Raw genomic sequence first — 115,343 nt, 5'->3', positions numbered from 1 at the left:
TATTAAAGATAATTAAATCACTTTTAGGAATACTTTAAAATACTTAGAAATAATTAGAATATACAGTTAATTGTATATATATTTGTATATACAATTTCCGATATGATCAATCCTAAACTACATTTACAGGCACCAAAAGAAGCTATGGACGGGGACATCAAAGGCGACTTTCCGATACTCCTATTATTTAGTGTTAATTCAAAACGTATCCAGTATTACACGGGAATTAGCATGCCGGTTCAGTATCATGTAAATTTTGGTATCACTGATTTAAGCAGAAGAAAAAAAGGCCTGAAATATCCATGGAATAATAAATGGCAACAAGCACCAGCGGCCAAAACTAAACTAGATGCATTAATCAGACACGCCTATTCTATCGAAACTGATTTTATAAATTCTGGCGTAGATCAAAGCGTTGATCTGTATCGTGCAGAACTTGACAAAAGATTTAAGGGGCGAGGCGCTAACGTTATTAAAAAACAATCAATTGGTGATAGGATATCAGAGTACCTTCAATATGTGCAGGATAATTTAACGCATAACTCATTTAGAAATAATCAAACCAATCTCAACCACCTTCGGGATTTTATGGGTGATAGATTGAATACTACTGATCTAAATTTAATTGATGAAGATTTCATATCTGAATATTCAAAACACTTAAGGGATGGTAGGTTAAACAACACGGTGGTTAAAGCTCTTCAAATATTGGGTAGGTTCATGAATTACTGCCGCGATCGAAAATACATTAGTGAAGCTCCAAGAGTGAAAACAGGTAGACCAAATGATATTACAGTTATCCATTTAACTTATGATGAAGTTATAAAGATCGCTTACACCCCTATGCCTAGCCTGGCACTTGAACGAGTTAGAGATTTTTTCTTGTTGGGCTGTAATACCGGAATGAGATACGGTGACCTTGCAGCATTAAAAAAAGACAATTGCCACGAAAAACAAATTGAATTTTTCAACCAGAAAAACGGAGAAACACAGACTATTAAAGTTCCATATACTGACATGTCGAAACTCATACTGAGCAAATACAAAAACGATGGTAGCATTTATGCTATACCATCAATCAGCAACCAGAAAACAAATGATGCATTAAAAGAAGTTGCAGAAATTGCTGGAATAGATTCTAAAATTGAAATAGCACATAAATTAGGGAATGGCAAGATAGTAAAGGAAACAGTAACCAAGAACAAGCTTATTAGCTGCCATACCAGCCGCAAAAGCTACATTACCATTGCCATGACTTTAGGAATGAAAGAGAGCACCATAAAATCAATTACTGGTCACGAAAAAGGATCAAAGGCATTCCATAAATATTATGATGTTACCGATACAACTAAAGATGAAGAAATGAAAAAATTTAACCGTTAAGATGATGGATAACAAAGGCGACTTAAATGATTGGAATTATATAATTCCAGATGCTCAACGAAGATTGTATTTTGATAAGTGGTTTGATAGAATCAAAAAAGTAGAACATAAAATTTTTTATGCTAAGAAGATAATTGATGAAATAAATTCCACCAACTACAAATTAGGTGATGGCAATGCAGAATTTGACACTTTCATAGAATGGGGAACTAAAATATCAGAAATCGATCTACCAGACCATATAATTTTACACGAAATTTTAAATGAGATAGATGTTAATATGCTCGAATTAAAGACAAAGCGAGAAAAAGATCTATATCTCACTAGACTTACTTCTTGGCTGTCAAGTTTCGCAAATGATTTCTTAAAGTACGCTAACACTCACCCTCATTACGTCCCTAGAAAAGAAGATCTATTATTTGATGAGAAATCAAAGGAATATACATGGGTGGAAATTCAAAAAGAAATTCCTGTAAAACCTTGGAGGCAACTACTACATGATCGCTCCAATAGAAGTATTGATAATCCTGCACTCACCACATTTTATATCCATTTATTGGTTGAGGTTGAAACGTTAAATAAAATAGTCGACTATGCCAAAGGTTTGATTAGCCCTACCGAAGAGGTTGTATTTGATCATGACATCACGGCAAATACTCATAAATTAATTTTATTACACAAATTGGGTTTATTTAAAGTCTTATATGATAATCACAGAGGTGAATTGGGTAATATTAGATTTGCAAAATTACTTGGCACCTTACTAGGTGTTGATCCTGATCCAAAAAAGCAAGAAGGCTTCAGAAAAAGCGTTGATGATTATACGACTGAAACATTCCTTAAAAAAAATGCACCTAAAACAGTCGAAAGACCAGCAGCAATCAAAAAAGTAAATGCATACCTCGCTGAACTTGGCTTATTAAATCTAATTGATAGCGAAATAAACTAAATTTAAGCATACTTAATTCATTTGGAGTTACCCCTGTTTTACCCCGAAACAGGGGTTTTGTTTTTTTGTACTGTTGATAATAACCAACGGTATTATGAGAGAAACAATATCAAAATCGAGGTACGTTTATGGATTGGCTGGATTGGCCGAATTAATCGGATGCTCTAAACCAACAGCATTAAAAATAAAGGACAGCGGAAAAATACCGTTTGCTAAGGTCGGGAAAAAATTCATTTTCGATGAAGAGAAAGTCATGGCGGCCATTTCAAATAATGGAGGTCATAATGCTTAATCATCCTTACTCGGAGCTCTTCGATCAGTTCCAAAAGCTAAACCAAAAACTTGAAAAGATAGAGATACTACTTGAAGGTAAGTCTGAACCTAAACCAGAGATCAATGAAACTCTATACACAGTTAAAACCTTAGCTGAGCGGTGGCAGTGTAATCCCCAGACTATTCTGAAAAAGAAACTAAAGGGCGAATTGCCGTTTATACAACATGGCAGAAAAATTCTGTTCTCAAAGGCAGCTATAGATGAGCTGACCACTGTATCATTATCTAAAAAAGGGAGATAATTGATGGCCAATATCACTGAACAAGACTTTACTGATCTACTTCAATTAGGTTTAAAGCCTATTCCTTTAAAGTGGGATATTGCCTCAAAAACGGTTAAAAGCCATTGCATAGCACACAGCGAAATAACGGCTGATAATTACAATATTGATAATTTTAAGACGAAAGTCAAATCTTTACAGGGAGTAAATGGCATTGGTATTAAATTGTTTTCGCCTTTTGGGTGCGTTGATTTTGACCTTAAAAATACTGAGGACAAAGAAGTTTTTACAAAGTGGTTAAAGGCTGTCACGTCTTTAGATGACGAGATTTTAAGTAAGATTTGTATTGAAACCACTAGGAACGCTGGTTTTCATGTTTATATAAAATATCAAGGTCTTAAAAATAAAGTGTCGTTAGCAAGGGAAAAGAACGGCGATGAAGTTATTGCCATTTATACCGGCGGCACATTATCATATTGCGATCCTACACCGGGTTATGAGATGTATCATAATGAATGGCAGGACCTGCAAGAGCTTACAGATGATCAATTTGATGTCTTAGTATCAACAGCAGTATCTTTTGATAAATACGAAAGTAAAAACGGAGGGGCATCAAAAACAATACTTAGTGCCTATCCAAAAGATTATGAAAGCACCTGCATTCAATTTGATGAAGGAATTACAGAGGAAGCATTTGAACTTATTTTAAATGATATGGGTTTGTTTTTCAATCCAGAATATAAAAACAGTCCAAAGGATCCTTGGTTTAAAGCCTACCTCAGAAAGGGCTCAAAGGCAAAGATGTCGGCAAAAGTATACTTTAAAAGCAAAAAGGTATTAATCTTCTCAGGTTCTATACAAGGATACCCGCATTGGGCGGACAGAGTGGATGCAGATGATCATTCTTGGGTGCTGACACCATCAAAGCTTATTTATTATAAGAACGATAAAGACTGGGCGTCTACGATTGAAGAAATAAAAATGATCGGTGATAGTATAGGGATTGAAATAGTAGATCCCCCTGAAATTATACTGCATCCGCGGCCAATTAACGACACTGATAGATTAAAGGTGCCAATGGATATATTTTCTCATGAGTTTCAAAGCATTGCACAGGTTACGCCATTTCCAAATGAAATGCTGGCTGGCGCCTACCTAAGTGCTTTATCCGTTCTAATTGGAAATAGCGCTGTTTTCATTGCAAGCGATGGCTTCTTTGTAAAACCAATAATATTTATGGCCGTGGTAGCTTCACCTGGTTCATTCAAAAGTCCAGCAGCAAAGGTGTCACTTTCTCATTTATCGGAGATTGACCATGAGTACATGAATGAGTATTTATCAAAAAACAAAGAATACAAGATTGAGCTCGCTGAGTACAAAAATCAGAAAAAAGGCGAAGGAATTAAAGAGCCTGAAAAACCTGAATTGAAGCAGATCCAAATAAAAGATGCAACTATTGAAATGACAATAAAAATCCTTTCAACAAATACCCACGGGTGCATTAATAATTCAGATGAACTTTCTGGTTTTCTAAAAAGAATGAACCGATATGGCGATAATGATGAGGCGCAAAAATGGCTTGAGCTTTACGATGGAAACCCATTAACGCTGCAGCGCATTGGAAGAGAACTTGATTATGTGGCTGATCCTTTCTGCTCAATTTTCGGAACTATACAACCTGGTGTGCTTGCTGCTTTATCTGCAAAAGACAATGCTCATAATGGTTTCTTTCATAGGTTCCTTTTTGTATATCCTGAACCAGAGAAAAAACTAAGTTTTAATAGCTTTACTATCCCGCAAACCATAAAAGACAATTTTAAGTCTCTAATGCAAAACGTCTATAAAAAAGATGGTGACAAGTCATATTATAGATTTTCCGAAGACGCCCTTGTGGTTTATCAAAAATGGTTCGATGAAAAAAACGTGAAATATAATGCAGCCGAATCTGATGACATTAAAGGGATCATATCAAAGTATCAAACTTACTGCTTAAAGTTTGCGCTCATTTTAGAGATTGAACATAATCCCTTACGGGACAAAAAGATCATCTCATTAACAAGTATGGAAAACGCAATCAGACTTACTGAGTATTTCTTTGCGAACATCCATAAGGCTATGAAGATACTGTCACCTAACTCTCCTTTGGATAGATTAAACGATACTCAAATGAAGCTTTACAAATCGTTACCAGTTTCATTCTCGAATGCTACTGCAACCGAAATAGCTAAGAAATTAAACATTAAAGAAGCTACGTGCCGTGTGTATTTAGTAAGGTGGTGCAAGGATGAGCCAATATTGACATCAAAAGGTGATCAGAGAAATAAAACTTACTCAAAGATATATGAGTAACGAATTACACTATTACAGAAGTATTACAAGGTTGTGTAATACCAAAAACAAGCTTACAAATAGATATGGTTTGGTTTTTACTGCAGGTATTACAGTATTACAGGTGAAATGCAAGTGACTGAATTTAACAGTGCAGAATTACACAAAACAGTAGATAATAAATTTTAGTAACTGATTAAATAAAAGAATGATAACTGATAAAAACTTAAAAAAAGCAGGAAAATACTGTAATACTGTAATAGTGGATTTAAAGAATTGAAAAACAGGCAGTTAAAGCATTACAGGCTGTAATACTGAATGATATGCCGCTGTAATACTGTAATACTGGGATTATCATTAAATAAATGAAAGAATATTGAAAAGATACTTTTTTCGCCCCGTGACTTTTTCGGGTTGAAAAAAGAGAAAACGAGAAAAACGGCAAAAAATTGATGCTGTATTAATGATGTGAGTACATTATTTAATCACAATCAGTTGATAATAAGTATTTTAACTAATATAAATAATATTTTATATACACTTTTATATACAATGGAGCAAGAAAACAACGAAAAGCAGCCAGGTAAAAAGCTTTTTAAGAAAGGGCAAGTCGCCAACCCTTACGGACGGCCAGTAGGTGCACCCAATAAGATCACAACCCAAATGAGGGAAACTATGCATGAGATCTTTATGAACAATAAGGATAAGATACAAGAAAAGCTTGATCAGTTGGATGATCCTAAGGACTGGTTAAATTTTGTTGCTAAACTATTTCCCTACTTCATGCCATCATTGACGGCTACCAAAGGCGAGATAACAGTTAAGCATACTGGTGCAGAGCATTTGAACTCAGAGGAACTATATCAAAAGGTTTTAACGCTAAAACTTAATTCAATTAAACAATCAAATCCAGAAGAATATGACGACACCAATAACTAAAGAGGCGATATTAAAGGAGTTTACTTTGAGAAGCGCAAGAGAGGATCTTACAGCATTTACTACGGTTACAATGCCGTCCTTCGATCCTACTCCATTTCATTTAAACTTCTTTAAAGTATTAGATGATTTTGCACATGGAAGGATTAAAAAATTAATGATTTTTGCACCACCACAACACGGAAAATCAGAGGGCAGTACAAGAAGATTACCAGCTTATTTACTTGGTTTAAACCCAAATCTAAAAGTAGCTATCGTTTCACATACTGCTTCACTAGCAAGTAAGTTTAACAAGGAGATCCAAAGAATTATGGATGAGCCTGATTACCGTGAAATATTTCCCGATACAGTACTTCCATCTGGTAATGATAGCTATGCACGTAATAACACCGAGCTTGAGGTTGTTGGCAAAAAGGGAGGTATTAGATCAGTAGGCGTTGAAGGTGGTTTGACTGGTGAAACGGTTGATATCCTGATAATGGATGATTTGTACAAAGATGCAATGGATGCCTGGTCTCCTATCGTTCGTGGTAACGTTGAAAATTGGTATTCAACAGTTGCCGAAACAAGGCTCCACAATAACAGCCAGCAATTAATAGTATTTACCAGATGGCACCATGAGGACCTTGCAGGCAAGTTGCTTGCCGAACCTGATAATGATTGGACGGTGGTTAAATATCCAGCTATCAAAGAAGGTGAACCGGATGATAATGACCCAAGAGAAGATGGCGAAGCACTCTATCCACAACGCCACGATATAAAGCGTTTAACAGACCTTAGAAATAGAGATGCATTTGTATTTGAATGCATGTACCAACAGAACCCTCAACCAAAGGAAGGGCTACTATACCAACCATTCAAGACTTATACTGATTTACCAACATACGGCAGGCGTAAATCCTATGTTGATACTGCAGATTTAGGTAAGGATTATTTATGCTCAATCTCATATCTCGAAAATAAAGACGGCATGTATATTCTTGACATCATATACACTCAAGCTAAAATGGAAGTTACAGAGCTACTGGTTGCCAAGCAGCTTTGGGATCATCAAGTTGAACATAGCTTTATTGAAAGCAATAATGGGGGGCGTGGTTTTGCTAGACAGGTAGAAGCTAAAACAAAGGATCTGGGCAATTTTAGAACTAGCATCGAATGGTTTAGCCAGAACCTAAATAAACTTGCCAGGATCAATACAAATGCTACTGCAGTTAATAACCTTATACACATGCCCGAGGGTTGGCAGATGCGTTGGGCTACCTTCTATAATCACGTTACAAATTACTCATCGATAGGTCGTAACGCTCATGATGATGCGCCCGATACCTTAACTGGAATGGTTGAGAAATACGGAGCAGGCAAAAAATCGCTTGGGATATGGGCTTTATCACACTAATTAAAATTCAAACTATTTAACATAACAACATGCAAAATTCAAAACAACACACCTTCAAATTCGCACATCTTGAAAAGTTGAGCAGCGAGGAGTTAACAGTTCAGATCCTTCTACTAAGTCTTGAGGAAAAGATTGAGATGAGAGATGAGATCCTCAACCATTGTGAACATACCGAAAATAATCTTAGCATCGTTGAGGTGCTTAACCATTTTATTAACGAAGACTTAACTAACTAACTAATTATGGATGCAGTCATGAATAATACATTAGCCCGATTTGAGGACTTCCCTATCAAGTCTGAGAAAGAGATTTATCTAAATGAAATAAAGCTGGTAAGTAATAACCGCTTTATGGATGAGGAAGAGAAGAAAGCAAAGATCAGAGAGTTGAAACAAATTATTGAAAATTTAAAATAATATTATGAACAACAAATTAATGCAGCTTGCAACAGAAAGGCTTAAGAAAGTCAACTATCAGGAATACCAGAATTGCGTTGATCTTACTAAGGGGAGGCTCCATGACATCAACCTTATTCCATTAATCTTTCAGGAAGTTATTAGAACCTACCCTGCTAATCCAGAAAACACTCCTTTTATTTTGGGAGTTATATATTATTTATACGCACCTTACAAACTGCACTTTACCGATTTAAGATTGCAGAACGGAATGAGGCAGATAATTATAAGCTTAATGAACTGGAATGATGCACCAACTGTTAATTATTATGCTGATAGGCTTGTAGCCTATTATAAAAACCCTCGCTTTGCTGCCAGGGTGCATGCAATTAGTGATGAGATATATGAGGCATTGAAGGAGTTTGATAGTTAGATGGTTATTTACTATCTAACTATACCATTTGCCTATAGTAGTTAAATTGTTAAATAATGTAAAATAATTGATTTAATATTTGCATTAATCAAACTTCTATCTATATTCGTTGTTAATAAGGCAATCGCGAAGAGAGGATATGTATTTGGTAATGCATATTTTTTTTATATATTAGAAGTATACTAAAAAATATCCCTACTTTTGCAGGCTTTTTGAAAACCTAAAATAATTAAGATGATCACTGAAACAAACAAAACGATCCAGCAATATGCTGTTGAATTTGAGGAAGATTATCAAAAGATAATGGGTCACAACAATAATTTGAAGCTCTCTCAAACTATGGGTAATATTAATTCATTCGAGATTTATACTGTTTACACTGATAACACTCCTGTTATAGCTTCCAATTCATCAGTAATTGTAAAACTATAACATCATATCATGCCAAATTGGAGTGAAGTAGTACTCGAAATTCAAGCTATTGAGCAGGCACAGATGGGTGTAAATCCATTTGATGTCGTTCGTAAAAAATACTTGTCTAAAATTCATCAAATAACAGGACGTAATGTTATAGCATATTATTCAGGTTGGTTGCAAAAACCAAATTTCGCTAATACACAAGTTAACGACAAGGATAAGTCTGGATTCATGCTGGCAATCAATAAGCTTGATAAGTCTAAAGGTCTTGATCTATTATTGCATACCCCAGGAGGAGATGTTGCCGCAACCGAAAGTCTAGTAGATTATCTTTATTCGATGTTTGATAAAGATATCCGGGTAATAGTACCTCAAATTTCAATGTCTGCAGGCACAATGATCGCTTTGTCATCTAAAGAGATTATAATGGGTAAACACTCCAATCTTGGACCTATCGATCCGCAAATGAATGGACTTGCATGTCAAGCTATTTTAAGCGAGTTTCAATATGCAATAGAAGACATAGCTAAAAATCCAAGCTCTGCTATATTGTGGCAAACTATAATTAGCAAATACCATCCTACCTTTTTAGGTGCATGCAAACAGGCTATAGAATGGTCTGATAGGATGGTGTCTGCTTGGCTTAATTACAATATGTGCGAAGGGGAGCCTGAAAAGGTTAAGACAATACTTAAGGCATTCTCAAATCATACCGAGCAAAAATCACACTCTAGGCATATCCCAAAAAAGGAGTGCATTGAATTGGGTCTTAAAATTATAGATTTAGAAACTGATCAAGAACTTCAAGATGCTGTCTTAACCACTCATCATATGTTTTTCCATACATTTAATAACACTACTGCTATAAAAATTATAGAAAATCATTTAGGAGTTGCGTATTTCGAAAATCATGCAGCGATCACTCCACAAAAAAACTAACAACCACCTACAATACCCACTAAAATAAATCCTCTGGATCTATTGTCTGCATTATCAATCTCCACTATTTGGTATATGCAGCATCAATAAATAAACAACAGCCAAGTATCTACCATGATGACTAATAGATGCTGGAATGCTTTGGCCTGTTCTTTTATCTAAAATATAAGGTATACCCTCGATGTCCTTTTTCAATTTAAATGAGCTTTTTTTGGAATTGAATTTCTTCACGTAATCTAATGTATAATCTAATAAGTAGGTGGTTATATTATTGAAATATTCTGGATCTGCACATGCAATTGAATGAACATAATCACCTGTTAATTCACTTTTTATATACAATACTTTGTCTAAATAAGTCACAGTTGCGTTATTCCCATTTTTTTTGCATAAAAATAGTTTTGGATTGAAAGGTATGTTTCGATTTGTCCTACTGATTGCTTTATAAGCAGCTTCTTTCATGCTCCACATTTGCCAAACGGTAGTATTTGGATCTTGTGATCTGAAAATCTGTTTATGTTCGTCGAAAGTAAATATTTTTTGAAGAAATCCTTTTCTTTGCCAGTTGCTGGTATTAGCTAAATCAACAATATCGTTGCCAATCATTACATTTCTTTTTCTTCTATCAATCCACCTAATCTATTTACAAAATCTGAAGCCATCAAATCTGCGGTTACCCATTGTATCGAAAGGTCATCATTTATTACGGGTTCAATTTCTCCAAGCAGATTAGCCCCCTGGTAAATCTTGAACGATCCATTTTCCTGTGGATGTACCGTATAAAGAACCTGCAATAATTCAATTTCAAATGGTTCCATTTTTTAATAAATTTCCTATATCTGCTAACATTTTATCACTTATCATTCTACCGCCAACCTGGATGCAATGATTGTTAAGTAGTTTGACTTGGGCGATTAATGTAGATTCATGATAAAGTAAGTAGACAGCATCACTTTTTGTTTCAATCAAATCGTATTTAATTTCTTCCTTAAATAATTTGCAATGGTATTTAATTTCCTTCATCTTTATTTAAAGGTAAAAATTAATTATTACTTGATGTGTCGGATTTTCGGACACATCAAATATTCACATCAATTCTCTCTCTATAATATCCCCTAATATTTCAACATCCTCATAGGTAAATTGGTCAATCTTATTCGCGAATAACATCCATACCCCATTCCTTTTAAATATTTGGCCGCAAAAGTATTTGTCAATATAAATGTGACAGCCACCGCTCCCACCAGTAGATCCAAACATATTTAAAAGCCTCACTTGTTTGTCAACATTACCAAAGCAAGCGGTAAAATTGAAGTCTTTCATAGCTTACACCCTTACTACAGTTTATGAGCAAGGGTGTAAAATTGCTAATAATATTAGCGAAATGTAAAGTGATTTTTCAACAGGAGTACGAAAATTTTATTTGTTTACACCTGAATAGGGTATGCATTATATCAATTGAGAGCTTTTAAAACTATTTTCTGGTATTTACCATACACTATGCCATACACTTCTTAAGCTACTCAGTCATTAGTTTTGAAACAGTATTTACAACACGCTTTATTGAGAATGGTTTTTCAATATATCCATCACAAACCTTTGATGACTTATCTTTCATTGTGCGTTCGTCAAACATTGCAGATATCAGTATAATTTTGATATCCCTGTATTTTGGATCTGCCTTTAATTCTCTTGCAACATCTGAACCGTCAACATCATAAATCCTAACATCAAGGAGTAGAAGATCAGGCTTATAATCGTCTAGCTGATTTTTAATGTTTCTGGCACTACATAAAGTCATTACATCGTAACCCTCATCTACCAATATTAAACTAAGCAATTCTGCTATCTCTACAGCATCATCCACCACAAGAATTTTTTTCATTAATCGAAATTATAAAAAAATTTATTCAAGGAATGTCTTATCTATCAATGAAATAAGAATTTTACAATTCCAAATTTTAGCAATACTAGTCACCATCTAAAAGCGACCATTCAAATAATAATCCTACACTTATTAAGTCTTGCGAGTAAATCCGTTTGCTTCGCTACCCCTTGCCATTGACCTAATTTTGATAATATCAATAGGAACAATAAAAACAATAAAAAATGCCATTTAAAAAAGGAAATTCTGGCAACCCAGATGGAAGGCCAAAAGGCAGGGTTAAAACATCAATCAAAAAAAGGATTGAAAAGCTGCTTGAGAAAAATCTGCCAACAATTGAGGCAGAAATGGAAAATGCATCACCAGAAGAGCGAAGATGTTTTTTTATTGATTTAACAAGAGTATTAACCCCACAACAAAAACATTTAATGTAATGAGTAAAGAAACATTTAAACGCTTTTTAATCCATCAAGATGATGAACTACTGGTGCAAATTATTAGTGACCTTAAACACTATAGCCCAAAGCTAAACCAATTGAAGGCAGCTTATGAGGGATTGGAATTTGAGGATAAAGAATTTGATTTTAAAGCCTTCGAGCAAATCCGGAACGAGGGAGTTAAACAGGTGGTTGATCTATATCTCAAAAATTTGAATGAGGGGCTTGAAAGTACTGGTGTTAAAAATCAGAAGCTAAGGGAGTTTGTTTTGTCTGGATCTGAGGTTCCTATTGGAAATATTCAACGTGCATATAATGAATTAAAATATTTTTATGTTCCCGAGCCTCCTGTACCGTACGGCAAAAATCCTAGAATGACAAAATTGTCATTAGAGCATATCGATTTCATAGACGGAGCCTTTAAAGTTGGCAAAGATGCTCAAGAGAATATCCTCGAAGCTTATTGCCGCATTTATATAGAAGACCAAGAGCAGGAGCAGATTTACAACAACCTACTTTCATTGAAGGAAAGTTTAACGCAGTGGGACCAATGGGTTACAAAATTAGGTTTGACACGCTCATTTTATGGTGGTAATTATACTGATCAATTAGAGCACTTCTTTTCGTTCAATAGGGATACCAGAGAGATTAGTATTGTGCCATCAAGTATAAGATGGGGTCAGCAATATGATAAGGCGGCAAAAGCGAGACAAAAGGCTGAGCAAGAACGTCAAGAGAGAAATAGTCAAGCATACCAAAACAGCTTAAAAAAAGGAGGATTTTAAAAATGGGATATTCAACAGAACAACGAGAAAAAAACCAGGCGTTGATTAATGATCAAATGGCTAATTGCAGTAATGAAGATCGTGGAGATGTATCTAGGCAATGCAACATGGCTTGGGCTAATGAAGAAGATACAAAAGCATTGATAGCAGCCAAAAAGCAAGAAATTTCACTTAGGGCAAGTGATGAGGAAATGGATGAGATTTTTAAAAACTTAGGTATTTAATGATGACCGGAGCAAGGCAAATCAGTTTGAACGACCCCAGCGTTCCTAAATACATTAGGAAAATGTCTAAGCTGGTGACTAAGCTTTGGAGCGAGGGCAACATCGTTAAGCTCAGAGAGATCAGGGATAGCAAATGCAATCTAAAGCTTAGGATCTATCATCATTCACAAGGTACCGATAGTTACTATTGTGATTTAAGCTCTAAATATTTGACTTGGGCAGAGGTTGATGATCTGGCTGCCAAAAGCCTTGCTAATGGCGAAAAGTCAATGACAATCGTAATACCTTATAAAGCTGGCATATTCTTTACCAGAGGGGTTAAAAAGCAAATGCAACTTAATTAAATCAAAATATTGCACACGTATTAGGGGTATAAAAATAGGCTATTTTAATAACAAAAACATGTTTTACAGCAATTTACATACAATATAACACGCAAAAATTATAAAATGGAAGAGCAAACCACAGTCAGAGAAAAACCTCAATGGATAATGCCATTGAGTAGACCATATATTATTAAATCAGGATTATTTGGTAAGCATAAGGAAGAAATAAAAGAATTTGTATTTAATCCCACTGTTATTGGTGTACAGTATAAATATGCTCAGTTGGCCTTAACGCTAAATAATGAGCTGATTGGATTAAGCGACCAGGAAGCGGCTTTGAAAGTTATTAAAGAGAATAATGAAAAGGTTATTATGATGGTGGCTTTAACTATTCACAATTGCAAATCCGATGTACCAAAAAGCCTTTTGAAGTATTTAGAAACAATTGATCAAATTGAATTACTTCAAGCCCTGCATTATTCGATGGCAGCCCTTTGCTTAGATTACTTTACTCAATCAATCATCCTGTTAAGGGGTACGGCAAGGATTTTAAGCCCTGCAAATATTGATGAAGAAATTCCAAAAAGCCATGTCTAATTTCACACCAGATTTTAGTATTAACGACCTATTTAATCACATTGATGATGGTTTGCAATCTATTATTGATGAAGCGGCTGAGCAACTATTTAATGCAGGTAAAAAGGTTGTTGATATGGCCAGAGCAAGAACAAGGGCAGACAATGGCTTTGGGAATATCACTTGGGAGCTTAGAAATTCGATCGGCTGCCTTTTGGTTAACAATAACCAAATCTTAGATGAACACATTTATTTTCCACCATTAGCACAAGGCATTGAAGGCACTAAAATCGGTATTAGCTATGCAAGAGAGATAGCGCTCTTAGTTTCAGATGGCTCACCAGTTTTAATCTTTGTGGCTGGTATGGATTACGCTGCATTTGTAGAATCAACCGAAAGGGATGTAATAAGTATGTCGAGCTTAAGCTTTGGCAAAATATTCAAACAATTAATAAATCAAATTTAAATATCATGGCAAAAGGCTTAAGAGTGGCAGGTGGTACCGAATTGAATTACACTTTCAATATGAGTATAGCTGAGGCAATGAAAAAAGCGGAGCAGATGAAAAAGGTGTTTCGTGAAATGAATGATGCTGCATCTAAAGGTGTAAATTCTGGACCGTCAACAACATCAACAAGCAACTTCACTAAGGCTCAACTCGCTTTACAGGACACTTTAAGAAAGGCAAGGCTTGAGCTCACAGCTTTAAAACTTGAAGAGCAAAGGCTTGCAAATCAACAGGCTGCAAGTGGCGCAGCAACAGCCGAACTAACACGTAAGATTACTGAAAACAGATTAGCTCAACAGGAGTTAACTAAAGCGGCAAGGGCAGCAAGAGAGGCAAACCGTGCAACCGCCGGATCTTATAAAGAAGCTCAGGACAGATTGGCGGCTTTAGGCAAAGAGATTAAAAACACTACAGGCGGTTTTAATTCCCAAAGCCCGGCACTAAAAGCTAAAATTCGTGAGTACAATGAATTAAACGAAAAGCTTAAAAAGTTTGATGCCTCGATGGGCAACCATCAAAGAAAAGTAGGTTCTTATCAACAGGCCATCAATGGTGCGGCTGGAAGTTTAGCGGCTTGGGCTACTGGCTTTTTATCTATTGGAACGATTTTAGGCAAAACGTTTGAGCAGTCGCTTAAATCGGATGCTATCAGAACATCATTAGAATTTACCTTTGGCAGTGTTGACCTTGCAGATGCAAAGCTTGAGCAACTGGCAGCAACAGCCGATAGATTAGGAGTTAACTATAATGCTTTAACCACATCTTATAAATCATTTACTGGAGCCGTTATTGCCTCAAATTTCAACTTCGAGGAAGGCGAAAGGATATTCAATGCCGTTACTGGTGCGGCTTCAAGATTGAAGTTATCAAGTGAGGATACTGAGGGTGCTTTGAGAGCTTTGCAGCAAATGATATCAAAGGGCAATGTACAGGCAGAGGAATTGCGTGGACAATTAGGTGAGCGTATTCCCGGTGCGTTTTCAATTGCATCAAGAGCAATGGGTGTAACTGAAAGTCAGCTAAATAAAATGCTTCAAAGAGGTGAGGTTTTAGCGGCTGATCTTTTGCCGAAACTTGCAACCGAACTGGAAAAAACATTTAACACAAACTCTACTGATCAAGTTGATGGTTTATCTGCAGCTTGGCAAAGATTGACAAACGTATTTTCTACTACAGTCGGAGAATCCACAAATATAAATAGATTTTTTACTGCCATTGTTGATGGAGTTGGAAGAGCAACAAAGTCAATTGTTGGTATGGTAAATTCAAGCAGTTGGACGGAGTTCGTTACAAGGCTATTAACCAATGACGATGGCAAAACCGCCGATATCGTAAGAGGCATTAATCTAAGTGGTGATCGAGGTGAAAAAACAGTAACTAAAGCTTTAAATCTTGAAGTAGACAAGGCAGATGCAAAAACCATATTAACAACCTATGAAGAGGTTAAAATTGCCTACAACAATGCTAAAAAAGCTTTAGATGGTTATAAAGCCTCAGTTGCTAAAGGTACATTACAAGATGGCGGCAAAAGAAGCGTTAAAAGCTTAAGTGATACGGTTGATTTATTGAATAGTCAAATGACCAGGTTAAAAAGGTTTATTCCTGATAGCCCAACAATTACCCCCGGTAAAACTGCCAAACAATTATCTGAGGAAAAGGCAGAAGCCAAAAAAGCCGAAACCGAATATAAAAGAATAATTAAGTCAAGAAATGATCTTCAAAAGGACATTGATGATCTTGTTAAAAAATCAGCTAATAAGCAGTTAAGCGAGAACGAACAGGAAAAACAAAGCGTTACCGATAAATATGAGGCTTTGAGAGAAAAGGCAAAGGAATACTACAAGACCATTGAAGGCTACAAGAATAAAAAAGGCTTAGGGCTTAACATCTCGAAACTTAATGATGCCGAAAGCAATGATCTTGCCCTTGTCAATGATAAGCAGGCAGCCGAAGCACTTGAAAAGAGTTTAAGCATTCAGAAAAAATACTTTGAGGAATACGAGGAGTTTAAAGACAAGTTTGGCAAGCAAAAAGCAGATGAGCGATTTGCCAGCAACATCAATACTGAGAGAACGTACTTAGAAACCCTAAAAGAACTTGAGGACAAATTATTGAATGGTGACAGCAAAGCTAAAGGTGGTGCAGATAGCGAGAAGAATGCAGCCCAATTAAAAACAATTCAGGATGCCATCAAGGTTGAGATAGAAGAAGAGCAAAAGAAGAATGATGATTTATTGCTTGAGTTCCAAACCTATGCAGATAAAAGGCAGGCAATCCAAGAAAAGTATTTAGCTATTGCTGAGGGATTAAGAAAAGAAAGCAGGGATTTAGAGGCGCAAAATGCTATTTCAACAGGTGAAGAGGAAGTAAACGCACTGGATAAAACCCAGATCGAAAAGATGGCATCTTATCAAAAGTTGTTTGAATTTTTGGGTAAGCGTACAAAGCAACAAACTTTAGAAGCTGCCAAAGAATACCAAATTGAACTTAATAACTTTAAAGGATCTGCAATTGAAAAAGCTAAAGCTCAGAAAAACCTTGATGAATTTATTGCAAAGTTAAATAATGATGGTGGGAAGGGTTTAAATGATATTGTAAATGATTTACAACAGATATCTTCTGAGTTTGCTGCTATTAATGGTAATATAGGAAACATTGCTAATGTTTTGATTAATGCTGCAAAATCTTATATCGAGGTTAAAAAAGGTATAAAAGACATTCAGGATCCTGAGAAAAGCACAACTGATAAAATAGGCGCTGGTATTGGTATTGTTGGAGCTGCCATAAGTGTTGCTAATTCTGTTTTTGGTTACTTCAAAGGATTGAAGGCCGCTAAGGAAGCAGCAAAAAAAGCAATGGCAGACTATCAGTCTGAGGCAATAAAAGGTGAACAAGAATACCAGTCACTTCTTAGAAAGCGTGAACTTGACGAGGTTAAAAGGGGTAAAAACAGTTACAAATCAATTGTTGATCAATTGGAACTCCTTAAAAAGCAATCACCAGCAATTGAGGCTGCTTATGATAAGATATTTGCATCATTACAAGGTGGTTCATTTGTTGATGGCGTAGGCTATAAACATGGCACATGGTTACGTAAGGCTAAGACTTGGGATATTATGGCTAGCCTAAATGGTAGCGATTACGCAAGGCTTGAGCAACTTTATATCCAAGGTAAATTAAAAGATGCAGCCAAAGCAGATTTTGAGGCATTAAAAGCATTAAGGGAAGAACTTGGAAGCGCTGGCGTATCGGTTGCAGAGCTTCAATCACAATTAAATGAACTGTTAACCGGAACAAGTGCCGGAGGGCTTGCGGATAGTCTGGCAGAACTCTTTGAAAATGGAAAGTTTGCAGCTGCAGATTTTGGCAAATCATTCGAGGATATAATGAATAAGGCTATCACCAACAGCTTTAAACTTAAAGTGCTGCAAGATGGAATGCAACCATTCTTTGACGAGTTCTCATCATTATTTACCAACGGAACGCCAACGGATGCGGAGATTGATGCATTAAGGGCAAAGTATATTGATCTTGCTGGTGCATTCGGTCAACAGTTTAAGGACTTGGAAAAGATCACAGGTCAAAACCTTTCAGGGACTGGATCAGCTAAAAATGGCAGCTCATTAGTTGGAGGCTTTAGTTCTGCATCTCAGGAAAGTATCAATGTTTTAGCTGGAAGTACGGCAGCGGTAAAGCTACAATTAGTTACCGTCAATAGTTCGATAGTTAATTTAGCAGGCGGCAAGAGTATTGGTGATCTTTACTTAATGGCTAAAGACAGTTTTAATACACAGCTACAGATTGAGCAGAACACCAGAAGAGGAGCTATTGCAGGCGAAACGGCATTAACAAAGCTTGATGTAATTGCTAAGAATACATCTAAAGCCGGAGGGTATAATGCGCAACTAAGTGGATCCGGATTAACTCCTTAATACTCGCATCAAGTGTACAGATAAACCCATTTAATTTATATTGAGTGGGTTTATTGTTTTATTACATACATTATGGCATACGTTAGTAATTCCTATCCAACAAGCGATCAACTTCCCGTTTCGATTCTTCGAACTGTCGTTCCATTTCTTCGGTTGCTGCAATACGATCTGTTGATTCAATTATTTTTGTAAGATCTTTATCAAACTGAAAGTTGTAATCACTTAAGACCATTGCTCCAAACGCATTTTTTCCTCTAAATTGGTGATTCATTCTCCATCCAATAAAAACAGGTTTAAAATTTTTCTCATTAATATCTTCTTGCGCATTGAATTTATCCTCCTTTTCGTATGCGCTGTTGAGATCATCAGTAACTACAGTATCAATATCTAAATCCATCGTCCTTCGTTCATAGGTACTAAAAGATGAATCTAGTTTGCTAAATTCAACAGGCTCATAGCTTTTAAAGTCATTCATGTTTTTTGAGAGATGATCTTGAATAAGCTTCTTAGCTTTCTTTTCTGGAGAAGAGCAGCTTATAATTAGAAAGGATAAACCAGCAATTGTTAAAATTGATTTTTTCATTATTGATTATTGAAGTCTTAAATATATTAATAAAGGTATGCCTAAAAAAGGTTTCTTTCTTACGGTTTACCGTATTTTTTAAGCTAAGTACTTGTATTATAATAACTATAAGCTACTAGATAGAAAAAAATGCAAATAATTATTGCATTTCTAATTATTTATTCATAACTCTGTAGTGCAGAATAACTAATCAACTGAATTTTTCATTTAAATCAGAGAACCAAAATCAAGACATTTATTTTTTAATAATATTTCCAGGTGAGCGGATTAGACCCGTATCTATAATTTCTCTGAAAAGAGTTGATTGTTGTTCTGCAGCACCTGGAATACTTTTGACCAAATGTTATGCAGAACAACAATGTAAAAAACCAGAACCAACAGCTCCCGATTAAGGTTGCAGCTGTTAAATTCCCATTCAATCCAGAAGCTAAATCGGCTTTATCCAAAGAACGTATCAATGAGATAAACCACATGTGTTTAAGGGCAGAAATAAATGACAAATCTTTTGATGGCATTAAGGTAGATGAAAATACCCTTTTAATTGAAGCGTTTGGACTTCAAGAAGTTTTTGAGCAAATAAGCTATATAGGCTCAAGAACCGATTTCTACTACCATATTGATGAGGCATTTAAGTTATTAATGAAAGAAAGGCCAGATGATAGGGTTAGGGTTTTAGATAACTACCAAAGCTTAACTGCTATGTTTAGGGTAGTCGAAAAGCAACATGAATATATCAATAACAAGCTTCATGAAGTCAATGTGTTAATTAACGATGTTAATAAATTAGATAGCGAAATGATGAAAGGAGGTGCATCATGCTAAGTAAAAAACCACACACACATGACGGCTTTGAGGAACTTATGAAAGAATGGGAAGTTTATTCAAGCAACAACCTACATCTTTTCATTTTACCAAATATACTGAAATCAGATATTGGCGCCGTGCTTGATCACGAGTTGCCAGGCAAGGGTGATATTTGTTTTGCATTGATGGAGATAAACTACGCCATTACACGTATTAACAAAATGGTTGCGTATTTAGAAGTCAAAGAAGTAACCGCGATAAAACGATATAAACATTTATTAAACGACATTAAAGAGTTGCTCGATAAAAATATTTGGGAAGAAGTTTGGGACTCTGTTTATTTTTGGATTGATGAGGAATTGAATGAGTATAAAATTGAAAGAGATTATGCGCAAAGAAAAACCGATTGCTTTGCAGCCCTTATTTCTCTATTGGAAGACTGTTTTAAATTATCCATTGAATTAAACGAAAAAGAAAGGGAGGTATCATCATGTTAAGTAACCCGACATACGTACACGATCCGAAGATTTTTAAAGCTGCAAAACTAGAGTTAAGGAGACAAGAATGGCGACTTAATGCATTAGCACCAATTATTCCGAAGAAGCCAATCCCAACTGCTAAAACTTGCACAAAATGCCTCGAGGAAAAACATCTTTCTGAATTTGAGGCAAACAAAAAAGTAAAATCTGGATTGAAGGCAAAATGTAAATTCTGTTACGATGAATATGAGAAAGCTTATCGAGCAAAGAACCGTGTGGAAATAAACAGAAGATACAAAGCCTGGTGTGTAGCCAATAATAAAAAAACAAATAATATTTAAAACATGGAAGGCGTAACAATAATCGAAACAGCGGTAATTAAAGAGTTGATCAATAAGATTGAAGGACTTGAAACCGCAATTAAGCAGGCTACAAAAGATGCAAAGGTTAAAGATCCAACAATGACTTTAAGAGAGGTTGCAGCGTACCTTAAGAAAAGCTACGGTTGGGTAGTCATCAACAAGCACAACATCGGCTGCTCAAACATCGGCGGCGATTGGCTAACCAAACAAAGCATTGTAGAAGAGTATTTTAATAAGAATTTTCATAAAAATTAAAAACACAATGGAACTAACCATGTCACAAACAATGCTGCAGCGATTATTGCAAGATGCAGCTGATTTAGGAGCGCAAAGGGCAATGCAAAGTGTTGGCGCAATTAAACCTTATCTAAGCAAAGCAGAAGCCTACAAAATGTATGGAGAGTATACCGTTGAGAGGTGGATAAAGGAGGGTTTAATTACCCCACGTAAGGACGGCACTCATTCCTCTAAGTGGAGGATTGACCGAATAGAGATCGAGGCAATATCAAAAACAAGCAACAGACCATCATACCTAAAAATTAAATACACTCCTTAATTAGTTTAATGTGAAGAAAAGAGTTTTGTATATTTAGGTGTATATACAAAAATTAAATCCTTGTAAGTTATTGATTTACAAGGATTTGTAATCTTGTAAGTACCCAAGAGGAGATTCGAACTCCCACACCCTTAAGGGCGCCAGCCCCTCAAGCTGGTGCGTCTACCAATTTCGCCACCTGGGTAGGTGTTCTGCAAATATATCAATCTACTTCAAAACTCAACCCATCATAAGCCAATTTAATATTTGTTGGCAATTCTTTTTCAATTTCAGCATGCAAACCTAAAGTATGGCTCATGTGCGTAAAATAAGTGGTCTCCGCTCCTACTTTATTGGCAAATGCTATCGCTTCAGTTAAAGTAAAGTGCGAGATGTGATCTTCTTTTTGCAAAGCATTAATTACTAAAACTTTGCTGCCTTTTATTTTCGCTAAAGAAGTTTCAGAAATAGTTTTAGCATCGGTAATGTAGGTAAAATCACCAATTCGGTAACCCTTAATGGGTAATTTATAATGCATTACATCTATTGGTGTAACTAAATTACCTTTTACATTAAAAGGTTCATCATTTACAGTATATAAATTAATTAAGGGCAATCCATGATATTTGATATCAGAAAAAATATACGAAAATTCTCTTTTTAAAGCCTCCTGCACCCTTGTATCTGCATAAATATCAATATGTTTTTTAAGGATATAATTAAATGGTCTGATGTCATCTAAACCAGCAACATGGTCTTTATGCTCATGGGTGTATAAAATCGCATCTAAATCCATTACACCCGCCCTTAACATCTGATACCTAAAATCTGGCCCGCTATCTATTACAATGGTAGTTTCCCCTATTTCTAGTAGTACAGAAACTCGTAAACGCTTGTCTTTAGCATCTGCAGATTTACACACAGCACAACCACATCCTATTACCGGAATGCCCTGAGATGTACCTGTACCTAAAAACGTGATTTTCAAAATTTAGTATGTTGATGTTTTAAAACATTAAGGCATTAAGCTACATTAAGCTCTTTTCTTAATTCTTCTTCATTTCTTAATGTTAAATATAATCGAACTCATTGCAAGTTAATATTGTGAAGAAAGATTATAGGCATTAAGCTACATTAAGTTTCTCTCTTAATTCTTCTTCATTTTTGAATGTTTCCCTAAAATTTAAGCTTAGCAATTATACTTAAAAAACCCTTAAAAAAGAAAAGGTTCGAACATTTGCCCAAACCTTTTCAATATTTATAAATCTTTATAATTATCTTAAATCAACTACTTCTACTCCAGGATACTTTTTAGTATCAAAAGCGAAAGTCGTTTCTGGCACTTTAGCATTTGGAGTAAAGGTTTTAACGTTATATGTATAAGTATTTCCGTTTTTCTCGAAGATAACTACGTTGGCAATCTGTTTTAGAGCTTTATCAATACTTAAACGCACTTTAAAAACATTCTTTTTAGTATCTGTTGGCGATAAATCTATCATCTGATAAGTTTTAGCTCCAACTTTGCTTTCTCCTGTATAAATGTACTTGAAACCTTTTTCGTAAATGGTAAAAATCTTAGCTGGGTTAATCGCGTCGCTACTATTATCTACATTAGTAATTTGAACTTCTTTATCATTTTTTAAATACGTCCATTGTACTTTACCATCACTAATTAAATCTTGGTTAGTCATTGCCACTTTATATTTATTCGCATTTGCTTTTACATACAAAGTTCCTTGTTGGGTTTCTTTTACTTTTGCCTGTGCATTGTTTAATGTAAAGGTAAAATCTGTTTTAACAATATTATAAGTACGGTATTTTTTACTTACTTCTGCTAAAATTGCTTTAGCCTTTGCGTCTGTTTGTGCATTTGCTGTTAAACCTAATGTGCTAACTACAAATAATGCTAATATTATCTTTTTCATCTTTCTAAATTTGTTTTCGATTGTGATGAAGCTATTATGATTTTCTTTTATCATTTAAGTGATATCAATCATAATGGTTTCATCTTTAAATTTTAGTTTTCCCCTATCAGGATAATAATTATTTTTTGTTATTCAGGTTATTCAAGAATTGTTCCAAAGCATATTGATCTGGCAATAAAACTTCTCTGGCCTTACTTCCTTCAAACGGACCAACAACACCTGCAGCTTCCAATTGATCAATAATTCTACCTGCCCGATTGTAACCTAATTTCATTTTACGCTGAATGAGCGAAGTTGAGCCTTGCTGGTGCGTAACTATCAGCTGTGCAGCGTCTTCAAACAACGGATCTCTATCATCAGGATCAAAATCCGCTTTGTTCGATTCCGCATTTTCATCAATATATTCTGGCAACTGATAAGCCTCTGGATATCCTCTTTGGTTACCAATAAATTCAGAAATACGATCTACCTCTGGTGTATCAACAAAAGCACACTGTAGCCTTATTAAGTCGCTCCCTGTCGATAAAAGCATATCTCCTCTACCAATCAACTGATCGGCGCCGCCACTATCTAAAATGGTTCTCGAATCTATTTTAGATAACACCCTAAACGCTAACCTAGCGGGAAAATTTGCTTTAATTGTACCTGTAATAATATTTACTGATGGCCTTTGTGTAGCCAGAACCAAGTGAATACCAATTGCACGAGCCAATTGGGCTAAACGAGCAATCGGAGCCTCAACCTCTTTACCTGCCGTCATCATTAAATCGGCAAACTCATCAACTACTAAAACAATGAATGGCAAAAAGCGATGCCCATTATTTGGGTTTAGCTTACGCTTGATAAATTTATCGTTATACTCTCTTAAGTTTCTTACCTGTGCATCTTTTAACAAATCATAACGCTGATCCATTTCAATACACAACGAATTTAGCGTATTTACCACCTTTTTAGTATCGGTAATAATGGCATCGGCTTCGCCTGGTAATTTGGCTAAAAAGTGTCTTTCAATTCTATTAAATAATGTTAACTCCACTTTCTTAGGGTCAACCAAAACAAATTTCAGCTGTGCTGGATGTTTTTTAAACAACAATGAAACTAAAATAGCATTAATACCTACCGATTTACCCTGACCAGTTGCACCCGCAACCAATAAGTGAGGCATTTTAGCTAAATCAGCGATAAAAACCTCATTACTAATGGTTTTACCTAAAGCTATTGGTAAATCCATGGTATTTTGCGACCACTTTTCGGTATTTAAAATACTGCGCATCGATACCATTTCTGGATGCTGATTGGGCACCTCGATACCAATGGTTCCTTTTCCTGGCATTGGTGCAATAATACGAATACCCAAAGCTGCTAAACTTAAGGCAATATCATCTTCCAGGTTTTTAATCTTCGAAATTCTAACACCAGGCGCCGGAATAATTTCATACAAAGTTACTGTTGGCCCAATGGTAGCCTTAATTTTATCAATTTCTATATTGTAGTGATTTAGCGTCTCTACAATTTTATTCTTATTGGCCTCTAACTCATCGGCATTAACTGATATTTTGTTAGCTCCATAATTTTCAAGCAAATCTAAATTTGGGTATTGATAGCCCGATAAATCTAATTTTTCATCGTAATTACCAAATTGCTCAACCAAACCTTCTGCTTTAGCTTCTTCCTCACTTTTTTCTACGGTAAAAGTTGGTTCTGGTGCTACTTCAATTGGTGTTACAGGAATTGCCGCTGCTGTAACTGTTGGGGTAAGCATTACATTTGCAGCTAAAGGAGTTGCAATTATATCTTCTACTTCCGCATCCTTTTCTTCAAACCTACTTGGCGTTAAAACAACATTTTGTTCTTTTTTTGGTTCGTTTTTGTACCGATCATTAATGCTAAATTCTACCGATCCAGTAGGTTCTTCCTCAACAATTTTATTTTTTGCAGCTTCTTCTCTAATATCATTTACATAATCCGGAACTTCATTATCCAAGTAAACTTCTTTGTTTCTTTCTGGAATTTTAAAATCGATGTTATAGGCAACGATTAAAATTGATAATCCTAAAAATACAATTAAACCACCCACGCCAGCCTGTCCAATTTGAGCAATCAACAGTTGATTGGTGAAAAAGCCAAATTCACCTTCTACAAAATACAGTTGATCTGAGAAAAACGAATGAGCAAAACCAAATGTTAACGACAAAAACAACAAAAAGAACAAGCTATAGCCTAAAACTTTTTCAGTATCAAATATTTTAACTTTAAACAATAAGCGATAGCCTATCACAAAAAAAACAAAAGCAAATAAAAATGAGGCAATGCCAAACCATTCATAAATAAACTGATGTGACAATAAAGCACCAACTTTTCCTAACCAGTTCTGAATATCAGGCGCATCAACACCATTATTTTTTAATTCATCAGCTGTTTTAAACAGATTACCCCATCCACCATTTTTATCTATTACATAGCTCATATCTTCCTGCCAAGTAAATAAATAAGAAGTAAATGCTACTAAAAAATAAATAGATAGAATTACAAAAAACAAACCTACAATTTTTATGAGTCTGCCATTTTGTAAATCTAAAGTTGGTAAAATATCCACTTTTGCCCGGGGTGCTTTGCTGGCAGTTGTCTTTTGCCCTCCTCTTGTTGGTTCAGTTTCCTGCTTAAATGAATTTGACTTAAATGAGTTCCCCTTTATCGGCATTTTCTGTATCCTAATTAATCAACAAATATAAAATATATACTTGTTTGTGTTGTATAAACGAATACGATTTAAAGAAATTATTTTTAAAACAAAAGCATTTATAAAAACTTTTAACTGGTGGTTATTAAACTTTCCTATCAAATAACAGTCTTCATATTAAAGCTGTATAAGATTTCTTTTTAGATAGTTTTGTTTTAGGTTAATCCTGCTTAATTTATTTTGAGCAGGATTTTTTTTTGAAAAGCAATTGCAATGCTAATCGGTTACGATAGTCCTGCTTTCTCTGCAATATTTTTTGTGCTGTCACACTGAGCCTAGTCGAAGGGACAGTGTCACAAAAAGTATTTTCGCTCAATGAGGTTTAGTCTACTCAGGTTTTTGCAATAAACCAAGGTTGCAAAATGGTTAAATCAACATTAAGAAGTTAAGGAAATTAAGCCTCAATTCTTCTTAATCCCTTAATGTTAAATTAAAAAAACACAGTTAGTAAAACGCTTTACTAAGCATTAATACTTCATCCTTCAAATTCCTTGGTTCGTGTCTCCACGAACTGTATATTTTTTTAATTATCTGTGTAGTTTCTAATTGAATAAAAATTTATTCGAACTTATTTTAGACCTCAGCGAGGTCATATATTTATAGGTAATAGGTAATATGGTGTTCGACCCCAGCTGGGGCCGAATGTATGCTGCTTCGTTATTTGCTATACATATTTTATCCCCTTGGGATAATCTGGGTATGAAAATTAATAGTTTAGAAGCTTAAAAAGCTTCATTCTTCTTATTGCCTTAATGTTAATTTTTTCTAAAAAATATACCTTGGAGAACGCTTAAATAAACATTAAGAAATTAAGCTTCAATTCTTCTTAATGCCTTAATGTTAAAACAAAGGCAGTTTCAGTCATTAAATTAAAAGAATTTGATGTTTAAAAACTAATTCCACAGCTTTAACTAACACAATCTCAAAATATTTTTGTTAATTTAATAATTAGAATTTAATGGCGCTAAAATGGATATCTCGCAGCTCGAATCACTTATAGAAAATGATCAATTAGATCAGGTAATTGCATTATTATCTCAAAAGCCTGAGTTAGCTAAGCAAATAACCTCCCATCAAATATCTCCAATTTTATTGGCCTGTTATTACAAAAAGCCAGAAATTGCACAAGCAATTGCCGAGTTTGTACCAGAATTAAATCTGTTTGATGCTTGTGCTGTAGGCAAATTTGATGATGTTACGCTCTTAATTTTTAAAAATCCAGCTTCTGTTAACCAGTTCTCAATAGATGGTTTTACCCCGCTTGGATTAGCCTGTTATTTTGGCCACGAAGATATTGCCCGCTTTTTAGTTTTAAAAGGTGCAGAAGTTAATGTAGCCAGTAAAAATGGGTATAATGTTTTTCCAATCCATTCTGCTGTAGCAGCAAATAACTACAACATCACCAAAATGCTATTAGATGCAGGTGCTTATCCAAACGTTTGTCAGAAATCTGGTGTTGCTCCATTACATTCAGCAGCTCAGTTGGGCAATATCGAATTGATTATTTTATTGCTAGAACACGGTGCAGAAGTAACTTTAAGAATGGAGGGTGGAAAATTACCTGCAGACTTAGCCGCAGAAAAAGGTTTTACAGAAATTGCAGAGATTTTAATGCCAGATGATTAACTCCCAACCCCTAAAGGGGCTTTTATTCGGCAAGTCTCCGCCGCGGTGGAGATTTAGGGGCTAAATATCCCAAACTCTTAGCCTTACTTTTTTCATGTAAGTTCTAATGTCTAAAACTATAGCTGCCAAAAAGTAAAATAGGATAGGAAAACCTACGGCTAAAAAAGAAGAATAAATAAAGAACAAACGAACTTTACTGGTTCTCATATTAAACTTATTAGCCAAATAAGCCGAAACCCCAAAGCTTTGTTGTTCGAAAAAAGTTACAATACGTTGAAACATTTTTTTATTGCTTTAATAACTTAATACCAATACCACAAGATAAGCATTTTTTTTCATTACAATACTTCTTTTTTAATTGCAATATTGCTTGCGAGTAAAATGCATTTTTCACTATAACGCCTGCATCTATATATTGTTTGATGATGGCATTATTTTCTGCTGGTATATTTTCTAACAAATAAAAATTCCTAGTTACAAAATTTTCTTGATCTAATGCTTTGCCATAGGCGAATAAAAACAAGCTCAAAGTGTTAATCAATATATTTTGTATGGAAGATTTACCCAATTGTAGGCTAACTTTATCAGCTTCTTTATTAAAATGATAATGGGTTTCCCAAAAAGGATGAACTGGTAAATTTTCAAACAAAATTTGAGAATTTCGATAATCTCTCATTACCAGTATTTTAGAAAACAAATGATTGGAAGCTACAATTAAAGCTGCAAACTGTGCTAGCCTTAAAGTCGGGAAATTCTGTGGTCGCATTCGCATAAACTTCCAAAGCGAAATATCTATTGGTGTTAAGCTATATTTCTTTTGCAGAAACAGGTATTCTCGCTTTAAATGATTTGGGTATTCAGCTTCAAAAGTTTGGTTTAAAAACCCTGCCTGACCAAAAATTAAAGCCTCTATTTGCAGCGGATTATCTTTATGCTTGGCAAATAATTGTTGTGGTAAAGATTGAGCTAACATTTCCATAGGTATGGCATTTACTTTAAAGCCAAAATTCCTTGCCATAAAATGATAAAAAGTTTCATCCCAATCACCTTTTAAAGTTTCCAATTTCACATAAACTTCAGTTGATTTTTGCTCTAAGCGTTCTACCAAAACCCGAGCTAAAAATCCATTGATTAAAAATTCGTCAACCCTGTTAATTTGCTTTTCGCAAGGAAAATTGTTTGTCGAAGTAATTAATGCTTCGTAATTATCTAATAAATGCAATGGGAAAAGTCCTTTTAAAACAAGAACGGGAAGTATTGTGCCATCTTTTCTATAAATTGGTGCATCGTCTTCATAAACCACGTGAAGAATTACATTTTCGTAAGCACTATCAACTTGATGATTATGCAATAACCAATCTGATGATTTGATGTGAATTTCTACATTGCCAACCCAAGTGGTTTCGCCAATAATTAATTTTGCTTTGCTAAAATCTGGTCCTGCATTTTTATTCAACGTTCCTTGTTGCAGAACCTCTACAACTTCTCCCGTAGTTGTACGCAATGTTTGTGCGCCATACAACCTAAATTGCCAAATGAAATGCAAAAACTCTTCAGGAAAGTTCATACTTGAAATTAGGCAATAAAAGGCAAAAAACGATGGCTTGAAGAAAATTTAACTAATGGTTATTAATGTTTAATTACGAGTAAACATTTAAAATTGTTATTTAAAAATAACGCTTTTACAATATTTTGTTATAATAAAATAACAATTTTAAGTATTTTTGTTGTAAATAATTAACAAAATGGAAGAATTAATATTTCCTTTAATCATAAATTTTGCAACCAAACCCAAATGCTAATTACTTTAAAATATAAGCCCGATTGAAGCGAAAAAACAAATTCTTTTCCAATGAAATTGGATGAAAAAGAATTTGTTTTGTAGAGAAAAGCGGGGCTATAATTGCCAAGAACTGCTGACAATCGCTTTCTAATTTTTTGCCAACTCTTTCTGCCTACCCTTATAATTGGTAATAAAAACACCCAAAATAATTAAAGCTGTGGCGATTAATAAGTCGTAAGTAATTACCTCATCTAAAATAAGCCAACCCAAAAAGATGGCTATTATGGTATTAAAATAAGACAATATAGAAACCTTTGTGGCAGATACCTTTTTTAATGCATAGTGATAGCAAAAATAACCAACTACTGATCCAAATACACCTAAATAAACAACTGCAAGTAAACTTTCTATACTCCATGTATTTGGCGCTATTGTTTTGGAAAAAGCAAATGCAAAAACTAATTGTACAATTGCTGAAAACGCAAACTGATAAAATAAATCGAGCATAATATTTGAACTTTGCTGGGTATATTTTTTGGTATAAATTGTACCAGCTGCCCAGCCAGAAATGGCAATTGCTAAATAGATGATCCCAGTTTTATAATTTGGATCAAGCAAATCATTTAATCCGTCTCTAAAAATAAAAGCTACGCCTAAAAAGCCTACAACTACACCAATTATGCCTTTTAAAGTTAATTTTTGTAAGCCAATTAATACACAGCCAATAAAAACTACAATCGGATTTAAGGCATTTAACAGAGATGTTAATCCACTCGGAATACTTTGTTCGGCAACGGTTGTCATCCCATTGGCAATAATAACCATTAAAGAAGAAAGCAAAATTTGTCTTTTTAAATGCGACCAACCAATCCATTTTAATTGGTTTTGCTTAATTAAAATAACCAGCAAAATAAGTGTTGCAATACTTTGGCGCATTGCCGTAACAAACCAAGGTGGTATGGTATGCACCGCAATACGAATACCTAAATAGGTTGTACCCCAAACTATGGCAACTGCAAGTAAAGCTCCAATTAGTTTGAAATCTGTTTTAGTGCTCATTTAAATTAATTTTTAACCACTAAGACACTAAGTGTACAAAGAAGTTTTAGAAGATGATTATAAAGATTAGCGAGTAAGAAGTACAATTAGCAAGTTTTTAAACTTGCTCAAACTTACAGCTATATTAGTTTTATTTTTTGAACCTAAATTAAGTTTACCCCGATAAGTATTTGCTCCATTTCTTGTTGCAAAACCAAGGCTTCCTCTCTTGCTTTTTCGGCAAAATCTAAACCATCGCTGGCGTAAATAATGCTTCTAGCAGAATTAACCAATAATCCACATTGCGAATTTAAACCATATTGGCATACTGCACTTAAACTACCGCCTTGTGCACCAACACCGGGTACTAATAAAAAATGGTCTGGCGCCAACTGGCGGATGTTTTGAAATTCTTCTGCCTTAGTAGCCCCAACAACATACATCATTTGATTGCTTGTAGCCCAATTTTGAGAAGTTTGAATTACTTGCTCATATAATTTTTGATCATCGCTTTGTTTAACCTGAAAATCTTGACTACCCGTATTTGAAGTTAAAGCCAAAAGAATTACCCATTTATCAGGATGATTTAAAAAAGGAGCAACTGAATCTTTACCCATGTAGGGTGCAACGGTTATCGAATCAAAGCTCATTTCCGAATTTTCTTCCTTAAAAAAAGCTTCGGCATACATAGCTGATGTATTGCCGATGTCTCCACGTTTGGCATCTGCAATTGTAAAAACATCTTTCGGAAAATGTTTCCAAGTATTTACTAAAGTTTGCCAGCCTCTTACTCCCCTACTTTCGTAAAAAGCAGTATTGGGTTTATAGGCAACACATAAATCGTGAGTTGCATCAATCAACTGCTTATTAAACTCCAAAATTGGATCGTTGTACTTTAATAAGTGTTTTGGCAATTTATCTAAAACCGGATCAAGCCCAATACATAAAAATGATTTCTTTTTTTGTATTTGCTCAAAAAGTTGTTCCTTGTTCATATTATCGATGAAATGATGCGCAAAGATGCCAAAATTAGCTGGTTTTTAATAAGATGATGTTTGCACAAAATGATTTTTTTTTAAACAATTTGTAAATTTAGTTGCTTATTAATTTTCAAATACATACAATTGTGGCATAATTCCCGAATGTTTATCTGAATATCCCAGAAAAATCTCAGTCACTTTATCTTTTTAAATGTTGCCAAAGCATTTTTTAGTTATATTTTTTGATAAACTCAATTTAAAATTTCTCGACAATACATATAAATGTTTAATAAAACAGAATTAACTGAAAAGCTTACCGCAGAATTACGCGAGTTAGCAAAAAATGAAGGTATTAGTAACGCGGATGATTTGCGTAAAACAGACCTAATTGAACAGATATTACAACAGCAAACTGGTAAAAATGATGTTGCAGAACCTAAATCTGTAGCTGCTGCGAAACCTAAAGTTGTAAAAGAAACTACAGACAAGCCTTTAGCCAAAAAACGTGCTCGTATAAGTAAAGACGACAAGCCGCAGCCAGCACAAGCTGAGCGTGATAGAGTTACTTTATTTGATGAGCCGCAAACTCGGAGGCCCGAAACTGTAGAAACAAAAGCTGAGGAAACAAAACCTGAAGAAACAGAAGTTGAACCACCAGTGGTTACTTTGCCTCCAGATTTGGTTAGCGACCCACAAAAAATGGAAACAATTGCTGAGAAATTGCAAAACCAAGCCAATAAGCCTGCAGTAGCTAATCAGCAACCAAACCAAAAAAGAGATCGTGTAGCTAAAGAAGCAAGACCAGCAAAAGAACCTAAACCTGCAGCAGTTGTTGGCGAAGAAAAACCAGCTAGAGAAGAACGAGCTCCTAGAGAAGAGAATAACAATCGCCCACAAAAAGGACAAAATAATCCTAACCAAAACGGCGGAAACCATAAACAAAACGAAACAAGTTACTCTAACCTAGATTTCGATAATACCATTACCAACGAAGGCGTTTTAGAAATTATGCCAGATGGATATGGTTTCTTGCGTTCTGCAGATTATAATTACCTATCATCACCAGATGATATTTATGTATCTCAATCGCAAATTAAATTATTTGGCTTAAAAACCGGTGATACGGTGAATGGAAGTATCCGCCCACCAAAAGAAGGCGAAAAATATTTCCCTTTGGTAAAAGTGGTAAGCATAAACGGACGTATACCTGCTGATGTACGTGATCGTGTGCCATTTGATTACCTCACTCCTCTTTTCCCTACAGAAAAACTAAATTTATTTACGGATAGCAGTAATTACTCTACCCGTATTATGGATCTTTTTACCCCAATTGGTAAAGGTCAGCGTGGTTTAATTGTTGCACAACCAAAAACTGGTAAAACCAATTTATTAAAAGAGGTTGCTAACGCGATTGCAAAAAACCACCCAGAAGTTTATTTAATCATTTTATTGATTGATGAAAGACCTGAAGAGGTTACTGATATGGCTCGTAGCGTAAGAGCAGAGGTTATTGCTTCTACTTTTGATGAACCAGCAGAGCGCCACGTAAAAATTGCCAACATTGTTTTAGAAAAATCTAAGCGTTTAGTAGAATGTGGACATGATGTGGTAATCCTTTTAGATTCGATTACCCGTTTGGCAAGAGCCTACAATACAACTGCACCTGCTTCTGGTAAAATATTATCAGGTGGTGTTGATGCTAATGCCTTACACAAACCAAAACGTTTCTTTGGTGCAGCTCGTAATATAGAAAAAGGTGGCTCATTAACCATTTTAGCTACTGCATTAACAGATACAGGTTCTAAAATGGACGAGGTAATTTTCGAAGAATTTAAAGGTACGGGTAATATGGAGTTACAGTTGGATCGTAAATTATCTAACAAACGTATCTTCCCTGCTATTGATATTACGGCATCAAGTACACGTAGAGACGATTTATTGTTAGATAGAGAAAATCTACAACGCATTTGGGTACTACGTAACCACTTAGCAGATATGAACTCGCAAGAGGCGATGGAATTAGTACAAGCGCAAATTAAAGGCACTAAAACTAACGAAGAATTTTTATTGGGAATGAACGGGTAATAGCGTTGAAAAGTTGTAAGGTTAAAATATTGGAAGGTTCTGTATTAACGCCTAACTTTGCAACATTACAACTTTTCAACCTTACAACATAAAATGAAAAAACATATTCCTAATGCCATTACTTGTGCTAACCTGTTCTCGGGCTGTATTGGTGTTGTTTTTGCTTTTAATGGCGAACTAGAAATTGCTGCTTACTTCGTTTTACTATCTGGACTTTTCGATTTTTTTGATGGAATGGTTGCTCGTTTGCTCAACGTAAAATCTGAAATTGGCAAACAATTAGATTCATTAGCAGATATGGTAAGTTTTGGTTTTTTACCAGGCGTTGTAATGTTTCAGCTATTAAAACTAAGCGATTACAGTTCTGAATATTTACCTTATTTAGGATTTTTTATAACCATATTTTCTGCTTTACGCTTAGCTAAATTTAATATTGATGAAAGGCAAACTGAAGATTTTATTGGTTTAAACACGCCAATGAATACACTTTTTATAGTTTCACTACCTTTTATAGCTGTAGATTATCCAGAAATAATCGGCTCATCAATTACCTTGATTGCAATTATAGCCATCACAAGTTATCTGTTGGTAAGTGAGATTAAGATTTTTTCTTTTAAACTAAGTGATACCAGCTGGGCCAAAAATAAGTTTAAGTATATTTTCTTAATTTGTTGCTTAGTTTTAATAGGATTTTTGAAATTTGTTGCAGTTCCTTTTATATTGATATTATACATCAGTTTATCAATATTTCATTTCAAATCGAACAGAAGCATTACTTTTTAAAGTTTTGCATTCAACAGCTCTTTTGCATCTTCTAATTGCTGATACAAAATAGGAACAAAGTTTTTAATTTCTGCAAATGCATTAGGTATGCCTTCAATATCTTTTAACTCTCTTGCATTACGCTCAATTTCTTGCATGTGATCACGAGCATCTTCTCTACCTATATAATAAAATGTGGGTTTCATTTTGTGTGCATATTCAGAAGTAGCTTTCCAATTTTCTGCTTTAATGGCATTTTGCAAATCATCCATATAAATTGGCGTTTGTTTCTGAAATGCATCTAACATTTCTATCATAAATTCTGCACTATCGCCAGACATTTCACGCAAATATGATAAATCTAATGGTTGTTTGTTTTTATTCTCGTTTATCATTATAGGTCAAATCTAACAAAATTATCTTTTTTCTACAGTTAATGAATCAGTTAAAGTTGTTAATATTTCTGATACACTTTTTTTTAATACCGGATGTTTAAATTCAGCAGCAATTTCATTTAATGGCTCTAACACAAACTTTCTACGGTGCATTTCAGGGTGGGGTATAATTAATTTATCGCCCTCGTTTACAATTTCATCACCATAAAATATAATATCAATATCTATCAGCCTTGCACCCCACTTTTCATGCCTTATACGCCCTAATGATGCTTCTATATCCAACACATTGTCTAAAAGCTCAAAGGCTGTTAGATGCGTTTCAATTCCAATTGCTAAATTTAAAAACGATGGTTGATCTATTTTCCCCCAAGCTGCCGTTTCATATATAGCTGATATAGCAAAAACACGACCAACTTTTTGATTTATTGATTTTAAAGCATCTTCTAAATACCTTTCTCTTTCGCCTAAATTACTACCAAGTAACAAATAAGCCACTTTAAGGTCTAAATCCATATCTATTGTTTTTTATATCAACTAAGTTCAATTTAATCTACTGCAGATGTAAATTTACTATTAGATGCCATTCAGTTTTATATCTTTACAAATTAAATATTTACCCTCCACATGAAAGAATTTTTTAAATATGTTTTTGCTACCGTTGTTGGTATTGTAATTTCAACTTTTGTTATCGCAATTTTATTCTTTGTAATTATTGTAGGTTCTATAGCTTCTATGGGCGATGATGAAACAACAGTTGTAAAAGCCAATACCGTATTATTTTTAGATTTAGATCAAGCGATTACCGAACGCACACCCGAAAACTCACTTTCAGGAGTTCCGATTTTTGGTGGTTCTAGTGAGAAAAGTATTGGTTTTAATGATTTAGCAAAAGCATTAAAAAAAGCGGAAACGGATGATAATATTGAATGTGTTTACATTAATGTTACTGCTCCAAATGCTGGTATGGCCACCATGTTAGAAGTGAGAAATGCAATCATCGAATTTCAAAAATCAAAAAAACCTGTTATCGCTTATAGCGAAATATATACCCAAGGAGCTTACTACTTAGCATCTGCAGCCGATAAGGTTTATTTAAATCCGCAAGGTGCATTAGAATTTAAAGGCTTTAGCTCTGAGTTGATGTTTTTTAAAGGCGCTTTAGATAAATTAGGTATCGAAGCTCAAATTATTCGTGTTGGCGATTATAAAAGTGCAGTTGAGCCATTTATAAACACAAAAATGAGCGATTACAATAGAAAGCAAGTTACTGCTTATGTTTCTGGTTTATATCAAACATTTTTAAATGGTATTGCTGAAACTAGAAAAATTAATAGAGACAGTCTGTTTGCAATAGCTGATACTTACAAAATTAGACAACCAAAAGATGCTTTAACCTATAAAATGGTTGATGGATTAAAATATAAAGATGAAGTATTGGATGAATTTAGAAACATCACAGGAAAAGATAAAAAAAGCAATTTAAATACTATCAGCATTAATGATTACGCTAAAAATTTACCTTCTGAAACCTCAGCGGGTAAAGATAAGGTTGCTGTAATTTATGCCAATGGCGATATTGTTGGTGGCGAAGGTTCTGATGAGCAAATTGGTTCTGAAAGAATATCGAGAGCAATTAGAAAAGCTAGGTTAGATGAGAATGTGAAAGCGATTGTAATTCGTGTAAATTCTGGTGGTGGTAGTGCTTTGGCTTCTGATGTAATTTGGCGTGAAGTAGTATTGAGTAAAAAGATAAAACCTGTTATCGCATCATTTGGTGATGTTGCCGCATCTGGCGGATATTATATTGGTTGTGCCGCTGATAGTATTTTTGTACAACCAAATACCATAACTGGATCTATTGGCGTATTTGGTATCATTCCAAATTTCCAGAATTTATTGACTAACAAATTAGGTGTTACTTTTGATGGTGTAAAAACTGGTCAATATGCTGATATTATGAGTGTAAATAGACCACTTACTGCAGGTGAGCGCTTCATTATACAAAATGATGTAAACCATGTTTACGATACTTTTTTAACTCGAGTTGCTGATGGTCGTAAAAAAACAAAAGCACAAGTTGATAGTGTTGGTGGCGGACATGTTTGGGTAGGTACAGATGCCGTTAAAATTGGCTTGGCAGACCGTTTAGGAAGCTTTAATGATGCCGTAAAATCTGCAGCTAAAAAAGCCAAACTAAAAGATTATAAAGTAGTTGAATATCCAGAAAAAATTGATCCATTTAAAGCTTTCTTTTCAAACGCTAAAGATAATATGAGCACTTACTTCACTAAAAAAGAACTCGGAGAGCATTATTTAATCTATAAACAAATGCAGAAAGCCATTACAAATTCTGGCATACAAGCAAGAATGGATTACGAAATTAAGATAAAGTAAAAGATTTAGGTTATGCGTATGGCGTTGAGCGAACCGTCTCCATACGCCAAACACGATACGCCCAACTATTATAATGGAAAACAAACCAATATCACGCTCTTTACGCTTGCTATCGCAACTAATGGAGTTGCATGGAGAAAATCCTTTTAAAATTAAATCTGTTGCAAATGCGGCATTAAAAATAGATAAGTTGCCATTTGCTATTGCGCAAAAACCTGTGGCGGATATTGATAAAATTGATGGGATTGGAAAAAGTATTGCGGCTAAAATCATCGAGCTTTTAGCAACTGGAACCATACAAGAGTTAGAAGATATTTTACTTCAAACTCCGCCAGGTGTAGTTGAAATGCTTGGTATCAAAGGTATTGGTCCAAAAAAAATTGCCACCATTTGGCACGATTTACAGATTGAAAACATAGGTGAGCTATATTATGCTTGCAACGAAAACCGCTTAATTGAAGCCAAAGGTTTTGGTTTAAAAACTCAAGAAGAAATAAAAAAAAATATTGAGTTTAAAATGGCCGCTAATGGCAAATTTTTATATACACATGTAGAAGGAACTATAAATCAGCTCTATACAGATTTATCTGTTTGGCTAAACAAAGTTGATCATCATTCTTTATTTGGCATAGCTGGCGATTTTAGGCGTTTAAATGAAATAATTGAAGAAGCTGTTTATGTGATTGGAACTGACGATATTGCAGCAGTTTCAAATCAAATTTTAACTTTTAATGCGTTAACTTTTAAAGATATTGATGAAAATACATTTACATCACATACCGAAAATGGTTTACACATTAGGGTTTTCGTTGTAGCTAAAGCAGATTTCTATCTACACTATTTTACTCAAACTGGCCATAAAACACACGTGCTAGAAGTTTTAAAATTAGCCGGAAATGGGCCATTTAAAACAGAAGAAGAAATTTACAGCAAAGCAGGATTAGATTTTATTTTACCTGAATTACGTGAAGGTTTAAATGAAATTGAATTGGCTAAAAATCATCAATTACCCAACTTAATTAAACTTGAAGATTTAAAAGGAAGTTTGCACAACCACTCTGATTGGAGTGATGGGGAACATACTTTAGAAGAGATGGCGTTATATTGCAAAAACGAATTAAAACTCGAATATCTAGGCATTTGCGATCACTCTAAATCTGCTTTTTATGCTAAAGGTTTAAATGAGCAAAGGGTGTATGCACAGCATCAACAAATTGATGAGTTGAATGCTAAGCTTGCACCCTTTAAAATATTTAAAGGTATTGAAAGCGACATTTTGTATGATGGCTCACTAGATTACAGCGATGATATTTTAAAAACATTTGATTTTGTGGTAGCATCTGTTCATAGTCAGTTAAAAATGACTGAAGAGAAAGCAACATCGAGATTAATTAAAGCGATAGAAAATCCTTATACAACAATATTAGGTCATCCCACTGGGAGATTATTATTAACTAGAAAAGGCTACGAAATTGATTTTAAAAAAGTAATCGATGCCTGTGCTGCAAATAATGTTGTCATTGAAATTAATGCTAACCCACTTCGTTTAGATTTAGATTGGCGTTGGCATCGCTATGCGTTAGATAAAGGAGTTTTACTGGCAATAAATCCAGATGCACACCGAAAAGAAGGTTTTCACGACATGCGTTTTGGAACAATGGTAGCCAGAAAAGGAGGTTTAACAGCACATAAATGTTTAAATTCTTTTTCTTTAAGTGAGATCGAAACCTATTTTACTAACAAAAAGCAGAGTTAAGCTTATCAAAGCATAAATCGTATATTTGCGTTACACATGAATACGTTAGCAGAAAAATTATTACAATTAAGTTCTAGCAAGCCTGCTCCGCAAATACTGGTTATTGGCGATTTAATGCTTGATCATTATATATTTGGCTCAGCAAATCGCTTATCTCCAGAAGCTCCTGTGCCCATTTTAAATGTAAAAAAAGAAACAAAAATTGTTGGTGGTGCAGCAAATGTAGCCTGCAATTTAATTTCACTTGGTGCTCATGTTTTTTTAGCCGGAATTGTTGGCAATGACAATTTTGGAAACGAAATTATTGATATTTTAGCCACACAGCAAATCGACACTTCACATATTATAAAGGATGCATCAAGGCAAACAACTATTAAAACTAGAGTTGTTGCTGGCAACCATCAAATAGTGAGAATAGATTACGAAGACACCCACCCAATTGATGATGTAGTTGAGGCGAAATTTTTATCTGACATAAATTCGGTTATTAAACAAGCTGATATTGTTGTACTTTCTGATTACAACAAAGGCTTACTTACGCCTTACCTTTGTGCTCAAATTATAAAATTTTGTAAAGCGTTAGATAAAAAAGTAATTGTTGATCCGAAAGGCTTGGATTATACCAAGTATGAAGGAGCGTTTATCATTAAACCCAACCGTAAAGAACTAGCAGAAGCTGCAAAAATAGAAAAAATAAACAATGATATTGATTTGGTAGCAGCTGCAAATAAATTATTAGCGCAAACAAATGCTAGTTATTTAATTGTTACGTTATCAGAAAATGGGATTGCTATTGTAGCTAAAGATTATCATCAAATTATACCAGTAGCTGCTACAGAAGTTTTTGATGTTACTGGTGCAGGTGATACGGTAATTGCTACTTTAGCCTATTGTATTTCAATGGGTTTAACCGTTGAGGAAGCTTCGGCAATTGCAAATTATGCAGCAGCCATAGTAATTAAATATATTGGCAGTGCAACCACTACAACTGAAGAAATAATTTCTGCAATAAAAGCAAAAAACTAATGGTATTAGAAGAGTTAAATCATCATCAAAATACGATAGCAAAAGTTATTGAAAGGCTAGTTCCCGATATAGAAACGAGTTGCAAAATGATTAATGAAACTTTGCTTACTGGCGGAAAAATTTTACTTGCTGGTAATGGCGGTAGCGCCGCAGATGCACAACATATTGCCGCAGAGTTAACTGGCAGATATGTAAAAGAACGAAAAGCTTTACCTGCAATTGCTTTAACTGTAGATACATCAGCATTAACCGCAATAAGTAATGATTATGGTTACGAAAGCGTGTTTTCTAGACAAATAGAGGCATTAGCAAACCCTAATGATTTGTTTATTGGTATTTCTACAAGTGGCAATAGCGCTAATATTTTAAAGTCTCTTGCAAGCGCAAAAGCAATTGGTTGCAAAACTATCGGCTTATCTGGAAGAGATGGTGGTAAAATGAATAATTTGTGTGACATTAACATTATAATACCAGATGATGTTACGGCTCGTATTCAGGAAATGCACATCCTGATTGGGCATATATTTTGTAAATCGGTAGACGAACAATTTTAAAGTTAATGTCAGTGGAGAAGAACGCGATAACGCAAAAAATATTTTCTTTACCAGTTTTGTTAATTCAAATTGAGGACTGGAAAAAAAAAGGTGAGAAAATAGTTTTCACCAATGGTTGTTTTGATTTAATTCACCCTGGTCATCTCTCCTATTTATTAGAAGCTGCCAATCTTGGAGATAAATTGATAATTGGTGTTAATACAGATCGTTCTGTTAGAAAAATTAAGGGCGAAGAAAGACCAATTAACAACCAACAAAGCAGACTGCAATTATTGGCAGCACTATTTTTTGTTGATGCAGTGGTATTATTTGATGAACCAACACCAGCTGATTTAATAAAAGCTATAAAACCACATATTTTAGTAAAAGGTGGTGATTATAAAATTGAGGATATTGTTGGCGCAAAAGAAACAATAGAGCGAGGTGGAGCAGTGAAAGTTTTAAACTTTTTACCAGGTTATTCATCTACACATATCATCGAAAAAATAAAACAGCTTTAATCAAACTGCTATTATATTGAAAGAGCCTAGCAAAATCCTCGTTATTAGATTTAGTTCAATTGGAGATATTATTTATACCACTCCTGTTGTACGCTCTTTAAAAAAAAGGTTTCCTAACGCCGAAATCTGCTTTTTAACTAAACCTGCTTTTAAATATCTCTATCAAAATAATCCTTACCTCAGCAAACTGTATTTATTAGAACCAAAACTTTTAGACACAGTAAAAATTATTAAGGATGAAAAATTTGATCTAATAATTGATTTACACAACAATTTACGTACTTCAATAATTAAACTGTTAACTCAAATCCCTGCATTAACGTATAAAAAAGAGCGATTAAAAAAGTGGCTCGCGTTAAAGTTAAAGTTAAAAAGCTTCACCCCTAACAAACACTTGGTAGATAGATATTTAGAGACTGTTAAGTCTTTAGACGTAGTAAATGATGGTAATCCTGTAGATTATTTTTTAGGGAAAGAATATCAGTTGGATCAATTTTTACCTGCTACTCATCAAAATTATGTGGCTTTTATTATTGGTGCAACTCATTTTACTAAAAGACTACCCAATCTTAAAATTATAGAAATTTGTAAGGGCATTAAACAGCCAATTGTTTTAGTTGGTGGTAAAGATGTAAAAGCAAATGCCGATTTAATTTCAGCTGCTGTTGGCAATCAAGTTGTTAATTTATGTGGAGCAGTTAATTTAGATGAATCTATTTTTATTCTTTCAAAAGCTGAGAAAGTGATTGGGTTTGATACAGGTTTAACTCATATTTCTGGAGCTTTTGATAAACCTTTGGTTTCTATTTGGGGCGGCACTACGCCAGAATTATTAGGCGTACAACCCTACCACATTTCTAATTCTTATATGGCAAGTGTAGATTTACCTTGCAGACCGTGTTCAAAATTCGGGTTAGAAAAATGCCCATTGGGTCATTTCAAATGCATGGAAAACATTCATACAGAAAGTATTGTTAATTATGTGAATAAGGAGCAATTATGAAACAATTAATCATCGTAAGGCACGCAAAATCTGATTGGGGAAATTTAGATTTAAAAGACTTTGATAGACCTTTAAATAAAAGAGGTAAAACAAATGCCCCAGAAATGGCGCATAGATTGGTGAAGAAAAACATCAAACCTCAGTTGATAGTGAGTAGTCCGGCGTTGAGGGCAATAACTACAGCTAAATTTTTTGCTGATACTTGGCAAATGCCATTAGCCGAAATACAAGAAGAATCAAATATTTACGAAGCTAATGTAAATACCTTACTAAAAGTAATTAACAAGTTCGATAATAGATTTGATCAGATTGCCATGTTTGGCCATAATCCTGGTTTAACAGACTTGGTGAATTATTTAGATGGTCATATTTATGAAATGCCTACTTGTGGCGTGGTTATCTTAGAATTTCCATTTGATGATTGGACTATGATTAGTGAAGGAACTGCGAAGGTGCTTTTGTTTGACTATCCTAAAAATGGTGATGATTGAGGGGATATTACCAAAAATTATTCAACTTTATGATAAATGTGGCGTAAGTTTTACTGAATTTAATAAGCAAAAAGAAAGCATTGAATATGATGCTTGTACTTTTAAACTAAACGGTAAATCAGTTATTTGTCGCACTGCGAAAATTACCCCTACCAAAATAGGGCAATTTGTAACTGTTTGGAAAAGAAGTGAAAATGGAATAACGATTCCTTTTAACATCAATGATAATTTTGACTTCTTCGTTATTACCACTTTAAATGGGAAACTATTTGGGCAATTTATTTTCCCGAAATCAGTGTTACTTGCAAAAGGAGTTATTTCTGGGGAAAATTCCGCTGGAAAAAGAGGAATTAGGGTTTATCCACCTTGGGATTTGACGACTAGTAAACAAGCTCAAAAAACTCAGCATTGGCAATTAGCTTATTTTGTAAATTTCGATGATGACTATCCAGCCCTCATTAAAAAATTATTAAAATAAAAAAGAGAAACTTATTGCTAAATTTCTCTCCGATATCTCTCCGAAAAAATCGGAGCAAGCTCTCGTTACGCTACGTTCGATATGACGATTTCTGCAAAGTTAAAACCTCAAATGCTTCACTGTAGCACCACCATTAATCAATTGTTTTAATGAATCTATTCCAATTTTTAAGTGACTATCTACATAATTTGTAGTTACCGAACTATCGCTCTCTGCAGTTTTCACACCTTCTGGTATCATCGGCTGATCTGAAACTAGTAACAAAGCACCAGTTGGAATTTTATTAGCAAAACCAGTAGTAAATATGGTTGCAGTTTCCATATCAACCGCCATTGCACGTAAAGTTTTTAAATACTTTTTAAATTCTTTGTCGTGCTCCCAAACACGGCGGTTAGTTGTGTAGCAAGTTCCTGTCCAATAATCTCTAGAATGATCTCTGATAGTGGTAGAAATTGCTTTTTGTAAGGCGAAGGCAGGTAAAGCCGGAACTTCAGCCGGTAAATAATCGTTTGATGTACCTTCCCCTCTAATAGCAGCTATTGGTAAAATTAAATCGCCCAATTGATTTTTCTTTTTTAAACCACCACATTTTCCCAAAAACAAAACTGCTTTTGGACTAATTGCAGTTAATAAATCCATCATAGTAGCTGCCATTGCACTACCCATACCAAAATTAATGATAGTTATTCCATTAGCTGTTACGCTTTGCATGGGCTTATCTAAACCCATAATTGGTGCATTATCATTCCATTCAGAAAACATCGTTAAATATTTACTGAAATTTGTTAATAATATATATTTTCCGAAATCCTCCAAAGGTCTGCCTGTATAACGAGGCAACCAATTCTTCACAATTTCTTCTTTAGATTTTAAGCCAGATTTTACTGGAGATTCTACTTCTTTAACTTTTTTAGCTTTTGCTACAATTTTTTCATCTTGTTTTACTTCTTTTTCTTCGTTCATATTTTGTACTCCTTTTTATAAATATATTAAAATTAAATTGTTTTGGCTAATGGTCAATGGACTATAGACCATGGACAATTAGCCATAGGCTACTAACCAAAAGGTTAAAAAAAATCCCCTAGATTTTCTAGAGGATTATAATTTTATGCTGCTTTCAACTTCTTAAAGTCTGCCTTTTCAAATTTCTCGATGGCATAATCTAAGGTAATATGCAACTCTTTTACTGTATCGTCTGATGGTGTGTCATACATCGCATCGAGCATGATGGCTTCGCAAATGCTACGTAAACCTCTGGCACCCAATTTATACTCCATTGCTTTGTTTACAATGAAGTCTAACACATCATCGTCAAAAACTAATTTCACATCCTCATATTCAAACAGCTTGGTGTATTGTCTCATCAATGAATTTTTAGGTTCAGTAAGGATATTTCTCAAAGCTTGGATATCTAACGGATTTAAATGTGTTAAAACTGGCACACGACCAATCAACTCTGGAATTAAACCAAATGCCTTTAAATCTTGAGGGGTGATGTATTTGTACAGATTTTTTAAATCTAAATCTACTTCATCTTTTTTAACCTTATACCCCACTGCTTGTGTACGTAGGCGATTGGCGATTTTACGTTCGATACCATCAAAAGCTCCACCACAAATAAATAAAATGTTATTCGTATTAACAGGGATCATTTTTTGGTCAGGATGTTTTCTTCCACCCTGTGGCGGCACATTTACAACGGTTCCTTCTAAAATTTTAAGTAAGGCTTGTTGTACACCTTCACCAGATACATCTCTGGTAATTGATGGGTTGTCGCTTTTGCGGGCAACTTTATCTACCTCATCAATGTATACAATTCCACGTTCTGCCGATGCAACATCGTAATCTGCAGCTTGCAATAAACGTGTTAAAATACTTTCTACATCTTCACCAACATAACCAGCTTCGGTTAAAACGGTTGCATCCACAATACAAAAAGGAACATGCAGAATTTTGGCAATGGTTTTAGCCAATAAAGTTTTACCAGTTCCGGTTTCACCAACCAACATGATGTTAGATTTTTCAATCTCAACCTCATCTTTATCTATTTTTTGGCTTAAACGCTTGTAATGATTGTATACAGCTACAGAAAGCACTTTCTTAGCATCATCCTGCCCAATTACATATTGATCTATGTGTGCTTTAATTTCTGCTGGCTTTAATAAAGTAAATGAATCATCAAATGCTTTACCTTTTTTACCACCAAGCTCTTGTGCCAATAAAACATTTGCTTGCGTTACACATTTATCGCAAATGTATGCGTCCATTCCCTCAATAAGCATTAATGTTTCTTGCTTAGGAGAGTTGCAAAAAGAGCAACGTGAATCTTTATTTTGTTTAGCCATTTTTTTCAGTTTACAATTAACAGTTTTCAATTAACAGTTTGGAACTGTAAGCTGAAAACTGCCAACTGAATTATTTTTTAGTTGATCCTAACACTTCATCAATCATACCAAAGCTTTTCGCTTCGTCTGCTTTCATCCAGTAATCACGATCAGAAGCTTTTTCTACCCAATCATAAGTTTGACCAGAATGTTTAGAAATGATATCGTATAATTCTTTTTTCAATTTCAACATCTCTCTCAAGTTGATTTCCATATCTGAAGCAACTCCTTGTGCACCACCAGATGGTTGGTGTATCATTACTCTTGAGTGTGTTAAAGCAGCGCGTTTACCTTCGGCACCTGCAACCAATAAAACCGCACCCATAGATGCTGCCATACCAGTACAAATTGTTGCCACATCTGGTGTGATGTACTGCATGGTATCGTAAATACCTAAACCTGCGTACACAGAACCACCTGGAGAGTTGATGTAAATTTGGATATCTCTATGTGCATCAGTTGATTGCAAGAACAACAATTGCGCTTGAATGATGTTTGCATTGCCATCATAAATTGCATCACCTAAAAAGATGATACGATCCATCATTAAACGTGAAAACACATCCATTTGAGCAACATTTAACTGGCGCTCTTCGATAATATATGGAGTCATCGATTTTGGAGAATTGTTTGTAGCTCCAATAAAACGATCAACATTTAAACCGTTAATTCTATGATGTTTAACAGCGTATTTTCTAAATTCGTCTTTATCTATTTTCATGTCAGGGTTAAGGGTTTAGCGTTTGGGGCTAAGCGTATTAGATGCAAACCCCTCACAATTATCTATTTTAATAAATATTTCCTAAGATTAGTTAATTTCCGTGCCAATTTATCTAATTCTTCTAGATATTGAATTAACTCAATGTCAGAAATTAATTTTCTTCTTTCCAATACTACTAAAATATTTGCATTTTCAAATGCAGATCGATGTGCAATATTCAGATAATGAGCAAATTCCTTGTTTGAAGATGATCCTGAACCTTCAGCAATATTGTTAGATATGCTAAGAGCAGCCCCATTGAGCTGCTCTGCAAATCTATATTTTTTCATATCTGACAAACGGTCAGCTATGTCAAGTAGTTTGTCTGTTAGAGTTATAGATAACTGCCAAACTTCTAATGATTGAAATTTAAATTGAGCCATTTTCAAAATAATTAAGTTGAAAACGATAGGGACTCTTTTTATCTCTCTGCAAAACGCTAAACTCCAATCGCTTAACGCTAATCGCTTTACTTCATCTCAACAAACTTCTTGTAGTCGATATCTTTTTGGTTTAAAGTGGCAACCGATTGGATGTGTTCAAAAACTTTCAAAGCTTTCACTTCATCAAAAATACGGTTTGCGTTTTCTTTTTCTTGCAAAAAGGTAGCCGTGTATTGTGCCAACTGATCTTCTGGCATTGGTTGCGGACTGTACATTCTAAACTGTGCATCTAAACGTTGTTTTGCAGTTTCGAAAACGTCTTTATACTCAATTTTGATCTCGTTATCAGTAATGATTTTGTTTTCAATCAAAGTCCACTTTAGGTTTTTTGCAAAATCTTCATAACCTTGCTCCAATTCCTCATCAGTTAATTTTTCGTTTGTAGCTTTTAACCACTTACGTAAAAACTCATTTGGCAATTGCATTTTGGTTTGTTCAGTTAACTGTGTGTAGATATCGTTTTGCAATTTACGATCAGCATCTTGCTTAAACATACTCTCAATCTCTTCAGTAATTTTAGCTCTAAAACCAGCTTCATCAGTTACCAAACCTTCACCAAAAATTTTGTCGTAAAACTCTTGGTTTAAATCAGACTCTTCTAAACGATTAACATTTTTGATAGTTACTTTAAATTTAGATTGTAAATCTTTTGCATCTTCTTCGCCAATGTTTAATAATTTTGCAATTACCGTCTCATTGCTATCAAAAGCTTTTTGTACATCAAGTTCTACAACATCATCTTTCTTTAAACCAACTAAAGTTTTTAAGATTTTTTTGTCAGTTACTAAATCTAAACGAATAGATCCAGTTGCGGCAATACCACCTTCAAAAACTTCACCATCTGGAGATAGTTGAGCCAAATCTGCATATAAAACATCACCTTCGGCAGCAACCTCAGGGTTTGTCATTTTACCATAACTCTTACGAATGTTTTTAATACGAGCTTCTAACGTTTCTTCATCAGCTTTAACATTGTAGGCTGTAAATTTATCTTTTGAAGTAACTTCAATATCCACCTTTGGTGCTAAACCTAATTCGTAGTTAAACTCAAACTCATCAGTATTATCCCATTTAAATTCTTTAGTATCATCCATTACAGGCAACGGCTGACCTAAAATTTCAACCTTGTTATCAGCTAAATATTTAGTTAAGTTTTCACTCAACATGTTGTTTATTTCTTCAACCAAAATGCTTTTGCCATACATTCTCTTCATGTGGGCAACCGGCACCATTCCTTTTCTAAAACCAGGGAGATTAGCTTTTTTTGCTTGTTCTTTCAAAGCTTTTTCTACTTTTGGGCTATAATCTTCTGGTGCGATAGTAATTTTTACTACTGCGTTTAAGTCATCAATTTTTTCTTGTGTAATATTCATTTCTATCTAGATATGAGATATGAGTATTGAGATTTGAGATTAATTTCTCTAGCTCAAACAACACATCGATTTATTTTTTAGTTCTTATCAATGTCTTTTTAAAAATAAAGCCGTCCCGAATAAACGGAACGGCTTCAGGTATTGTGCGGATGAAGGGACTCGAACCCCCACGCCGTGAAGCGCCAGATCCTAAGTCTGGTGCGGCTACCAATTACGCCACATCCGCAGTTAGGATTTATTTTGGATTGCAAAGATAGCGTTTTGCATCAATAAACAAAATTATGAAGATTTATTTTTAGTTATTATTATAAGGTTGGAATGTTGAAAAGTTGGAATGTTTTGACTAACCAAAGCATCATACTCCTATCTTATTAATAGTGAGGGATTAAGGACTGGAAAAGCAATTGCAGTAAATCTATCAAGGCTAGTCGGGCTTTTTGCTGAAATCTTTTTAATTGCCCTTCGACTACGCTCAGGGTGACAATTAAAAAGTATTTTCGCTTCAATCCCGTTTAGATAACTTTTGGCTGTGCAACTATTTAGGGCTGCAAATCGCCAAAAGCCAGTGCCTTTGTAAAATAAACCTTATTGAAATGGAAAGCCTCATTTTTTCAATGAGCTTGGAATGAAAAGAAGGGCTGAACCTAGCTAAGAACTACTCACATTCTTTTTCTAATTTCCGTCAGCTAAAGCAGACGGCAATGTTGAGCGAACTTGTTCCGATTTTACATCGGAAGCGAAATTCCGATTTTCGGGAAACTATTGACCCAATGAACCACCGACCTAATGAACCCCCAAATCATCTTGTAAATGAAAAAGGTAATTTACAGCTTTAACCAAACGACTACCGTACCAGCTAAACATTTCGCCATCTACCAGCATTATTTTGGCATTTGGCAAAACAGATTGAATTTCATCGATGTGTTTTTGCTTAAAAGGATAAGGTTCTGATGATAGAAATATCAATTGGCAGTTTTCAGTTTTCAGTTTGGAGAGTTCTATCTCAGGATATCTGCTTTGTTGAATGATGTTATTTAAGCCTATTTTCCTTAAAATATCATCAATAAATGTATTTTTGCCAGCAAACATGTATGGATCTTTCCAAATAAGGTAAGCAACTGTTTGATTGATGTTTTTTTCTACTGCCAAAGTTTGTAAATCTTTGAAACCAGCATTAATCAAATGATTTAAATAAGCAGCTTCTGGAGCTCTATCAACCAACTCTCCTATTTGATTTATGGTTAACATCGCTTCTTCCAAATTGCTAATATCGCTCATCCAAACCGGAAATTCTTGCATCAACAACTCTACTTCACTTTGTGTATTTTCTTCTTTATTGCCTATAATTAAATCGGGTTTTAAATCCCTAATTTTTTCAATCAGCAGTTTTTTTGTTCCACCAATTTTGGTTTTTGAGGCAAACTTTTCTATCGGATGAATGCAAAATTTAGTGATACCGATTACTTCATCAGCTAAGCCTAAATCGAACAGCAACTCAGTTTGCGAAGGCACAATAGACACTATCCTTTTAGGTGGATAGTTAATTGTAATTTTGTTACCAAGCTGATCTGTAAAGGTTTTTTGCATGGCACAAAGGTAAGGTTTAAGGTTGAGGGATGGAAAGTGAAAGGGATTAGAAACTTAAATTTTTCGCTTTACAATCATTACCTTTTCTGCAATCATTCAAGCCTAGTGGCTTTATCTTCCTTTATCACTCCATCTTCAATGGTTAAAATTCGGTTGCCATATTGCGCATTTTTTTCGGAGTGAGTTACTTGTACAATGGTTATTCCTTCTTCTTGATTTAACTTCTTGAATAAATCCATTATTTGCTCTGCTTGTGCAGATTGCAAGTTTCCGGTAGGTTCATCGGCTAAAATAATAGATGGTTGTGCTACCAAAGCTCTTGCTATACCTACCAGTTGCTGCTGACCGCCACTGAGTTGGTTGGGAAATAAATCTTTTTTAGCTACCATGTTAAAGCGATCCAACACATCCGCTATGCGACTTTTGCGCTCTGAACCTGGTATTTTTTTATACAACAATGGGGCTTCAATATTTTCAGCAACCGTCATTTCATCAATTAAATGGTAAGCCTGAAAAACAAACCCGATATGGTTGCGATACAACTCTATTCTTTGGCGTTCTTTCATGGCTGTAACATCTTCGCCCATAAAATGATATTCGCCATAAGTTGGTTCTTCGAGAAGTCCCAAAATATTTAACAAAGTTGATTTTCCGGCACCAGAAGGACCCATTATGGAAACAAATTCGCCTTGTTTTATACTTGTAGTAACGTGGCGAAGGATGTAACTTTTCACACCTTTATTTGCGTAATATTTTTCTATGTTTTTTATTTCGATCATTTTTTTGAGATTTGAGTATTGAGATATGAGATTTGAGACCACCCCTCCTTCAATACTATTTTAGCTTAATTATTCAAATTCTGTTCATTTAGCTTGTGCATACAAAACGCTCAGCTCTTTACGCCAATCTTCTTATTCATATTTCAATGCATCAATTGTGTTAACTTTTGCAGCTCGGTATGAACGTAAACTAACTGTAATTACGGTAATACCCATTGAAGCTATCATAGCAATTACGAAAGGCCAAACGTTCAATTCTGTTCTATATTGAAAGGTTGACAACCAATTGGATACAAAAATGTAAGCCACTGGCCAAGCTACTAAGTTTGCAATAAGTACCATCCATAAAAATGAGCTATTGAGCATTTTAACTAATTCTAAATTAGAAGCTCCCAAAACTTTGCGAATGGCAATTTCTTTTGTTCGTTGTGTTGCCACGAATGAAATTAAACCAAATAAGCCAATAAAAGAGATGAAAATAACTACACTAGCAAAAACCTTAAAAAGCGTTCCCATAATTTGTTCTGTTTCATAAAAACCCTTTAAGTTTTCGTCTAAGAAATTGCTTTCATAAACATAATCAGGGAAAGTTGAATTGAATGTACTTTCTATATTTTTCATGGCACTAGCTACTTCCTTCGTATCTAACTTTATAGCAACCGTACTATACCTTGTTTTTCTAGAGAAAATAGCGATTGGTGCAATGGCCTCGTGCAAAGAGTAATTATTAAAATCTTTTACAACCCCTACTATCGGCCCTGATGAGCCCCAAATTTTCATAATTTTCCCTATTGCATCTTCAGGCTTCATTATGTTTAATTTTTTTAGTAAAGTCTCATTTACTACAAATTCTTTAGTAGTATCACTTTTAGTAAATGCTTTACCAGCAAGAATTGTTAATCCAAATGTTTTAAAATATTCTTCGTCGCCAGATTTAACACTAATCTGAAAATCTGCTGATTTTGAGCTATTGTAGGTAAAACTGGTTTCGTTATTACTACCAGATGAGGGAGCACCCGCATTAAAACTGATGGTTTTTATACCATTCACTGCCAGTAACTTTTCTTTAAAACTATTATATTTCAGCTGACTTAAACTATCACCAGGCAAATCTACAATAGTTATTGCTTCGGTATCAAAGCCAAGAGACTTTTCACGAATAAAACTCATTTGTTTAATTACAACCAGCGTACTTACAATTAAAATTGCGGTAATGGCAAATTGTACAACTACCAAAGTTTTACGCAAACCAACTCCGCCAGCGTTTGCTGCAACTTTATTTTTAATAGCTAAAGCAGGGCTAAAGCCCGACATAATTAAAGCTGGGTAAAGTCCCGCAAGGAAACTTACAAAAACCAATAGACCAAATAAGAAAACAAAAATAATTGGGTGACCAAAAAGACTGAAAGAAACATCGCCGCCAAATAAATTTTCCATTTTTGGCAAGGTTAATTCTGCAAATACACATGCTAGCAGCAACGCTATAATTGTAATTATAGCCGTTTCGCTTAAAAATTGCCAAATTAATTGATTACGAGGGCTTCCCATTACTTTACGCACGCCAACTTCTTTGCTACGGCTAATTGCTTGTGCCGTTGCTAAATTGACAAAATTGATACATGCGGTTACCAACAAGAACAAACCGATAATACCTAAACCAATAATTTGGTTATAGGGAGTATTCTTTTGTGCAAAATTTCCATAATCTTCATTGTGATGAATATCTTCTAATGGTTGAAAAGTATGGTTTACCTTTCCTGGAGCATCTTTATCATTTTCATATTTATTAAGATGTTGTGCTAACGGTTTGGCTAAATCGCTTAAAGCAACACCATTTTTTAACAAAACATAACATTCAGAACCTGAAGAAACAGAACCCCATTCTTTCATGTTTCTATCGTTGAAACTTGCATAACTGAAGATAATCTCCAATGGAAAACTACTATTCTGCGGATTATCTTTAATTACTCCAGTTACTTTAAAATCTTTACTTGCATCTAAATTGATGCTATTACCAAGCGCTTTGTGCCAATCTCCAAAATATTTATTTGCTGTTTTTTCTGATAAAACTACTGTATTTGGAGCAGACAATGACTGATTTGGATTACCAGACAACCATTCATAATTAAAGATTTCAAAAAAAGAAGGCTCAGCATAAAAAACCGATTCCGAATCTTTTACTTCGGCTTTGCCTACTTGTGCTTTTGCCTTTATAATTCCACCACTCTGTTGTATGGCAGCAACTTTTTCGAATTGCGAAAAGTCGTTACGAAAAACCGCAGGCAAAGGCAATGGCGTACCTGAAGATGAAAATTCATTTCCATCTGTATATTTCCAAGAAGTTACTACACGATAAATTCTATCTCCGTTGACATAGTCTTTATCAAAACTCAATTGGTATCTCACAAAAATAAAAATGAGAATACAGCTAGCTAAGCCAATTGATAAACCGAATACATTGATTGCAGTATAGCCCTTGTATTTCCACAGGTTACGCAGAGCGATTTTGAGGTTGAGTTTAAACATCTTGTGAGATTTGAGATGTGAGGTATGAGATTTGAGACATAGTTGTATAAGTGAAAATTGAGAACTGAAAACTGATTTTATTCGTATTTAAGCGCATCTACAGGGTTTGCTTTTACGGCATTTCTGGCTTGTACGGTTACGGTTATAATGGTTAATAAAATGGTAATTAGTGCACTTAAAACAAAAGGTAAAATCGGAATATCTATGCGGTAGGCAAATGTTTCGAGCCACTTTTTGGTAAGGATATAGGCCAATGGCCATGAAATTAAATTGGCAATTAATACCATCACAAAAAATGATTTATTAATTAATTTAAAAATCTGCAAGTCGTTGGCGCCTAATATTTTTCGCATTGCGATTTCTTTAATTCTACCAGTGGTGATGTATTTTGCAAAAGCAAACAAGCCTAAAATAGCTATGAAAATGGTGAGTGATGCAGCTGCGAAAAATACAGACTGCAGCTGTTCTTGTTTTTTGAAGAGTTTGCCATACAGTTCATCCAAAAACTCGTATCTAAAATCTTCTCCATCTTTAGGGTTAATTTGAGACCATTGAGATTTGAGTGTAGCCAATACTTCTGCCATTCTGCTTTCTTCAATTTTAACCATAATCTGTGTTTTGTAATCTCCATGCGGATCATTAATGGTGTATATAGTTGGTTGAACGATACTCTCGAAACCCTGCGATTTAAAATCTTTTATTACACCTACTATTTTGTAATCGATACCGCTGCCTGTAATTGTTTGTCCGACAGGGTTTTTAAATCCATATTTTGCCACGGCACTTTCATTTATAACCGCAGAATTTACATTGTCTGTTTTAAATTTTTGAGAGAAAAAACGACCTTCTTTCAATTTGATATCTAAAGTTTCAAAATAATCAAATTCTACATTTACAAAATCGATATTTGCCGTGATACCATTTGCCGAATAACTATTTACTCCATTTGTACCGCCGGGTATATAGGTTGCCACGGTTGCCGACTTGACACCTGGAATGTTCATCATTTTTTCTCTAAGTGGCTCAAAACTAACTGAACCTAACTTCGAAGGATTATTGAATAATGTTAGATTTTTAATATAAACGACTTGGTTTGCGGTAAAACCAACATCTTGAGTTCGCATATATTTTAACTGCGAATTGATAGTTAGTAAGCTGATGATGAATACAACAGCAATACAAAATTGAAAAACCAGTAGACCGTTACGCAGCCAATAGCTTTGTTTACTGGTAGAAAAATTTCCTTTTAAAACCATCGCAGGTTTAAAACCCGAAAGTACCATGGCAGGGTAAATACCTGCAATAAATGTGATTACACATAAAATTAATGGTAACTGCCAAAACAGGCCATTATGAAAATGCCAAATAGATAATTGTACCTGAAACAAATGATTAAAACTAGGCAAAACCAACTCTGCCAACATTAGAGCTAATACTACTGCCACTAAACATTGCATAAAAATCTCGACCAAGAATTGTGTGGTGAGTTGGTAACGAAAAGCGCCCATTACTTTTTTAACGCCTACTTCTTTTCCTCGCTTGGCTGCTTGTGCAATGCTTAAATTGGTAAAATTAATACAAGCGATAACTAAAATTAAAATACCCAAAGTAGAAAGTGCAATTAATATTTTATACGCTGCATCGTTACCTGCTTTGGGCCTTAAATGTAAATTAGCTAAAGGATCTAAAAATGTAGAGATGCTTTTTACGTCAGTTACTTTATTGCTTTTTAATAATTCGGCTTTATAAAGATTGTTTATTTTTTGCTCTAAAAGTTCAACATCAGTTTCGGGTTTCAACTGTAAATAAATGGTGTAAGCATTCATATTATAGTTATCATTTTTACCTAATTCGCTAGCAATAGAAACACCATCAAATTTGAAATTAGAGTGTGTATTGTTTTTTATCGCACCCGCAATAGTACCTGTTATACCAGAATTACTCGCTCCAAATCCAACAATCTCTGGCTTATTATCTTTTTTATTTGGGAAAAGCGTTTTCATGCTTTCGGTACTTAAGTAAGTAAGTCTATCATCACCTTGTGGCCTTAATAAACCGCTGTTTGGTTTGATATTGAGTATTTTTGCGGCACTATAATCGGCCACCAAAATGTTTTTAGTAAAAAGTGTGTTGTTGCCATTTTTAATGGTCAATTCAAAAGAGCTGCCTGTAATTAAACCAGCCGATTCAACTTCCGGGAAATTTTGTTTAATCGCTGTAGCAAGTGGAGCGGCTACATAATTGGTTTTAAACTCAGGATAAGTTACGCCAACAACGTAAATATTATCATAGTTCGGATTTTCCTTATCAAAACTCGTTTCATAACTTGCATACATCATTACCAAAATAAAAGCAGCAAGCGCAATTGCCAATCCACCAATATTTATAGCAGTAATTCCTTTGTTTTTCCAAAGGTTACGCAGAGCGATTTTGAGGTTGAGTTTAAACATCTTGTGAGATTTGAGATGTAAGATATGAGATTTGAGACATAGTTGTATAAGTGAAAATTGAGAACTGAAAACTGATTTTACTCGTATTTAAGCGCATCTACAGGGTTTGCTTTAGCAACTTTAATAGATTGCATACTTACAGTTAATGCCGCAATTAATACAGATAACCCAATAGCAATTAAAAAAGGTAAAAATGAAATTGATATACGATATTCGTAAGCAGAAAGCCAATTATTAATTATAATGTAGGCAATTGGAAAAGCGATTATATTTGAAATGGCTACCAATTTGATAAAATCTTTGTTCAGCAAAGTGAGGATATTGCCTGTACTTGCTCCTAAAACTTTACGGATGCTGATTTCTTTTTTACGTTGCTCTGCCATAAACAAAGCCAAGCCTAATAGACCAAGAGATGAGATAAATATCGCGAAGCCGCCAAACCAATTAGAAAGTATACCTAAAAGACGCTCATCTTGAAATTTTTCTTCAAATGATTCGCTCACAAATCTTCTATCAACGGGGTAATTTGGATTGATATCTTTAACAATTGCATCAATTTGCGCCAAAGATGAACTGATATTTTTCGCTTCATTTAATCTAACCAAAATTACACCAATACTATTTTTAGCGGCAGGATAAAAAATCGTCGGTGCAACTTTTTGATAAGGGGATTCTACCACAAAATCTTTCATCACCCCTACAATTGTGCATTTTGTATCTCCATAATTTATCACCGTTCCTATCGGATTTTTTAGTCCCATGGCTTTTATCGCCGCCTCATTAAATATCACTTTATTAGAATCTGCCTTAAATTCTGGAGCAAATTCTCTGCCTTGTAGCATTTGACCCTCAATTGTATTGATAAAATCATAGCCAATACCTCTCTCATTAAAAAGTATGCTTTCCTTCGGATTAGATCCTGGCCACGAAACATTAGAGGTATTATTACCACCTTGATCTAAATCCATACTTAATGTTGATACTTGCTGAGCAGCGCCAGACTTTAGCAGTTGTTGTTTTAATAATTCTATTTTTTTTCTGTCTTGCAAACTTCCTTGAGCAGCCATTTGTATCAAGTTTCCTTTATTGTAACCTATCGGCTTAGCTTTAATAAAGTTTAACTGTTGGTAAATAACTACTGTACAAACTATTAAACAGCCAGCAAACACAAACTGAAACACTACCAAAACTTTACGAATAGAAAACGCAGAGCCCGCTTTTAACGAAAATCCCTTTAATACTTTAATAGGTTCAAAGGATGAAAGATAAAATGCAGGATAACTGCCAGCTATTAATCCTGTAAAAATTATCAATCCAACTAGCGTTAACCAATATTTATAATCGTTGTAATGAATAATAAGATTGATTTCTAGCAAATTATTAAAATACGGCAAACTAATTTCTAGCAAGATAAAAGCTATAACAGTACCTATAAAAGCCAAAAGTGTACTTTCTAAAATAAACTGAGAAATAAGTGCTTTTCTACTCGAACCAATTGCTTTACGAACACCAACTTCTTTAGCTCTCTTTTCTGAACGAGCGGTTGATAAGTTCATGAAATTAACACATGCAATTAAAAGTATACAAATAGCTAAAATCAAAAATATCCTCAACTGATCAATTTTGCCTCCAACTGGTCTGCCGTTTTCAAACTCATTGTACAAATGCCATTTAGCCAATGGGTGCAAAAACAATTCGTTGTCTGCATTTTTATCGTTTTGCGTATAAAAATTTTTGATGGTAGCATTAAATTGATCAATTGAGTTGGCATCTTTTAACTGCACTAATGTTAAGCAAAAATTGCTACCCCAACCTTGTTCTTTAATCCAGGTTTGCTTTTTCTCATACAATTTCCAAGGCATAATGTAATCGAATTTTAAGCTGCTGTTTTCTGGTAAATCGGCAATTATAGCTTCTACGGTTAGCGGTTCGGTATTATCAAACTTTACAGTTTTATTTATAGGATTTTCATTACCAAACAATTTTTGCGCTAAACTTTGGGTTAAAATAACAGCGTTGATGTTTTGTAATGCCTGGGCTTCGCTACCGCTTAAGAAATTAAACCCCAGAATTTTAACAAACGAAGGATCTGCAAATATCGCCCTGTTTTTAATCTTTTTTTCGCCATAACTAATCAAGCTAGGATAAGGATATGAAGACCTTGATGAGTTTACCACGTTGGCAAATTTCTCTTTTATGGCAGGAGCTAATAATCCTGGTGTCCAAGCCCAACTGTTTACTTTTCCATTAGCTTCCATGTTGGTGTAAGCCACAAATGTAGTATCGTAATTTTTGTTTGCTTTATCGAAGCCTAATTCGTAAACAATGTACAATAACAATATCATACAGCTTGCAATGCCAATGGCTAAGCCACCAATATTTATAAGTGAGAAACCTTTATTCTTCCAAAGGTTACGCAGTGCGATTTTTAAGTTGAGTTTGAACATTTTTATAGATTTGAGAAGTGAGATATGAGATCTGAGACCTAGTTTTCGCTTTAGTCTTTGGTCTTTCAGCTTTTATATCAGTTCTTCCGTTTTTCCCTTATTAATTTTCTCAGAAATTACATGCCCATCTTTTAAGTTGATGATGCGATTAGAAAAACTAGCATCATGGCTCGAGTGGGTTACCATCACGATAGTTGTTCCAGTTTCGTTTAATTCGCAAAGCAATTCCATCACTTCGTTACCATGCGTACTATCTAAGTTACCCGTTGGCTCATCGGCTAATACCAATTTTGGTTTGGTAACTAAAGCTCTAGCTACAGCAACACGCTGCTGCTGTCCGCCAGAAAGTTGTTGTGGAAAGTGACCAGAACGATTTACAATATTCATTCTTCCGATAATTTCGTTTACTAATCTTTTACGTTCGACAGTTGGCACTTTATTGTAAATTAAAGGCAACTCAATGTTCTCAAAAACAGTCAATTCATCAATTAAATTGAAATTCTGGAAAACAAATCCCATATTTCGTTTTCTGAAGTTTGAGCGTTCTTTATCATTTAATGTCAATAATTCTGTATCTATAAATTTATAACTGCCACTTTCAGGTTTATCTAAAAGCCCCATTACGTTTAACAAAGTTGATTTACCGCAACCAGACGGCCCCATTATAGAAACAAATTCACCTGCTTTAACATGTAAGTTTATTCCGTTTAAAGCAGTGGTTTCTATTTCTTCGGTTTTGTAAACTTTTTCTAGATTTTCTATTTTAATCATAATAACTGTTGTAAAGTTTTAGCCCCTCCCAACCCTCCCCGAAGGAGAGGGCTTTTGGATTGTGCTTAGTTAATTTATTTGTGCTAAAATTAATGTTTGTTCATATCTTAAAAGTTGGTGCCCCTGTCAACGCACCTGACTAAGGGCTTAACCAACCTAAATTTTTCTTTTTTAATTTATTGAAATGTTTTTTATATCACGTCTCAAATCTCACATCTCAATACTCATATCTATTTACTAATCTCTATAATATCATATTGCGTAAATTGGTCGTATGACGATGTAATTACTTCTTCGCCTTTCTGTAATCCTTCTAGCACTTCATAATACAGATAATTTTTTCTACCAATTTTCACGTTCCTTTTAGTTGCTTTTCCATTGGCAACCACAAACACCCAACTTCCGCCAGTACTTTGGAAAAATTGTCCCTGTGCTAATAAAAGCGATTTACTATTATCAGACAAGGTTAATTTGACCTGCAGAGACAAACCTCTTCTTAATTCATCGGGAGATTTGCCTTCAAAAACTAATTCTACCTGAAACTGACCAGCCGTAACTTCTGGAATTACTTTTCTAACGGTTAAAGCATAAGTTTTACCATTAAATTCACATTGCGCCGTTTGTCCCTCTTTAACACGGTTGATGTAGTATTCATCTACCCCAGCTTGCAATTTATAACCTTGCAAAACATCAATTTTGCCCAACATTTCATTAGCGCTATAAGATTTTCCGATTACGGGATCATAAGATGATAAACGACCAGAAACTGGCGCTTTAATCGTCATATTTTCGATATTCTGGCGAATGGTTTGCAAACTTTCGTTCATTCGGCTAATAGACTGTTCAATTTGCTGCAATTGCATTGTTCTACTTTGGTTTTCTTGTCTAACAGCTTGTTTTAGCAATGCCTTTCTGCCTTGTAAATATTCATAATCCTGACTCGAGTTAGCAAATTCTTGTTGTGTAATTACCCTTTTACTATACAAAGTACTATCAATTTTATATTTACGGGTTGATGTTCTCAAACTATTTTCAATATCCATCATATCTTGGCTCATGATCCTTTGATTTTGCTCAAGATCTAACCTTAATTTTCTCAACTGATTAATTTGTTCGGTAATGCTTGTTTCGCTGGCTGTATAACTTGATAATGCATTAGGATTTGTAATCCTTAACAACGGCGTGCCTGCAACTACCGATGCCCCATTCTCAGTAAAAATTTGTGCCACTGTACCACCTTCAGACGAACTAACAATTACCGATGTTAACGGAACAACGCTTGCATTTAACAATACAACGTCTTCAAAATCGCCATACTGAACTTTGTTAATTGTTATTTTATCAGCTTCTGCTTTATAAACTTTGTTTAATGATAGGTTGTAACCATAGCCAACCAAGGCAATAAATACAAGTGCCGCAACTATAATTATTATGGTTTTTTTATTAAATCTCTTTTTTTCTACTATTCTGTCCATTTGGCTTTATGGTATTTTTGTTAAGCCTTTTGCCAAGTTTATGCCAATACTGATTATAATTTTAAAATACTGATTATCAATATAATATAGTTTTGAATTAAATTTTAATGTTCATTATCGAACAGTCATTGTGCAACATCGAACAGTACCATTATTTTTGTTGCGAGTTATGTGTTACGAAATGCAGGTTTTGTGTTATTACCTCACCCTCCGATGTAAAATCGGAGCAGGCTCTTAATCCCTCCGCCGCGGCGGAAGGGGGCAGCGAGCAAAAAAGGTAGGGTTCAAACCACCATACCGTAATTCCCTTCCGCCGCGGCGGAGGACAGCACCAAAGAACATACATCAACTTTTAATAGGGTGAGGCATAAAACAGTTAAAAAATGATAGAAGCAAACATATTAGTAATAGACGACGATGATGACATCCTGTTAAGTGCCCGTTTATTTTTAAAACAGCATTTTAATCAGATCTTAACCTGCAAATCGCCAAAAGAAATCAATGTATTATTGAGCAAAAACGAAGTTGATATCATTCTATTAGATATGAATTACCAAAAAGGCGCAAGTGATGGCAGGGAAGGTTTATATTGGCTAGAGCATATCCTTTCTATCGATAAAGATTATGTAGTGATTTTAATGACTGCCTTTGGCAACGTTGAGTTAGCTGTGCAAGCCATTAAAAAAGGAGCTACAGATTTTATCCTTAAACCATGGGAAAACGAAAAATTGTTTGCTACTTTATCTGCTGCTGCAAAGCTTCGTCAATCTAACAAAAAAGTTAAAAAATTAGAGAAAATCAATACCTCAATTCAAAGTGATATAGCTCGTAAATTTGAGAATATTGTAGGCAATAATGATACTGTACAAAACTTGCAAAAAACATTAACTAAAGTTGCACCAACAGATGCCAACGTTTTAATTTTAGGCGAGAATGGAACAGGAAAACAGGTTTTTGCTTATGAATTACATAAAAATTCTTTAAGGAGAAAGCAAATTTTTATGCATGTAGATTTAGGTTCATTAAATGAAAATTTGTTCGAAAGTGAACTTTTCGGCTATGCCAAAGGTGCTTTTACAGATGCTCGAGAAGACAAACCTGGCCGTTTTGAAATGGCAGATGGAGGAACCATATTTTTAGATGAAATTGGCAATTTATCTTTACCTTTACAAGCAAAATTATTGAGCGTATTACAAAACAGAACAGTAATACGCTTAGGCGAAAGTAAAGAACGTAAAGTTGATGTGCGTTTAATTAGTGCTACAAATATGCCATTAAATGAAATGGTGGCAAAAGGAACTTTCAGACAAGATTTATTATTCAGGATAAATACTGTTGAGCTTATTCTTCCGCCTTTGCGAGAACGTGGAAATGACATTTTGCTTTTAGCCAACCACTTTTTGCAAACCTTTAATACTAAATACCACAAAACAATTAAAGCAATACATGCAAAAGCAGCTCAAACTATGCTAACTTACAGTTGGCCCGGTAACATTAGAGAGCTGCAACACGTAATTGAAAGAGCCGTAATTATGACTGATGGATTTGAAATTACAGAAAATGATTTGCAACTATCGCCACAAAAATTCGGCAATCAGCATGTAATACAAACTGATATGCCTTTAGATGAAATGGAGAAAATGATGGTGAGCAAAGCGATAGAAAAACACAAAGGAAACATTTCTAGAGCCGCAGCAGAACTGGGTTTAACCAGAGCTGCATTGTACAGAAGGATTGAGAAATTTGGACTTTAACCCCACCTCCGATGTAAAATCGGAGCAGGCTCCAACCCTGCCCAAAGGAGAGGGAATGGAAAACGCTTTAAACTTAAATCAGCTTTAGTCTTTCAGCTTAATCTTTTACCTTTAGTCTTTTAGCTTAAAAAATGTTTCACCAAAAGTTTACCTTCCGCTTAATTACTCGCCTATTGTTTATCAATGTGTTGGCTGTGCTGTTGGTTTATTTAATTAAAAATACGCAATTGTGGTTTACCATTACTGGCGTAAGTTTAATATTATTGGGTTGCATAATTTCTCTTTATTTTTACATCAATCAAATTAGAGAAGACATTAAACGCTTCATTTTAGCAGTTAAAACTAGAGATCATACTTTAAATTTTAAGAACAAAGCTACTAAAGGAAGTTTCCCTGAATTGTACGAATCATTTAATGAAATTATCCAAATACATAAAGATATTCAGCTAGAGCAAGACTCGATTTTTCAGCTCATTAAAACCATTTTAGAGCAAGTTCCTGTTGGTGTAATTGTGGTTAAAAAAAATAAAACCGAATTAAAAAAAGCTGAAATATCATTCTTCAATTTAGCTGCAAGCAACTTACTAAATGTGCCTGCTTATAGTTATTGGCATCGTTTTCAAGAACATTTACCAATTTTCGCTAAAGAAATTGAACAAATAAACCAAGGCGGCAAACGTTTTATCGAACTTAAAATACAAGATAAATTTATTCAGCTATCAATAGAAGTTATTCCCCTAAATCTTTATGGAGCAGATTACAATATCATCTCTTTCCAAAATATTAAAGATGAAATTGAGCAAAAAGAAACCGAAGCTTGGAACCGTTTAATCGGTGTAATTTCTCACGAAATATTAAATTCTATTACTCCCATCAGCTCACTTTCAGACACGGTTAATCAAATGATTAACAATAAAGAAAGTTTAGATGCAGCTGATTTAGCCGATTTAAAGCCTGCTTTACAAACCATAAAACGCCGATCTGAAGGTCTGCTAGATTTTGTTAAAGATTATCGCTTAATTGCCGAATTACCAACTCCAAATACCGAACAGCACAGCATTGGCGAAATTTTGCAACATGTTAAAGTACTCATGCAGCCAATGGTAGTTACAAAAAATATCGAACTACAAATATTGCAAACTGCCTCTAAAATTAGTTTACAAATAGATTTTAAATTAATTGAGCAAGCCCTAATTAACCTTATTACCAACAGCATTTATGCATTAGAGCATATAAAAAACCCAATAATCGAAATAAATTATCGCTTAGCACATAACAAAGTTTATTTAGATGTTAGCGATAATGGTAAAGGTATCGAAGCAGAAAATATCGAAAAAATATTTGTTCCATTTTATACCACCCGCAAAAACGGCTCAGGCATTGGTTTAACCATTACCCGTAATATCATGAAAATGCATCGTGGTAATTTAGAAGTGGTATCTACACCGTACAAAAAAACTACCTTTTCATTGGTATTTAATTATGCTTAAATGTTTGTCCTGCTGATGGGTATTTTATTTCATAGAAATCAATATAAATGACGTTAATTTAGCTCGTCTTGTCATCCAGAGTGCAGCGAAGGATCTCTATAAGAGTTTCAAAAATGAGATTCCTCGTTCCTCGGAATGACAAACTTATTTTTAATAAACAGTTAAATTACAAAGGATTAAATAATAACGTCAATGGTAGCTTGTCGAAGCACTTTAATCAAATCTCATACTCACAGAATAAATAGCGACATTAATCTTTATACATCGGATAATTATAAATCAAACAAAATATTAGAAAGTTAAAGTCAGTATTCCTTCTGCAACTCCTGCCCTGCTATCCGCTATATCTTTTGTTGCTTCCTTCGACAAGCTCCGGATGACAGCACAAAAGGATAACACTCCTATCAGGCTTAAAAACAAAGTATCTGCAACCAAAACCCATAGTTGTAGCAAAATTATCGTTAAAGTCAGTGATTTTCAAACATCATCTAAATCTACTTATCTCATAAAATCTAAACAAAATTGCTCTAAAATGCTTTTTAATGTAGTCCCTTATTAAAAAAGCATGAGAACCGTAATTATATCGAACCGACTTCCCGTTAAAATAATCGAAGAAAACAATGAATATACTTTTATACCTAGCGAGGGTGGTTTAGCCACCGGTTTAGGCGATGTCTATAAAGGCGATAATTCCATTTGGATTGGTTGGCCAGGCATCGAAATTCCTGAACATAGGCAACAAGAAGTAATAGAAAAGCTAGCCAAACTAAATTTATTTCCGGTTTTTTTAACCCAAGAAGAAATTAATTTATTTTATGAAGGCTTCTCTAACGAGATTTTATGGCCCGTTTTTCACTATTTAGTTACCTATGCCAATTATGAGCAATCTTATTGGGATGCCTACCAAAAAGTAAATGAAAAATTTGCATCAGCAGCGCTTAACTTAGTTAACGAAAATGATAAAATATGGGTTCAAGATTATCAATTATTGCTTTTACCTGGTTTATTAAGAGCACAAAAGCCTCAAGCAACCATCGGGTTTTTCCAACATATCCCTTTTCCATCTTATGAAATATTCAGACTAATACCTTGGCGAGTAGAACTATTAAATGGTTTAATTGGGGCAGATTTAATTGGCTTTCACACCTATGATGATGCTCGTCATTTTATCAGTACCGCTACCAGATTATTACCCGTAAATGCATTATCGAATGTGCTAGTAGATAAAGAACGACAAATTATTGTAGAAGCTTTTCCGATGGGGATTGATTATGATAAATTTGATGAACTTGCAAAATCAGAAGCTGTAGTTAATGATGTAAAGGAGTTTGAAAAAAACCACCAAAACTTAACCACCATCTTATCAATTGATAGATTAGATTATAGCAAAGGAATTTTCGAACGGTTGATGGCATTTGAACAACTCTTACAAAGCCATCCAGCATATATAGAAAAAATATCGCTTTACATGGTTGTTGTACCATCTAGAGATACCGTTGCGCAATACAAAGAACTCAAAGAACAAATTGACCAAACAGTAGGTAAAATAAATTCAAAATACCGAACTGTAGAATGGAATCCCATCTATTATTTCTACCGCTCATTTCCTATCGAAACACTTTCTACATTTTACGCCACTGCAGATATTTGTTTAGTTACGCCAATGCGTGATGGAATGAATCTAGTAAGCAAAGAATATATTGCCAGTAGAACTGACGAAACTGGTGTATTGATATTGAGCGAAATGGCTGGTTCGTCTAAAGAACTTACAGAGGCTATCATCGTTAATCCAAATAACTTAGGCGATATTATGCAGGCCATAATTGATGGGATTAATATGCCTGTTGATGAACAAAAAAAACGGATGAAAACCATGAGGGCCACCGTAAAAAAATTTAATGTTAAACACTGGGTAAATAATTTTATGCAAAAATTAAACGAAGTAAAAGAATATCAAAACTCCTTATTAACTAAACACGCTGTTAAAAGTAGCTCATTTTTAATTTCATCTAAATATGAAAAAGCCAATGACAGAGTTTTCTTTTTAGACTACGATGGTACTTTAGTAGGTTTTTCTGGAAATATAGACGATGCTAAACCTGATGAAGAATTGTACAATTTACTTGATAAACTAATAGCAGATCAAAAAAACAGCGTTGTTATTGTTAGTGGCAGGCAGCACACTACTTTACAAAAATGGTTCGGACATTTACCAGTAGATTTAATTGCAGAACATGGAGCTTGGCAACGAACAAATAATGACCAGTGGAACTCTTTGCCTTTACTTACCGACCAATGGAAACAGGAAATTAGTGCTATTTTAGAAACATATACTAACAGAACACCTGGTTCTTTTATCGAAGAAAAAAGTTATTCGTTAGTTTGGCATTACCGCAAAGTAGAGGAAGGCTTGGGAGAGCTTAGAGCAAATGAGATTACAAGTCATCTTAAAATGTTAGCAGCCGACAAAGGTTTACAATTGATGCCAGGTAATAAAGTTATCGAATTTAAAAACGTAGAGGTTAATAAAGGTAAGGCTACCTTAAATTGGTTGCATGGTAAAAATCCAGATTTTATAATGGCTTTAGGAGATGACCATACAGATGAAGATATTTTTAAAGTTTTGCCCGATGATGCAATAACCATTAAAATCGGCAATAATTTATCTGAAGCAAAATACTACTTAACCGACCATAAAGAAGTAAGAAAGCTATTGTGGTCTTTGGTTTCAATATAGTTTTCGCAAAATCCTGAAAATCTTATTTTAGTAATTTTGTCAGTCTGAGCGTAGTCGAAGACCATTTTAATTTTGCTGTAAATTCACAATACTCCTTCACCTACGCTCAGGATAACATTGTCTTTGATAATATTTATGTTAATTTTTAGCAGTTGCTGTTAGTCTGAGCGTAGTCGAAGACCTTATAGTGCGCTTCGACTACGCTCAGCGTGACATCTAGTATTTATATCTTTATAATATAAGTCGATTAGTAAGTTAGCTAAAACATACCATTAAAGCTGATACTGAAATAAATTGAGCATAACGGAGCATAAATATAGCGTCACCCTAAATTTATTTCAGGGTCTGTGTTACAAATATTCTGATAAACATTAAGATTTGTAGGTTAAAAGGTATTTCAAAAATAACAAAAACTAAACAGTTACAAAAATATCGGTCTATCTAATTTCATGGCAATTCTGTAAGCAGCATTCATTAAACCTACATGACTATATGCTTGCGGAAAATTACCCCACTGACTTCCTGATTTGGCATCAACATCTTCACTAAATAACAATAAATGGTTGCAATGTTTAATGATGTTTTCAAACTCTCTTATCGCATCATCAACCCTACCAACACATGCCAAAGCTTCTACATACCAAAAGGCACAAATTAAAAAGGTTGTTTTTGGTTTACCGAAATCGTCTTCATGTAAATAGCGGTAAAACAATCCATCTTCAGTTTTCAATTCTTTCTCTAAGGCAATTAAATGATCTTTTGCCCTCTGCGAATTAGGATCTAAGTAATGCATTACAATAAGTTGTAAAGTACTAGCATCTAAATATTTGCTGCCAACTGCATTGGTGTAAACTTTTCTTTCGGGATCGTAACAAGCCTCAATATGTGCTGCTGCTTTTGCTATCAAAACATTTGCTCTGTCTTCAAAATCTTTATTTTTGATAGTTTTAGCCATTTTTAACGCAGCATTTGCACCTGCCCACTGAAATAAATTACTGTAACAATGCACATTGGCTATATTTCTGAATTCCCAAATTCCGGCATCTTTTTCATCAATGGTACGTTCAATTTTAGTTAAAAGCCTATCAATCCATTGCAATGAATCTCCACGTTCCGAAAAAACAAATCGATGATCGGTATATAGTGGCAACATCGAAATTAAAACCTGACCGTAAATATCATTTTGTATGTGCTCATAAGCCTGATTTCCAATTCTGATGGGTTGCTCCCCTTCATATCCATGTAAGTGATCTAAAGTTGTTTCAGTTATTTGTCGCTCGCCAGTTATGCTGTATAACGGTTGGTATCTTAAATCATCAGCAAAAGAAATATCTGATAAATAATTAAAGTACTTCTCCATCTCTTCGAAATGGCCAATATGATTTAAAGAAGTTAGCACATAAAATGAATCTCTTAACCAGCAATACCTATAATCCCAGTTTCTGGTACTACCCGGAAACTCTGGTAAACTAGTTGTACTTGCCGCAATTATGGCTCCCGTATCTTCGTACTGATGAATTTTTAAAACCAAAGCAGAGCGAATAACCAAAGGTTGATAAAAGCCAGCTATCGAAGAGTGTTTAATCCAAGTACGCCAATACACAGTTGTTTCACGTAAAAAGTTTTCGGCTGTGCTAATAATCGGTGCCTCTAAATTATAGCCGTAGGTTAAAATCAAATATTTTGTTTCGTTTAGCACGAATGCTTTTTCATCTAAAATATAATTGAGAGAAACATTTGTACTCAATTGCATGTGCTCATCACAGCCCTGAAAATGAATATGATTACTGCCTCTATTGGCACTCATTTCTGATCTACCGTAGTCACATACCGGTTTACATTTCACTGTAATTCTGGGATTACCTTTCAAAGGTTCGATTTTACGAATCAGCATTAGTGGCTTGTAGTACCGCTCATGGATATGAAAACGTGGTGCAAAATCTGTTATTCTATATTTGCCATCCTCGGCGGTAATTTCAGTTCTTAAAACGTTTGTATTTTCGATATAAGATTGCTCGCTATCGAATTCTCCAATAGGTTTGATAGAGAACTCTCCTCCCTTATCTTTATCAAGTAAACTCCCAAAAACAAATGAGCTATCAAACCTTGGCAAACATAACCAAGAGATATCTGTATTTTGATTAACATGGGCAATAAAAGCGCAATTTCCAATAATTCCTGTTTTGTATAAATGTTGTTTTTCAGACATATGTAATTTCTCTTTATTATTTAACAAGAGAATAGTAAAAATGTTAGTTCTCAATGTGGAATAATTGTAAATAAAAAAGCCTGTCCATCAAAATGAACAGGCTTAAGCTAAGTTTTAGTTTATTCTAAATTACAGTTCCACTGGGTAAAACTGCTCCTTTTTTAATTACAACTATACCATCTTTCACTGCATATAATGGATAATCGCCATCTGGCAGATGTGAACCACCATTTATTTTTACATCATTACCAATTCTACAATTTTTATCTACAATTGCATTATTAATAAAGCATCTATCGCCTATACCTATTAATGAATTACCCGAATTAGTTTCCGACTCAATTTCGGCAAGGGTTTGATATCTATCGCTACCCATTACATAAGAGTTTGTAATAACCGTATCCTTACCTACTCTAGATCTAATACCTAAAACGGCATGTTCTACCTTACTAGCTTGTACAATACAACCTTCGGCAATAATAGTTCTATTTAAAGTAGTACCTGATATTTTTGAAGGTGGTAACATCCTTGCCCTAGTAAATATGGCGTGAGAGCTATCAAACATATTAAACTGAGGAATTTCATCTGTTAAGCCCAAGTTAGCCTCAAAAAACGATGAGATATTACCTATATCAGTCCAATAACCTTCATATTGGTGACTTAAAACCCTGTTAGCTGCAATAGCACGAGGCAAAATTTCTTTTCCAAAATCTTTTTCATCTGGATTTTCATCCAAAATATTAATTAAAAAATCTCTGTTAAAAACATAAATACCCATCGAGGCTAAGTAGTTTCTACCTGCAGCCTGCATCTCAGCACCAGTATCAGATACCCAATCTTCTAAACCTGTTTTAGGTTTTTCAATGAATGAGGTAATCATGTTTTCTTCATCTGCTTTTAAAATACCAAAATCTGTTGCATCTTTTCCTGTTACCGGAATTGTTGCAATGGTTATTTCAGCATTTTTGGCAATATGTTCGTTGATCATTTCCTGAAAATCCATTTGGTATAACTGATCTCCAGAAAGAATTAAAATATAATCGAACTCGTGACTTACAATATGATGCATACACTGCCTAACCGCATCTGCAGTACCTTGAAACCAACCTTGATTTTGTACAGTTTGCTCTGCCGCCAAAATATCTACAAACGCTGCAGAGAAATGACTAAAATGATAGGTATTTTTAATGTGTTTGTTTAGCGAAGCCGAATTAAATTGCGTTAAAACAAACATTCGGTGAATGCCAGAGTTTAAACAATTTGAAATCGGAATATCAACTAATCGGTATTTGCCGGCAATTGGAACTGCAGGTTTAGAGCGTGTTTGCGTTAATGGTGATAATCTAGATCCTTGGCCGCCTCCAAGAATTACACCCAATACTTTATCGGTCATATTTATATAGTTTTACATTTGGTACAAATCAATATATTGTTGTGCTGCTCTATCCCACGAGTGGTCTATTGTCATTATAAACTTACGAATTTCTTTTACTCTTTTTTGATCTAAATATAACTCATAAGCTCGTCCAATGGCATGGTTTACATCCCAAATATTAGATTGATCATGACAAATTCCAAAACCTCCATCACCAATATCAGTTACCGTATCTTTTAATCCGCCTATGCGCCTTACAATTGGTATAGTGCCATACCTTAAAGCGTACATTTGGTTTAAGCCACAGGGCTCTACCCTACTGGGCATTAATAAAAAATCGGCGCCAGCATAAATCTGATGCGATAGTGCTTCATTATACCCAATGTATGCGTTGTAATTGCCCGCATGGTAATGGGTTATTTCATTTAATCTATCTTCTACATCTGGGTCTCCAGAACCTAATACCAAAATATTAATTTCACCGTCGCTCTGTTGTAGCGCATTCCAAAAAATATCTGGCAATAAATCTGCTCCTTTTTCGCCAACTAAACGACCAATAAAAGTATAAAGTGGTTTGGTTTTATCTAAATTAAAAACATCACAAAGCGCATCTTTGTTTGCTTTTTTTCCACTTTCTACCGTTCTATTTGTAAATGCTTTGTTAAGCATTTGGTCTTTCTGTGGATTCCAAACCTCATTATCAATTCCGTTTAAAATACCGAATGATTTTCCTCGCTCTTGCGCCAATAAATTTTCTAAACCATTTGCTTTGTAGCTAATCTCATCTAAATAACTTGGAGAAACCGTTGTTACTCGCCAAGCGCATTTAATTGCAGAGGCAAGTGGATTAATTGAATTGCCCCAGTCTAACTTGCTAGAGTTTCTTAAATCGTATGCGGGCAAATAGTGTAACTTATCCCACCCAAACTGACCTTGATATTGCGCATTATGAATGGTTAAAAATGTTGGAATGTGGTTTAAATGACGGTAAATATGGCTATTTCCTACCATAAATGGAATTAAACCTGTGTGATGATCATGGCAATGCATAACATCTGGTTTGTGCTCCCATTGTGCAATCCAATCTAAACTTGCAATTTGATAGGCAATAAATCGCTCCGTATCATCAGCATAACCATAAACTTTTTCTCTATCTAATAATCCAGCTATGTGCACCAAAAACAAATCGAAACCTAGTTTATTGGTTTTTTCTCTAAATATCCTAACGGGAAGATTATTATAGCCCAAACGAACCCAACCATCATACACTACTTCGAATTCATTTTGATGTAAAAACTTAGTATCATAAGCAGGCATAACCACCTTGGCAACATGACCTAGTTTGTTTTGATACTTAGGCAAGGCGCCAACAACATCGCCCAAACCACCAACTTTTGCTACTGGGTAACATTCTGCACTAAAGTGTATAATCTCCATAATTTGGTATTGAAAAAAACTTACTCAAAATAGGCAATAGATTGAGCATTGCAAACATTTAAAGAAAAAATAATTTTATATGGTGTATTAACAACCGAAAAATTAATTTGTAAGAAAAATTTTAACAAAAAAGAAAAAGCCCCGAATAATCGGAGCCTTAAACAAAACAAAAAATAAATATGAAAAAACCTACTAATATTCTTCTTGAGCCATAATGGCATAAAACTCTTTAATAGAATTAAACTGTGGATGTAAAGAAACTACATTCCCAAAAACCAATAAAGCTGGCGATGCTAATTTTTTCTCTTCTATCAATTCTTCTATGGTATCAACTATACCAACAACAACATTTTCAGAAGCTGATGATCCATTTTCTATAACTGCTACAGGTAAATCGTATTTACCCTCAGCTTTAAAAATTGCTGCTATATCTTTTATTTTCTCTATACCCATTAACACAACAATTGTTGCATTAGATTTGGCAGCAACATATAAATCTGGCGAAATCTCTCCGTTGGCATTGGTACCTGTAACCACCCAAAAGCTTTCGCTCAAGTTGCCATAAACCATTGGTATTTTTTGTAAACCCGGTACGCCTAATGCACTAGAAACCCCCGGAACAATCTCTGTTGGTATGCTGTATGATTCTGCCACATCAATTTCTTCGAAACCACGAGCAAAAACAAATGGATCTCCGCTTTTTAAACGCACAACGTGACCATAGTTTAATGCATAATCAATCATTAATTTATTGACTAATTCTTGCGAAAATGTCTCATCGCCAGAGCGCTTACCCACATAAACTTTAATAGAATTTTCTGGTGCATAATTTAGTAAAGCTTCATTTACCAAAGCATCATACAAAACTACATCTGCACTTGCCAATGCTTTTACACCTTTTAAAGTTAACAAATCCGGATCTCCAGGACCCGCACCAACTAAAGTTATTTTTGGTTCAATTTGAGTTTTTTCAACTTTGTTTAAAATCATTGCTCACAGTATTAAATTATATAACGATACAAATATATATAATGTCTATGGAAATAGTAGAATTTATTTTAATTATTTGATAAGTTAATAAAATGAAAACTAATTTTTTATAGCAAATTATTGTTCATCATATAATGAACCAATTCTACCGATGTTTTTGTGCTGGTTTTTTTTCTTAAATTTCTTTTGTGATTTTCTACTGTAGAATAAGAAATATTAAGTTCTTTGGCAATTTGCGGACTATTTAGTCCTCTTAACATTAAATTTAATAGTTGTCTTTCTCGCTTAGTAATTTGAGGTAATGCAACATTTTTAAGTTTTAGCTCTTGGCCCATGGTTAAATTGTAATATTCGGTTTTACCATCAATTACATTTACGAGGGTCATTAAAATTGGCCTACCATTAAAATTGAAATGGGTTAAATCAGTAATCATCATTAATCCGCATGTAGTAAGATTAGTATGGTTTACATACAAACCAGGCATTTGTATCAATACCCAACGAAATACTTTTTGGGCATTTAACATTCTAGCATAAATATTTATACGAATATTTGCTTGTTGATTTGCTGGCAGCTCTAAAATTCTATCCATGGCATATTGAATAGCCGAAAAAACATATAAGTTATCATCTGGATGAATATTTTCGGCGAAAAATAAAGGTGATTTATTTTCCCAATCAGTTTTTGAATATGGCGTTAGCTCACCTATATTTTTACTAGCAACAGTAATTAACATGTTTGCATTGTCTCCAATAAACCAATAATATGGTCCTAAAGCAAAATTATGTGCTTCTTTTATTTGAGTTTCGAAAAATGCCTCGTAATTAACAAGCCCTAATTCTTTATCTGATTTAGCATTTTTTTCAAACTGTTCTGTAGTAAGTGGTTTTAAATTTCTCATAGCGTAGGTTAGATTTAACTAAGATAATTCTTTTTTTGAGCAATTAAAAAATGATAGATATCTACTATTTTTTGCTCACCGCTTATGAGTTAGATTTGAGTGCAAGATATGGCTCTATCTCAATAAAAATCTATATATCTAAATCAATCTATGTTTTCCATCAGGTTTATAAAAGTGGTTTTTATACTTGTTGTTTTTTTTCAAAACAGCTATGCCCAATCTGGTAGTTTATTGGCGCAAATATTAGCTACCGCAGATGAGCAAATATCTAACGGCAAGTATAGCCAAGCATCAGCTTTGCTTAAAGATGCTTTGACCCAAGCAATTAAAGTAAACGACAAAAAACAGGAAGCCAGAGTTTATGATTTGTTGGCAGAAATTAGCATTAAAAAACGAGAGTTTAAAGATTTTAAAACTTATGATGCATTTGCCTATCAGCTAGCCACCCAACTTAAAGATACCACTCTCTTAATTAGTTTAAACAACAGAAAAGGAATTTATTATATGGAAGAAGGCCAAAATGATTTGGCTACCATGCATTATAATACTGCTCTAAATTTTAGTTTAGCAAAAAAGAACACAAAAAAATTAGCAGAAATATACAGCAATTTAGGCTCCCTTTATTTGGCCATGGGCGATAAAGACAAAGCCATTAACAACTTTTTTAACGCACTGAAACTTCATGAATTAAACGATAACAAACGTGGTATTGGCGAAACTTACAGCAATATATCTTCGGTTTATTATTTGATGGGAAAAGTTGATGATGCCATTAATTATCAGAAAACTGGTATAGCAATAAGAGAAAAAATTAATGATAAACCAGGTTTAGTAATCGCCAGCATGAATATTGGTCAGCTTTATTTGTTAAAAAAAGATTATCCATTAGCAAAACAGCAACTAAATCAGGCGGTTGCCTATGCAGATCAAATAGAAAACGACAAATTAAAAGCGAGTGCTTATGCTGGCATGTCTACTTACGAAATATTGAGCACAAAAAATTATCAATCTGCTTTGCAATGGCAAACAAAAGCGATAGCTATTTGCGAAAAAATAGACGATAAACAACTCTTATCTCGCTTATATGTATCTGCTGGTAATTTGGCCAATTATGTAAAAGATAGTATTGCATCAGTAAATTACTTTAACAAGGCTTTAGATTTATCTAAATCTTTAAAAAACAAAGAGAACATTAGTAATGCCTACGTAAAACTAAGTGAATTTTACAACACGAGAGGAAATTTCAAAAAAGCTTACGACAATTATAAACAACACATCGTTTATCGCGATAGCATTAACGAAAAAAGCAACCTTTCTAAAATTGAAGAAGTTAGAGTAAAATATGAAACGGAGAAAAAAGATAGTGAAATTTTAAAATTAATTTCTTCTGAGCGGCTAAAACAACTCCAAATTGAGAAACAAGAAGCCTTAATTGCTGGGAATGTTTTATTGGCAAAACAAAAGCAAAGCGAGATAGAACTCTTATTTAAAGAAAGACAATTACAGGATTTTAGGTTAAATGAGCAGAATGAAAAAATTAAAATTCAGAACTTAAACGCCATTAACAAAGAGCAACTATTGCGTTTAGCCAAAACTGAGCAATTAGTAAACGAACAGCAATTATCTGCCGAGAAAACAACACGTAGTTTATTAATAATAGGTTTTGCAATGTTGCTGTTATTAATTTTTGGAGTTTTTAATCGATATCAATTAAAGAAAAAATTAGAGCAGCAAACCGCCCTTTTAGCCATTAGAAACAACATTAGTAAAGATTTGCATGATGAAATTGGGAGTACTTTAACCAGTATAAGCATATTAAGCAATGTATCTCAACAAGCTATTGATGTTAATGTGGTTGAAGCTAAAAAAATGCTTCAAAAAATTGCTACACAGAGCAAAACTATACAGCAAAGCATGAGCGATATTGTATGGAGCATACAGCCCAATAATGAAAAAATAGAAAATCTTGCGATTAGGATGCGGGAGTTTGCCACACAAACTTTAGAACCTTTACACATTAATTTACTTTTTGAAGTTGATGAAGATTTACAAAAAACTTCGCTTCCTATTGATTACAGAAAAGAAATTTTACTGATTTACAAAGAAGCATTAACCAACATTTGTAAACACGCTAACGCAGATACCGTAAAAATAGGTTTTATAAATTAACAAAACCAGCGCTGAACTTAAAATTACAGACAACGGAACTTGGAAAGGAGAAAATTCTGGAACAGGTTTAAGAAGCATGAAAGAACGGGCTTTATCTATAAATAGTGAGTTGAGAATTGAATATGGTTTTAATGGCACTCAATTACAACTACTCATTAACCTAGCCTAATTAACCTAAACAAATTAATAAAATTTAGCAAATGGCCATTGATATTTTAATTTTTGAAGATAACCAGAACTTACGATTAAGCATTGAAACGATGTTAGAATGGAATGCTGATTTTAATTTACTTATGGCTATTCCTGATGCAAATTCGCTCGATGAAATTTTGCAAACCCACCATGCCGATGTGATTTTAATGGATATTGATATGCCTGGGCTAAACGGCATTGAGGCGCTAAAGAAAATCCGCCATAAAAACCAAGATGTACATGTAATTATGCTTACCGTTTTTGAAGATGAAAACAATATTTTCGATGCTATTTGCGCAGGTGCAAACGGTTATTTACTCAAAAAAAACATAGATCATGTGCCCGCCGCCATACACGATGTAATGGCAGGTGGTGCACCTATGACCAGCATTATTGCTAAAAAAGTGCTTTCTTTTGTACCAAAACATGAAGTTAACCATAAACATGCTATCGAATTATTAACCCAAAGGGAAACTCAAATTTTAGAATATGTAGTGAAGGGTTTTAGCTACAAAATGATTGCAGCAGAGCTAGATATTTCTGTAGAAACCATTCGCAGTCATATTAAAAAAATATACAAAAAACTACATGTTAACAGTGCAACTGAAGCCATTTACAAATACAACCAAGGATAGTTTTTATAAATAAATATAACCCTTATATGGTATTGATGGCTGTTAAGTAAGCAGCTAAATTTGATGAATTAATTAAAAAATCTTGTAATGAAAACTAAACTATTTTTATTATCGATGCTGATTGTTAGCTTTTGCCAAGCTCAAATTAACACCAAAGATATTAAGCGAAATGCTGAGGGCCGAGTTAATGAAACCGTAAACAAAGGGGTAAATGCTGGCATAGATAAAATTGAAAAAGGCATTGGCGGTTTATTTAGTGGCAAAAAAGCAAAAAATACAGTAAAAATTGATAGTGGAGCAAATGTTGAAGCCATTAATGAAACTGAAAAAGCAAGCCAATCCGCTCAGCAAAACGCAGAAATTTTAAGAAAGTTTGACTTTGTGCAGGGCGATAAAATTTTGGTGTTAGAAAATTTTAGTCAAGATAATTTAGGTGATTTCCCAGCCAAATGGAGTACAAATAGTGGGGGAGAAATTGTAGAATTAAATGGGGAGAATTGGTTTAACCCAGGAAAAAATGGCGTATTTATGCCGCAATTCATCAACAACTTACCTGATAATTTCACATTTGAATTTGATGTAAGCAGTAGTGCTAATTTTAACTTCTACAGCAATCCGCTAAGTTTTTCTATTGCTGCACTAGCTAAACCTAGTACAGATTACGTTAAATGGAAGTTGTTTAATCGATTAGGCAGAGATGGGATTGAAGTTGGCATACATCCAAAATCGGTGTCTACATCAAATAGCAAAGGCACAACCAATTATCAAATTTATAACAACGGCAATTATGGCGATAAAAATAAAGCTATGCAAAATGAATTTATCAGTGATATAAAAGCAACTGTACATGTAAGCATTTGGCGCCAAAAAAATCGTTTGAGAATTTACTTAAATCAACAGAAAGTGTGGGACTTACCAACTGCATTTGTTGATGGTAAAAAGTACAACAGCATTCTTTTTCAAACTGGCAATTTTAAAAAAGAAGAAGACAAATATTACATCAATAATTTAAGATTAGCGGTTGGCAATCCTGATACTAGGAATAAGCTCATTAACGAAGGCAAATTTGTATCATCAGGTATTTTATTTGATGTAAACTCTGCCAACATTAAACTCGAAAGTTTAGGATTAATTAAATCCATTGCTATGATTTTACAAGAAAATCCGGCAGTTAAAATTAAGATTATTGGGCATACCGATAGCGATGGAGATGAAAAAGATAACCTAAAACTGAGTAAACAACGTGCCGAAGCATTAAAAACGATGTTAAGCACAGATTTTGAAATTGCCACAGCCAGAATGCAAACCGACGGCAAAGGTGAAAGTGTGCCTGCGATGCCAAATACCAGTGAAATTAATAAGGCTAATAACCGTAGAGTAGAGTTTATCAAAATTAAATAACCTAAAATACAATGAAAAAAATAGTATCTATTGTAATGTTGATGATTTGCTTCATCAGCTTTGCTAATGCACAAAAAGGCAAAAAAGATGATGTTTTTAACAACCCAAATAATAAAGCAGCAAGAATACTCCCTGATTTAAACATATTGCTGGTACCTAGATTAACTAACGGCGGTACCGAGGCTGTTTACGAACCTGTGGTGGGTGTAAATGGAAGAATAAAAATCCCTGTTAATTTGATAATTAAAAACGTAGGTTTTGCAACCTCAAAACCATGTAAGGTGGTTTTATATGCTCACTATCAAAGAAAAAGAACGCTCTCTGAAATTGAACACGGTGTAGCCGAAGGTGCTTTTAATGACGCCGCCGTTTCTGAACCTATGTTGTTAGAAGCAATTGAACAAGGAAAAGATGTTGGAATAAATCATGCTTTCATTTTAAACCGATTTCCAAATTTGGCACCCGGTAAAAAAGTGAGGCTATCGGCTATAATTTTTTATCAACCATTAAATGGCGAATTAAGTAGCGATAACAATAAATCGAGAGTGTTTGAAGTGATTTTAGCGACCGAGCTTTAATGGCATAATTTTAAATTTAGATTATAACAACCAATTGCCCAAATTAATTACCATCATGAAAAAATTATTGTTTCTCTTATTATTATTGCCTGCTTGTTTATCAGCCCAAATAGTTAACAATCGGTATAAGTTGAGTTTGGTACCAAGCAATTTGCGTATGGAACTTGCCAGTGGCAACTTTATAAGAGTTGCCGAAGATTGCAGAGATAGAACGCGTGGCTGTGGTTCACAAGTTTGGTTTGTTGCAGGTGTTAGAGGCAAGCCTAATATTTATCAAATTACCTTAATTGGTAGTGGCAAATATTTAACCTGGGAGGAAGAAACACCAGATGCAATTACTTTAAAAATTAATTTAGAGCCACGTTATCCTAATGAAAAACAAAAATTTCAGCAGTTTATATTTACACTAAACGATAAAGGAAGTTATCAAATACAGCCAGCTGTAGATGGAAATGCGAAAAATGAGTTCTACTTAGGGGCAAATTTTGAAACAGGCTCATATAAAGGTGTTAGATTTTTTAAAACAGCTGCGAGTGAGTTTAGAGAAGTAAGGTTTGCCTGGGTTTTGGCTCCTCCAATTACACCTTTACCCGTTCAAAATAGCGGCCCTGTAATTGTGAGTGCGCCATCAGACAATAAAATTGACATTGATTTTAAAACCGGAGCTGATAATTTGGAAATGAAACCTTTTCAGGAAAATGTTGAGATAAGAATTTTGATTAGAAATAAAGCTGATGCAATTTTATTGAATGCAAACAAAGATCAAAATTGGCCAAATAATTCGATAAAAAGAGTAACTGTTCCCTTGCCTGCCAATATTACTGTAGACGAACTTAAAGAAATTCATGTTTACAGGAACAGAAAAAATGGCGGTACACCTACTACCACCGTATTTAACATCGCCGAAAAAGACAACTGGAACCTGGATAAAATTACGGCAACGGCTAGAATAAAAGAAAATGGAATATTAAAAACCTATCGCTTTGCCGATCTGATTAGTCCATCTGGTAGTTCAAACCCATTGTTCAGATTTGTTTATGAAGGTGGGAACGGAAAAAGTGAAGGACAATTTTTTAAAGGGTTTTTATCAAGTATTGGCTCTGGAGCATCTACAAATTCATCGGCCAATGCTGCCAATGCAAAACCAGTATTTAAAATAGAAACTTTAACTGGCGGAGATGATTTACGTGGTGGCAGTGATAACTTAAATGTATTGATCAGATTAAAAATTAGACCAGTAAGAAACATTGCTATTAACAACATCAATAGTAGCCAAAAATGGGATAATTTTACGGAAAAAACCATTACCAAAACCATTACAGCTGCACCTTTTAGTTTTGATGACATTGAAGATATTGTGCTTAGGCATACTGGTAGAGGAGGCATTGGAGCTGACAACTGGTATTTAGACAAACTTAAAATTACCCTAACAATTGCTGGCGAAACTAGGGTTTTAATAGATCAGGTTAGTGCTCCAATACACTATTTTAAAGGAGATAGCCGCTCAAAAACATTTCAAATTTTAAAATAAAAAACGATGAAAAAAATATTAATTATTACAGCACTATTAATTTATGGTTCTGTAAATGCAAATGCACAGAAAGGTAAAAAAACAGGTGTAGTTGTAAATCCAAACGTAACCGCATCCAGAGCATTACCCGATTTAACTTTCGACTTGATACCTGTAAATGTAACTGGTGGTGAAGGAGTAGAAAAAATTCTTGGCACAAAACGAGATGTGAAAATGGCTATCAATTTTATTGTTAAAAATATAGGAATGGTAAATGCCAAGCCAAGTATGGTTTATGCAGAATACAGCTATAAAGCTACACAAAGAGTTGCCAACGATATTCGTGAAACGATGATTCATCAACAATCTGAGCAAGTACCTATACCTGCTGTTGCAATGGGTAAAGATGACTTGGTTAAACAGGTATTTATCTTTAGAAACACCCCAGAAAATGCTTATGGCAAAGAAATAAAATTGAGGTTAGTTATTGTTCCTACAGGTGTTGGCAGTCAGAATGAACTTTCAAAAACAAATAATTCCTCTGCTGAGATAACCTTAAATATGATCCCCTAGGTTTCTTTAAAATCGTAATACCTTTAATATTAGAAAACTATGAAAATTTTAAAAACATCAGCTTTGCTTATTTTAATTGGATTGGCAACAGCAACTTCGGCACAAGAAAAGAAGAAAGAAGACGTAACTATATTTAACAGACCTTGTCCGCTGCCAACCTATAAAAAAGGACAAACTTCGGCACAAGTTAATGAAGAAACAAGGAAGTATGTAGAATGTAAAAAGCAGCAAGAAGCTCGCCAAAGAGAGCAAGCTCAAGAAGCTGAAAAAAGACGACAAGAAAAATTACAGCAACAAGAAGAGCAAAAAGAAAGAGATAGGTTAAATAGACAAATTGACCAAGAAAAAAGAACAGAAGAGCGACGTAGAGAAAATGTACGCCGAGAAGATGAACGACAACGCAATGCGCTAAATGCGCAAATTGACAAAGAAAAAAGAGCAGAAGAAATTCGTAGACAAAGAGAACAAAATACGAATAGACAACCACAAAGAACACCATCTCCACAAAGAAACGACCCACAAAAAGAAGCCGCCCAACGTGCTAGAGAAGAAAGAATAAGACTGGCAAATGAACGTGCTGCAGAAGAAAGAAGAAAAAAGAGAGCAGCTGAGGGAAATTAACTTTTTACATCATATTTTTTAATAACCAAAAATATTATCATGAAAAATATTTTTATAAAATGGCCAATTGCCATATTATTTATTGCATCAAATCTTAGTTTATCTGCGCAAATTGTAAAGCCAAGTACAATAACCAAAAAACCAGGAAATTTAGCCGTACAAAATATTCAGGAAAAAACTTCAAATGAGCCACTAAAACATTCTTATGCAAATGGTGTAAGTAACGATTATTTGGGTGCAGCAACTGATTATCAAATTTCCGCCGCACCTGCCTTAAGCGATTTTCGATTATGGTTTAAAAACGGCGACCATAAGGTAAGAGCAATAGGTGTTTTACAAGATAATGGTGGTATGTTGGCAAAATATAGCGACCAAAATGGCGATGATCCTTTTCGTGTGGCAGCACAATGGATAAACGTTCCTGGCGCTACCGGAGGAACAGTTACTGCTGCTGGCTCAGGAACATTTAATATTCAGCTACCTCCAAAACCTGTAAATACTACACTTGTAATTTCTGGTTTTTCATTTGAAAGACAACTTGGAACTGATAACAACATTAGAACTATTTCCATAAAAATGGATCAGGAAAAAGCAGTAGCACAGGTAAGTTTTATAGATGACCAGCGAGAGGATTACCGTTCTATTATAGAGCCTACAATGACTAGTGGAGTTTTAATGGTTGTACCATTTGGAACTTTAGTAGGTATCGGATCTACTGGAGAAGCGGTTATAACAAAGATGCTTAATGATGGAAAAAGTACGGCAAGACCATATACAGCAACCATTCAATACGCATACATTCCTAACTCGAGGATTAAAACAAATGGTGCAGTAAGCGGAACTGGCCGTACGAGCAATATGCAAGGGCAAATTCCTAACAGAGGACCAATAGCTTACCGTGGTTTTGTACTTAGATTTAACAATTCAGATCATCATTTGTTAGGATTTGGTATACATATACATGGGATGACAAAATTTCCTGGTCAACTCAATGGAGCGGAAACCTTACCAATAACCTATCAAGATAATAATACAGACGATCCTATTCAATGGTATGTAGATTATTCTCTACTGCAATAATTATGTGATAATGAAAAAAATGCAAAAATTTAGTCTGCTTTTTAGTTTAATAATTACATTTTTAAGTGGCTGTACCGTTTTAAAAAATGGCATTAGCTATAATGGCGAAGAAGGTATTTTTGCTAAACACTTTTTACAGTACCCTACAGATTATAGAAAAGTTGAGTTTGGTGAGCCAAATTTTGATTTGGGTATTGAATTTAAACCTCATAAAAACGGACGGATAAGGGGAATTCGTATTAAAAACCCTCAAACAGGTAATTTAAGAATATCACTTTGGGATGCTGATGAGAAAAAACTGCTAAATACTTACACTTATAATAATGCAACCCCTAATAATTATAATTTTGGATATTTTCACATCCCTGTAAAGGCCAACAAAACCTATTGTTTAACCGTAAATGTTAGAGAATATTATTATCACGCCCTAACATTTGATAAGTTGCCCCTTACTTTACCAGAAATTACGCTTAACAGTAGTGTTTATGCCGAAGGTATTTACCAACGCTACCCCGAGTTTAGGGTTGATAATGTAGTACATGGTTTAATTGATTTAGATTTTGAGTGGGAAGTGAAATAATTTTTTGAAGCGCAATTGCAATACATATTTTAATGTTATTCCCACTTTACGCTGTATCTTTTTGGCTGTCCTTCGATACCAGCCACGGCGGGCAAGCGCTCAGGATGACAGCCAAAAAGTATGCCGCTCCAATTGGGGCTAAAAACTTAGGCTTTTGCTATTAAACCCCTCATAGCCTAAAAAACTAATGTTTTATAAACCCGATTGAAGTGAAAATACTTTTTTTGAAAACCTCGTAGGTTTTAGAAACCTACGAGGTTTGATTATAAAAAAGATTGAAACGTAAAGCGGGGCTATCGTAAGCGACGCCTCACTGAAATTGCTTTACCCCTAAATCCCCTAAAGGGGACTTTAAGTTTAATGTTACTCTACCGAAGCTCTAAACATTAATGCACCAACGGTTAAATTTGTACGACTATCAATTAAAATTGCTGAACCATTTGCACGGTTATCGCCATACAAATCGAAAGCCAAAGCATCAGCTGTTTTAACAATAACACGCCCAATATCATTTAGTTTAAACTCATCTGCAGTGTGTTTTTCTAAAGTATTGATATCCACTTTGTGCAAAATTTCGTTGATTTTACACTTGGTAGTTTTACTATTATGTTGAATTATATACATGATTGATGTATCCAAAGCACGGGTATCCATCCAACATAAATCGGCTTCAATTAGTTTAGATTCTATTGGTAAAGCCGAAGAGTTTACCAAGGTATCGCCCCTACTGATATCGATGTTATCTTTTAAATGAATAATTACCGATTGCCCAGCTAAAGCTTGTTCTAATTCATTTTCAAAAAACTCAATTTTACTAATGGTTGAGCTTGTACCAGCTGGCAAAGCTGTAACCTTATCGTTAACTTTAAAAGTACCGCTTAACACCCTACCAGCGTAACCGCGGTAATCATGCAACTCGTCTGTTTGCGGCCTTATAACCCATTGCACAGGCATCCGAGCTTTTGTGGTTTTATCTTGCAAATCAGTATCTACCTGCTCTAAAAAGTGCAATAAACTTTCTCCTTCGTACCAGTCCATATTTGTAGATGGTTGCACTATATTATCGCCTTTAAGTGCGCTAACCGGAATATAAGTAACCTCTTTTAAACCTAAATTTTGGGCCAATGCTTTGTATTTTTCTTTAATGGCCGTAAAAACAGTTTCGCTGTAATCCATCATATCCATTTTATTAATGGCGACAACGATATGCTTAATACCTAACAGCGAAACCAAATAAGAATGGCGAATGGTTTGCTCTACCACTCCATTTCTAGCATCAATTAAAATGATGGCTAAATTGGCCGTAGAAGCACCTGTAACCATATTTCTGGTATATTGAATGTGGCCAGGCGTATCGGCTATGATAAACTTTCGCTTTGCTGTTTGGAAATATTTATAAGCCACATCTATGGTAATACCTTGCTCACGTTCGGCTCTTAAACCATCGGTTAAAATGGCTAAATCTATCGTTCCATCGTCGTTTTTACGGTTAGAGCTTTGCAAAGCTTCCAACTGATCGGCTAAGATAGAATCTGTATCGTATAACAAACGACCAATGAGGGTACTTTTACCATCATCTACACTGCCCGCTGTAAAAAATTTTAGTATGTTCATTTTAATTAGATGTGAGAAGTTAGATTTGAGATATGAGATATAACCAACTCTCTAACTTCATTAATATTTATATTTACTTTAGATTTGGAAGATGCAAGGTTCTCAAATCTCACATCTCAATACTCAAATCTTTTTACATTTACTCTAGATTTGGCTGATGCAAGGTTCTCAAATCTCATATCTCAATACTCAAATCTTTTTACATTTACTCTAGATTTGGCTGATGCAAGGTTCTCAAATCTCACATCTCAATACTCAAATCTCTTTAAAAATATCCCCCTTTTTTTCTGTCTTCCATTGCGGCTTCAGAAACTTTATCGTCTAATCGAGCGCCACGTTCTGAAATTTTAGATTCGCTGATTTCTTGAATAATGTCATCTATCAAATCTGCATCAGATTCTACCGCAGCTGTACAAGACATATCGCCTACGGTACGGAAACGTACTTTTTTACTTTCTACTAAATCTTCATCATCCATATTTAAAAACGGAGAAGCTGCCATTAATTGACCGTTACGGGTAATGCAATCGCGTTGGTGTGCAAAATAAATGCTAGGCAAAGCGATGTTTTCTCTTCGAATGTAATTCCAAACATCAAGTTCAGTCCAGTTACTAATTGGAAATACCCTTACGTTTTCACCTTTATGGATTTTACCGTTGTAAATGTTCCATAACTCTGGGCGTTGGCGCTTTGGATCCCATTGCCCAAACTCATCACGAACCGAAAAAATACGTTCTTTGGCACGAGCTTTTTCTTCATCTCTTCTGGCACCTCCGATGCAGGCATCGAATTTATGTTCTAAAATGGTATCTAAAAGTGTAACGGTTTGTAAAGCGTTTCTACTGGCATTTTTACCAGTTTGCTCAATCACTTTCCCCTCATCAATAGATTGTTGTACCGAACCGATAATAAGCTTTTCACCAATCCTTGCTACCATTTCATCACGGTATTGAATGGTTTCTTCGAAATTATGTCCAGTATCAATATGTACCAATGGAAAAGGAAATTTGCCCGGTCTAAATGCTTTTTCTGCCAATCGCACTAAAGTAATTGAATCTTTTCCGCCAGAAAAAAGTAATGCTGGTTTCTCAAATTGCCCTGCTACTTCACGTAAAATGTGAATGGCTTCGGCCTCTAATTCGTCTAAATAATCCAAATTGTATTCGCTCATTTGTAGTCCTCTTATATTATTTCGTCATTGCGAGATTTCGATTTTTCATCGAAACGAAGCAATCTTTCTTGTATGATAGATTGCTTCTCCGCCGCGTCGGATTGCGATGACGATTGTTAATTTATTTTTCTATTGCCTTGGTTTGTGTCTTCACGAACCATTTAATTATCAAGCCTATCGCTTTAAGATTGCTTCGTTCCTCGCAATGACGATTGGGCTAAGCTCTTCGCTTTGGTCTCCATTACCCTCAGCCTTCAACCTTCATACCCTCTGCTGTACCATGCAAGCCGCATTCTTTTTTACTTTGGTCTTCCCACCACCATCTACCTGCTCTAAAATCTTCGCCAGGTTGCACCGCTCTTGTACATGGGGCACAGCCGATGCTTGGAAAGCCTTTATCATGTAAAGTATTGTAAACGATGTTATTTACCTTTATATATTGCTTTACCTCGTCTAAAGTCCACTCGAAAATTGGATGGAATTTAATGAGTTGATTTGATGCATCATATTCCAGATCATGCATATCTTCTCTGTTTGCGCTTTGTTCTGCCCTAATTCCAGTTACCCAAATTTCATTACCATACAAAGCTCTTTTTAATGGCTCTATTTTTCGGATATGACAACACTCTTTTCTATGCTCTACACTTTCGTAAAAACTATTTGGCCCTTTAGTGTTTACCATTCGCTCTAACAAATCTGCCTGTGGGTAATAAGCGTGAATAGTTTGTTGGTAAACTTCTAAAGTTCTATTCCACACATAATAAGTTTCAGGAAATAACCTTCCAGTTTCTAAAGTAAACACCTTAATTGGAATTTTATTGGCAAAAATCAAATCCGTAATTACTTGATCTTCCCAGCCAAAACTAGTGCTAAAAACAATTTTACCTTGATATTTTTTGGTTAAATACCAAAGCTTTTCAACAATGGTTAAACCAGCCAATTCTTGCTTTAAATTTTCTAATTCCTCCATCTAAATTAATTTTAAAATAAATAAAATCACACTGCGCAAACTCACCAACATTACAATTATGCCTACTGCTACCATAATTGTTTTTGCAGATATTTTATTTGAAACCCTTGCTGCAATTGGTGAAGCTAAAGCACTACCAATGATTAAACCTACAACCGCTTCCCAATACCTGCCGCCCAACATGGTAAAAAAAGTAAGGGAACTTAAAGTGGCAATAAAAAATCTGGAGATTTTTACTGTTCCAAGTGAAAATAATGGATGACGACCACCTGCAATTAGGCTTGATAATACAATTGATCCCCAACCTCCGCCAAATGCAGCATCTATAAAACCGCCAACAAACCCCAAAGGTGCAATTTTTTTAATTTTTTGAGCGCCCGTTTTTTTCTTTTTAATGTTGAAGGCTTTCAGCAAAATAACACCACCTAAAAACAATGTATAAACACCAACAACTGGCTTAACATAAGCACTATAATGTTCTAAAGAAGATAAAATATAAGCACCTAATACAGCACCAATAATTGCCGGAATGATTAAAATTTTAAAGAGTTTCCAATTAACGTTGCCCATTTTGTAATGCATCCAACCTGCAATGCCATTGCTTAGCACTTCAGAAATATGAATTGCCATACTTGCAGATGCTGGTGGTAAACCCATTGCTAAAGAAAAAGATGCTGTAGTTACACCATAAGACATACCTATGGCTCCATCTATCATTGCAAAAACAAAACCTGCACCTAAAAACCAGTAAAATAATGGATCAATATGAATTAAAAAGCTTTGGAAAGCTGGTTCGGTATTCCATAAAGTTAAACCTGCAGTGTAAATAAATAATACAGCCGAAACCCAAATTAACCATTTGATATTTCGCTCTGCGAAGCTTTTTTTATTGTTAATTAATCCTTCGGTAACTTGATTTAACTTTTTAACTTTTGAAGCAAAATCGCCTTTTAAGGTTTGGCGCAAAGCACTCATGTTTTGCAAAGTATCATCTAGCTCTGCCGGAATACCCTCATTTAAAATCTCTTTTAAACGTTTGGCAATAGTAGGAGATTTACCATTAGTAGAAATCGCAATTTTTAAATCGCCTTTTTTAACAATAGAACCCAGATAAAAATCGCAGAGTTCTGGTTTATCAGCAACATTAATTAATAACCCTCTTTGGTGTGCATCGGCTCTTATAATTTCATTTAAAGCATTATCGTTTGTAGCTGCAAAAACAATATCTACCTCATTTAAATCATCAGCATCGTAGCTTTTTTGATATATTTTTAATTTTGGATAGCTTTTAGCCAATTCCTTAATTTCTAGATTTACATTTTCAGCAACCAATTTTACATCAGCCTGTTGGCTATTATTTAAAATTGCTATTAGTTTCTCTAAACCAATGTTTCCACCACCAATTAATAAGGTACGCAACTTGTTCAGTTTAATAAAAACCGGAAAAAGTTGATTGCCTTTTACTTCATCAGCAAAAGCAGCATGCTCATTAATTTTAAGAGATGGCAACATACTGTTTAATCATTGTTTTAAATGATGGATGTAAAGAAACCACTTCGCCAAAAATTAGTAATGCTGGCGCTTGTATTTTTTCTCTCTTCGAGATTTCTAAAATAGAACTTACCGTACCAACTACTAATTTTTCGTTATCTGATGAACCATTTTGCACAACCGCAGCCGGTAGATTTTGTTTGCCTTCGGCTTTAAAAATGGCTACTATTTCAGCTAATTTTTTCAAACCCATTAAAATAATCACTGTTGCGTTAGATTTTGCAGCTTGATAAATATCATCAGACAATGCCCCGCTAGAAACCGTACCTGTAATTACCCAAAAACTTTCGCTCAATCCGCGATGCGTAACCGGAATTTGTTGTAAACCCGGCACACCAATAGAACTAGATATACCTGGAATAACGCTTACTGGAATATTATAAGAATCCGCATAATCCAACTCCTCATAACCCCTGCCAAATACAAAGGGATCGCCACCTTTTAAACGCACTACATGACCATAGTTTAACGCATAATCTACCATCAATTTGTTAATGGCATCTTGCGCAAAAGAATGTTCGCCAGAGCGTTTACCAACATAAACTTTAATGGCTTCTGCAGGTGCGTGAGTTAATAATGCTTCATTTGTTAAGGCATCATACAACACAACATCGGCAGCTTGCAAGGCTTTAACTCCTTTTAAGGTGAGTAAATCTGGGTCGCCTGGACCAGCGCCTAGTAGGGTTATTTTGGGTTCTATATTTATGTATGTCATTTTATTTAATTTTGAATGAGAGAAGTTCTAATTTTGAATGAGAGAGTTATGTAATTTTGAATGAATGAATTTTGAATGAGAGAATATTTGCGACCTTTCTATTCATTCATTCACTCATTCTATCATTCCATCATTCTCTAATTCTATCATTCCATCCTTCACTCATTTTCTTTTCACTTTTATTTCATTTAAAAAATCATTTGCTTCTCCAAAATATTGGTGAGCAAACTCAGCAGATGGTTCATTTTTATTAATTTGAAGCACTAAATCGGCAAATGTTCCCTCAAATTTAAACTCGCCACTTTCTACAAAATGATTGTCAAATTCTCTAATTACGCCAACTTGTGTGCTGCTGTTAATTCCTTTATCTAACAATAAAGATTTAGCCGCATTTACCATTGTACTGTAGCTATGGTAGATCGAATCGGCATAAGCCTCATTTTGCAAAGCTTCATTTGCCCAACCTAATTTCTCTTCGGCTTCTAACAATAAAGTAGATACCAAATCAATTACCACTCCAGCACATTCGCCAACCCCAATTGCAGTTACAAAGGTTTCTTCGTGGCCCCAATCCACAAACTCTTCTGCTTTTAGATTAGTTAAATCGCCAAGTGGTTTTAGTAACTGATAAAAATGATCTTTGCCTTTTCTATCATAATATTGATGGAAGTTTTCTTCACCTAAATTGTTGGCCTTAAAATCGTTTAACAAATAATGTAAAACCTGAGGTGCTCTTTTAGATGGCACTTTTATCACTCTTTCTGCTACTCTGCCCACGCCATTACCAACCGTTCCGCCGCCTAACATTACTTGTACCGCTGGTACCACTTTACCTTCTGCTTTTACCGAACTACCATGAAAACCAATTTCGGCCAAACCATGCTGACCGCAAGAATTCATACAACCAGAAATTTTTATTTTGATATTTTTCTCGTAAATAAATTCTGGAAAATCTTCATAAATCACTTCTTCTAACACCTCAGCTAAAGTCATGCTGTTAGAAATACCCAAATTACAGGTATCTGTACCTGGGCAAGTGGTAATATCTGCCAAACTATCAAAACCTGCATTGGCAAAGCCGATATCTGATAAGGCATTGTATAAAGATGGCAAAGCCGATTCTTGTACAAACTTTAACAACAAACCTTGATTTTGAGTGATACGAATTTCATCAGCCACGTAAGGTCTCACCGCATTTACAAAAGCTCGTACTTTATCGGTTTTGATATCGCCAACCAAAACTTTTACATAAACGCCAAACAAACCATTCTGCTTCTGCTCAAAAACATTAGTCGCCAACCAATGTTGGTAATGGCTTTCGTTCTCTAAAACAACCTCAGCATAATCTTGCGTAAACGGATAACTTGGTAACGGAACTGTAGTTAAATCTATTTTATAAGTTTTTACTTTATTGGCTGTCCTTTCTTCATCAACCAAACGTAAAACCTCTTCTAAACCCAATTTTTGAACCAAATATTTTAAACGAGCCTTGTTTCGGTTGTTGCGTTCGCCGTGGCGATCAAAAACACGTAAAACAGATTCCGTAAAAGGAATTAATTGATCTTCTGGTAAAAAATCATTAATCGCATTGGCCAAAAAAGGCTGTGCACCTAAACCGCCAGCAAATAAAACTTTAAATCCACGCTCGCCAGCTTCATTAATTTTCGGGATAAAACCTAAATCATGGATATAACTGTAGGCGGTATCTTTATCACTCGATGAGAAAGAAATTTTAATCTTTCGCCCCATTTCTTGGCAAATCGGGTTGCGCAAAAAGTAAGCAAAAACTGCTTGTGCATAGGGCGAAACATCAAAAGGTTCATCTGGGTCAATACCCGATGTTGGTGATGAAGTAACGTTACGAACAGTATTTCCGCAAGCTTCACGCAAGGTAATGTCGTCTTTTTCTAGTTTTGCCCAAAGTTCTGGCGTTCTATCTAAACTTACGTAATGCAACTGAATATCTTGGCGGGTAGTTAAGTGCAAATTGCCACTTCCATATTCATCTGCAATGTCGGCAATGCGCAAAAGTTGTTTAAAACTCACTTTACCAAAAGGCAGTTTAATACGGATCATTTGTACACCAGGTTGGCGCTGCCCATAAACTCCCCTAGCTAATCGCAGACTTCTAAAACGCTCTTCGTGTATTTTTCCAGAACGAAAATCATTGATTTTTCTCTCTAAATCGATAATATCTTTCTCTACAATCGGATTTTCTAATTCTGTTCTAAAACTTTGCATAATTATATTAAGTGTCTTTTTACCCTATTTTATTTGTCAAGCACTATAAATTTTATCGCTAAACAAAATAATATGATGCAAATATATAAAGTATATAGACTTAGTAGTCTTTTATTTTTACTTTTTTTGAAATAATTTTAGATTACGATGAGATTTGTTGTTGCAAGGATTTGAAAACGAACGGCATAAGTTTTTGGCAACTTACAGCCCTGCTATTCCCTACCCGCCTACCGCAGGCAGGCAATCTTTTTTGTTTGTCCTTCGACACCAGCCACGGCAGGCAAGCGCTCAGGATGACAAACAAAAAAGGATTTTCGCTGCTATCAGGTTTAGACATTATGTGGCTTTGCATCTTGGCAAAACTCAACCTTGCAAAGTTTTGTAATTGGGCTACTGTTTTCGTCTCTTTACTAAAATAAACTATGGATTGCATTTAACTATTATAGTAAATTACAAGTTGAAAACCCTGAGCGTGTCTTTTAACCATATAAGAAATATAAATTTATTTAAGCCGTGGCTTATATTGTCTTACATGCCTTATATGGTGATTTTTAAAATATTGCTGCTGGTAAAACCTAAATAGTTGCAAAAGATTTGCGTTTTAGCCCCGACATACGCGGAAATACCCCGATTCTTCATCGGGGATTGAAGCATTGGCGGGACTGATGCAACCGATGAAATACTGAAACTGCGCTCCTAAAAATTATCTAAAATATGCTTCTGTTACAGAGATCCTTCGCTACGCTCTGGATGACAAACTTTTTAGGTTAACAATGATTATATTGCTTCTGGATTAATCGCTGTTTTTTCGCGTTCGATGATATTTGCAATACTTGTTTCGCTCAAAACTTTAAGTGAGGCATCTCTTACATCAATAAATGCCTTACGAATTCCGCAGGTAACCTCATCATGGCATTCTTCGCAACGGTGGTAAAATTTTAAACTGGCACAAGGTACCATCGCAATTGGCCCATCGGTAATGCGCAAAATATCTACCAAGTAAATATCTTTTGGATCTTTATTTAGACTGTAACCACCTCCAGCTCCTTTTTTACTGTATAAATATCCAGCATTACGGAGATCTAGTAGGATTTGCTCTAAGAATTTTTTTGGAATATGCTCTTCTTCGGCAATACGGGCAATTTGCATTGGTGGCTCATTTAGGTGTTTACCTAAAATTACCAGTGCTTTTATAGCGTACTTTGTCTTTTTTGATAGCATAAGCAACAAAGCTAATAAAAAAGTTGTGAGTTGTGAGTGGTTATATGTAAGATTTTGGTTGACTATAAACTTTAAAACTCTCACATTTGCTGCATGACTTATATTGAAAAACTAGCTGCCATTCGCCAACAAATGAAACAGAATGGCGTTTCGGCTTACATTATTCCATCTGCCGACCCACATATTAGCGAATATTTGCCTAGCCGTTACAAATGCATTCGCTTTGTTACTGGTTTTACAGGCTCTGTAAGTACTGTAGTTATTACACAAGATTTTGCAGGTTTGTGGGCCGATGCTCGTTATTTTGAACAAGCTGAAGAACAGTTAGAGGGAAGTGGTTTTGAATTGGTAAAACTAAAAGTTCAAAATAACCCTGAGTACATTAATTGGTTAACCGAGGTTTTGCCAGTAGGCTCAACCGTTGCCTTCGATGAGCAATTGGTATCAGTTGTTTTGGGTGAATTATTAGAGCAACAATTGGCTTTTAAGCAAGTAGAATTTAAAAATCAAGATTATTTAAGTGCTATTTGGGAGAATAGGCCTGAATTACCAAAAAACCCAGCGTTTTTAATTGATGAGCAATATATTGGTCAGTCTGTTGCTGATAAATTAACTGCGGTTAGAAAAGTGATGAAGCAAAATCATGCGAATTGCCACTTAATTTCGTCGTTAGATGATATGGCATGGCTTTTTAATATGCGTGGCAGTGATGTGAGTTACAATCCGGTAGTTTTAAGTTTTGCATTAATTACAACTGAAAAAGCTACAATTTACATCGATAAAAATAAATTAACTGATGCTGATTTAAGTGTTTTAGCTGATAACGGCGTTGAAGTTTTAGCTTATGAAGCTGTTGGTGATGGATTAACCAATATTCCATCAGAAAGTACAATTTTAATTGACCCAAAAAGAACCTGTTTTGGTTTGTACAAATTAATTCCTGCATCGGTACAAAAAGTTTTAAATACCAATCCATCTACCTCGTTAAAGTCAATTAAGAACGACGTTGAGATTAAAAATACGCGTTTGGCAATGGTAAAAGATGGAGTTGCCATAACTCAATTTTTAAAATGGGTTAAAGACAATGTTGGCAAAATAGCAATAACCGAAATTTCTGCTGCTGCACAATTAAGAGAATTTAGAGCTGCACAAGATGGTTTTGTGGGCGAGAGTTTTAATACCATTGCAGCCTACAAAGCTCATGGTGCCTTGCCACATTACGGCGCAACCGAGCAAAGTGATGTTACCATCAAAGCTGAAGGTTTATTTTTGGTTGATTCTGGCGGTCAATATCGTTACGGTACGACTGATATTACTAGAGTTATCCCAATGGGGAATAATACCGAAGAAGAAAGCATTGATTATACTTTGGTGCTAAAAGCGATGATTGAAGGTTGTAAAACACGTTTCCCGAAAGGTACTTGTGGCTACCAAATTGATGCCATTACCCGCCGACCAATGTGGGATTACGCTTTAAATTATGGTCACGGAACTGGCCATGGTGTTGGTTACTTCTTAAATGTACACGAAGGTCCGCAGGTTTTTAATGCTACAGCAACTGCAGTGCCTATTGAATTAGGCATGATTACTTCTATTGAACCAGGAATTTACCGCCCAGGCAAACATGGTATTAGGATAGAAAATTTAGTATTAACCGTTAAAGATGAGGTAAACCAATTTATTGAGTTTTACGCATTTGAGGCTTTAACCCTAGCTCCTATTGATACAACATTGGTTAAAAAAGAGTTATTGGAACAAGCGCATATTGATTGGTTAAATAATTATCATGCTTTGGTTTACGATCAGCTTAGTCCGTTTTTGAGTGAAGAGGAAAAGGTATTTTTAGCGGAGATGACGGTTATGTTGTAAAAGTCGGGAAGTTGGAAGCTAGTAGCGTAAAAAAAATCATTCTTAATTTTGGCTTTGGGCTTTCAGCTTTTTAAACCACCTAAGAAACCTGAGAGAACCTAAGAATTCTGAATTTAGGTATTTTGATATTTTCATTTTATTCGTTGGTCTTCAGCTTTAGGCATTAGTGTTTGACCTTTATTTTGTGCTTGAATATGAAGTGTTTAACATTAAAATAATGCTTTTTACTTTTGCTCAACAAACAAGCGATAAAATTTGCTGTTATTTAGTTATTATAAAAATCTAAAAATAGAACCATTATGATTATTCAACTGAACACTGATAAAAATTTAACGATACACAGCGAATACGAAGCGCAGATTACAGAAAAGTTAAATGTTGACTTAGAAAGATATACCGATTACATTACCAGAATTGAAGTACACATGAGCGACGAGAATGGTAGCAAAGGTGGCGTTAACGACAAAAAGTGTTTGTTAGAGGCAAGGTTAGAAGGTAAACAGCCTATTGTAACCAGCGATTTAGGTGACACTTATGATTTAGCTTTAAAAGGTGCTACTGAAAAATTAAGAAATGCCTTAAATACAACGGTAAGTAAAATGAAAGCGCATTAAAATAGAATATTGTTATCTTATAGAAAAGACCGATTTAATCGGTCTTTTTTGGTTTAAAGTTAAATTGATTACTAAAATAAAAATTTATTAAATTTAAAAATCTAAATATAGATTACTGAACAATCCTTCAATTTAAAATCATCATCTTTTTATTTAAAATTGAATGAATAGATAAAATTCTTAGCTATTATTTATTTAATTTTCACAAGCATTAGGTTATGATAAAAATATCACCTATCATAAGAGAGATTAATTAAGTACATATTAGAAATAATTATTAAAAAAATGAAAAAAAGCAATAATTGGACGCGTGAAGAAACTATTGTTGCTTTTAATGTATATTGTAAAATACCTTTTAAAGATAGTAGTAAAACAAATCCCTTAATAATTAAACATGCGAATATAATAGGTCGAAGTCCATCGGCCTTAAATATGAAAGTTGGAAATTTTGGCAGACTTGATCCAGAATTACGGAAACAAGGAATAGTTGGATTAAGAAATGGTAGTAAAATTGACGAAATTGTTTGGGATGAGTTTAATGGAAATTGGAATAAATTAGCTTATGAAAGTGAATTGTTAATTGCTGAGTTTCAAAACAGAAATATCGAAGATACTATTGATGTAGAATTGCTTGAATTTCCTTTAGGTTTAGAAAGAAAGGCTTTAATTAAGCAAAGAGTAAATCAAAATTTTTTCCGCTCCACAATACTTGCCTCGTATAATCAAAAATGCTGTATTACAGGAATACCTATTCCTGAACTTTTAGTTGCAAATCATATATTACCTTGGAAAATCGATGAAAAAAATCGACTCAATCCACACAACGGCTTATGCTTAAATTCACTTCATGATAAAGCATTTGACAAGGGTTATATTACTGTTACGCCAGAATTTAAGATAAAAGTTTCAAACCATTTTGATGACTTCAATAAAAGTCAAACAATTTCAGACCTCTTTTTAAAATATGATAAAAAAAATATTATATTACCTGATAAATTCATTCCATCAAAAGATTTTTTAGATTTCCATTACCAACAAATTTTTAAAAAATGAAACACAAATTATCAGTAATATTTGGAGAAGATCAAGCTCATAAAATTTATAACAATCAGCTATTATCTGATGAGGAGCTTGAAATTAACTTAAAAAAATATTCATTCAACTCATTGGAGGAAAAATCTGCCTTTATTAAAGGTATGAATGAAGCATTAGGTTGGAATAATCTTTGTATTCCTGAGCTAGAATTTATGAAGAAATAAAAAAACATGGTTTAGAGAAATTATATAAATCATTTACAAAATTTAGATTGATTAAAATTTGTCGATTTAAACTCCCTACAAAACACCCCTCAATTTCACCCAAACATTTTCTGCTAAAATTTTATCACCTTCGGCAGTTGGATGAATACCATCTGGTTGATTTAAAGCGGGCACACCTCCTACTTTATCCAATAAAAACGGAATTAAAACCATGTTATTTTTTTCAGCCAATTTTGGGAACATTTCTTTAAAATCGTTTGCATAAGTACTGCCCATATTTGGTGGAACTTGCATACCTGCCATTACCATTTTCACCTCAGGATATTTGTTTTTTACAGCATCAATAATCGCTTGTAAATTTTTAGTGGTTTCTGCAACTGCAATACCTCTTAACCCATCATTAGCACCTAATTCTAGCACAAAAACATCAACCTTTTGTTTCAAAAGCCATTCTATTCGGCTTTTGCCAGCGGCAGATGTTTCGCCACTTAAGCCTGCATTAATAACTTTATAAGGTAATTTTAAAGAATCTATTCTATTTTGGATCAAAGTAGGGTAAGCTTCCGAAGGATCTAAACCTAAACCTGCAGTTAAGCTTGTACCGAAAAATACAATGTTTTTTGTACTGTTATTTTTATCGACTACAGCCAAAGTATCTGTTTCGGTTTTTTGGTTGTCATTTTTTGTATTACCACAAGCGCCAAGCATGGCAATTAAAACAATAGCAGGCATTAAACGTTTTCGTAACATATCTAAATTTTATCAATCTAATTCACAAACCTATTATCTTTAACAGGTTTTCAAACATAAATGTTTGTGCTTAAATATAGTTAAAAACTTAAAACACGATTACAATTGGAAAGTATCCTCGACATTAAAAACGTAAGCAAAATATATAAAAGCGGCAATCACTCGCTTACCGTATTAAATGATATTAATTTTTCTATTTCTAAAGGCGAAACTGTTGCTATAACTGGCCCTTCAGGTAGCGGAAAAACAACTTTGCTTGGCTTATGTGCTGGTTTAGACAGGGCTAGTTCTGGTTCTGTTGTTTTAAGTGGCGTGGCTTTAGATAGCTTAAGCGAAGATGAAAGAGCTGCAGTCCGCAATCAATATGTAGGTTTTATATTTCAGAATTTTCAGTTATTGCCAACCTTAACTGCATTAGAAAATGTAATGGTTCCGCTGGAGTTAAGGGGTGAAAAAAATAGTAAAGCCTTCGCTTTGGATTTATTGGCAAAAGTTGGTTTGGCTGATAGAGCAGATCATTATCCTGTGCAATTATCTGGTGGCGAACAGCAACGCGTTTCATTAGCTAGAGCATTTTCTAACAAACCTGCGCTACTTTTTGCCGATGAACCTACAGGAAACTTGGATGCTGAAACCAGCGAAAAAATCATCAAACTGTTGTTTGATTTGAATAAAGATGCGGGCACAACTTTGGTAATTGTTACACACGATTTAGATTTAGCAGCTAGAACCAATAGAATTATTAAAATTAAAGGCGGACAAATTATAGCCAACGAAACTCCTCAACATGCTTAAGAACGAAATTCCTAAACAACAAATTGGTTTTTCTTGGCTGTTAAAAATGGCTTGGAGAGATAGTAGAAAAAATCGTTCTCGCTTGTTACTTTTCATCTCGTCAATTGTATTGGGTATTGCAGCTTTGGTTGCCGTTTATTCTTTTAAAGATAATTTAGAAAACGACATCAACAACCAAGCAAAAGAGCTAACTGGTGCCGATTTAATTATCGAAAGTAAAAGAGCAGTTGCACCTGCTACCCTAAAAAGCATCGAAACTTTAGGTGATGAAAGAGCCACAGAAAGAACCTTCGCCTCTATGGTTTACTTCATCAAAAATGGTGGAAGTAGATTAATTCAAATTAAGGCATTAGAAGGAAAATTTCCATTTTATGGTAAAATAGAAACTAAGCCTACACAAGCTGCAACTAATTTTCAAGAAGATAGAAATGCTTTGGTAGACCAAACTTTAATGCTACAATACAACGCTAAAGTTGGGGACTCGGTAAAAGTAGGCGACTTAAAATTTAAAATTTTAGGCATTTTAGAAAAAGCACCCGGACAAACGGGTATTTCAGCAAGTGTTGCGCCAATAGTTTATATTCCGCTTAAATATTTAGAACAAACTGGCTTAACTAAAATTGGCAGTCGCATTACTTACCGTTTTTATTACCAATATCGCAATGCGGATGAATTGGCGAAAACCATTAAAACATTAGAACCAAAAGTTGAAAAAGAAGGTTTAGATATCGAAACCGTTGCTTCTAAAAAAGAAGAAACCGGTAGATCTTTTAGAGACATGAGCAGGTTTTTGGCGCTATCAGGTTTTATCGCTTTGCTTTTAGGTTGCATTGGAGTAGGTAGCGCCATACATGTGTATATACAAGAGAAACTGAGCACCATTGCAACTTTACGTTGCTTGGGCTTAAAGGCTAAACATGCATTCTTCATCTATTTGATACAAATTTCTATTATTGGATTAATTGGTGCCATATTGGGTTCAATTTTGGGTACGCTGATACAATTTTTATTACCTATTGTGCTTAAAGATTTTCTGCCAGTAGAAATCACGATGCAAATTTCGTGGTTAGCTGTTGCACAAGGCATTATCTTAGGCTTAATTATCTCTGTGCTGTTTGCTTTGCCATCGCTTTTAGGTGTGAGGAAAATTTCTCCTTTAAATGCAATTAGAGCTTCTTTTGAAAACCAACAAACTAAAAGAGACTCATTATTGTGGTTGGTTTACGCATTTATGGCGCTGTTTGTATTTGGGTTTACTTATTTACAAATGCGATCGGTGATGCAAACAATTGCATTTACCTTAGCTATAGGTATTGCTTTTTTATTGCTCCTATTATTTTCAAAAACCTTAATGTTTTTGGTAAAGAAGTTTTTACCATCTGCTTGGAGCTATTTATGGCGCCAAGGTTTTGCAAACTTATATCGTCCAAACAACCAAACTTTAATGTTAACGGTTTCTATTGGTCTTTCCACTGCGTTTATCGCTACCTTATTTTTTGTCCAAGGCATTTTAATCAATCGCGTTACACTTTCATCAGGTGCAAACCAACCCAATATGGTGATGTTCGATATTCAGAACTCGCAAAAACAAGAGCTCAACAAACTGACCAAATCTTACAAATTACCATTAATGAACCAAGTTCCGATTATTACTATGCGGATTGAAGAAATTAATGGCAAAAAACTAGAAGCTGATACAGGGAATGCTAGGGCTTTTAGAGGAGAAATTAGAGCCACGTATCAAGATAGTTTAACAGCAGCCGAAAAATTAATCAGCGGAGTTTGGACTGGAAAAGTTGAAGAAGGAACTGAAACAATTCCTATATCATTAGAGCAAGGATATGCTAACAGAATTAAGGTAAAACTGAAAGATAAAATCCTTTTCAATGTTCAGGGAATGCTAATTCCAACAGTTGTTGGCAGCATAAGAGAAGTAAATTGGGGAACCATGCAAACCAATTTTAGAGTTGTTTTTCCGGCTGGAGTTTTAGAAGCAGCACCGCAGTTTCATGTGTTAATGACCAGAGTTCCTTCTAAAGAAGTTTCTGCCAAATACCAAAGTGATGTGGTAAATGCTTTTCCAAATATTTCGATGATAGATTTAGATTTGGTACTTAAATTACTAGATGAGTTGTTGGATAAAATTGGTTTTGTAATTAGGTTTATGGCGGGTTTTAGTATGGCCACAGGGTGGATTGTTTTACTCTCATCAGTACTAACCAGCAAAAACCAACGCATAAAAGAAAGTATTCTACTGAGAACTTTAGGCGCAAGCAAAAAACAAATTCTATCTATCAATGCGGTAGAGTATTTCTTTCTTGGTGTTTTTGCAGCAGGTGCTGGATTAGTTTTAGCCATTGGCGGAAGTTGGTTATTGGCCAAGTTTAGTTTCGAAGCTAATTTTGCTCCTCCACTAGTACCCATTTTTGTTTTGTTTTCAATTGTTGTTGGTTTAGTTGTTATAACAGGTGTTTGGAGTACAAAAAGCATCTTAAATCAGCCACCATTAAAAATTTTGAGAAACGAGGGATAAATCGTACTCTTTAAAGGAATATTTTGTTACAAAAACCTTAATTAACTACACTTTTATATTAAATCAATCTATTTATTTGTAAAAAACAAACATTTAATTCATAAAGTTATATGTTTAAACAAACATTTTTATATTTTTAACCACGCTCTATTTTTAACGGCATAACAATTGCCAAAAAGTTAACGATGGAAAAAAAATATAAATTAGACTTTAAACAAATTATTTTAATATTATTTTTACTATTAAACATAAACTCTATTAAGGCACAAACTACTGGTTATGGCTGCCTATTTAACAGTAGGATTTATCAACAATATTTAGGTGAAGCATCACCTTATGGAGGTGCTAAAATGAGGTATTACAAATCAAATGGTACTTATGTTGATATAAACTATAATAACTATAATAGTTCAAAACCAAACTATTATGGTTATGAATGCAATAAAGTAAATTCTTTTCCTGCAAGTCAAGTAGGGCCTGAGCAAAAAGAATTTGTAAGCCAAGGTAAGTCCTGTATTATTTCTACTAGTAGAGGAGGAGAGATTAATGGTCATGGTGATTATGTATATTATTCCTATAATAATCCTACATATTGTTCAACAAGCAAACCTGTTAATGTGCCATTAGATAGCTATATATGGTTATTAATTTTAGGAGTTGGCGGTATTGGTGCTTTTCTCATTAGCAAAAAAGGATATTTAGCTTAATTTTCGTAATAATTCCATTAAATTTTTTCTATTAATCTGTTATCATCCCGAACATTATCTTTTATACATTGTTTATCATATAAATTAATAAGTTATGAGATCAATTTGGAAAGGTTCGATAGGTTTTGGATTGGTTAACATTCCTGTAAAATTATACTCTGGCGTTCAAAACAGCAATCTAGATTTAGATATGTTGGACGAAAGAGACCATGCCAAAATCAAGTTTCAACGCATAAATGAAGATACCAGAAAAGAGGTTCCTTTTGATAAAATTGTTAAAGGTTTTTTCTTAAAAGATAAATATGTGATTTTAGATGAACATGATTTTGAAGAAGCTGCTCCAGAAAAGAATAAAATCATCGAATTAGAGAATTTTGTTGATATCAAGGCGATTAACCCTATTTATTACGAAACTTCTTATTATACCGAACCCGAAAAACAAGGCACAAAAGCTTATGCATTGTTGCTAAAGGCGCTAGAAAAATCTAAAAAAGCTGGAGTAGGCAGATTTGTTTTGCGCAGCACCGAAAATCTTTGCGTTATCCATCCAATGGATGGCGTAATTGTGATCACCAAAATCAGATTTCAGGAAGAAATTAGAACCCTAGCTGAAATTAAAAAAGTGGATACAAAAAGCATCCCTAAAAAAGAAATGGATGTGGGTTTAGCCTTGATAAAACAATACAGTTCTGAATTTGATATCGCTGCGTTTAAAGACACCTACAGCAACGAATTGCTTAAAATTATTAAGGCTAAAGCAAAAGGAAAACGTGCTGTAGTTAAGAAATTAAAACCTCAAAAAGCAACTAATGACAATCTTTATGATCAGTTGATGAAAAGCTTAAGCGGTAAAAAACAAGCTTAAACTTTTATCGTTAGCCAGAACTCAACTTCGTAATAATTTTTTTTAGGTCGATGCCTTTTCCAATTACAGGTTTAAAAATATCTCCAATACTTTCAATGCGATCAATAGCGTTAAAAATATGAAAATCTTTCATTTTTAATCCTTTTTTAACCTCATCCCACTCCAACGGCATGGATACTGTTGCTCCTGGTTTTGGTCTAACGGAATAAGGTGCTGCTATAGTAGCTTGAGCCCTATTTTGTAAAAAATCGAGATACATTTTCCCTCCCCTATCTTTTACAGCACGTTCTAAACTGGTGTATTTTGGTAATTCGTGATGCACTAACGTAACGATGATTTTAGCAAATTCTTTAGATTGATCGTAGGTATATTTTGCTCCCAATGGGATATAAATGTGTAAACCTGTTGAGCCACTTGTTTTGCAATAACTTGGCACGCCCATGTCATCTAAAATTTGCTTGGTAACTAGAGCGGCCTCAATAACTTGATCAAAGGTATTCTTGGCAGGATCTAAATCAATGATACACCATGTTGGGTGGTCTGGTTTTTTAATGGTGCTGCTCCATGGATTTATTTCAATGCAACCTAAACTAGCCATATATAAAAGTGTGGCTTTATTATTACCTAAAAGGAAATGTTTATCCTCCTCACTATCATTGCTATGGTATAAATACAAATTTGCCCAATCTGGCACTTTTCCAGTAACATCCTTTTGATAAAAACTTTGCCCATTTATCCCATTAGGAAAGCGATTTAAAGATTGTGGTCTATTTTTTAGATACGGCAGCATAATTGGTGCAACTTGCTCGTAATAATTAATTAAATCTCTTTTAGTAATTTTTTCTTTTGGCCAATAAATCTTGTTCAAATTGGTAAACTTCAACTCTTTGCCATCTACCTTTTTCCCTTGCGTATCTTCATCATTGTTCAAAAAAGTTTGTTTTGCATCCAATTTTTCTAACGCAATTTCCGTTTTAACTTTTTTGATTACTTTTTGAGTTGATTTTTCATTTTCCAAAACTACCTCATCTGCAGATTTATCAGTGCGCATACCTACTAAAGAAGGATGCCGCATCACCCCATCGGTGGTCATTTCGGTAAAATTAACTTCGCAAACCAGCTCGGGTTTTAACCAAGTAGCTTTTGCTTTTGGCAAATTAAATCTAAATTTATTTGGCTTGTTAATATCTGGCTCCGAACTAAATGCAGGTTCATCAATAATCAAATCCTTAAATTTAGCTAGCAAATCTTTTTGTTGTTTTATAGTAAAACCTGTACCTATTTTTCCGGTATAAATAAATTTGCCATTGTTAAAAACCCCTACCAACAATGAGCTAAATGGCTTAATGGTATCATCATTTTTAGTAAAACCACCAATTACCACTTCTTGCCTTTTATTTGCCTTTATTTTTAGCCAATTTCCACTTCTGTGGTTTGTTTCGTACGCACTTTTTTGATGTTTTGCTATCACTCCCTCCAATTCCATTTTAACCGCAGCAGCTAAAAATTCTGTTCCCGAGGTTAAAAAATGTTTGCTTATTCGTATCAACGGATGATCAATCATAATCTTTTCGAGGATAGATTTCCTAGCAGTTAACGGCAAATTTTTAAGATTATAACCTTCAAACCACATAATATCGAAAACATAATACATCAAATTACCATCTTTCTCACTTCGCCAATTCTGCAAAGCACCAAAATCTGCTGTTCCTTTGTCATTTACAACAATAATTTCACCATCTAAAACGGCATTTATTTTCCAATCTTTTAAAGCATTATAGATCGGATAAAATTTTTCGTTAAAAGATTGGTCGTTCCTAGATTTAAGCTCTAATGCAGCTTTGTTTTTAAAAGTTACAGCTCGGTAACCATCCCATTTTATTTCATATAACCAATCTTCGTCATCAACGGGTTCGTTTACCAAAGTGGCTAACATTGGCTTAAGCTTACTAAAAAATGCCTGTTTTTCGGCTTGTTTGAGTATTGTTTTTAAATCGGCTTCTGGTTCATCTATATCTTCATTAGATTCTATTTTTTTCTCAATTTTTAGAACAGGGTCTTTTTTTGTCAATTGCTTTTTATCGGTTTCTTTTGCATAGCTCTTACTTACTTGTTCAATAGTTTTTTTAGAAATTACCGATTTATCTTTTTTTGTAATGTCATCCGCCGATGCGTATTGATCATTATGTTTGATCAGCAACCAAGCATTTTCGCCCATCCCTTTGGTTTTTACCAGCGCAAATTCTCCTTTTAATTTTTTGCCATGCAAAATCATTTTAACCGAACCTTTTTTAAGCTCCTTTAAAAGATATTGCTCTTGCCCTTTAACGTTTTTATCTTTGGCTTCTAAGGCTTCATAAGTACCTTCATCCCAAACAATAACAGTACCTCCACCATATTCTCCTGCCGGGATAATCCCCTCAAAATCCTTATAATCAAATGGATGATCTTCAACCATCATGGCCAAACGTTTAGTTTTAGGATCGGTTGATGGACCTTTAGGCACAGCCCAACTTTTAAGTACACCATCCATTTCTAACCTAAAATCGTAATGCAAATGAGAAGCTGCATGTTTTTGTATCACAAAGCGAAGTTCTTTTCCATTTCCTGTTCCTCCTACTGGTTCGGAAGTGGCAGTAAACGACCTCTTTTTTTTATATTTTGATAAGCTCATGGATGATGATTTATTACAATAGCTTAAACACTATAGATTTTAAAATGTTTATGTTTCAGACAGTCAATAAAGCTGATTTAAATTATCTACCGATATGAAGAAACAGAAAAAGCAAGAAAACAAATCAAATCCCGATGAAAAATATCCGGTGCCGCCGTTCCCTAAACAAGAACAAAATCCGCCAGGTACTGAAAAAGATTTAAAACCTTTGGCAGATCATGGTGAGAAATCTTATCAAGGTAATGGCCGATTAAAAGGTAAAAAAGCAATCATTACAGGCGGAGATTCTGGAATTGGAAAAGCAATTGCTATCGCTTTTGCCAGAGAAGGTGCCGATGTTTTGATTAGCTATTTAAGTGATGAAGAAACCGAGGATGCAAATGATAGCGCAAAATGGGTGGAGGATGCTGGGCAAAAAGCCATTTTAATGAAAGGCGATATCCGAAAAGAAAGTCATTGCAAAAAAATTATTGATAAAGCAGTAGCAGCTTTCGGACAAATTGATATCCTAGTAAACAATGCTGCTTTTCAAATGGGTAGAGAAAGTTTAGCAGAAATCCCTACTGAAGAGTGGATTAAAACTTTCGACACCAACATTCATCCCATGTTTTATTTAAGCAAATCAGCGGTGCCGCACATGAAAAAAGGCAGTAGCATTATTAATACCACATCTGTAAATGCCTACAACCCTTCTGAAGTATTATTGCCTTATGCAGCAACTAAAGGTGCAATACAAAATTTCACAGCTAATTTAAGTCAGATTTTGTTAATGGAAGGCAAAGGTATTAGAGTTAATGCAGTTGCACCTGGTCCAATATGGACACCATTAATTCCATCTACCATGCCTAACGCCGAAAAATTTGGACAAGACACCCCAATGGGTAGGCCTGGCCAGCCTGTTGAAGTTGCACCAGCCTATGTTTTTTTAGCATCAGACGAGGCTAGCTATATTGCTGGAGCTACATTACCAGTTACTGGCGGAAGAATTACGATTTAGGGTTTAGGGTTTAGGGTTTAATTTAAAAATTTAATATCATGGAAAAGCATAATAAAACAAAAGAAAACAAGAAAGAGCAGCAAAAGGAAACTGGTGATGCAAAGGGAAAAGCATCATTCGATCAAAATGGTGAGGGTGCGGCGCCTAAATATGGCCAAGCAGGAAAAGATCCTAGCGAAACTAAAGAAGGTGCAGAAAAAGGAAAACTTTAATGTTTTCCTTTTTAATTTTAAGCTAATATTTTTGCAACTTTTTGTACAAATTCATCAATATCAAACGGCTTTGATATAAAATCATTAGCAGTGGATTTTTTATTAATATATAAAGCATTTGTGTTTGCAGACATGAGGAGTATTGGCATATTTTCTGTAGATGCATTAGCTTTTATCTTATTGCATAAATCCATCCCATTACCATCTGGCAACATAATATCTAAAACCAAAGCATCAGGTTTTATCAATTCAAATTTTTGCTCAAAATCACTAACATTAGCAAAAGCCTCAACCTCATAACCCTCACTTTCTAGTAAATAATGTACAAGTTCTCTGATATCATCGTTGTCTTCAACAACGTAAATATTTTTTTTCAAAATTTTATATTTAGTGATTCTAAATTTGGGGATGTTTCGCAAATATAAAAATCATATGTATAAACAGACATTTTATAGCAAATTAATTCAAATAACATTTTTACAAAGCTAATGTTTAACCAATCCTTCTGCTAAACATTTCCATTGAGGGTATGAAAAGCCAATTTTAGCAAACCAACCAATTAAAGTATTCCTCACCTTATCAAAAATGTTCGAAGCGGTGTTATTTGGCATTTCATTTCTTCCATGTATTTCGGCATAAACAACATTTCCTTTTCTTTTTACCTGAAAAGTAGAAGTAGCTTCAGCTTTAAAAAAGTGAGCGATTTCATTAAAACTTTTTAATGGATGATGTGATGGACGCACGCTAATGCTCAAAATTTCTTCATCTGCTATTTGCTGTGCTGTAATGGTTTCTACCCTCACCCAATCATAGCCATCGCCTACTTTGCTGCCAGGCCCAGGTATGTTAATCCTAATAAAATCACCTTCCTTAACCATACCAGCTATTTCCTGTCCTTTGCTATTCATCAATCTAAATATTGATGATGGAGCTTTGCAAATTTCATCCCACTGGTTTACATTCATCAACCTTTGTTTTGCTAGCTCAAAAAACATTTGAGCCTCCAATAAAGTGTTAAAACTTTTTTCGGATGACAAATCAAGTTTACTTCCAACACGCTGTTTAGGAATTAAAATACTATCCATTTTATGTAAATTAAGATTTACTCCATTAACAACACTACTATTTTTTTGTTGAAAAAATCTATTCTTAAACATTTTAAATTAACGAGTGTTCATGCTGTACAATAAAAAAACTTAACCAATGAAAACAGCAACAAAAAAAACAACAGCAACAAAAAAGCCAACAGGCAAAACCGGAAAAATGGAAAACTCAGAATTTCATGAGTTTTTTGTAGATGAACTTAAAGACATTTACTGGGCCGAAAAACATTTAGTTAAAGCATTGCCAAAAATGCAAAAAGCAGCAACTAGTACTGAACTTGCAGCTGCTTTTGAGAAGCATACGCAAGAAACACAAACCCACATCGAAACTTTAGAGCAAATTTTTGAATTGCTTGGAGAAAAAGCAGTTGCTAAAAAATGTGATGCAATGGCGGGTTTGCTAGAAGAAGCAACCGGAATTATTGAAGATACCGACAAAGGTACAATGATACGTGATGCAGGGTTGATTTTAGCTGCTCAAAAAGTAGAACATTATGAAATTGCAACTTACGGAACATTACGTACGTTTGCCGAAAACATGGGCCATACCGATGTACAGGAGCTTTTACAGCAAACTTTAGACAACGAAAAAGAAACTGATGTTGCTTTAACAGCAGTAGCAGAAAACTTTGTAAATGAGCAAGCGTCTGCAGAATAACTAAGTTTGATTAAATCTTACAAATTAACCACAGATCAATTCTATTGTAAAAGCAATAAGATTTTTCTGTGGTTTTTTTAATAGCATACTACTAAAACATTACCACAAAAGTTATTGTTATTCTTTTAACAAAATCAATACCTATGTTAATATTATTACCTAACCTGCCAGATCATGTTTTTGGTGTTAAAGCCGTTGGCGAAGTTACTGCTGATGATTTAAAAAGTGTGCTTTTACCTGGCTTAGAAGTTATAAAAGCCAAATATGGCGAAATACATTACATACTTGTTTTAGAAACCAAAGTAGAAAATTTTACCGCTGGCGCATGGTTTCAGGATATGGTTGCCGGTTTAAAGCACCTAACCGCTTGGAAAAAAATGGCTATCGTTACCGATCAAAAAGCAGTAGAAAAATTTACTGATGCTTTTAGCTATGTTACACCACGAGAAGCAAAAGGATTTGCGTTAACAGCACTAAATGAGGCAATAACTTGGGTAAGTTTAAAATCATAACATCATGGGATTAATTAAAAATATTACCGCAGGTTTTATTGGCTCAGTTGCCCTAAACCTTTTGCACGAAACACTTAGAAAAAACGCCACTAACGTTCCACACATAAATATCATTGGCGAACAGGCTATAAACAAAACATTGAGTAAATACGGCACGCCAATTACCAATCCAGAGGAGTTACACAATGTAACGCTTAAAGCAGATATTATTGCAAATACCATATATTACAGTTTAATTGGCGGCAATAAAAACCTCATTTGGCCCAAAGCCATTTTTTTAGGCTTAAGTGCTGGCATTGGTGCATTAAAATTACCCGAACCAATGGGCTTAAATCCTGAACCTGTAACCAGAACTAACCAAACAAAAGCGTTAACCGTTGGTTACTATCTTTTTGGAGCATTGGTAACTGCTTATGTGTTAAAAACATTTTCAAAAAAATAATCAACCTAAACCTAAACCTACCATGGAAAACTCAAGAGATAGCGCTAACAATACGCAGAACACACAAGATCATATTAAAACATTAGAAGGAAAAGATGCGGTTAAAAAACTAAAAGACTTGGCTAAAAGTGCCGAAAACTGCTTTTTCTGTACCAATATTAAAACTGGCTTACCTGTATCTGTTAGGCCAATGTCTGTACAAGATATTGATGATGAAGGTAACTTGTGGTTCATCAGCATGATTGATAGCAACAAAAACGAAGAAATTAAACAAGATCCTTTTACGCAGCTTTTCTTTCAAGAGAACAAAAATTCTGGTTTTTTAAGCGTTTACGGCATAGCCGAAGTTGTAAAAGATCAGGCAAAAATGGATGAACTATGGAATCCATTCTTAAAAGTTTGGTTCCAGAATGGAAAAGACGACCCGAACATCGGATTAATTAAAATTACCCCTACAAATGTGTACTATTGGGATACCAAACATGGCGAAGCTGTAGCATTTATAAAAATGGCTGCTTCAATTATCACAGGTAAAACCATGGACGATTCTGTTGAAGGTAAACTCGAAGTATAAAATAAAACTAAATTATCGCAAAAATGAAGAGATTAAAAATAGAGCGTAAACAAGTAAAAGTATATCCAGATTCTAAAAGAGTAATTGCCAGATTTTTCTTTAATGGCGATGATAGAGCTAAGGAAGTAATTAAAAAAGTGCTTACACTTAACAAAGATCAAGTTTTTGCGATCATTTCGCCGCTTCTTCAAGAGTATTCTAAAAGGCATCGAAACATTACCAAAATCTTATCAAGGCATTGCAAAAAGCTAAAACCTTTGTTCGAGAAAATGGATATCGATTACCATGATTTAGATCAACATTGTAAACTGTTAATAGGTTCTTATTTTACGCACGAATATTCTATCGAATCGGCTGCTTTTTTTAATCCTTCAATCATCGAAGATCCAGATCAAACAGATTTAGTTGAAGGTCAAAGAAGATTAATTATCAGTTTTAGGGCAGTTGGCGAAGGTCACATCTCATCCATTGTTTTTAGAAGAGCCTTAATTGATAGTCAAAACAACATTACGGTAATGCCAGTTGGCGATTATGTTGATGAGGCCGAAGTAATAAGAAATGCAACCTACAATAAAAAACTATTTCTCGAAAAAGGCATCACATCCTTAATTGATAAAGATATTTTAGCCAAACTTGATGCTAAATTAGATGAACAATTCGATTACATCACCCTTAAAAAAGTTATTGCCGAGGCTCAAGCTTTAGAAAATAATTCAGAAAAAGATGTAGAATTTGAAAAGGTATTGTGGCTTTCTGATTCATATTACGAAATCGTTTTTTCTTTAGACACCGATATATCAGACCGTGTAATTTTCCCAATATCAGAGTTCGAACGTAAAGGAATTGAAGATGCCCGTTTTACCAAATTTACGCATGACGATGGTTCATCAGCCTATTATGCAACTTACACCGCTTACGATGGCCATATCATCCTCCCTAAATTGTTAAAAACCAAAGATTTTTACGATTTTACCGTTGGCCCATTATTTGGCGCAGGTGCACAAAACAAAAATTTAGCACTTTTCCCTCGTAAAATTAATGGCAAATACGCCATGTTGGCTCGTATAGATGGCATCAACAATTACATCATGTATTCAGATAAAATCAATATCTGGGAAAATCCAATTAAATTTCAAGAACCAAAATACAGTTGGGAGTTTGTACAATTAGGCAATTGCGGCTCGCCGATAGAAACAAAAGATGGTTGGTTAATTATTACTCATGCAGTTGGCCCGATGCGTAGGTATTGTTTAAGCGCTACATTGTTAGATTTAAATGATCCAACAATAGAAATTGGTCGTTTAAGTGAGCCTTTACTTATTCCAAATCCCGATGAACGCGAAGGTTATGTACCAAATGTGGTTTACTCATGCGGTTCTATCATTAATAATGGCGAGCTAATCTTACCTTATGGCCTTTCAGATTATTCTTCATCATTTGCTACTGTAAACTTAGAAAGCTTGTTAGATCGACTTAAAAACTCACCTGAGTAATATTTTGAAGCGCAGTTTCAGAACAATAATTAATGTTCGTCCCGCTTTCCGCTAAATTCCCAATCCGATGAAAAATCGAATCGGGAGATACCGCTGCAATCATGGCTAAAAACATCAGCCTCTGCTAAAAACGAAAATATAACGCATAAAAAAGGAGCTTAGAAATATTTCAAAGCTCCTTTTTTATGTAAGTAGTTTTCTCACTTATTGATCTTTAACAAACTTTCAGTTTTTTTTAAACCATTAAGTTTATTTTCGTACTTAAAAGCCTTTAAAACAGTTAAATGCGATATCAGGTAAGCCAATGTACTTTCAGCACCCTGATTTCTGTTTACACCTCCACTTTGTAAACCATCAGCACAACCTTTAGTTTCGGTATCATATAACGGAATTCTAAGCGTATTCTCGCCCAAAAACCATAAATAACTGGTAAACATTTTCTTTAAATATTCTTGCTCTCGGGTAACTACATAAGCTTGGTGGTACATTAAAACCATCGCCATAATTTCAATTGCCTGCTGATCGTACATAGGAACTGCTTTATTGCCCTTTAAGTGCCAACCATTGTTCCCCACTGGGTTAACAGTACTTAAACTAAAAGTAATTTTTTCTAAATATTTTAATGATTCATGCGCAATTTCAATCACATCTTCCCTACCCGTAATTTCTGCAACGTGAAAAAGTGCTAACGGAAAAATAGCGTTATCATAAGTTAAATGATTTTCGAACCAATGCCATTCCTCATCTTTGGTGTTTTTGTACGATTCGATGAGCTTATTGGTTAACAAATTCAATTCATTTAAAATTCTTTCATCGTAAGGATGCGTTTTTAGGTAATAACTTACACCTGTTATGGTATTACAAATTCCGCGTAAATGTGTGAGATTTTTAAAATGATTAACCGACTTAAAGAAAAGTTCATAGCCAAATTCGGCATAAGATCTATTTGGAGAGGTATGAATTAAATAACCCAACGACCAAACCGTTCTTCCAAATGAATCGTCAGAACCTTCTTCATCTAAATATTGTCTGCTAAAACTTGTAAAATTCCTAAAATTACCGTTGTCCAACTGTAAATCGTGTATGTAACTTAGGTAAATAGGGATAAGGTTTAAAGCATCAACATCTTTATTTTCTTGATAGGCCATTAAAGCCATTATTAAAGCCCGCGAATTGTCGTCAATGCAATATCCTTCCTTTCTATTTGGCACGCCAAATTTAGCATGTTGAAAAATACCAGTATCATCTGTTAACCTTTTAACATACGATAAATCAAATTCTGGAATTACACTTCTGTCTACAATTTGACGCAAAATTTTATCGCTGTAATCCACATGCTTTGTTGCCTTTTCAATTACATTAATAAATGATTTACCAATTTTTGGCCACCTCAATTTTAACCCATAGTTATAGGCGTTTCTTTTTAGTGCTGTAAGTTTATCTGTATTTTCTAATAGCTGATTAACAATTTCTGCCAATCCAATATGATCTTTAAAATTAAAAAAGCGACCTCTATTGTCATCAAGCAATTCCTGTGCGTGCCAATACGGAGTGCTTACCACTGCAGCACCAGCACCTACTGCGTAAGACAGTGTTCCACTGGTAATCTGAGCTTCATTAAAATAAGGGGTTACATAAATATCTGCAGCCGTTAAATAGTCAATCAACTCTTCCTCAGCAACAAACCGGTTCATAAAAATTAAATGATCAGCAACATTCAAATCTAAAGCAAGTTGTTTCAAATAATCTCTATACTCCTCACCAGAATCTTTAACAACCCCTGGGTGCGTATTACCTAAAATAACATAAACCGCATCAGGATTATTTTTTACAATTTGAGGCAAAGCTTTAACAACAGTTTCTAAGCCTTTATTTCTGCTAATCAAACCAAAAGTTAATAAGATTTTTTTGTCTATTAATTCTGGCAATTGTTTAATCGGATTTATTTCTGGTGCCTCCAAATCTGGCACACCATGCTCAATAACCTGAATTTTAGTGCTTGGGATGTCATAAATATTTTGCAAAAACCCAACAGCCTTATTACTCATTACCACAATTTTAGCCGATCTTTTAGCAATTTCTTTTATAATAGATTTTTGCAAATAGGTAGGTGTATTTAAAATGGTGTGTAAAATAGAAATAATTGGCTTTTCTATTTGATTAATGAATGGCAGAACATAAATACCACTTTCTCCACCATAAATTCCAAATTCATGCTGTAAAATGCAGGCGTCTACATCGCTTTCGTTAATAAATTTTGCTGCTTCGCTGTAATCATCTTGGTTATTCTGTCTAATAATGAAATTTACTTCTTCAGGATATTTATATTCATCCACATCATCAGAATTGTTCATGGCAATTACCATACTTGTTTCTAATAATGATGAATTAGTGAAATTAGCGTTTAAAGCTTTAATTAAGTTGTTATTAAAAGTAGCTAATCCGCACTCACGAGGTGGATAAGTAGAAATATAAGCGATTTTCATGTCGGTAATCGGGCTAAAAAGTAAAGGAACTTTGTGGGTAATACTAATGATTAACAATGTATTTGACTGTGTTGTTTTTAAAACATTTGCCATTGCTAATTAAAATGACATTCCTAAAAGGAGATATTTTTAAGCAATAAATATTTTAACAAGAAATATTTTGCTTTTTCGCTAGTTTAATGATAGATTTGCGTCCCGCTAAAGAAGAAATGCCCAGTTGGCGGAATTGGTAGACGCGCTGGTCTCAAACACCTGTGGGAAACCGTGCCGGTTCGACTCCGGCACTGGGTACTAATCGGACTTTTGTCCTGTTTTCGAAAGGGTTGCTCATAAAAAAGCAACCCTTTCTCTTTGATTATCAATAACTTATCCTCAAATACTGGGTTAATCAAGGGTGTTCTAAGTTCACCCTCACCCCATACCAGATTTTGTTTGAACACCCCCCTAATGATAGCATGCTTTTGATAGATGTTACATTTTTCATAAATATCAAAGATATTTTTCATGTAAGGTATGTAACCATCAAATACTGCATTTTCCGCAGTCTGAATCTTTTCATTTTTTCCCTTTAAGAGCAATTCCAGCGCCAATTTCTCTTCTTGAAATTTTGGAAACCACTTCTGATAAGTTGATTTCTCAATCTCATTGTTCACGTATCGCTCTTCCAGCAGGTAAATTTTTTCATTTATGCTTTTTAGGGCTTGAATATTTTTATTTTGCCTATCTTTCTTATGCTGCATTGGTTCTTCTGAAAGCAGCGCATGTGCCGCCGTTAGGAAAGCTACCTGATAAGGCCGGAAACTCAGCTCACGTAGCAGCTGATCGAACTTTTCATGGAGCATTTTGCCAGGCACATTGATATTCGTGTGCTCAACGCACCTGTAGTAAAGATAATACTGCCTTCTACCTTTAGACCAACCTGCGGTCATGCTCTGTCCACAGGCACATTTCAGAATTCCCCGTAATGGAAAGTCTTCGTCAGGCCTAACCTGTTGCCGACGTTTATTGACAAGCATCTTTTGTACCAACCAAAACTCTTCCTCCGATACAATCGGCGGATGGATTGCCTTTACATATTTTTCGGGCAATTCACGATATGCAGGAACCCTGATCAAACCAGCATAGACACAGTTGCTCAGGATATCCCTGATTGCTGAATGACCTTTATTGGTAAAGCCCATATCCTTGATACTTTTATGGATGATGTAAGGTGCTATCCCAAGAAGATAATCCCTGAATACTTTCTCAATGATAAATGCTTTTGTTTCATCTATTTCAATCAGATTGCGTTTGCTGCCGTCAACGATGTTGCGGTAACCATAGGGAGCCCTGCCCAGGTACCTTCCCTTTTCCTTTGCATTCCTTACCCCTTGTTTGGTCCGATGCCTGATATTGAAAAGCTCCTTATTGGCCATCAGGTAATCAAAGGCCCTTTTCATGAACACATCGGGATCGGTGGTATCCAGGTCCACCCTTTCACTGGTTGACAACACCTTCACACCATATTTTTCTTCCAATTCCGAGATTTTCATAAGTGCTTCTGGTAAATTACGGCTAAAACGATCATGATCCAGCACGATCAGGTACTGACATTTCCCCTTATGTTTTTTGATAAACGCCTCCAGTGCCTGGTAATCTGGCCGGTCAAAGGTGAAGCTCGACCGGCCGTTGTCCTTGAACATACCGACCACCTCCAGTTTATTCCGAAGGCAATAATCCCGGATGTTGGTTTCCTGGTATTCCAATGATTTGGACTGATCTTTTGCACTTAACCTCAAATATCCCAATGCATTCATAATTCCTCCTTTAATGTTATTTCAACAATGATTTCTGCTAATAAAGTTAGCAATTCAAATTCATTTAACGAAGGTTCTATTCCATTTTCTTCGCATATCTTTTCATATTTTTCTAGCAGTAAAACTGAAGAATTGTCCCTTTTCCGTCCCATGGCACCAATCATAAAACGCCAAGATCACAAACCTTTGAGAAGTATATTGACAATCTCCATGAAAAGCACTGTGTTTTGCAAATATGTTCCTGACAGGAATAAGGGTTCCAAACCCAAAAATCACTTAACCAAGCCATCTATTGAGAGTGGCGCCAGCCGAGTGTCTGAAGGACGCGAGGCTTTTTGGGGTTCGCCTTTGGGCGAACCCGTTTTACAATAAAAGCTAGACAGGCACAGGTGTGGAGCGAAAATCAGTCAGGTTCAGAAAGAAACCCTTCTGCTCCAAAGCCCCCAGTCTGAACATCGACCATAAAAGTGAAGCCCCCATGTTTGCCAGTACCGAATTGATGAACAAATCCTGTTTGCCCAGTGCCTGTGCAAGTGAACAGCTTGGCGCATTATTCTCCAGCTGGGACTCCATCTTTCCCCTATAGGTCTCGAATATATCGCATAGTGTTGAAATGGTATTGAATTTTTTGGATTCGGGCTGCTTGATCTCCTCGATAGTGGACAGCCAAACCTGCCCCGAGTTCCTGCCATTGCCAAGATCAAGCCAGTAAAGGGGTTTGTCCCTGTCATTGGACAATGCCCTGGTATCGTTCAATATCCCTGCGATTTTCTTTCTAGCGGAAACAGTGTCAACACAGGTAATGTTGATGTTAGCCTGTTTGGGACAGTCCTCGAACTTCCCAGCCACCGCCTTCCAGTTTGTGCCAAAAAATCGGTTGACCCGATTGGTCAGCGCAACAGCCTTGTTCATTCCGAGCTCGTGCTCGTTGAACAGTTGGCGACCAAGGTTGGACGGTTCAACGGTATCGGGATCAAAGATGGTCACGTTCAGCCCACAATGCACCGAGTCAAGCAGGGCAAAGTTCATCCTTGCAAGGGCGGTCAATATTTGGCTTCCCGTCCCACCTGCTCCTATGAGATTGACTGAAATCGGGTTGGTGGGGTTAAGGAAATAGGCAGGTAGGATGTGTATGTTAGTCTTTTGATTTTTCATTGGATGATGTCATTTAGTTTTCGGTTGGTTGGCTTTAGGAGGCGGTTGGGAAATCTCTTTCCGCTTTTGATTTGTGATTGCCAACCCATGGTCAACTCTTTCCCTTGCCACGCCCCATTCCGTATCGTATGGCTAAAGTGTATATTTCGGAGAAACTGACCATGTGATTCCGTGGCAAACTGACCACCTAATTTGCTGGCGAACGAACGTTGCAAATGCTATAGAAGCGTTAACAAAAGTAGTTATTTAAAGTTGTTTTTTATTGGAAGCTATTTTCTTGCACAGGCACCCTTTTCTTCCGCATTGATTCTCCCTTGAGTTCAATACGGTTGGCATCATGAACAATCCTATCCAATATTGCGTCGGCAATGGTTTTTTCACCAATCACTTCATGCCATTTGCTTACTGGCAGCTGTGAGGTAATGATAAGTGA

108 protein-coding genes, 3 tRNA genes and 1 pseudogene are annotated in these 115,343 nt (G+C 34.8%); 63 read left to right on the top strand and 49 right to left on the bottom strand.

Translation table 11 applies throughout. The annotated features are described in order from the left end of the window. The first annotated feature begins 102 nt into the window (after positions 1-102). The 11 genes from FA045_RS08360 to FA045_RS08315 all read left to right on the top strand — a co-directional run bounded on the left by FA045_RS08360 (position 103) and on the right by FA045_RS08315 (position 9,730). Positions 103-1,383: a tyrosine-type recombinase/integrase gene (locus FA045_RS08360; protein WP_136876450.1), complete on the top strand. Its 1,281-nt coding sequence runs from the start codon at positions 103-105 to the stop codon at positions 1,381-1,383. Position 1,384: 1 nt separating this feature from the next. Further along, the gene (locus FA045_RS08355) at positions 1,385-2,332 is read left to right on the top strand and encodes a hypothetical protein (protein ID WP_136876448.1); all 948 of its coding nucleotides are present in this window, start codon (positions 1,385-1,387) and stop codon (positions 2,330-2,332) included. 94 nt (positions 2,333-2,426) lie between these two features. Further along, positions 2,427-2,624 carry a DUF3853 family protein gene (locus FA045_RS08350; RefSeq protein ID WP_136876446.1) on the top strand — a complete coding sequence of 66 codons (198 nt, stop codon included), beginning with the start codon at positions 2,427-2,429 and terminating at the stop codon, positions 2,622-2,624. After that, positions 2,617-2,907 carry a helix-turn-helix domain-containing protein gene (locus FA045_RS08345; protein WP_136876444.1) on the top strand — a complete coding sequence of 97 codons (291 nt, stop codon included), beginning with the start codon at positions 2,617-2,619 and terminating at the stop codon, positions 2,905-2,907. The genes FA045_RS08350 and FA045_RS08345 overlap by 8 nt, the downstream gene beginning before the upstream one ends. A 3-nt stretch (positions 2,908-2,910) precedes the next feature. Further along, entirely contained in the window at positions 2,911-5,235 is a 2,325-nt protein-coding gene (locus FA045_RS08340; RefSeq protein ID WP_136876442.1) for a DUF3987 domain-containing protein, read from the top strand. Positions 5,236-5,766: 531 nt separating this feature from the next. After that, the gene (locus FA045_RS08335) at positions 5,767-6,153 is read left to right on the top strand and encodes a hypothetical protein (RefSeq protein ID WP_136876440.1); all 387 of its coding nucleotides are present in this window, start codon (positions 5,767-5,769) and stop codon (positions 6,151-6,153) included. Continuing rightward, entirely contained in the window at positions 6,134-7,546 is a 1,413-nt protein-coding gene (gene terL, locus FA045_RS08330) for a phage terminase large subunit (RefSeq protein ID WP_136876438.1), read from the top strand. Before FA045_RS08335 ends, terL begins: the two co-directional genes overlap by 20 nt. A gap of 254 nt (positions 7,547-7,800) precedes the next feature. Further along, positions 7,801-7,962 carry a hypothetical protein gene (locus tag FA045_RS18850; protein ID WP_169305035.1) on the top strand — a complete coding sequence of 54 codons (162 nt, stop codon included), beginning with the start codon at positions 7,801-7,803 and terminating at the stop codon, positions 7,960-7,962. A 4-nt stretch (positions 7,963-7,966) separates the two neighbouring features. Beyond that, positions 7,967-8,374, top strand: coding sequence for a hypothetical protein (locus FA045_RS08325; RefSeq protein WP_136876436.1), 408 nt, complete (start codon positions 7,967-7,969; stop codon positions 8,372-8,374). 234 nt (positions 8,375-8,608) lie between these two features. After that, positions 8,609-8,806 (top strand): hypothetical protein, encoded by a 198-nt coding sequence (locus tag FA045_RS08320; RefSeq protein ID WP_136876434.1) that lies wholly within the window; start codon positions 8,609-8,611, stop codon positions 8,804-8,806. A 9-nt stretch (positions 8,807-8,815) separates the two neighbouring features. Then, positions 8,816-9,730, top strand: a complete 915-nt coding sequence (locus FA045_RS08315) for an SDH family Clp fold serine proteinase (protein WP_136876432.1) — start codon at positions 8,816-8,818, stop codon at positions 9,728-9,730. Between the two features lie 54 nt (positions 9,731-9,784). Here FA045_RS08315 and FA045_RS08310 read toward each other — a convergent pair whose 3' ends face one another. The 4 genes from FA045_RS08310 to FA045_RS08295 all read right to left on the bottom strand — a co-directional run bounded on the left by FA045_RS08310 (position 9,785) and on the right by FA045_RS08295 (position 11,615). Further along, entirely contained in the window at positions 9,785-10,336 is a 552-nt protein-coding gene (locus FA045_RS08310) for a 4'-phosphopantetheinyl transferase superfamily protein (RefSeq protein WP_136876430.1), read from the bottom strand. Then, entirely contained in the window at positions 10,336-10,548 is a 213-nt protein-coding gene (locus tag FA045_RS08305; protein WP_136876428.1) for a hypothetical protein, read from the bottom strand. Before FA045_RS08305 ends, FA045_RS08310 begins: the two co-directional genes overlap by 1 nt. Next, positions 10,535-10,753, bottom strand: coding sequence for a hypothetical protein (locus tag FA045_RS08300; RefSeq protein ID WP_136876426.1), 219 nt, complete (start codon positions 10,751-10,753; stop codon positions 10,535-10,537). The genes FA045_RS08305 and FA045_RS08300 overlap by 14 nt, the downstream gene beginning before the upstream one ends. 496 nt (positions 10,754-11,249) lie before the next feature. Continuing rightward, positions 11,250-11,615, bottom strand: coding sequence for a response regulator (locus FA045_RS08295; protein ID WP_136876424.1), 366 nt, complete (start codon positions 11,613-11,615; stop codon positions 11,250-11,252). Between the two features lie 224 nt (positions 11,616-11,839). Between FA045_RS08295 and FA045_RS08290 the strand changes: the two genes are divergently transcribed. The 7 genes from FA045_RS08290 (at position 11,840) to FA045_RS08260 (ending at position 18,403) form a co-directional block, all read left to right on the top strand. After that, a complete protein-coding gene (locus FA045_RS08290) occupies positions 11,840-12,049 on the top strand; it encodes a DUF5681 domain-containing protein (RefSeq protein WP_136876422.1) in 210 nt (69 codons plus the stop codon). Further along, positions 12,049-12,837 (top strand): hypothetical protein, encoded by a 789-nt coding sequence (locus FA045_RS08285; protein ID WP_136876420.1) that lies wholly within the window; start codon positions 12,049-12,051, stop codon positions 12,835-12,837. Before FA045_RS08290 ends, FA045_RS08285 begins: the two co-directional genes overlap by 1 nt. A gap of 2 nt (positions 12,838-12,839) precedes the next feature. Then, entirely contained in the window at positions 12,840-13,061 is a 222-nt protein-coding gene (locus FA045_RS08280; RefSeq protein WP_136876419.1) for a hypothetical protein, read from the top strand. Positions 13,062-13,123: 62 nt separating this feature from the next. Further along, positions 13,124-13,405, top strand: coding sequence for a hypothetical protein (locus FA045_RS08275; protein WP_169305034.1), 282 nt, complete (start codon positions 13,124-13,126; stop codon positions 13,403-13,405). A gap of 105 nt (positions 13,406-13,510) precedes the next feature. Further along, positions 13,511-13,984: a hypothetical protein gene (locus FA045_RS08270; protein ID WP_136876414.1), complete on the top strand. Its 474-nt coding sequence runs from the start codon at positions 13,511-13,513 to the stop codon at positions 13,982-13,984. Then, entirely contained in the window at positions 13,977-14,429 is a 453-nt protein-coding gene (locus tag FA045_RS08265; protein ID WP_169305033.1) for a hypothetical protein, read from the top strand. Before FA045_RS08270 ends, FA045_RS08265 begins: the two co-directional genes overlap by 8 nt. Before the next feature lie 5 nt (positions 14,430-14,434). Beyond that, a complete protein-coding gene (locus FA045_RS08260; RefSeq protein ID WP_136876410.1) occupies positions 14,435-18,403 on the top strand; it encodes a tape measure protein in 3,969 nt (1,322 codons plus the stop codon). An 82-nt stretch (positions 18,404-18,485) separates the two neighbouring features. Here FA045_RS08260 and FA045_RS08255 read toward each other — a convergent pair whose 3' ends face one another. Continuing rightward, positions 18,486-18,986, bottom strand: coding sequence for a hypothetical protein (locus FA045_RS08255; RefSeq protein ID WP_136876408.1), 501 nt, complete (start codon positions 18,984-18,986; stop codon positions 18,486-18,488). A 345-nt stretch (positions 18,987-19,331) separates the two neighbouring features. On the opposite strand from FA045_RS08255, the gene FA045_RS08250 reads away from it, so the two are divergent. Genes FA045_RS08250 through FA045_RS08230 form a run of 5 tightly spaced genes read left to right on the top strand, consistent with a single transcriptional unit; the run spans position 19,332 to position 21,187 of the window. Next, the gene (locus FA045_RS08250; protein WP_136876406.1) at positions 19,332-19,808 is read left to right on the top strand and encodes a hypothetical protein; all 477 of its coding nucleotides are present in this window, start codon (positions 19,332-19,334) and stop codon (positions 19,806-19,808) included. Then, entirely contained in the window at positions 19,802-20,287 is a 486-nt protein-coding gene (locus tag FA045_RS08245; protein WP_136876404.1) for a hypothetical protein, read from the top strand. The genes FA045_RS08250 and FA045_RS08245 overlap by 7 nt, the downstream gene beginning before the upstream one ends. After that, complete coding sequence (locus tag FA045_RS08240) at positions 20,281-20,610, top strand: hypothetical protein (RefSeq protein WP_136876402.1); 330 nt, start codon at positions 20,281-20,283, stop codon at positions 20,608-20,610. Before FA045_RS08245 ends, FA045_RS08240 begins: the two co-directional genes overlap by 7 nt. A 3-nt stretch (positions 20,611-20,613) precedes the next feature. Then, a complete protein-coding gene (locus FA045_RS08235) occupies positions 20,614-20,886 on the top strand; it encodes a MerR family transcriptional regulator (protein WP_136876400.1) in 273 nt (90 codons plus the stop codon). A 7-nt stretch (positions 20,887-20,893) separates the two neighbouring features. Then, positions 20,894-21,187, top strand: a complete 294-nt coding sequence (locus FA045_RS08230; RefSeq protein WP_136876399.1) for a helix-turn-helix domain-containing protein — start codon at positions 20,894-20,896, stop codon at positions 21,185-21,187. Positions 21,188-21,287: 100 nt separating this feature from the next. Here FA045_RS08230 and FA045_RS08225 read toward each other — a convergent pair. The 4 genes from FA045_RS08225 to FA045_RS08210 all read right to left on the bottom strand — a co-directional run bounded on the left by FA045_RS08225 (position 21,288) and on the right by FA045_RS08210 (position 25,792). Beyond that, a tRNA-Leu gene (locus tag FA045_RS08225) sits at positions 21,288-21,371 on the bottom strand. A gap of 18 nt (positions 21,372-21,389) precedes the next feature. Continuing rightward, entirely contained in the window at positions 21,390-22,154 is a 765-nt protein-coding gene (locus FA045_RS08220; protein WP_136876397.1) for an MBL fold metallo-hydrolase, read from the bottom strand. Between the two features lie 286 nt (positions 22,155-22,440). Beyond that, positions 22,441-23,091 (bottom strand): LolA family protein, encoded by a 651-nt coding sequence (locus tag FA045_RS08215; RefSeq protein WP_136876395.1) that lies wholly within the window; start codon positions 23,089-23,091, stop codon positions 22,441-22,443. Positions 23,092-23,209: 118 nt separating this feature from the next. After that, positions 23,210-25,792, bottom strand: a complete 2,583-nt coding sequence (locus FA045_RS08210; RefSeq protein ID WP_136876393.1) for an FtsK/SpoIIIE family DNA translocase — start codon at positions 25,790-25,792, stop codon at positions 23,210-23,212. A gap of 1,008 nt (positions 25,793-26,800) precedes the next feature. Between FA045_RS08210 and FA045_RS08205 the strand changes: the two genes are divergently transcribed. Then, complete coding sequence (locus tag FA045_RS08205; protein WP_136876391.1) at positions 26,801-27,457, top strand: ankyrin repeat domain-containing protein; 657 nt, start codon at positions 26,801-26,803, stop codon at positions 27,455-27,457. A gap of 60 nt (positions 27,458-27,517) precedes the next feature. On the opposite strand, the gene FA045_RS08200 is transcribed toward FA045_RS08205, so the two are convergent. From FA045_RS08200 to pyrF, 4 genes are all read right to left on the bottom strand, one after another. Beyond that, positions 27,518-27,739 carry a PspC domain-containing protein gene (locus FA045_RS08200; RefSeq protein ID WP_136876389.1) on the bottom strand — a complete coding sequence of 74 codons (222 nt, stop codon included), beginning with the start codon at positions 27,737-27,739 and terminating at the stop codon, positions 27,518-27,520. A gap of 4 nt (positions 27,740-27,743) precedes the next feature. Continuing rightward, positions 27,744-29,024, bottom strand: coding sequence for a DUF2851 family protein (locus tag FA045_RS08195; protein ID WP_136876387.1), 1,281 nt, complete (start codon positions 29,022-29,024; stop codon positions 27,744-27,746). A gap of 363 nt (positions 29,025-29,387) precedes the next feature. Then, the gene (locus FA045_RS08190) at positions 29,388-30,299 is read right to left on the bottom strand and encodes a DMT family transporter (RefSeq protein ID WP_136876385.1); all 912 of its coding nucleotides are present in this window, start codon (positions 30,297-30,299) and stop codon (positions 29,388-29,390) included. Between the two features lie 143 nt (positions 30,300-30,442). Further along, complete coding sequence (pyrF, locus tag FA045_RS08185; RefSeq protein WP_136876383.1) at positions 30,443-31,273, bottom strand: orotidine-5'-phosphate decarboxylase; 831 nt, start codon at positions 31,271-31,273, stop codon at positions 30,443-30,445. A 267-nt stretch (positions 31,274-31,540) separates the two neighbouring features. On the opposite strand from pyrF, the gene rho reads away from it, so the two are divergent. Continuing rightward, positions 31,541-33,343 (top strand): transcription termination factor Rho, encoded by a 1,803-nt coding sequence (rho, locus tag FA045_RS08180; protein WP_136876381.1) that lies wholly within the window; start codon positions 31,541-31,543, stop codon positions 33,341-33,343. 93 nt (positions 33,344-33,436) lie between these two features. Next, entirely contained in the window at positions 33,437-34,126 is a 690-nt protein-coding gene (pssA, locus tag FA045_RS08175) for a CDP-diacylglycerol--serine O-phosphatidyltransferase (RefSeq protein WP_136876379.1), read from the top strand. Here pssA and FA045_RS08170 read toward each other — a convergent pair. Further along, positions 34,123-34,500 carry an Hpt domain-containing protein gene (locus FA045_RS08170; protein ID WP_136876377.1) on the bottom strand — a complete coding sequence of 126 codons (378 nt, stop codon included), beginning with the start codon at positions 34,498-34,500 and terminating at the stop codon, positions 34,123-34,125. The genes pssA and FA045_RS08170 overlap by 4 nt on opposite strands. A 21-nt stretch (positions 34,501-34,521) precedes the next feature. Continuing rightward, positions 34,522-35,016 carry a 2-amino-4-hydroxy-6-hydroxymethyldihydropteridine diphosphokinase gene (gene folK, locus FA045_RS08165; RefSeq protein ID WP_136876375.1) on the bottom strand — a complete coding sequence of 165 codons (495 nt, stop codon included), beginning with the start codon at positions 35,014-35,016 and terminating at the stop codon, positions 34,522-34,524. Positions 35,017-35,127: 111 nt separating this feature from the next. On the opposite strand from folK, the gene sppA reads away from it, so the two are divergent. The 8 genes from sppA to FA045_RS08125 all read left to right on the top strand — a co-directional run bounded on the left by sppA (position 35,128) and on the right by FA045_RS08125 (position 42,705). Then, on the top strand, positions 35,128-36,897 hold the full coding sequence (gene sppA / locus FA045_RS08160) for a signal peptide peptidase SppA (protein ID WP_136876373.1): 1,770 nt from the start codon (positions 35,128-35,130) through the stop codon (positions 36,895-36,897). A gap of 73 nt (positions 36,898-36,970) precedes the next feature. Then, on the top strand, positions 36,971-38,653 hold the full coding sequence (locus FA045_RS08155) for a DNA polymerase/3'-5' exonuclease PolX (RefSeq protein ID WP_136876371.1): 1,683 nt from the start codon (positions 36,971-36,973) through the stop codon (positions 38,651-38,653). A 36-nt stretch (positions 38,654-38,689) separates the two neighbouring features. Further along, on the top strand, positions 38,690-39,679 hold the full coding sequence (rfaE1, locus tag FA045_RS08150) for a D-glycero-beta-D-manno-heptose-7-phosphate kinase (RefSeq protein ID WP_136876369.1): 990 nt from the start codon (positions 38,690-38,692) through the stop codon (positions 39,677-39,679). Next, positions 39,679-40,233: a D-sedoheptulose 7-phosphate isomerase gene (gene gmhA, locus FA045_RS08145; RefSeq protein ID WP_136876367.1), complete on the top strand. Its 555-nt coding sequence runs from the start codon at positions 39,679-39,681 to the stop codon at positions 40,231-40,233. The genes rfaE1 and gmhA overlap by 1 nt, the downstream gene beginning before the upstream one ends. A 5-nt stretch (positions 40,234-40,238) precedes the next feature. Next, positions 40,239-40,733 (top strand): D-glycero-beta-D-manno-heptose 1-phosphate adenylyltransferase, encoded by a 495-nt coding sequence (gene rfaE2 / locus FA045_RS08140; protein ID WP_136876365.1) that lies wholly within the window; start codon positions 40,239-40,241, stop codon positions 40,731-40,733. A 16-nt stretch (positions 40,734-40,749) separates the two neighbouring features. Then, positions 40,750-41,736, top strand: coding sequence for a glycosyltransferase family 9 protein (locus FA045_RS08135; protein WP_136876363.1), 987 nt, complete (start codon positions 40,750-40,752; stop codon positions 41,734-41,736). Continuing rightward, entirely contained in the window at positions 41,733-42,227 is a 495-nt protein-coding gene (locus FA045_RS08130; protein ID WP_225871302.1) for a SixA phosphatase family protein, read from the top strand. Before FA045_RS08135 ends, FA045_RS08130 begins: the two co-directional genes overlap by 4 nt. Beyond that, positions 42,220-42,705: a MepB family protein gene (locus tag FA045_RS08125; RefSeq protein ID WP_205943125.1), complete on the top strand. Its 486-nt coding sequence runs from the start codon at positions 42,220-42,222 to the stop codon at positions 42,703-42,705. Before FA045_RS08130 ends, FA045_RS08125 begins: the two co-directional genes overlap by 8 nt. Positions 42,706-42,804: 99 nt before the next feature. Here FA045_RS08125 and FA045_RS08120 read toward each other — a convergent pair whose 3' ends face one another. The 13 genes from FA045_RS08120 to FA045_RS08060 all read right to left on the bottom strand — a co-directional run bounded on the left by FA045_RS08120 (position 42,805) and on the right by FA045_RS08060 (position 59,700). After that, on the bottom strand, positions 42,805-43,668 hold the full coding sequence (locus tag FA045_RS08120; protein ID WP_205943124.1) for an AMP nucleosidase: 864 nt from the start codon (positions 43,666-43,668) through the stop codon (positions 42,805-42,807). 143 nt (positions 43,669-43,811) lie between these two features. After that, the gene (gene clpX / locus FA045_RS08115) at positions 43,812-45,050 is read right to left on the bottom strand and encodes an ATP-dependent Clp protease ATP-binding subunit ClpX (protein WP_136876357.1); all 1,239 of its coding nucleotides are present in this window, start codon (positions 45,048-45,050) and stop codon (positions 43,812-43,814) included. Between the two features lie 70 nt (positions 45,051-45,120). After that, positions 45,121-45,810: an ATP-dependent Clp endopeptidase proteolytic subunit ClpP gene (clpP, locus tag FA045_RS08110; protein ID WP_136876355.1), complete on the bottom strand. Its 690-nt coding sequence runs from the start codon at positions 45,808-45,810 to the stop codon at positions 45,121-45,123. A gap of 62 nt (positions 45,811-45,872) precedes the next feature. Then, complete coding sequence (locus FA045_RS08105) at positions 45,873-46,232, bottom strand: four helix bundle protein (RefSeq protein ID WP_136876352.1); 360 nt, start codon at positions 46,230-46,232, stop codon at positions 45,873-45,875. 86 nt (positions 46,233-46,318) lie between these two features. After that, on the bottom strand, positions 46,319-47,665 hold the full coding sequence (gene tig / locus FA045_RS08100) for a trigger factor (RefSeq protein ID WP_136876350.1): 1,347 nt from the start codon (positions 47,663-47,665) through the stop codon (positions 46,319-46,321). Between the two features lie 144 nt (positions 47,666-47,809). Further along, positions 47,810-47,891, bottom strand: a tRNA-Leu gene (locus FA045_RS08095). A gap of 557 nt (positions 47,892-48,448) precedes the next feature. Continuing rightward, entirely contained in the window at positions 48,449-49,252 is an 804-nt protein-coding gene (locus FA045_RS08090) for an ABC transporter substrate-binding protein (protein ID WP_136876348.1), read from the bottom strand. 92 nt (positions 49,253-49,344) lie between these two features. Then, the gene (locus FA045_RS08085; protein WP_136876346.1) at positions 49,345-50,031 is read right to left on the bottom strand and encodes an ABC transporter ATP-binding protein; all 687 of its coding nucleotides are present in this window, start codon (positions 50,029-50,031) and stop codon (positions 49,345-49,347) included. A gap of 132 nt (positions 50,032-50,163) precedes the next feature. Next, positions 50,164-52,557, bottom strand: a complete 2,394-nt coding sequence (locus FA045_RS08080; protein ID WP_136876344.1) for an ABC transporter permease — start codon at positions 52,555-52,557, stop codon at positions 50,164-50,166. A gap of 77 nt (positions 52,558-52,634) precedes the next feature. Then, complete coding sequence (locus tag FA045_RS08075) at positions 52,635-55,007, bottom strand: ABC transporter permease (RefSeq protein ID WP_136876342.1); 2,373 nt, start codon at positions 55,005-55,007, stop codon at positions 52,635-52,637. A gap of 77 nt (positions 55,008-55,084) precedes the next feature. Then, positions 55,085-57,454 (bottom strand): ABC transporter permease, encoded by a 2,370-nt coding sequence (locus FA045_RS08070; protein ID WP_136876339.1) that lies wholly within the window; start codon positions 57,452-57,454, stop codon positions 55,085-55,087. 72 nt (positions 57,455-57,526) lie between these two features. Further along, entirely contained in the window at positions 57,527-58,225 is a 699-nt protein-coding gene (locus FA045_RS08065) for an ABC transporter ATP-binding protein (protein ID WP_136876337.1), read from the bottom strand. A 230-nt stretch (positions 58,226-58,455) separates the two neighbouring features. Then, complete coding sequence (locus FA045_RS08060) at positions 58,456-59,700, bottom strand: efflux RND transporter periplasmic adaptor subunit (RefSeq protein WP_136876334.1); 1,245 nt, start codon at positions 59,698-59,700, stop codon at positions 58,456-58,458. Between the two features lie 383 nt (positions 59,701-60,083). Between FA045_RS08060 and FA045_RS08055 the strand changes: the two genes are divergently transcribed. From FA045_RS08055 to FA045_RS08045, 3 genes are all read left to right on the top strand, one after another. Continuing rightward, entirely contained in the window at positions 60,084-61,454 is a 1,371-nt protein-coding gene (locus FA045_RS08055; RefSeq protein ID WP_136876333.1) for a sigma-54-dependent transcriptional regulator, read from the top strand. 131 nt (positions 61,455-61,585) lie between these two features. Next, positions 61,586-62,944 carry a sensor histidine kinase gene (locus FA045_RS08050; RefSeq protein ID WP_136876331.1) on the top strand — a complete coding sequence of 453 codons (1,359 nt, stop codon included), beginning with the start codon at positions 61,586-61,588 and terminating at the stop codon, positions 62,942-62,944. Positions 62,945-63,509: 565 nt separating this feature from the next. Continuing rightward, on the top strand, positions 63,510-65,681 hold the full coding sequence (locus tag FA045_RS08045; protein ID WP_136876329.1) for a bifunctional alpha,alpha-trehalose-phosphate synthase (UDP-forming)/trehalose-phosphatase: 2,172 nt from the start codon (positions 63,510-63,512) through the stop codon (positions 65,679-65,681). A gap of 421 nt (positions 65,682-66,102) precedes the next feature. Here the strand turns inward: FA045_RS08045 and FA045_RS08040 are convergent, their stop codons facing one another. The 5 genes from FA045_RS08040 to FA045_RS08020 form a co-directional block, all read right to left on the bottom strand. After that, a complete protein-coding gene (locus tag FA045_RS08040) occupies positions 66,103-67,890 on the bottom strand; it encodes a glycoside hydrolase family 15 protein (protein WP_136876327.1) in 1,788 nt (595 codons plus the stop codon). 124 nt (positions 67,891-68,014) lie between these two features. Further along, positions 68,015-69,283: a glucose-1-phosphate adenylyltransferase gene (locus tag FA045_RS08035; protein ID WP_136876325.1), complete on the bottom strand. Its 1,269-nt coding sequence runs from the start codon at positions 69,281-69,283 to the stop codon at positions 68,015-68,017. A gap of 12 nt (positions 69,284-69,295) precedes the next feature. Further along, positions 69,296-70,702 (bottom strand): glycogen synthase, encoded by a 1,407-nt coding sequence (locus FA045_RS08030; protein ID WP_136876323.1) that lies wholly within the window; start codon positions 70,700-70,702, stop codon positions 69,296-69,298. A 192-nt stretch (positions 70,703-70,894) separates the two neighbouring features. Then, the gene (gene cobA, locus FA045_RS08025; protein WP_136876321.1) at positions 70,895-71,692 is read right to left on the bottom strand and encodes a uroporphyrinogen-III C-methyltransferase; all 798 of its coding nucleotides are present in this window, start codon (positions 71,690-71,692) and stop codon (positions 70,895-70,897) included. Between the two features lie 107 nt (positions 71,693-71,799). Next, positions 71,800-72,594 (bottom strand): LuxR C-terminal-related transcriptional regulator, encoded by a 795-nt coding sequence (locus tag FA045_RS08020; protein WP_136876319.1) that lies wholly within the window; start codon positions 72,592-72,594, stop codon positions 71,800-71,802. Between the two features lie 150 nt (positions 72,595-72,744). Between FA045_RS08020 and FA045_RS08015 the strand changes: the two genes are divergently transcribed. From FA045_RS08015 to FA045_RS07975, 9 genes are all read left to right on the top strand, one after another. After that, on the top strand, positions 72,745-74,763 hold the full coding sequence (locus FA045_RS08015; protein ID WP_136876317.1) for a tetratricopeptide repeat protein: 2,019 nt from the start codon (positions 72,745-72,747) through the stop codon (positions 74,761-74,763). Between the two features lie 200 nt (positions 74,764-74,963). Further along, positions 74,964-75,590, top strand: a complete 627-nt coding sequence (locus FA045_RS08010) for a response regulator (RefSeq protein WP_136876314.1) — start codon at positions 74,964-74,966, stop codon at positions 75,588-75,590. Positions 75,591-75,677: 87 nt separating this feature from the next. Then, on the top strand, positions 75,678-76,991 hold the full coding sequence (locus FA045_RS08005; protein WP_136876312.1) for an OmpA family protein: 1,314 nt from the start codon (positions 75,678-75,680) through the stop codon (positions 76,989-76,991). Between the two features lie 11 nt (positions 76,992-77,002). Next, entirely contained in the window at positions 77,003-77,569 is a 567-nt protein-coding gene (locus FA045_RS08000; protein WP_136876310.1) for a hypothetical protein, read from the top strand. A 55-nt stretch (positions 77,570-77,624) separates the two neighbouring features. Beyond that, on the top strand, positions 77,625-79,100 hold the full coding sequence (locus tag FA045_RS07995) for an RICIN domain-containing protein (RefSeq protein WP_136876308.1): 1,476 nt from the start codon (positions 77,625-77,627) through the stop codon (positions 79,098-79,100). A 6-nt stretch (positions 79,101-79,106) separates the two neighbouring features. Continuing rightward, positions 79,107-79,652: a hypothetical protein gene (locus tag FA045_RS07990; protein WP_136876306.1), complete on the top strand. Its 546-nt coding sequence runs from the start codon at positions 79,107-79,109 to the stop codon at positions 79,650-79,652. 39 nt (positions 79,653-79,691) lie between these two features. Continuing rightward, on the top strand, positions 79,692-80,273 hold the full coding sequence (locus FA045_RS07985) for a hypothetical protein (protein ID WP_136876304.1): 582 nt from the start codon (positions 79,692-79,694) through the stop codon (positions 80,271-80,273). Positions 80,274-80,312: 39 nt separating this feature from the next. After that, the gene (locus tag FA045_RS07980) at positions 80,313-81,353 is read left to right on the top strand and encodes a hypothetical protein (protein ID WP_136876302.1); all 1,041 of its coding nucleotides are present in this window, start codon (positions 80,313-80,315) and stop codon (positions 81,351-81,353) included. A 10-nt stretch (positions 81,354-81,363) separates the two neighbouring features. Then, positions 81,364-81,933 carry a DUF4082 domain-containing protein gene (locus FA045_RS07975; protein ID WP_136876300.1) on the top strand — a complete coding sequence of 190 codons (570 nt, stop codon included), beginning with the start codon at positions 81,364-81,366 and terminating at the stop codon, positions 81,931-81,933. Positions 81,934-82,296: 363 nt separating this feature from the next. Here FA045_RS07975 and FA045_RS07970 read toward each other — a convergent pair whose 3' ends face one another. The 7 genes from FA045_RS07970 to FA045_RS07940 all read right to left on the bottom strand — a co-directional run bounded on the left by FA045_RS07970 (position 82,297) and on the right by FA045_RS07940 (position 91,416). Continuing rightward, positions 82,297-83,547 (bottom strand): sulfate adenylyltransferase subunit 1, encoded by a 1,251-nt coding sequence (locus FA045_RS07970; protein ID WP_136876298.1) that lies wholly within the window; start codon positions 83,545-83,547, stop codon positions 82,297-82,299. A 265-nt stretch (positions 83,548-83,812) separates the two neighbouring features. Further along, a complete protein-coding gene (gene cysD / locus FA045_RS07965; RefSeq protein WP_205943123.1) occupies positions 83,813-84,718 on the bottom strand; it encodes a sulfate adenylyltransferase subunit CysD in 906 nt (301 codons plus the stop codon). A gap of 247 nt (positions 84,719-84,965) precedes the next feature. Then, positions 84,966-85,688 (bottom strand): phosphoadenylyl-sulfate reductase, encoded by a 723-nt coding sequence (locus tag FA045_RS07960; RefSeq protein WP_136876296.1) that lies wholly within the window; start codon positions 85,686-85,688, stop codon positions 84,966-84,968. Then, positions 85,689-87,200, bottom strand: a complete 1,512-nt coding sequence (locus FA045_RS07955) for a TSUP family transporter (RefSeq protein ID WP_136876293.1) — start codon at positions 87,198-87,200, stop codon at positions 85,689-85,691. Next, positions 87,184-87,954 carry a uroporphyrinogen-III C-methyltransferase gene (gene cobA / locus FA045_RS07950; protein ID WP_136876291.1) on the bottom strand — a complete coding sequence of 257 codons (771 nt, stop codon included), beginning with the start codon at positions 87,952-87,954 and terminating at the stop codon, positions 87,184-87,186. The genes FA045_RS07955 and cobA (FA045_RS07950) overlap by 17 nt, the downstream gene beginning before the upstream one ends. A gap of 162 nt (positions 87,955-88,116) precedes the next feature. After that, positions 88,117-90,195: a HEPN domain-containing protein gene (locus FA045_RS07945; protein ID WP_136876289.1), complete on the bottom strand. Its 2,079-nt coding sequence runs from the start codon at positions 90,193-90,195 to the stop codon at positions 88,117-88,119. Between the two features lie 777 nt (positions 90,196-90,972). Next, positions 90,973-91,416, bottom strand: coding sequence for an RrF2 family transcriptional regulator (locus FA045_RS07940; protein WP_136876287.1), 444 nt, complete (start codon positions 91,414-91,416; stop codon positions 90,973-90,975). A gap of 93 nt (positions 91,417-91,509) precedes the next feature. Here FA045_RS07940 and FA045_RS07935 point away from each other — a divergent pair, with 93 nt between their 5' ends. The 4 genes from FA045_RS07935 to FA045_RS07920 all read left to right on the top strand — a co-directional run bounded on the left by FA045_RS07935 (position 91,510) and on the right by FA045_RS07920 (position 95,158). Then, positions 91,510-93,285, top strand: a complete 1,776-nt coding sequence (locus FA045_RS07935; protein ID WP_136876285.1) for an aminopeptidase P family protein — start codon at positions 91,510-91,512, stop codon at positions 93,283-93,285. Positions 93,286-93,584: 299 nt separating this feature from the next. After that, the gene (locus FA045_RS07930) at positions 93,585-93,899 is read left to right on the top strand and encodes an HPF/RaiA family ribosome-associated protein (RefSeq protein ID WP_136876283.1); all 315 of its coding nucleotides are present in this window, start codon (positions 93,585-93,587) and stop codon (positions 93,897-93,899) included. Positions 93,900-94,184: 285 nt separating this feature from the next. Further along, positions 94,185-94,952 (top strand): HNH endonuclease, encoded by a 768-nt coding sequence (locus FA045_RS07925; protein WP_136876281.1) that lies wholly within the window; start codon positions 94,185-94,187, stop codon positions 94,950-94,952. After that, positions 94,949-95,158 (top strand): hypothetical protein, encoded by a 210-nt coding sequence (locus tag FA045_RS07920; protein ID WP_136876279.1) that lies wholly within the window; start codon positions 94,949-94,951, stop codon positions 95,156-95,158. The genes FA045_RS07925 and FA045_RS07920 overlap by 4 nt, the downstream gene beginning before the upstream one ends. A gap of 75 nt (positions 95,159-95,233) precedes the next feature. On the opposite strand, the gene FA045_RS07915 is transcribed toward FA045_RS07920, so the two are convergent. After that, positions 95,234-95,908: an arylesterase gene (locus FA045_RS07915; RefSeq protein WP_136876277.1), complete on the bottom strand. Its 675-nt coding sequence runs from the start codon at positions 95,906-95,908 to the stop codon at positions 95,234-95,236. A 105-nt stretch (positions 95,909-96,013) separates the two neighbouring features. Here FA045_RS07915 and FA045_RS07910 point away from each other — a divergent pair, with 105 nt between their 5' ends. The 4 genes from FA045_RS07910 to ku all read left to right on the top strand — a co-directional run bounded on the left by FA045_RS07910 (position 96,014) and on the right by ku (position 100,808). Then, positions 96,014-96,703 (top strand): ABC transporter ATP-binding protein, encoded by a 690-nt coding sequence (locus tag FA045_RS07910; RefSeq protein WP_136876275.1) that lies wholly within the window; start codon positions 96,014-96,016, stop codon positions 96,701-96,703. Continuing rightward, entirely contained in the window at positions 96,696-99,236 is a 2,541-nt protein-coding gene (locus FA045_RS07905; RefSeq protein ID WP_205943122.1) for an ABC transporter permease, read from the top strand. The genes FA045_RS07910 and FA045_RS07905 overlap by 8 nt, the downstream gene beginning before the upstream one ends. 185 nt (positions 99,237-99,421) lie before the next feature. Then, entirely contained in the window at positions 99,422-99,943 is a 522-nt protein-coding gene (locus FA045_RS07900; protein WP_136876273.1) for a hypothetical protein, read from the top strand. A gap of 94 nt (positions 99,944-100,037) precedes the next feature. Further along, positions 100,038-100,808 carry a non-homologous end joining protein Ku gene (gene ku / locus FA045_RS07895; RefSeq protein WP_136876271.1) on the top strand — a complete coding sequence of 257 codons (771 nt, stop codon included), beginning with the start codon at positions 100,038-100,040 and terminating at the stop codon, positions 100,806-100,808. Positions 100,809-100,818: 10 nt separating this feature from the next. Here the strand turns inward: ku and ligD are convergent, their stop codons facing one another. Further along, positions 100,819-103,482, bottom strand: coding sequence for a DNA ligase D (gene ligD, locus FA045_RS07890; RefSeq protein ID WP_136876269.1), 2,664 nt, complete (start codon positions 103,480-103,482; stop codon positions 100,819-100,821). A gap of 94 nt (positions 103,483-103,576) precedes the next feature. On the opposite strand from ligD, the gene FA045_RS07885 reads away from it, so the two are divergent. Beyond that, on the top strand, positions 103,577-104,479 hold the full coding sequence (locus FA045_RS07885) for an SDR family oxidoreductase (RefSeq protein ID WP_136876267.1): 903 nt from the start codon (positions 103,577-103,579) through the stop codon (positions 104,477-104,479). Positions 104,480-104,517: 38 nt separating this feature from the next. Then, positions 104,518-104,691, top strand: a complete 174-nt coding sequence (locus tag FA045_RS18845) for a hypothetical protein (protein ID WP_169305032.1) — start codon at positions 104,518-104,520, stop codon at positions 104,689-104,691. A gap of 17 nt (positions 104,692-104,708) precedes the next feature. Here the strand turns inward: FA045_RS18845 and FA045_RS07880 are convergent, their stop codons facing one another. After that, complete coding sequence (locus tag FA045_RS07880) at positions 104,709-105,068, bottom strand: response regulator transcription factor (RefSeq protein ID WP_136876265.1); 360 nt, start codon at positions 105,066-105,068, stop codon at positions 104,709-104,711. A gap of 108 nt (positions 105,069-105,176) precedes the next feature. Continuing rightward, positions 105,177-105,776, bottom strand: coding sequence for a hypothetical protein (locus FA045_RS07875; protein WP_136876263.1), 600 nt, complete (start codon positions 105,774-105,776; stop codon positions 105,177-105,179). Between the two features lie 118 nt (positions 105,777-105,894). Here FA045_RS07875 and FA045_RS07870 point away from each other — a divergent pair, with 118 nt between their 5' ends. From FA045_RS07870 to FA045_RS07850, 5 genes are all read left to right on the top strand, one after another. Beyond that, the gene (locus FA045_RS07870) at positions 105,895-106,452 is read left to right on the top strand and encodes a YciE/YciF ferroxidase family protein (protein WP_136876261.1); all 558 of its coding nucleotides are present in this window, start codon (positions 105,895-105,897) and stop codon (positions 106,450-106,452) included. A 143-nt stretch (positions 106,453-106,595) separates the two neighbouring features. After that, entirely contained in the window at positions 106,596-106,964 is a 369-nt protein-coding gene (locus tag FA045_RS07865; protein ID WP_136876259.1) for a SpoIIAA family protein, read from the top strand. A gap of 4 nt (positions 106,965-106,968) precedes the next feature. Continuing rightward, the gene (locus FA045_RS07860; protein ID WP_136876257.1) at positions 106,969-107,406 is read left to right on the top strand and encodes a hypothetical protein; all 438 of its coding nucleotides are present in this window, start codon (positions 106,969-106,971) and stop codon (positions 107,404-107,406) included. Between the two features lie 22 nt (positions 107,407-107,428). Next, positions 107,429-107,980, top strand: a complete 552-nt coding sequence (locus FA045_RS07855) for a pyridoxamine 5'-phosphate oxidase family protein (protein WP_136876255.1) — start codon at positions 107,429-107,431, stop codon at positions 107,978-107,980. Between the two features lie 23 nt (positions 107,981-108,003). After that, complete coding sequence (locus FA045_RS07850; RefSeq protein ID WP_136876252.1) at positions 108,004-109,473, top strand: glycoside hydrolase family 130 protein; 1,470 nt, start codon at positions 108,004-108,006, stop codon at positions 109,471-109,473. A 200-nt stretch (positions 109,474-109,673) separates the two neighbouring features. Here the strand turns inward: FA045_RS07850 and FA045_RS07845 are convergent, their stop codons facing one another. Beyond that, positions 109,674-112,052: a glycosyltransferase family 4 protein gene (locus tag FA045_RS07845; protein WP_317130570.1), complete on the bottom strand. Its 2,379-nt coding sequence runs from the start codon at positions 112,050-112,052 to the stop codon at positions 109,674-109,676. A gap of 118 nt (positions 112,053-112,170) precedes the next feature. Between FA045_RS07845 and FA045_RS07840 the strand changes: the two genes are divergently transcribed. Next, positions 112,171-112,250 (top strand) — tRNA-Leu (locus FA045_RS07840). Positions 112,251-112,566: 316 nt separating this feature from the next. Next, on the top strand, positions 112,567-112,818 hold the full coding sequence (locus FA045_RS07835; RefSeq protein ID WP_136876250.1) for a hypothetical protein: 252 nt from the start codon (positions 112,567-112,569) through the stop codon (positions 112,816-112,818). A gap of 16 nt (positions 112,819-112,834) precedes the next feature. Here the strand turns inward: FA045_RS07835 and FA045_RS19195 are convergent. From FA045_RS19195 to FA045_RS07820, 4 genes and pseudogenes are all read right to left on the bottom strand, one after another. Next, positions 112,835-113,755: pseudogene (locus tag FA045_RS19195) on the bottom strand (recombinase family protein); the annotation flags it as partial. Next, positions 113,752-113,907, bottom strand: a complete 156-nt coding sequence (locus FA045_RS18840; RefSeq protein WP_169305031.1) for a hypothetical protein — start codon at positions 113,905-113,907, stop codon at positions 113,752-113,754. The gene FA045_RS18840 and the pseudogene FA045_RS19195, both read right to left, overlap by 4 nt. Positions 113,908-114,130: 223 nt before the next feature. After that, complete coding sequence (locus FA045_RS07825; protein WP_136876248.1) at positions 114,131-114,910, bottom strand: PRTRC system ThiF family protein; 780 nt, start codon at positions 114,908-114,910, stop codon at positions 114,131-114,133. Between the two features lie 259 nt (positions 114,911-115,169). Beyond that, positions 115,170-115,343, bottom strand: a 174-nt coding sequence (locus FA045_RS07820) for an ATP-binding protein (protein ID WP_169305030.1), incomplete at its 5' end; no start/stop codon positions are given.

It is taken from the genome of Pedobacter cryotolerans (genome assembly GCF_005116475.1).
Classification (GTDB): Bacteria; Bacteroidota; Bacteroidia; order Sphingobacteriales; family Sphingobacteriaceae; genus Pedobacter; species Pedobacter cryotolerans.
This window is presented reverse-complemented; position numbering and strand designations above follow the sequence as displayed.

Excerpts from the sequence above, each read along its gene's own strand:
- FA045_RS08360 (WP_136876450.1), top strand. The coding sequence starts at position 103 with ATGATCAATCCTAAACTACATTTACAGGCACCAAAAGAAGCTATGGAC.
- FA045_RS08355 (WP_136876448.1), top strand. The coding sequence starts at position 1,385 with ATGATGGATAACAAAGGCGACTTAAATGATTGGAATTATATAATTCCA.
- FA045_RS08350 (WP_136876446.1), top strand. The coding sequence starts at position 2,427 with ATGAGAGAAACAATATCAAAATCGAGGTACGTTTATGGATTGGCTGGA.
- FA045_RS08345 (WP_136876444.1), top strand. The coding sequence starts at position 2,617 with ATGCTTAATCATCCTTACTCGGAGCTCTTCGATCAGTTCCAAAAGCTA.
- FA045_RS08340 (WP_136876442.1), top strand. The coding sequence starts at position 2,911 with ATGGCCAATATCACTGAACAAGACTTTACTGATCTACTTCAATTAGGT.
- FA045_RS08335 (WP_136876440.1), top strand. The coding sequence starts at position 5,767 with ATGGAGCAAGAAAACAACGAAAAGCAGCCAGGTAAAAAGCTTTTTAAG.
- terL (WP_136876438.1), top strand. The coding sequence starts at position 6,134 with ATGACGACACCAATAACTAAAGAGGCGATATTAAAGGAGTTTACTTTG.
- FA045_RS18850 (WP_169305035.1), top strand. The coding sequence starts at position 7,801 with ATGAATAATACATTAGCCCGATTTGAGGACTTCCCTATCAAGTCTGAG.
- FA045_RS08325 (WP_136876436.1), top strand. The coding sequence starts at position 7,967 with ATGAACAACAAATTAATGCAGCTTGCAACAGAAAGGCTTAAGAAAGTC.
- FA045_RS08320 (WP_136876434.1), top strand. The coding sequence starts at position 8,609 with ATGATCACTGAAACAAACAAAACGATCCAGCAATATGCTGTTGAATTT.
- FA045_RS08315 (WP_136876432.1), top strand. The coding sequence starts at position 8,816 with ATGCCAAATTGGAGTGAAGTAGTACTCGAAATTCAAGCTATTGAGCAG.
- FA045_RS08310 (WP_136876430.1), bottom strand. The coding sequence starts at position 10,336 with ATGATTGGCAACGATATTGTTGATTTAGCTAATACCAGCAACTGGCAA.
- FA045_RS08305 (WP_136876428.1), bottom strand. The coding sequence starts at position 10,548 with ATGGAACCATTTGAAATTGAATTATTGCAGGTTCTTTATACGGTACAT.
- FA045_RS08300 (WP_136876426.1), bottom strand. The coding sequence starts at position 10,753 with ATGAAGGAAATTAAATACCATTGCAAATTATTTAAGGAAGAAATTAAA.
- FA045_RS08295 (WP_136876424.1), bottom strand. The coding sequence starts at position 11,615 with ATGAAAAAAATTCTTGTGGTGGATGATGCTGTAGAGATAGCAGAATTG.
- FA045_RS08290 (WP_136876422.1), top strand. The coding sequence starts at position 11,840 with ATGCCATTTAAAAAAGGAAATTCTGGCAACCCAGATGGAAGGCCAAAA.
- FA045_RS08285 (WP_136876420.1), top strand. The coding sequence starts at position 12,049 with ATGAGTAAAGAAACATTTAAACGCTTTTTAATCCATCAAGATGATGAA.
- FA045_RS08280 (WP_136876419.1), top strand. The coding sequence starts at position 12,840 with ATGGGATATTCAACAGAACAACGAGAAAAAAACCAGGCGTTGATTAAT.
- FA045_RS08275 (WP_169305034.1), top strand. The coding sequence starts at position 13,124 with ATGTCTAAGCTGGTGACTAAGCTTTGGAGCGAGGGCAACATCGTTAAG.
- FA045_RS08270 (WP_136876414.1), top strand. The coding sequence starts at position 13,511 with ATGGAAGAGCAAACCACAGTCAGAGAAAAACCTCAATGGATAATGCCA.
- FA045_RS08265 (WP_169305033.1), top strand. The coding sequence starts at position 13,977 with ATGTCTAATTTCACACCAGATTTTAGTATTAACGACCTATTTAATCAC.
- FA045_RS08260 (WP_136876410.1), top strand. The coding sequence starts at position 14,435 with ATGGCAAAAGGCTTAAGAGTGGCAGGTGGTACCGAATTGAATTACACT.
- FA045_RS08255 (WP_136876408.1), bottom strand. The coding sequence starts at position 18,986 with ATGAAAAAATCAATTTTAACAATTGCTGGTTTATCCTTTCTAATTATA.
- FA045_RS08250 (WP_136876406.1), top strand. The coding sequence starts at position 19,332 with ATGCAGAACAACAATGTAAAAAACCAGAACCAACAGCTCCCGATTAAG.
- FA045_RS08245 (WP_136876404.1), top strand. The coding sequence starts at position 19,802 with ATGCTAAGTAAAAAACCACACACACATGACGGCTTTGAGGAACTTATG.
- FA045_RS08240 (WP_136876402.1), top strand. The coding sequence starts at position 20,281 with ATGTTAAGTAACCCGACATACGTACACGATCCGAAGATTTTTAAAGCT.
- FA045_RS08235 (WP_136876400.1), top strand. The coding sequence starts at position 20,614 with ATGGAAGGCGTAACAATAATCGAAACAGCGGTAATTAAAGAGTTGATC.
- FA045_RS08230 (WP_136876399.1), top strand. The coding sequence starts at position 20,894 with ATGGAACTAACCATGTCACAAACAATGCTGCAGCGATTATTGCAAGAT.
- FA045_RS08215 (WP_136876395.1), bottom strand. The coding sequence starts at position 23,091 with ATGAAAAAGATAATATTAGCATTATTTGTAGTTAGCACATTAGGTTTA.
- FA045_RS08210 (WP_136876393.1), bottom strand. The coding sequence starts at position 25,792 with ATGCCGATAAAGGGGAACTCATTTAAGTCAAATTCATTTAAGCAGGAA.
- FA045_RS08205 (WP_136876391.1), top strand. The coding sequence starts at position 26,801 with ATGGATATCTCGCAGCTCGAATCACTTATAGAAAATGATCAATTAGAT.
- FA045_RS08200 (WP_136876389.1), bottom strand. The coding sequence starts at position 27,739 with ATGTTTCAACGTATTGTAACTTTTTTCGAACAACAAAGCTTTGGGGTT.
- FA045_RS08195 (WP_136876387.1), bottom strand. The coding sequence starts at position 29,024 with ATGAACTTTCCTGAAGAGTTTTTGCATTTCATTTGGCAATTTAGGTTG.
- FA045_RS08190 (WP_136876385.1), bottom strand. The coding sequence starts at position 30,299 with ATGAGCACTAAAACAGATTTCAAACTAATTGGAGCTTTACTTGCAGTT.
- pyrF (WP_136876383.1), bottom strand. The coding sequence starts at position 31,273 with ATGAACAAGGAACAACTTTTTGAGCAAATACAAAAAAAGAAATCATTT.
- rho (WP_136876381.1), top strand. The coding sequence starts at position 31,541 with ATGTTTAATAAAACAGAATTAACTGAAAAGCTTACCGCAGAATTACGC.
- pssA (WP_136876379.1), top strand. The coding sequence starts at position 33,437 with ATGAAAAAACATATTCCTAATGCCATTACTTGTGCTAACCTGTTCTCG.
- FA045_RS08170 (WP_136876377.1), bottom strand. The coding sequence starts at position 34,500 with ATGATAAACGAGAATAAAAACAAACAACCATTAGATTTATCATATTTG.
- folK (WP_136876375.1), bottom strand. The coding sequence starts at position 35,016 with ATGGATTTAGACCTTAAAGTGGCTTATTTGTTACTTGGTAGTAATTTA.
- sppA (WP_136876373.1), top strand. The coding sequence starts at position 35,128 with ATGAAAGAATTTTTTAAATATGTTTTTGCTACCGTTGTTGGTATTGTA.
- FA045_RS08155 (WP_136876371.1), top strand. The coding sequence starts at position 36,971 with ATGGAAAACAAACCAATATCACGCTCTTTACGCTTGCTATCGCAACTA.
- rfaE1 (WP_136876369.1), top strand. The coding sequence starts at position 38,690 with ATGAATACGTTAGCAGAAAAATTATTACAATTAAGTTCTAGCAAGCCT.
- gmhA (WP_136876367.1), top strand. The coding sequence starts at position 39,679 with ATGGTATTAGAAGAGTTAAATCATCATCAAAATACGATAGCAAAAGTT.
- rfaE2 (WP_136876365.1), top strand. The coding sequence starts at position 40,239 with ATGTCAGTGGAGAAGAACGCGATAACGCAAAAAATATTTTCTTTACCA.
- FA045_RS08130 (WP_225871302.1), top strand. The coding sequence starts at position 41,733 with ATGAAACAATTAATCATCGTAAGGCACGCAAAATCTGATTGGGGAAAT.
- FA045_RS08125 (WP_205943125.1), top strand. The coding sequence starts at position 42,220 with ATGATTGAGGGGATATTACCAAAAATTATTCAACTTTATGATAAATGT.
- FA045_RS08120 (WP_205943124.1), bottom strand. The coding sequence starts at position 43,668 with ATGAACGAAGAAAAAGAAGTAAAACAAGATGAAAAAATTGTAGCAAAA.
- clpX (WP_136876357.1), bottom strand. The coding sequence starts at position 45,050 with ATGGCTAAACAAAATAAAGATTCACGTTGCTCTTTTTGCAACTCTCCT.
- clpP (WP_136876355.1), bottom strand. The coding sequence starts at position 45,810 with ATGAAAATAGATAAAGACGAATTTAGAAAATACGCTGTTAAACATCAT.
- FA045_RS08105 (WP_136876352.1), bottom strand. The coding sequence starts at position 46,232 with ATGGCTCAATTTAAATTTCAATCATTAGAAGTTTGGCAGTTATCTATA.
- tig (WP_136876350.1), bottom strand. The coding sequence starts at position 47,665 with ATGAATATTACACAAGAAAAAATTGATGACTTAAACGCAGTAGTAAAA.
- FA045_RS08090 (WP_136876348.1), bottom strand. The coding sequence starts at position 49,252 with ATGCAAAAAACCTTTACAGATCAGCTTGGTAACAAAATTACAATTAAC.
- FA045_RS08085 (WP_136876346.1), bottom strand. The coding sequence starts at position 50,031 with ATGATCGAAATAAAAAACATAGAAAAATATTACGCAAATAAAGGTGTG.
- FA045_RS08080 (WP_136876344.1), bottom strand. The coding sequence starts at position 52,557 with ATGTTTAAACTCAACCTCAAAATCGCTCTGCGTAACCTGTGGAAATAC.
- FA045_RS08075 (WP_136876342.1), bottom strand. The coding sequence starts at position 55,007 with ATGTTTAAACTCAACCTCAAAATCGCTCTGCGTAACCTTTGGAAAAAC.
- FA045_RS08070 (WP_136876339.1), bottom strand. The coding sequence starts at position 57,454 with ATGTTCAAACTCAACTTAAAAATCGCACTGCGTAACCTTTGGAAGAAT.
- FA045_RS08065 (WP_136876337.1), bottom strand. The coding sequence starts at position 58,225 with ATGATTAAAATAGAAAATCTAGAAAAAGTTTACAAAACCGAAGAAATA.
- FA045_RS08060 (WP_136876334.1), bottom strand. The coding sequence starts at position 59,700 with ATGGACAGAATAGTAGAAAAAAAGAGATTTAATAAAAAAACCATAATA.
- FA045_RS08055 (WP_136876333.1), top strand. The coding sequence starts at position 60,084 with ATGATAGAAGCAAACATATTAGTAATAGACGACGATGATGACATCCTG.
- FA045_RS08050 (WP_136876331.1), top strand. The coding sequence starts at position 61,586 with ATGTTTCACCAAAAGTTTACCTTCCGCTTAATTACTCGCCTATTGTTT.
- FA045_RS08045 (WP_136876329.1), top strand. The coding sequence starts at position 63,510 with ATGAGAACCGTAATTATATCGAACCGACTTCCCGTTAAAATAATCGAA.
- FA045_RS08040 (WP_136876327.1), bottom strand. The coding sequence starts at position 67,890 with ATGTCTGAAAAACAACATTTATACAAAACAGGAATTATTGGAAATTGC.
- FA045_RS08035 (WP_136876325.1), bottom strand. The coding sequence starts at position 69,283 with ATGACCGATAAAGTATTGGGTGTAATTCTTGGAGGCGGCCAAGGATCT.
- FA045_RS08030 (WP_136876323.1), bottom strand. The coding sequence starts at position 70,702 with ATGGAGATTATACACTTTAGTGCAGAATGTTACCCAGTAGCAAAAGTT.
- cobA (WP_136876321.1), bottom strand. The coding sequence starts at position 71,692 with ATGATTTTAAACAAAGTTGAAAAAACTCAAATTGAACCAAAAATAACT.
- FA045_RS08020 (WP_136876319.1), bottom strand. The coding sequence starts at position 72,594 with ATGAGAAATTTAAAACCACTTACTACAGAACAGTTTGAAAAAAATGCT.
- FA045_RS08015 (WP_136876317.1), top strand. The coding sequence starts at position 72,745 with ATGTTTTCCATCAGGTTTATAAAAGTGGTTTTTATACTTGTTGTTTTT.
- FA045_RS08010 (WP_136876314.1), top strand. The coding sequence starts at position 74,964 with ATGGCCATTGATATTTTAATTTTTGAAGATAACCAGAACTTACGATTA.
- FA045_RS08005 (WP_136876312.1), top strand. The coding sequence starts at position 75,678 with ATGAAAACTAAACTATTTTTATTATCGATGCTGATTGTTAGCTTTTGC.
- FA045_RS08000 (WP_136876310.1), top strand. The coding sequence starts at position 77,003 with ATGAAAAAAATAGTATCTATTGTAATGTTGATGATTTGCTTCATCAGC.
- FA045_RS07995 (WP_136876308.1), top strand. The coding sequence starts at position 77,625 with ATGAAAAAATTATTGTTTCTCTTATTATTATTGCCTGCTTGTTTATCA.
- FA045_RS07990 (WP_136876306.1), top strand. The coding sequence starts at position 79,107 with ATGAAAAAAATATTAATTATTACAGCACTATTAATTTATGGTTCTGTA.
- FA045_RS07985 (WP_136876304.1), top strand. The coding sequence starts at position 79,692 with ATGAAAATTTTAAAAACATCAGCTTTGCTTATTTTAATTGGATTGGCA.
- FA045_RS07980 (WP_136876302.1), top strand. The coding sequence starts at position 80,313 with ATGAAAAATATTTTTATAAAATGGCCAATTGCCATATTATTTATTGCA.
- FA045_RS07975 (WP_136876300.1), top strand. The coding sequence starts at position 81,364 with ATGAAAAAAATGCAAAAATTTAGTCTGCTTTTTAGTTTAATAATTACA.
- FA045_RS07970 (WP_136876298.1), bottom strand. The coding sequence starts at position 83,547 with ATGAACATACTAAAATTTTTTACAGCGGGCAGTGTAGATGATGGTAAA.
- cysD (WP_205943123.1), bottom strand. The coding sequence starts at position 84,718 with ATGAGCGAATACAATTTGGATTATTTAGACGAATTAGAGGCCGAAGCC.
- FA045_RS07960 (WP_136876296.1), bottom strand. The coding sequence starts at position 85,688 with ATGGAGGAATTAGAAAATTTAAAGCAAGAATTGGCTGGTTTAACCATT.
- FA045_RS07955 (WP_136876293.1), bottom strand. The coding sequence starts at position 87,200 with ATGTTGCCATCTCTTAAAATTAATGAGCATGCTGCTTTTGCTGATGAA.
- cobA (WP_136876291.1), bottom strand. The coding sequence starts at position 87,954 with ATGACATACATAAATATAGAACCCAAAATAACCCTACTAGGCGCTGGT.
- FA045_RS07945 (WP_136876289.1), bottom strand. The coding sequence starts at position 90,195 with ATGCAAAGTTTTAGAACAGAATTAGAAAATCCGATTGTAGAGAAAGAT.
- FA045_RS07940 (WP_136876287.1), bottom strand. The coding sequence starts at position 91,416 with ATGCTATCAAAAAAGACAAAGTACGCTATAAAAGCACTGGTAATTTTA.
- FA045_RS07935 (WP_136876285.1), top strand. The coding sequence starts at position 91,510 with ATGACTTATATTGAAAAACTAGCTGCCATTCGCCAACAAATGAAACAG.
- FA045_RS07930 (WP_136876283.1), top strand. The coding sequence starts at position 93,585 with ATGATTATTCAACTGAACACTGATAAAAATTTAACGATACACAGCGAA.
- FA045_RS07925 (WP_136876281.1), top strand. The coding sequence starts at position 94,185 with ATGAAAAAAAGCAATAATTGGACGCGTGAAGAAACTATTGTTGCTTTT.
- FA045_RS07920 (WP_136876279.1), top strand. The coding sequence starts at position 94,949 with ATGAAACACAAATTATCAGTAATATTTGGAGAAGATCAAGCTCATAAA.
- FA045_RS07915 (WP_136876277.1), bottom strand. The coding sequence starts at position 95,908 with ATGTTACGAAAACGTTTAATGCCTGCTATTGTTTTAATTGCCATGCTT.
- FA045_RS07905 (WP_205943122.1), top strand. The coding sequence starts at position 96,696 with ATGCTTAAGAACGAAATTCCTAAACAACAAATTGGTTTTTCTTGGCTG.
- FA045_RS07900 (WP_136876273.1), top strand. The coding sequence starts at position 99,422 with ATGGAAAAAAAATATAAATTAGACTTTAAACAAATTATTTTAATATTA.
- ku (WP_136876271.1), top strand. The coding sequence starts at position 100,038 with ATGAGATCAATTTGGAAAGGTTCGATAGGTTTTGGATTGGTTAACATT.
- ligD (WP_136876269.1), bottom strand. The coding sequence starts at position 103,482 with ATGAGCTTATCAAAATATAAAAAAAAGAGGTCGTTTACTGCCACTTCC.
- FA045_RS07885 (WP_136876267.1), top strand. The coding sequence starts at position 103,577 with ATGAAGAAACAGAAAAAGCAAGAAAACAAATCAAATCCCGATGAAAAA.
- FA045_RS18845 (WP_169305032.1), top strand. The coding sequence starts at position 104,518 with ATGGAAAAGCATAATAAAACAAAAGAAAACAAGAAAGAGCAGCAAAAG.
- FA045_RS07875 (WP_136876263.1), bottom strand. The coding sequence starts at position 105,776 with ATGGATAGTATTTTAATTCCTAAACAGCGTGTTGGAAGTAAACTTGAT.
- FA045_RS07870 (WP_136876261.1), top strand. The coding sequence starts at position 105,895 with ATGAAAACAGCAACAAAAAAAACAACAGCAACAAAAAAGCCAACAGGC.
- FA045_RS07865 (WP_136876259.1), top strand. The coding sequence starts at position 106,596 with ATGTTAATATTATTACCTAACCTGCCAGATCATGTTTTTGGTGTTAAA.
- FA045_RS07860 (WP_136876257.1), top strand. The coding sequence starts at position 106,969 with ATGGGATTAATTAAAAATATTACCGCAGGTTTTATTGGCTCAGTTGCC.
- FA045_RS07855 (WP_136876255.1), top strand. The coding sequence starts at position 107,429 with ATGGAAAACTCAAGAGATAGCGCTAACAATACGCAGAACACACAAGAT.
- FA045_RS07850 (WP_136876252.1), top strand. The coding sequence starts at position 108,004 with ATGAAGAGATTAAAAATAGAGCGTAAACAAGTAAAAGTATATCCAGAT.
- FA045_RS07845 (WP_317130570.1), bottom strand. The coding sequence starts at position 112,052 with ATGGCAAATGTTTTAAAAACAACACAGTCAAATACATTGTTAATCATT.
- FA045_RS18840 (WP_169305031.1), bottom strand. The coding sequence starts at position 113,907 with ATGGGACGGAAAAGGGACAATTCTTCAGTTTTACTGCTAGAAAAATAT.
- FA045_RS07825 (WP_136876248.1), bottom strand. The coding sequence starts at position 114,910 with ATGAAAAATCAAAAGACTAACATACACATCCTACCTGCCTATTTCCTT.